We start from the raw sequence: 115,343 nt of genomic DNA, 5'->3' as shown, positions 1-115,343 counted from the left end.
ACCGGTCCGACGGCGTCCTGGAATTCCTCGGCCGCGCCGACCACCAGGTGAAACTACGCGGACACCGCATCGAACTGGGCGAGGTCGAGGCGGCCGCCGCCTCGTGTCCGGTGGTCGGGGCCGCGGTCGCGCTCGTCACGGGTACGCCGCGCAGGCTCGCCCTGGTGGCGGCCGGGGCGACGGGCCCGGCGGCCGAGGCGGAGCTCCGCGCCGCTTTGGAGCGCAACCTCCCCTCCTACATGGTCCCCTCCCAGACCGTGCTGGTGGACGAGCTCCCCCTGACCGCCAACGGCAAGCTCGACCGGCGGCGCGCCGAGGCGCTGACGGCGGCCGCGACCGGCCGCGCGTCCGAGGGCGACCCCGCCGAGGACCGGTCCCCGCGGGGGTGGGCCGAGACCGTGGTGGCCGAGGTCTGGGGCGAACTCCTGGGCGTCGGGGCCGTCCGGCGCGACGACGGGTTCTTCGCCCTGGGCGGTGACTCGCTGCTGGCGACCCGGATGATCGGCGCCCTGCGGGAACGGGGCGTGGGCGGCGCGCGGGTCGCGCGCCTGTTCGCCTCGCCCGCGCTGGCCGACTTCGCCGCCACGCTCACCCGGCGGGAACCGTCGACCGACGCTGCCCTGGGGGAGGGCGACCCGGCCAACCGCCACGAGCCCTTCCCGATGACCGACGTCCAGAGGGCGTTCTGGATCGGGCGCGACAGCAGACTCTCCCTCGGGGGCGTGGGCACCTACCACTACAGCGAGTTCGACGGCGCCGACTTCGACCTCGACCGCTTCGAACGCGTCTGGGCGGCCCTGGTGGACCGGCACGAGATGCTTCGCGCCGTCTTCGACGAGGACGGAAGGCAGCGCATCCTGCCGCAGGCGCCACCGGTCACGGTGACGGTCACGGAGGTCGACTCCGAGGAGGAGGCGGCGAAGGTCCTGGCCGGGCTGCGCGAGGAGTCCTCCCACCTGAGCATCGACCTGACCCGGTGGCCCCTGTTCGAACTGCGGGCGGTGCGCTACCCCGGCGGCGGCGCGACGCGCACGCGCCTGGCGATCGGACTCGACTACATCGTCCTCGACGCCGCGTCCATCATCGCCCTGTACGGGGAGCTCGACCGGCTCTACAGCGACCCCGAGGCGGAGCTGGAGCCGATCGACGTCTCCTTCCGCGACTACGTCCTGCACTCCGAACCCGACCCCGACGCGGTCGAGCAGGCGCGCCGGCACTGGACGCGCCGACTCCAGACGCTGCCCCCGGCACCCGCGCTCCCGCTGGTCGCCGACCCCTCCACGGTGGAGCACCCCCGCTTCACCCGGCGCCAGCGCCCCTTCCACGCGAAGTCGTGGGAGGCGGTCACCGACAAGGCCCGGGCACACGGTCTGACACCGTCGGTCGTCCTGCTCACCTGCTACGCCGAGGTCCTGTCGGCGTGGAGCGACCACCCGGACGTGGCGGTCAACCTCACCCTGTTCAACAGGCAGCCGGTCCACCCCCGCATCGACCTGATCATGGGCGACTTCACCTCGGTCTCCCTGCTCGGATACGAGCCGCGCCCCGGGGAGCCCTGGTCGGACGCCGCCCACCGCCTCCAGCGCGTCATGAGCGAGGACCTCGACAACCGCGAGGCCTCCGTGACCTGGCTGCTCCAGGAGCTCGCCAAGCGCACCGGCGCGGTCGACGCGGCCATGCCCGTGGTCTTCAGCAGCTCCGTCGGAGTGGGCGACCGCACCGTCAAGGACCTCTCCGACGGCTTCCCCGAGAAGGTGTGGGGCATCTCCCAGACCCCGCAGGTGCTCCTGGACAACCAGGTCACCGAGTCCCACGGCGGTGTCATGGTCACCTGGGACGCCATCGAGGAGCTGTTCCGTCCCGGCGTGCTCGACTCCATGTTCGACGCCTACAACGCGATGCTGGCCTGGCTGGCCGAGAACGACTGGGACACGGCCGCCCCGCCGGTGCTGCCGCGCGCCCAGGCGGACCTGCGGCTCAGCGCTCGGGGCGCCGTCCCCGCCGTCCCGGAGGGCACCCTCCACGGCGAGGTCCTGCGTCGGGCGCAGGAGCGGCCGGACCTGCCCGCCGTCCTCGGACCACCGGAGCACGAACCCCTCACCTACGGCGGGCTCGCCGCGCGGGCGGCCCGGGTCGCGGGCGGCCTGGCCGAGCGGGGCGTGGGCCCCGGCGACGTCGTCGCCGTCGCCCTGCCCTCCGGAGCCGACCGGGTCGTCGCGATCCTGGGAGTGCTCTCCGTCGGCGCGGCCTACCTGCTGACCGACCCGGGGGAGCCCCGAGCGCGGCGCGAGTACGGCCAGCGGGCGGCCGGGGCCCGTACCGTGATCGTCGGACCCGGGCGCGCGGACGGCCCGGACCGGGCCGACATCGGGGACCTGACCGCCGCCGAACCCCTGCGGGGCGCGGTCGCCGCCGACCCCGGAGCACCGGCCTACGTCACCGTCGGAGCCGGTCAGGACGGGGCGGACCCCGCCGTCGAGTTCGTCGAGCACCGGTCCGCGGCGGCGACGATCGCGGCGGTACGTGAGAGGTTCGGCGTCGACGCGCGGGACCGGGTGCTGGCGGTCGACCCCCCGGCGGCCGGAGTGGACGCGTTCACCGTGTTCGGTCCGCTCGGCGTCGGCGGCGCACTCGTGTGCCCCGGCCCCGAGTGGACGGGCGACCCGCACACCGCGGTCGCGCTGGCCGCCGAGCACGGCGCGACGGTGTGGAACGGCCCGCCGATGCTGCTCGACGAGTTGATCGCGGCGGCCTCGACCGCGGAGGGGGCGCCGCTGCGAGGCCTTCGCCTGGCGCTCGTCTCCGGCGACCGGGTGAGCACCGGCCTGCCCGAGCGCCTGCGCGGGGCCACCGGCGGTGGAGGCGCGCTCGTGGCGCTGTACGGCGGCCGCGGTGTCTCCGGCTGGGCGAGCGCCGTCGAGCTCGACGGCGGTGCCGACCGCTCCGCGCCGTCCGGGACGCCCCTGCCGGGCCACCGGTTGCGCGTCGTGGACTCCGCGGGCCGCGAATGCCCCGACCAGGTGATCGGCGACCTCTGGATCGGCGGTCCCGCCGACCAGTCCGGCCGCCTCCGCCCGGCGGGCGTCCGGGCCCGGTACCTGCCGGACGGCACGGTCGGGTTCCTCGGCCCCGAGCCGCAGGCCGTGCTCAGCGGCCGCCGCGTCGACCTCGGCGCCGTCGAGAGCGCGGTCGAGTCGCACCCGGGCGTCGTCCACGCGGCGGTGGTCACGGTGGGGGAGGGACGTGAACGGCGGCTCCACGCCTTCATGGCGACCGCCGACGGCGAGGAGGCGGACGGTCTCTCCCGGCACCTGGCCGACCTGTTGCCCCCCTTCGCCGTGCCGGCCCGAATCACCCGGCTGCCCCGCCTGCCCCTGACCGCCGCGGGCGCCGTCGACCGCGGGGCGCTGGCCGAGGCGGCCGTCACCGAGGAGCACGCCGCCTCGGGTCCGCCCACGGGGGAGACCGAGGTCCGGATCGCCGCCTTGTGGACCGGGCTCCTGGGCGCGCGGGCCGACCACCGCTACGCCGACTTCTTCGCCGCCGGCGGCGACAGCCTGAGCGCGCTGCGCCTGGTCACGGCCACGGGCGAGGAGTTCGGCGTCGAGATCTCGGTCCGTTCGTTCCTCACCGCATCCACCCTCGCCGACCTGGCACGACAGGTCGACCACGCCCTCGCCTCCCGCGACGACGAAGAAAGCGGAGTCCTGTGAACGCCCATCAGATCGTTTCCGAAATGGAGAAGGACGGCATCCGGCTCTGGGAGGACGGCGGTGCCCTGCGGTTCCGAGCCCCCAAGGGCGTGCTGACCGAGGAGCGCAAGGCCCTGCTGCGCGAGAACCGCGCCGACGTCCTCTCCCACCTGACCGCGCGCCGCCGCGCCGCCCGGATCACCCCCGCTCCCCAGGAGGCCCACACCCCCTTCCCGCTCACCGACATCCAGGCCGCCTACCTGGTCGGCCGCGGCAGCGCCTACGGGTACGGCGGAGTGGCCTGCCACGTCTACGTGGAACTCTCCTTCCCGGCCGACACCGACCCGCGGCGGCTCCAGGACTCCTGGTGGTCCGTGGTGCGCCGCCACGGCATGCTGCGCGCGGTGGTCCACCCCGACGGTTTCCAGGAAGTGCTTCCGCGGATCCCGGAGGAGCCGGTGCCTACCGCCGACCTGCGCGGCGCCGCCCCCGCCGAGGTCGAGGCGCGCGTGGACCTGGTGCGTCGCGAGCTGGCCTCCAGGGTTCCCCCCACCGACGTGCCGCCGCTGTTCGAGCTGCGCATGACGCGCTGCGACGACGAACTCATCCTGCACCTGTCGATCGACCAGCTCATCGTCGACTACGCCAGCCTGCTGCTGGTCCTGTCCGAGCTGGAGGACACGTACCACGGCCGGGAGGGCGAGACCCCGGAGATCGGGTTCCGCGACTACGTCCTGGCGCGCCGCAACCAGACCCTGACCGGCGAGTACGACCGGGCACGCGACTACTGGACCCGGCGGCTGCCCACCCTGCCCCCCGCGCCCGACCTGCCGCTGCCCGCGGACGGCGGGCGGGTCGGCGCCTTCCGGCGCTTCGAGGAGGTGCTGAGCGCCGAGCAGCGCGCGTCCTTCGAAGCCAACGCCGTCCGCGCGGGCGTCACCGCCTCGGCCGCCGCGATGGCCGCCTACGCCGAGGTGCTGGGCCGCTGGAGCCGCAGTCCCCGGTTCACGCTCAACGTCCCCACCTTCACCCGCCTGCCCCTGCACGCCGACGTCGACCGCCTCGTGGGGGACTTCACCTCCGTCGAGCTCCTCGCCGTCGACCTGCGGCCCGCGCAGACGTTCGCCGAACGCGCCGCCACCCTGCGCGACACCCTGCTGGAGGACCTGGAGCACTCCCTGTACACCGGGAGCCAGGTCCTGGCAGACCTCACCCGTCGCAGCGACGGCGACACCGTGCTCATGCCGGTCGTGTTCACCAGCACGCTCGGCTCCGCGGCGGCCCGCCGCCCCGCGGCCGCGATCCGCCACGCCCAGACCCAGACCCCCCAGGTCTGGCTCGACTGCCAGGTCATGGAACGCGCCGACGAACTCGCCCTGAGCTGGGACGTCCGCGAAGGCGTCTTGGGCGGCGACACCGCCGCCGACCTCTTCGCCGCCTTCGCCGCCCTCATGACCCGCCTCGCGGAGGACCCGGACGCCTGGAACGAGGCGGCCCGCGTCGAGCTGCCCGAAGCCACCCGCGCCGTCCGCGAGCGGGTCAACGACACCACCGCCCCGGTGCCGCGCGCCCTGCTCCAGGACGGGGTGCTCGCGGCGGCCGAGCGCGACCCCCGGCGCGTCGCCGTCATCGACCGGGACCGCTCGCTGACCTACGGCGAGCTGGTCGCGCACGCGACGGCTGTCGCACGGGCGCTGGGCGCCAGCGGCGTCGGCGCTGGCGACCTCGTCGCGATCACGATGGAGAAGGGGTGGGAGCAGGTCGCCGGTGTCCTGGGCACCCTGCTCGCGGGAGCCGCCTACCTCCCCCTGGACACCACACAGCCGCCGCAGCGCCGCGCGGCGATCCTCGCCGACGCCGGTACCTCGGTGGTCCTGACCCAGTCCTGGCTGGCGGATGAGGGCGAGTGGCCCCCGGGGTGCAGGGCCGTCGCCGTCGACGGCCTGCCTCCCGTGCCCGGTCCCGCGCCGCGGCCCGACACCGGACCCGACGACCTGGCCTACGTCATCTACACCTCGGGGTCGACCGGAGCGCCCAAGGGCGTCATGATCAGCCACGCCGCGGCGTTGAACACGATCACCGACGTCAACCGCAGGTTCGGCGTGACCGCCGACGACCGCGTCCTCGCGCTGGCCCAGCTCGGCTTCGACCTGTCCGTCTACGACGTCTTCGGCCCGCTGGCGGTGGGGGCGGCCGTGGTGCTGCCGGACCCCGCGCGCCGCGGTGACCCCTCCGAGTGGATCGAGACCGTCCGGAACAGGCGGGTCACGTTCTGGAACTCGGTACCGGGACAGCTCCAGATGGTGCACGACTACCTGCGCGCCGACGACCCGCCCCTGCCGTCCCTGCGCGTCGCGCTGCTGTCCGGGGACTGGATTCCCACCGCCCTGCCCGAGGCCGTGCGGTCCTGGGCCCCGAACATGGCGGTGCACAGTCTCGGCGGGGCCACCGAGGCCTCCATCTGGTCCATCCACTACCCGATCGACCGGGTCGACCCCTCCTGGCGCAGCATCCCCTACGGCAGGCCGATGGACAACCAGACGTTCCACGTCCTCGACACGGCGCTGCGCCCCTGCCCCGACCTGGTCGTCGGCGAGCTGTACATCGGAGGCGTCGGACTGGCGCAGGGCTACTTCGGCGACCAGGAGCGGACCGAGGCCCGGTTCATCCGGCACCCGGAAACCGGGGAGCGCCTCTACCGCACCGGTGACATGGGCCGCTACTGGCCCGACGGGGTGATCGAGTTCCTCGGACGCGAGGACCAGCAGGTCAAGATCCGCGGTTACCGGATCGAACTCGGCGACGTCCAGGCGGCGGTGGAGTCGCTGCCCGAGGTGGGCGCCGCCGCGGTCGTGCTCACCGGCGGACGCGGCACCGCGCCCACGGGCGCGGGACAGAGCCTGACGGCCTTCGTCGAACCCGCCCGCCTGGACACCCCCCTCCCCGTCCCCGAGACGCTGGTCCCCGCCGTCCGCGAGGCCGGCCAGGAGGTCGGGCGGCGGGTGGACACCGCGGGGCTCGCCGCGTTCCGTGCCGCGCTCAGCGAGGCGGCCGCGGCGTCCGTCGCCGACACGCTCGCGCCGGTGTTCGCCGACGGCGGCGCGTACTCACCGGAAGAGGTGTCCGACGCTCTTGGAGCGGCCCCCGCACGCCACCGGCTGGTACGGCGCTGGCTTGACGGGCTCGTCACCGCCGGTCTCCTGGAGCGCACGCCCCAGGGGAAGCTGAGCGGACTGCGGGCCCCCGGCGCGCAGGCCACCGCCCGCGCCTGGGCCGAGGCCGCCCGGCTCGAGGGCAAGGCGGGGTGGAGCACCGAGCTGTTCGCCACGGTGCGCTCCAGCGCCGAGCACCTGTCCGACCTGATCGCCGGCCGTGAGGAGGCGGCGGCCCGGCCGTTCTCCGGAGCCGACCCGCGGGCGCTGACCGCCGCCTACGCCGAGAACGCGGGCTCCTCGGCACTGCGTTCGGTCCTGGCCGCCGCGGCCGCCGAGATCGCCCGGACCCGCGACACCTCGGACCCGCTGCGGGTCATGGAGGTCGGACTGCGCGGCGGCGGAGTGGCCGCCGACCTGCTGTCCGCCCTCTCCGACCACCCGGTCGACTACCTGGCGACCGACGGGTCGGCCCAGAACCGCTCCGCGTTCGAGCGGAACTTCTCCGACGACCCCCGGGTGCGCTGCGCGGCCTTCGACCCCGCGCAGGACCCGGCCGAGCAGGGACTGGCACGCAACTCCGTCGACCTGCTGGTCTGCGTCGGCGTCCTGGACAACCTCCCCGACGCGCACGCCGCCCTGGACCGGCTCTCCGCCCTGGTCGCGCCGGGCGGGTGGATGCTCCTGCTGGCCAACACCGATGACGACGACTACGCGCTCCGCGTCTCCGCGGAGTTCACGGCCGAGCACGCGGGGCCGTTCACCGACGCCCGCCGGGAGCGGGAGCAGACCTTCCTCCGCCACGACCAGTGGCGGGAACTGCTCGACGACAGCGACAGCGGCCGCCGGCTCGCCGCGGAGTTCCCCGAGGACCCCGAAACGGCCCGGGCCTTCGGCCAGCACCTGTACCTGGTCCAGGCCAAACCGGCGCAGGCCCCGGTGGCGGTGGAAGCACTGACGCGCCGCAGCCACGAGCTGCTCCCCGAGTACTCGGTGCCCGCGCACTGGGAGATCGTCGACGCCCTGCCGAGAACGGAGAACGGCAAACTGGACCGCGGCGCGCTGGAGAAGCGGTCGCTCCAGCTGGGAACCGGTTCCGCGGAGGAGGCCGGTGACCAGACGCCCCGCGACGACCTCGAACGCGCCCTGGCGGACCTGTGGGCCGAGCTGCTCGAAACGGAGCGCATCGGACGCGACGACGACCTCTTCGCGCTGGGCGGTGACTCGCTGCTGGTGGCCCGGATCGTCGGGCGGTTGCGCGACGGGCTGGCCGGGCACGAATGGGACCTGGAGTGGGAGGTCGTCCTGCGCCACCTGCTGCGCCGGCCGACCATCGCGGGCCTGGCGGCCTACCTGCGCGAACTCTCCGCCCCCGAAGCGGAGGAGGAGGCCGAGAACTCGCCGCTGGTGGAGTTGATCGCGCCCCGGCCCGGCGCCCCGGTGACCGTGCTCGTGCACGCCGGAACGGGGACCCTGCTGCCGTACCGGCCCCTGGTCACCCGGCTCCGCGCCCGTTCCGCCGAAGGACACGGGCTGGTGGGCCTGGAGCTGCCGTCACCCGAGGACTTCCGCAACGCCGACCCGAACGGGCTCATCGACCGTACGGCCGCCGAGTACGTACGCGCCCTGGTCGACGCCGGGCACACGCGGGTCGACGTCGTCGGCTACTGCGTGGGCGGGGTCATCGCCACCGAGGTGGCCCGCGGGCTCGCCGAGGCCGGTGCCACCGTCCGGAGCCTCACGGTCATCAGCAGTCACAGCCCGACCTTCCGTATCGACGACGAACTGCTCTCCGAGTACTCCTTCTCGCTCATGATGGGCATGGACCAGGCCAGTATCGGGTTCCCCGCCGACTCCGACCGCGTCGGCCAGGCGGTCTCCTCCCTGCTCGACCGTTCTCCGGAGGCCGTCCTGGACGGCGCGATCGCCGATCTGGACGGGGAGTTCGCCGATGTCGGGGCCTCCTTCGAGGCCTTGGAGGCGCTGCCCAGGATGGCCCGGGTGAAGCGCATGTGCGAGGCGCTGCCGCCCGAGCTCGCCGACACCTACCAGCCCGAGGGCCTGCTGCGGGCGCTGCGCACCTACCAGCAGAGCATCTTCGCGCTGAGCCGGCACCGGGCCGAACCCTACGCGGGCGACATCACCTTCCTGCGGCACAACGGCGCCTACCCCTTCCCGGGAAGCGCCGACACCATCGCCGACCACTGGGCGCGCATCTGCCTCGGCGAGCTGCGCACCCGCGACATCCCCGGCGAGCACTTCACCTGCATGACGGGTCAGAACGTCCCCACCGTGGACGGCCACCTGCACGAGATCATCGAAGGGAAGACGTCATGATCGGCCTCATCGGCGCCTCGGGCGCGGTCGGTCGCCACACCGCCGCCGCCCTGGCCGGAGCGGGCGTGGGCCCGCTGCGCCTGGGCGCCCGGCGTCCCTCCGCCGTCCCCCCGGGCCCCTGGCCCGAGGGCAGCGAGACCGTCGGGGTCGACGCCCTGGACCCCTCCTCGCTCGCCCGGTTCAGCGCGGGCTGCGCCCTGGTGGTCAACTGCGCCGGGCCGAGCTACCTGCTCAAGGACACCGTCGTGCGGGCCGGGCTGGCCGCGGGCGCCGACGTCGTCGACGTCCTGGGGGACGACCCCGTCCACGAGTCCCTGACGGAGTCGGGCGGGGTCGGGCCGGACCGCTGCGTCGTCCTGTCGGCCGGGACCGTCCCCGGCCTGGCCGGTCTCATCCCCCCCTGGCTCGCCGGAGCCGACCCCGCGAAGGGGCCGGCGCGCAGGATGACCGGCTACGCCGGCGGACTGGAACACGCGACCGAGAGCGTGGCGGCCGACATCGTCCTCTCCCTCGACACCGGCGGGTCCGGCGGAGAGCGCTTCGGCCGCCCCCTGGCTGCCTGGCGGCACGGCCGCCGCGCCGACAGGGCCCTGCGGGTGGTCGAGGGGGCCGAGGCGCCCTACTTCCCCCACCGGGTCACCCTGCACCCGCTCCTGACCGCCGAGGTGGAGCGCCTGGCCGCGCGGATGGGCCTGGCCGAGGCCGACTGGTACAACGTCTTCCCCGGAACGCGGGTGCGCGAACTGTTCACCGCGCTGCCGACACTGCCCATGCACACCGCCGGGGAGCGTGCCGCGGTGACCGAGCGCATCCGGCGCGCCGCCGAGGTCGACGCCGCGGGCAGCGTGCCCTACTACCGCCTGGTGTTCGGCCTCTCGGGGCGGGAGTGGGCGCGCACCTGCGTCGTGTACAGCGAGAGCAGCTACCGGCTCACCGGCGCGGTCGCGGCGCTCGCGGTCCTGGACGTCCTGGCCGGCCGTATCGGCAGGGGGCTGCACTACGCCGCGGAGGCGATGGACCCGCAGGCCACGGTGGCGGCGCTCAGCGCCGACGGGGACGCGGAGTTCGCGGTCCACGAGCACGCCGCCGCGCTGCCCGCCCCCCGGGACGCGGACGCCGCCGTCGAGGACGGTGCCCTGTGAGCCCCCGCGCGCCGCTGCGCGCCGTCGTCTGCGGTACGAACTTCGGCCGCCTCTACGTCGACGCCGTCCAGCGCCACCCGGGGTTCACCCTGGCGGGGATCCTCTCCACCGGCAGCCGCTACTCCCGGGAACTGGCCGAACGGCACGGCGTGCCCTGCCACACCGCCCCGGAGGAGCTGCCCGACGACATCGACGCCGCCTTCGTGGCTGTCCCCGCGGCGGTCATGGGCGGCAGGGGCTCGGAGCTCGCGCGCACCCTGCTGGACAGGGGGGTGCACGTGCTCCAGGAGCACCCTCTGCACCCCGACGAGCTGTCGGAGTCCCTTCGCGCGGCCCGGCGGGCCGGCCGGCAGTTCCGGGTCAACACCCACTACCCGCACGTGGCCCCGGTGCGCGGCTTCATCGAGGCGGCCGGCAGACTGAGGAGGCTCCAGCGCGTCCTGTTCGTCGACGCGGCGGCCCCGGTCCACGTCCTGGCCCCCCTGATCGACATCCTGGCCCGGGCCCTGGGCGGTACGCGCCCCTGGCGGCTGGGCGACCCGGCTCCGGTTCCCGGGGACGTCGCCGCGGCGGCGAACGGCGAGGCGCCGTTGAGGCTGCTGCACGGCGCCATCGCCGGAGCCCCGCTGACGCTGCGGGTGCACAACCAGCTCCACCCCGGCGACCGCGACAACCACTCCCTCTTCTGGCACCGCGTGGCGGTGGGCACCGAAGGGGGTGTCCTGACCCTGGCCGACACGCACGGCCCCGTGCTGTGGCACCCGCGGGTGCACTCCCCCCGCGACTCCGGGCACCGGTTGGTGTTCACGCCGGGGGCCGGAGCCGAGGCGCTCCGGCTGCCCGCGTCGGCGGTCCTGGACCGGGCGGACCCGCCGCCCCGGATCTCCGACATCTTCTCGGAGCTGTGGCCCGCGGCGATCGGCGAGGCCCTCGACGGCTTCGCCGCGGCGATCGCCGCGGGCGGGGACCCGCTCCGGTCGGCCCAGCACGACCTCGCGGTCTTCGCGGTCTGGCGGGACCTGATGGCCCGTCTGGGGCCACCGGAGCTGATCCGCCCCGCCGAGCCCGAACCCCTGGCGCCCGCCGTGCTCGCGGGACCCGGCGCCCCGGGCACGGCGGGGTCCGCCGGTCCCGGGCCCGAGGGGGCACGCCCGGCCCCCGCCGGTGGACCGGCCCGCCCGCACGCGGCGGACCTTTCGGACTACAACGAGGCCGCGGAGTTCTTCGACCTCGGCGCGCGCGAGCACACCGCCCGCACCGGCCCCGCCGTCGTCGCGTGCCTTGCGGGGATCGATCCGGGCGCCGGGCCCCTGGTGGACATCGGCGCGGGCAGCGGACTGGTCACCCGGCAGGTCGCGGCGGCCCACCCCGACTGCCGCCTGATCGCCACCGAACCCGCCGCGGGGATGCGCGCCCTGCTCACGGCCCGGGTCGGCGACGACCCCGGGCTCGCGCGGAGGGTGACCGTCCTGCCCCACGCCGCGGAGCGCCTGCTGGAGCCGGGAGTCCTCCCCGAACGGCTGTCCGGGGTCGTGCTCTGCGGTGTGCTGGGCCACCTCGAACCCGAACTGCGCCGCGAACTCCTGCTGGGGCTGGCCCGGCGCATGGCGCCCGGGGCACCGATCGTGGTCGAGCTGACGGGGATGCGCGAGCCCACGACGATCCGCCCGACCCTCCTGCGCCACGCCGAGCTCGGCGACCAGCGGTACGAGTGGTGGATGTCCGGGGAACCGGACGGTCCGGGCCGGATGCGCCTCGACACCGAGTGGCGCGTCCTCCGCGGGGGCGAGCCCGTCCGCGAGGTCCGGGAGCAGTACCTCTGGTACACGCTGGAGCTGACCCAGCTCGCCCGGGAGTGCGGCCTGCGCCTCACTCCGCCGCCCGAGCCCCACGCCGCGAGCGTGCCCTACCTGGGTACGCTCACGGCGCCGGGGGACGGTCCGGTCACCACGTGACGAGCACCCGTTCCGGTCCGAAGGCGATTCCGTCGTGACGAAAGCGAACCGACGAGAACGGCTCGGCCGCCCGCAACCCGGGCATCCGGTCGACCAGGGTGCCGATGGCGACACCCAGTTCGAGGCGGGCGATGTTCTGGCCGACGCACTGGTGGATCCCGTAGCTGAACGCCACGTGGGTCCTGCCGGTGCGGTCGAAGTCGATCCGCCCGGGGTCGGGGAACACCGCGGGGTCGTGGTCTGCCGCCGCCAGCAGCGGGATGATCCCGTCGCCGGCGGGGATCACGGTCCCGCCGACCTCGATGTCCTCGGTCGCCGTGCGCAGCGCGATGGAGTCGCCCACGGACAGCGCCCGCAGGAGTTCCTCGACCGCCTGCGGGAGCACCGCGGGGTCGCGCCGCAGCCGGTCGAGCAGGTCCGGGCGTTGCAGCAGTGCGAGCACGCTCAGCGCGATCTGGTTGGTGGTGGTCTCCCAGCCCGCGACGATGAGGATGCTGATCGTGGTCACCAGTTCCTGCCGGGTCAGCCCGCCCGACCGCAGCCGCTCGTGGACCAGTCGGCTCAGCAGGTCCTCACCGGGGTGGTCCTCCTTGGCGCGCACGGCCTCCTCCACCACGGCGCCCAGGGCGCCGATGCCCTCGCTGGCGCCCTCGGCGGTGCTGCCGCCCCCGCCGAAGACCTGCGAGCCCAGGGTCTCGGTGACGCGCCGGAACAGCTGGTCGCCGCGGCGCAGACCGATCAGCTCGCACATGACGGTGCTGGAGACCACGTGGGCGAAATGGGTCACCAGATCGGCCGGCGGTCCGTAGTTCAGCAATTCGTCGATTCGGTCGTCGACGATCCGCTGGATGTCACGGCGCATCCGCCGGGCCTTGCGGACCGTCATCTCGGCCAGCAGCATCCGGCGGAACCGGGAGTGCTCGGGCGGGTCCATCCGGATGAACGGCGTCGTCTTCGTACCGGCCTCCTGTTCGCCCTCCACCAGTGCGGGGAAACCGGGACGGCGGATGTCCGCGCTCACGCGGGGGTCGGCGAGTACCGCGCGGACCTCCTGGTATCCGGTGACGACCCAGGCCGTGCGGCCGGTCGGTAGGCGCACCCGCGCCACGGGCCCCCGCTCGCGCAGGTCGGCGTAGGCGCCCGGTGCCGAGAACGGGCACTCGCGTGGCATGGGAAAACCCGGAAGCCTCGCGACGTCGGCGTCGGACATACGCGCACCAGCCCTTCTGTGCAGGGTTCAAAAACGGCAGGAAAAATCGGGGAAAAGGGGAATCCGACCGATCTTCACTGATAACTTTACAACGCGCGGATCCGATTTCCAACCCGATTGGAAATCTGCTGTCCGAGACCGATGTCACCGGTTCCGCCAATGGCGGCGCCATTAAAAGCCATTCTATTTTCATCGGAAGATATCGCGAGGAGTGGAATTCCCATGGACCTGCGGCATCCGCCCATCAGCCCGTGGCTGCGCCGGCCCCAGCACCGCCCGCGCGCGGACGTGCGGCTCGTCTGCCTGCCCCACGCAGGGGGGTCGGCTTCCTCGCTGCGGCCGTGGCAGTACCTGCTGCCACCCGGCATCGAGGCGTTGTCCGTGCAGTACCCCGGGCGCGAGGACCGGTTCGGCGATCCCATGGTCGACACGATGTCCGAGGTCGTCGACTCGGTCGTGGACGCGCTCGACCCCCTCCTGGACCGCCCCTACGCGCTCCTGGGCCACAGCATGGGAAGCGCCGTGGCCTACGAGGTGGCCGTGGAGGCGCGTCGGAGGGCCATCCCGGCCCCGGTCCGGCTGTTCGCTTCGGGGCGGCCCGCGCCCCACCACGTCAGGCCCGGGGACGTCCACCTGCGCGACGACGAGCAGCTGGCGGCCGACCTGACCCGGCTGGGCGGCACCCCGCCCGAGGTCCTGGCCGACGAGGAGCTGCGGACCGCGGTCCTGCGCTACGTGCGCAACGACTACCGGCTGATCGAGACCTACCGGCCCACGCGGGCGGAACCGCTCGACATGCCCGTGCACGTCTTCGTCGGCGCACAGGACCCGGAGTGCTCCGAGGAGGCCGCGGCGACCTGGCGGACCACGACGACCGCTGAGGTCACGACCGAGGTGTTCCCGGGCGGCCACTTCTTCCTCGCGCAACAGCGCCGTCCGGTCGCGGCGGCCGTCGCCCGGGCCCTGGGACACGCACCGACCGAGACGCCACCCGCCTGGCCCAGCACACCCTGACGCCACTACGACGAGGGAGATCACCATGGTCGCCGACTACTACACGGCCTCGGCCGAGTTCTACGAGATGGTCGCGGCACGCCATGTGCGCACCAGTGCCGGACCGCTGCGCGAGGCGCTGGCCGGGGTCGTCCCCGGCACCGGCCCCGTCGTCGAGATCGGAGCCGGAACCGGCCGCATAACCGAAGTGATCGCGAAGGCCCTGCCGAGTGCCCCGATCATCGCCGCGGAACCGTCCACCCCCATGCGGGCGATGCTCACCAGCCGGGTCGTCGGCGACGACGACCTGCGCCGACGCGTGACCATCAGCGCCGAACCCGCCCAACGCCTGCGGCTGCCCGACCGGGTCGGCGCGGTGGTCGTCTTCGGAGTGGTCGGTCACCTGACCAGGGACGAGAGGCTGGCGCTGTGGCGCCGACTGAGGGCACACGTCCCGCCGGGCGCGCCGGTCGTCGTGGAACTCATGGGCACCGGTTCCGCCAGAGCCGTTCCCCCCTTCCGCATGCTGCGGGAGCGCATCGGCGAGCAGACCTACGAATGGTGGACGCGGGCCGAACCCGTCGAGGGCGCCCGGACCGAGGTCCTTCGGTGGGAGACCACCTGGAAGGTCCTCCGCGGTGACACGCTGGTGCGCAGCACCAGCGACACCTACGTGTGGGAGAACCTCAGCATCGCCGGGCTCGCGGAGGAGGCCGGTATGACCGGGCGTCTGGTCGGCGAGCCCGGCCTGCCCGGAGCCCCCGAGGTCGGCGTTCTCACCTTTCCGGAGCCCGACCGGGACCGCTGACCGGTCCCGTCGGCGGTCCGCCCCGTACTCCGGGGCGGGCCGAGCCGCCCGCTTCGCCCGACGCGAGAAGTCCACTCCGACCGGCCCCTCCTCCCGTCCCGGGCGAGGGGCCGCGTCCCGGCCCGGCCTGTCTCCTGCGCTCCCGCAGCCTCACCGCCTTCGGCGGCACTTCATGAGAAACAGCGCCGGATGCACACGATAGGCGCGTTCCGGCGGGGTAGGTGCACAGGCGCCCCTGCCCCCCGGCTCCCCAGGAGAAGGTCTCCCGCGACGCCGCTCCCACCGGTGCCCGCGACCCCCTGCGGGGCCGCACGCGCCGCCCGAACAGGGCGGCGCCAGACCCTTGACACACCGGTGCTTGTGCAAGATGGTTGCTTACCTTGATGGTTAATGTTTGGTTCCGTGGAAAAATGTGGGGAATGGTCCTCATGTGCACGGCGCACATGCGTGAACGGAGTAAGAACATGGGCGCACCCCGTCCTGAGGTGAAGACACGGGTACCGGTTCGCGACGCCGCGTCCTTCGTCGCCCGAGATCCGGTGCCGACCCGCGCGCATCACGTCCGAAGGTGTGAACAGGCCTGCCAAGGAGGGGCCGCCGCGTCGAGGGAGGACCAGCCGACGTGACCGTGCTAGCACAGGACTCCCTGCGTCTGGACGCCAACGCCGTCGACTACACCCTGCTCGCTGTGTACTTCGCGTTCGTGCTGGGCATCGGCTTCATCGCCCGGCGTTCGGTCTCCAACAGCCTCGACTTCTTCCTGTCGGGGCGTTCCCTGCCCGCCTGGGTGACGGGTCTGGCCTTCATCGCGGCCAACCTCGGCGCCATCGAGATCATCGGCATGTCGGCCAACGGCGCCAACTACGGCATGCCGACCATGCACTACTTCTGGATCGGCGCCGTCCCGGCGATGCTGTTCCTGGGCCTGGTCATGATGCCGTTCTACTACGGCTCCAAGGTCCGCAGCGTCCCCGAGTTCATGCTCCGACGCTTCGGCACCGCCGCCCACCTGCTCAACGGGATCAGCTTCGCGGTCGCCCAGATCCTGATCGCGGGCGTCAACCTCTTCCTGCTGGCGACCATCGTGGACGCGCTGCTGGGCTGGCCCCTGTGGCTGTCGCTCCTGGTGGCCGCCGCCATCGTCCTCAGCTACACCGCGCTGGGCGGGCTCTCCGCGGCCATCTACAACGAGGTGCTCCAGTTCTTCGTCATCGTCGCGGCGCTGCTGCCGCTGACCCTGGCCGGACTGAACCGGGTCGGCGGCTGGTCGGGCCTGGTGGAGGAGGTCACCGCCTCGCCGCAGGGAGCCGAACAGCTCTCCGCCTGGCCGGGCAACGCGCTGACCGGTTTCGGCGACAGCTTCCTGAGCGTCCTCGGCATCGTCTTCGGCCTCGGCTTCGTGCTCGCGTTCGGCTACTGGACGACGAACTTCGTCGAGGTGCAGCGCGCCATGGCCTCCAAGAGCATGTCGGCCGCGATGCGCACCCCCATCATCGGCGCCTTCCCCAAGCTGTTCATCCCGTTCATCGTCATCATCCCCGGGATGATCGCGGGCGTGAGCGTCTCGGAGATGGTCCAGCTCAAGGCCGGTGAGAACCCCGGCGTCGACTACAACGACGCGATCCTGCTGCTGATGCGCGACGTGCTGCCCAACGGTCTGCTGGGCGTGGCCCTGGCCGGTCTGCTCGCGTCGTTCATGGCCGGTATGGCCGCCAACCTCAGCTCGTTCAACACCGTGTTCACGTACGACATCTGGCAGGCCTACGTCGTCAAGAACCGGCCCGACTCCTACTACCTGGGCATGGGCCGGTGGGTCACGGTCGGTGCCACGGTCGGCGCCGTGGGCACGGCGTTCATCGCCTCGGGCTACTCCAACCTGATGGACTACCTGCAGCAGCTGTTCTCGTTCTTCAACGCGCCGCTGTTCGCCACGTTCATCCTCGGCATGTACTGGAAGCGGATGACGCCCCACGCCGGTTGGAGCGGCCTGGCTGCGGGAACCCTGGCCGCCGTGGGCGTGTTCCTGCTCGCCGAGACCGGCGTGCTGGCCCTGTCGGCGCAGGGCGCGAGCTTCGTCGGCGCGGGCGCGGCCTTCGTGGTCGACATCCTCGTCAGCGTCGTGGTCACCATGTTCACCCGGCCCAAGCCCGACTCCGAGCTGGTGGGCCTGGTGCACTCGCTGACCCCGCGCGAGTCGCGCAAGGCCTCCACCACCGGTGAGGACTCCGGCTGGTACCGCCGACCGGGGTTGCTGGCCGGGATCGCCCTGGCACTCGTCATCGTCCTGAACATCATCTTCGCCTGAGCGACCCCGAGAGGTGCACCGTGCTGAGACAAGCTGGCAAGGAGGTCATCCGATGAGTGCTGACAGCCCCGGAACGAGGAAGGGCCGCACCGCCTCCCGGGTCTTCGACATCCGCACGATCATCGCGCTGCTGTTCGCGATCTACGGCGTCGTGCTGACCGTCATGGGGTTCTTCACCTCGCCGGAGGAGATCGAGCAGGGCGGCACGAACCTGAACCTGTGGTCGGGCCTGGGCATGCTCGCCTTCGCCGTGTTCATGGGCGGCTGGGCGCTGGTCAAGCCGCTCAGGGCCCCCGAGGAGCCGGGCCCCGACGCCGAGGCCTGACCCGCGCGGTCACACGGGCCCCGGGCGCGCGACGCGCCCGGGGCCTCATGCGTTCGGGAACCCCCGCAGCAGGTCCCGCACCAGGTCGGGGCGTTCGTGCAGCGCGAGGTGACCCGCGCCCCCGACGGTGTGGACGGGGGCGTCCAGGAAGAGCAGGGCCGGGCTGTGCAGCAGGTCGGGGGAGAAGAAGGGGTCGTGCGACCCGGTGGCGACGCTGACCGGGGTCCGCCGCCAGTGGTGCAGGGCCTCCGCCCGCAGCGGCCGTGGCGGCAGCGCGTTGACCGCGCGGCAGGACCGGCCGACCAGGGTCGTCCACTCCAGCAGGGTGGTGTCCCGGGGCCCGGCCGTGCCGGGGCCGCACATGGCGCGCAGCAGCGCGGAGCTGGACCGGGCGCCGGGGTGGAACCTCCAGCGCACCAGGGCGGCGGCCAGGGCGGTGCCGCCGGACGCCGGTGTCAGGCCGCCGGGGTTGACCAGGCAGAGCCCCGCCACCAGGGGTCCGGGGGTGGCCGAGAGCGCGATGGCCGCGCCGATGCCGTGGCCCAGGACCAGGACCGGGCGGTCGGTGATCTGCGGCAGCACCTCGTCCAGCCAGCCGCCGTAGTACGCCGGGCGCTCGACCAGGGGCCGGACGCCGTCGCTGAGCCCGGGCTGTCCGGGCGGGTCGGCGATCAGGACGGGGCGGTCCTCGGCCAGGACGCGGACGGCGTCCAGGAGCGTGGCCGTGCTCAGGACCGATCCGGGGAGCACGAGGACCGGGACGCCGGGGCCTCCGGAGGCGGTGAAGACGCGGGTGACGCCCAGGGAACAGGGGACGGTCGCGAGCGGAGCGAGCAGGGGCTGGGCGTTGAGCCTGTCCCAGCACCAGTCGTGGACGGCCTGCTTGGTGGTCCGGGAACGGTAGACGCGCTGTGCGGGGGAGGGGGCGGGGTGGTTCACGTTGCCTGGTTCCGTGGAGACGCCGGGTTGGTGGACCCGACTGCCGACACACCTAACTGCCCATCGTACGCCCCCGGGGGGTGTTCGAACAGAGGGAGCGCGCGACCTGTGCGTTCGCGCCGAGGCGGTACCCGGGCCCGGCCCCGGGACGGGAGAGCACAGTCGTGACGTCTGTGCCGACCACCCGTCTCGCACGCCCCGGGCCACTCGGACGGGCTCACGAGTCCCGCACGCGCCCGACGCCTCGCGCTGTTCATCTGTTCCCAACGGCTGGCCACTCGTGCTGCTCACGTGCCCCACGCGCACCTGGCTCCCTGCGCCGCACGCCAGACTCGCGTGGTCGGGAGAGCGCCCGCGAATCTGACGCCTCGCGCCACCCGCCCGCCCCGCGGGTCCCGGGGCGGCTCAGATCTGCTTGGCCGCCGTGACCGCCGACGCCACGAGCACCACCGCCGCGAACCACAGCGCCCCGGGCGCGCCCACCGCGCCCGCGAACCCCGCGCCCACGGCCGGGATTCCGACCTGCCCGAGCCGGTTGCCCCAGATCCGCAGCGCCAGGGCGGCCCCGCGCGAGCCCTCCGGCGCGGCCGTGGCCACCGCCGACATCGTCAGCGGTTGCCCCAGACCCAGCAGGAACCCCCCGACGGCCAGTACCGCCCCCAGCACGAACACGTTGCCGACCGGCAGGGCCACCGCCGCCATCGACAGGCCCGCGGCCCCGGCGCTGACCGCGATCAGCGTCTCGCGCGACCACCGCAGCACCAGCCTGGACAGCACCAGACGGGACAGCAGCGAGAACCCCGCGCGCAGGCTCAGCAGGACGCCGACCGCCATCGGCGGGATGCCGCGGTTCTCGGCGACCAGCGGCAGGTAGGCGGTGAGGATGTCCACGGCCGAGAGCAGCGCGAGGCTGGCGAACAGCCCCGAGGGCAGACCCGGCCTGCGCAGCAGTTCCCGCGCGGGGGTCCTCTCCGAGCCCTTCTCGCGCGAGGGCGCGGGCATGCGCACCCGGACGAAGGCCAGGATGGGCACCAGCCCCAGCCCGCCGATCACCGCGGCCAGGAGCAGTGCGGCGGAGGTCGCCGACAGCAGCGCGTCCCCAGAGGCGTCGGCCAGCATCGCGCCCGACAGCAGGGGGCCCACGAGCTGGCCCAGGGAGGCCGCCGCGGTGAACCACCCGAAGTCGCGGTCCAGGTTCCCCGGTGCGGCCAGGCGCGCGATGAGCCCCTGACCCGCGACCATGCACAGCAGGTGGCCCATGCCCAGCACCGTGCTGGCCGCGGCGATCGCGAACAGGTCCGTGCCGTACGCCAGCAGCAGCGAGCCCGCGCCGAGCACCGCGGCGCCCAGGCCGACGATCCACGCCGTGCGCCGGGACCGGTCGGTCGCCCGCCCCAGCGGGACCGCCACCAGCAGGGGCAGCAGCGCGTAGGCGGCGGTGACCAGCCCGACCGCCACGGCGTCACCGCCCAGGGCGATCGTCCGGTAAGAGACCAGGGGACGGGCGAGGTTGAGCGCGGTGTGGGTGCACATGACGCTCAGTAACAGCGGCCAGAGCCACGACGCCCCCCTGACGCGGCCTCTTCCCAACGTTCTCTCCCCCCTCGTCCGAGTGTTCCCCGTCCGACGCCGCGGAGCCCCGGGGGCTGGGGGTTCCCCGGGGACGTCCGATGACGTGACCATCCGGTTCTACACGGTGCCCGCCCGGCGCTCGTCGGCCGGGGTCGCGGACCGGCCGCGGGCACACGGGCGGGAGGGGCCGGGGCGGAGGAAGCACCGCCCCGGGGCCGCTGGGCGTCAGCCGCCGATGAAGACGGGGCTGTCCCTCTCGTGCACGTCCAGGGTCTGCCCGGGTTCGATGGCGGCCACCACGTCGCCCGTGCACTCGGGGCCGCTGAACACGAAGGCCCGGGTGTCGGTCTCGTTCACGACCCGCGCGGGGAAGTAGTGCGGTTCGTAGTAGCAGCCGTTGGGGTCGCTGTAGCGGTCCCAACCGATCGTCAGGAGCCCCGCGGCGGCGTGGGCGGTGGCGGTGGCGAGACGGACGGCGGCGCTGGCGGCCGGGGCGGCGGTGACCAGGCGGCGCACGGTTCTCCCGTGGGTCGGGCGGCCCTTGCGGCCGCCTCGGCACGGGGGCTAACACGGGGGCTAACGGGGTCCATGACACCGCGTACCGGGTTCGTCGCCCGCTGTCCGCAAGCGGTCGGGCGGGTGAGAACGCACGGTTCGCGGGGTAGCCCCCTCAGACCGTCCCATGTCCGGATTCGCGGTGTTCTCGCGGCTCGTTTCCGTGTGCCCCAGGCGGTGAGTCCTCCGGGCCGGACCGGGGCCGTGCTCGTCCGGGGCCGGGCGCCTGGCCGGACCGGGGTGTCAGGAGCCGTCCGGCTCCCGGTCCAGGGCCTCGCCCAGCCAGGCCCGGGCCCTGTCCAGGTAGTCGTGGGCGATGGAGGTCCCGGCGCCCCAGGAGTCGAACCCGTGGGGAGCGCCGGGCTCCAGGTGGAACGTCGTGTCCACCCCGGCGTCGCGCAGCCTGTGCGCGTACTCGCGGGACTCGTTGTGGAACAGGTCGATGTCGCCGACGCCGATCCAGGCGGGCGGCAGGCCGCTGAGGTCCTCGCGGCGTGCGGGCACGGCGTAGCGCGGGACCGCGGCCGCGCCGGGTTCGGTACCCAGGTAGGAACGCCAGCCGAAGCGGTTGACCTCGTTGTTCCAGACGCGGTGGCGGACCCTGTCCAGGTCGCGCCGGGCGGCGGTGCGGTCGTCGAGCATGGGGCACAGCAGCCACTGGCCGACCGGTTGCGTGCCGCCCTCGTCGTGCAACCGCTGGACGAGTGCTGCGGTGAGGCCGCCGCCCGCGCTCTGGCCGCCGACCGCCACGCGCGCGGGGTCCACGCCAAGGGAGGCGGCGTTGTCCTGGAGCCAGGTCCAGGCGGCGTGGCAGTCGTCCAGGGCGGCGGGGTAGGGGTCCTCGGGGGCCATGCGGTACTCGGCGGAGACGACGGTGATGCCCAGTTGACGGGCGGTGGCGTTGCACAGCGGGTCATCCTGCACGGCGCGGCCCATGACCAGACCGCCGCCGTGGACCCAGACGAGGGCGCCGTCCGAGCGCTGCTCGTCGGGGCGGTAGACCCGTACGCCGGGGGCCGCCTCCTCGGGGAGTTCCATGGTGACGCCGGGCAGTTCCCGGGCGTCCAGGTCTTCCATCAGTCTGCGCGTGAGTCGCAGGGCCCAGGGCCGGTGTACGGGGATTTCCGGTGAACGGAGCAGGGGGCCGCGCAGCTCCGGTGCCACCCTCGACAGCTTCACGACAGCGGTCCTGGAACGGTGGTCGTCGACACGGGGCCTCCCTCGGTTCGCGGGCGGGCGAGCAGGGCGTCGCGCCGTCCGCCGCCGGGCGGCGCGGATGCCGTACGAGCATACCGGAACGGGTTGCGGGGGCGGATGCCCTGGTCGTGTGTCCGTGCGTCCGCGCCTGTGGTCCCTGGGGCAGAGGGGGGTTCTGGTTACCCGGCCCCGGTTCCGCGCGACCACGGCCCTTCCGGGAGACTCCCCGGAAGGGCCGCCGCGCTCCCTCCGCTGCCTACGCGCTGTACTGGTACGCCGGGTAGGTCAGGTACCCCCGGTCGCCGCCCTGGTAGTAGGTCGCCTCGTCCACCGGCGCGATCGGCAGCCCGGTGCGCAGCCGCTCCACCAGGTCGGGGTTGGCGATGAACGCGCGGCCGAAGCTGATGAGGTCTGCCCCCAGCCCGAGCCAGCGGTCGGCTTCGGTCCGGCCGACCTGCTTGGGCCCCATGGGGAGTACCGGGTTCATGATGAGGGTGGTCGGCCAGGCGCGGCGCAGCTCCAGCAGCAGTTCCTCGTCGGCGGTGGCTTCGAGGTGGACGTAGGCGATCCCGATGCGGGCCAGTTCGGCCAGCAGCGCGGTGTACATCTCGCGCACGCCCGTCTCCTCCACCCCCCAGAACCCGGCGCCGGGGGAGAGGCGGATGCCGGTGCGCTCGGGCCCCACGGCGTCGGCGGTCGCGGCGGTCGCCTCGACGGCGAAACGGATCCGGTTGGCCACCGAACCCCCGTAGGAGTCGGTGCGCAGGTTGGCGTTGTCCGAGAGGAACTGCGAGATCAGGTAGCCGTTGGCCCCGTGCAGCTCGACCCCGTCGAACCCGGCGGCGACCGCGCGGCGTGCTGCCCTGGCGTAGGACTCGGCCTGCTCGGGCACCTCGGCCTCCTCCAGCGCACGCGGCACCGGCGCGGGCCGGGGGCCGCTCGGCGTGAACACGTCGCCCACGGCCGCGACGGCCGAGGGGCCGACCGGTTGCGTTCCGGTGGTCTCGGGGTGCGAGACGCGTCCGCCGTGCATGATCTGGGCGAAGACGCGGCCGCCGTTGGCGTGCACCGCTTCGGTCACCGGCTTCCAGGAGGCGACCTGCTCGTCGGTGTACAGGCCCGGCGTCCCCGGGTTGGACTGCCCCACCAGGCTCGGCTGCACCCCCTCGGAGACGATGAGCCCCGCGGTCGCGCGCTGGGCGTAGTACGCCGCCATGGACGGCGTCGCCAGCCCGCCCTCCGCGGCGCGGACACGGGTCATCGGCGCCATCACGACCCGGTTGGGCAGGTGCAGGTCGGCGAGCCGGTAGGGCTGGAAAAGGCTGGTCACGACAGGTTCTCCTCTGTGGGCGGTGTGCCCCGGTCGGGCACGTCGACTACGCTAAAACCTGACATCGACGTGAGGGGCAAGCGGCTGTGTCACAGGTCACGGGGGAGGAAGTCGTGCGCATCGGGGAACTCGCCAGGCGGACGGGTGTGAGCGTCCGGTCCCTGCGCTACTACGAGGAGCAGGAGCTGCTCGCCAGCACCCGCAGCGCCAGCGGGCAGCGGCACTACAACGAGGCCGCCGTCGAGCGCGTCGCCTTCGTCCAGCGGCTGTACGCCGCCGGGCTGTCCAGCCGCACCATCGCCGAGGTGCTGCCCTGCGCCGAGACGCCCAGCGAGCGCAACTCCGACGCGGCGATCGAGCGCATGGCCCAGGAGCGCGACCGGCTCACCGAGCACATCGCCGAACTGGTGCGCACGCGCGACGCGCTCGACGGCCTGACGGAAGCGGCCCTCGCCTACCGGGAGCGGTTCCGCTCCGGCGCCGTCGCCTGACCCGCTCCGCCGGAGGGCCCTGGCCGTACCGACGGGAGAGGCGGGTCGGTTCGCACTCAGGTCCGTGGTCCGAAGGTCCTCGTTTGACCTGGACCGAGGTCCGAGTGCGAGGCTCGCACCATGAGTGAGCGAGAAGAGCGGTTCGGCATCGGTGAGGTCGCCGCGCGTACCGGTCTCGAACCCGACACGCTGCGGTACTTCGAGCGACAGGGGACCCTGCCCGCCCCGCGGCGTGACACCGCCGGGCGCCGTCAGTACGTCGCCGCCGACGTCGACCTGATCCACATGCTGGTTCACCTGCGCGAGACGGGGATGCCCCTGGCCGACATCGCGCAGTTCACCGGCGCCGACGCCGAGGTCACCGACCCGTCGCGGTTGCGGCTGGAGCTGCTCACAGCGCATCGCCGTCGCGTCGAGGACCGCCGTGACGCGCTGGACCGTGCCCTTGAGGTGATCGCCCGCAAGATCGCGGACTACACCGATCAGGCGACCGACTCGCCGGAAGTCCTCGAACGACCCGACACGACGATCGTCTACAGCGTTCAGGGGGAGGGGCCACTGCTCTTCCTCGTCGGCGCGCCGGCGGGGCGGGGCGGGTTCGCCGCTCTCGCGGACGAGCTCGCGGGGCGGTTCACCGTCGTCACCCATGATCCCCGCGGTATCGGTGCCAGTCGCGTCACGCCCGGAATGGCCGCGCCCACGCCCGAAGTCCTCGCTGGAGACCTCGCCGCGCTGGTCGACACGCTCACCGGCGCCCCGGCGATCTTCGTCGGCACGAGCGGCGGTGCCGTGACCCTTCTCGAACTGGCCGGGCAGCATCCCGACCTCGTCGGATCGGCCGTGCTGCACGAGCCGCCCCTGATCACCCTCCTGGACGACGCCGCCCTCGCAGATCGCGCCGCGTCGGCGTTCGCCGTCGCGAAGACTGATCCTCAGCGAGCCGTGCAGGAGTTCTTCGACCTGAGCGGCGCCGCCCACCACACAGCCCCGGACCAGGTGCCTCCCGCACATATCGCGTTGCCGGAGTTGCCGCCCGAAGAGCTCGACAAGAACCGCTACTTCCTCGGCCAGATGGCGGGCCCCGCCGTCTTCTACGAGCCCGACATCGAGGTCCTGCGCCGAGCCGGGCTGACCGTGTGCGCCGGTTCGTCGAGCCATCACCAGATGGCGCGTCGGGCGGCCGGCGCCCTGGCCGCTCTGCTGGGTCAGCCCTTGATCGACATGCCCGGCAACCACGTGGGCGCGAGCGCGCAACCGGCGGAGTTCGCTCGCGCTCTCGTACCGCTGCTCGACCTCTGAGCACACGTCCCCACGGGACCGTTCGGTCGTCCTGCGCTCGAATGCTCGCCCGGTCCGTCAGGGCCGGGAAGCTGACGAGAAGAGGACGCCTTCGAGCATGGCGACCAGATCCTCGGCCGCCGCGAGCGGGTCGTAGTCGGGGTGGTCCAGGTGCTCGGCCACGATCGCGTCCACGCCGCCGCCGACGATCAGCGCCGTGGTGCGCAGGTCCGGCCCCTCCGTGCCCGAGTCCGCCCCGCGCGCCCGCCGGGCGGCCGCCATCAGGTCCGCCAGGGGGCGCCAGCGCTGGCTGGAGCGGCGGTCCTCGTCGCTCACCGCCGCGATGACTACCCGGGTGTGCCCCGGGTGGTCGCGCAGGTAGCCGACCATCGAGCGGATGTAGGCGGCGGGGGCCCGTTCGGCGCCGACGCTCTCCACGGCCCGGCCCACGTGCTCGACCAGGCCGCTGAGCGCGCTCTCGTGCGCCGCGCGCACCAGGGCGTCCTTGGAGCGGAAGTGGTACAGCACCGCCGCCTTGGTGATCCCCGCGGCCTCGGCGATGCGGGCCAGCGAGGTCGCCGCGTCCCCGTGTTCGGCGATGAGCCGGACCGTCACGTCGATGAGCTGCGCGCGCCTCGCCTGCTCGGTCAGGGTGGGTTTGCGGGAGCCGCGCTCCCGCCCCCGGGCCTGTCCCTCCGCCTGCTCGTGCTCTTGTTCGGGTTCCCGTGACCGGGGGTGCTCTCTTGTCATGACTCCAGAACTTACCGTATGGTCAGATTACCTACCAATCGGTTAGGGGTTGTCATGCAGAAGAAGAAGCGCAACCGGTGGATCATCGTGGCGTGCGCCGTGGTCGCCGCGGTGCTCCTCGCCGCGGCCGCCCTGCGCGCGCCCTCACCGGTGGGGCACTGGCGCTCGGCCGAGGGGCGGGACGCCTTCATGCGCACCTACGACGCCGCGATGGCCGACCTGCCCCGGCCCGACGCCGAGATCGACGTGCGCACCGACTACGGGGTCGTGCGGATGTACCGCTTCGAGGGCGAGGGGGACCGGGGGGAACCTCTGGTCCTTCTGCCCGGCCGGGCGGCGCCCTCGCCGGTCTGGGCGGGCAACCTGCCCTCCCTGCTGGAGGTCGGGGACGTCTACACGGTCGACCTGCTGGGCGAACCCGGCATGAGCGTGCAGGAGCGGCCGATCGAGGACGACGCCGACCAGGCGGCCTGGCTGCACCAGGCCCTGGACGGCCTGCCCGAGGAGGGGTTCCACTTGGTGGGGCTTTCGATCGGCGGCTGGACGGCGACCAACCTGGCCGTCCGCGAACCCTCGCTGGTGGCCTCGCTGACGCTGGTCGACCCGGTGTTCGTATTCGACGGCATGCCCGTGGAGGCGGTCCTGCGCTCCCTGCCCGCCTCGCTGCCCTGGCTGCCGCGCTCCTGGCGCGACGGCTTCAACTCCTGGACCGCGGGCGGCGCTCCGGTGGAGGACGTTCCGGTCGCCCGGATGATCGAGTCCGCCATGCAGAACTACGCGCTCAAGCTGCCCCAGCCCGGCAGGATCAGCGAGGAGGCCCTCACGGGCCTGGACGCGCCCGTGCTGGCGTTCGTCGCCGGACGGTCGGTGATGCACGATCCCGACACCGCCGCGGCCACCGCCGAGCGCGCCCTGCCCCACGGCACGGTGGAGGTCTACCCGGAGGCCTCGCACGCGATCAACGGCGAGTACCCCGAGGAGTTGGCCGCAGACATCGCCGCCTTCCTGGACGGGGCCGACCGGACCTGAACCGGGTGACGACCGGCGCCGGGGCGGGTGTCGACCTGTACTGAGTCCGGCGATGACCGGTCCCGGTGCCAGCAGCGCGCTTGTCGGGGACCGATCGCGGGCACCACACGGACATGCCCGAACGCACCGAGGACGGACGCTACGTCGTGGTCTCCGGCCGACGTTGGCGCGCGAGCGACCCGCAACTGCCGGAACCGGTACGCGAGCGCCTGGTGAGACACCTGATGTCCGCGCGCAGGGACGTGGCCGCCGCGCTGCGCGCCGGGGACACCGACGCCGAGGGGCGTGCGCGCGCACGAGTGGCCCTGGCCAAGGAGGGTCTGGGTGAGCGCGGAACGCCGTGGTGGGAGCTGCCGGAGGCCGACCGCCGCCACCGCTGGGAGGACGCGCTGCGCCTACTGGACCCCTGAGCGGCGGCGATGAGGAGCACCGAGCGGGCCGAGGACGGCCCGGGCGCCGTCGTCGTAACGGGGGAGGGCGGAGGGGCGGGTGTAGGATGGGGGTCCGAGCTGGGACGCTGCCCCGCTCAGAGGGAGCCCGGCTCGCCGGGTCAAGGGTATGACGATGACGCCCGTTCCGGGCTTCGAGGCCCGGACCGCCGTACCCCGGTACCGGTCCGGGAACCGCGCCCCTTTCCGCTAGCCCGTGACGCGCCTGCCGCGCTCACGTTTCTTCGTCCGGAGCGGCCTGCACACTACTCGTCCGTCCCGGGGATTGTGGAGCACCCGACTCATGGCTCCTTTCACGCAACACCCGCCCACCGTCTCCGACACCCCTCCCTCGGTCCCCAGGCTGAGGCTGAACTCCACCCCGTACCGCGGCGCCGTCCTGGACGGCGGCTGGTGGCCAAGGTCCGGTGACCCCGTCGCGGAACTGCCCGGACTGGTCCTGGCCCTCGACGCGCACCGGGGCACCGTCCACGGGCTCGAACTGGGGGTGACGGGCTGGCGGACCAGACCGGAACTCCTCGCGGTGGCCGGACGCGCGGTCCACCTCTCCTGGTCGCTGGACATGCCCGCGGACCTCCTGGTCGCGGTCGCGTGCAACGGTTCGCGCACCCGCCTGTTGGTGGTTCCCCCCGGCACGGGGGCGTTCACCGCTTCGTCCGCGCTCGACCTGGCGGCCCTGGCCACCAACACCGCCAGGGCCTCGGAGGTCATGGGCGTGGCGAGCATGCTTCCGCCTCCCCCCAGGACGGCGCCGGAGACGGACTGGGAGTCCGAGGGCGGACTGCTCCACGAGGCGGAGGGGACCGCGCGGACGTCCCGTCGGCCCAGGAGCGCAGAAGCCGCGCCGCGAGAGGAACACAACGGTCCCCGTCAGGTGCTCGTCCGGGTCCGCGGCGAGATCGACCTGGCGACGGTCCCGTCGTACCGCGACGACCTGTTCGACGCGCTCCGCGCGGACGCCGACAGGGTGGTCGTCGACCTGTCCGGGGTGACTTTCTTCAGTGCGGCGGGCGTGTCCCTGCTGGCGGCGGCGTGGATGCGGGCCGAAGCTCTGGGTGTGGACCTGAGGCTGGCGGCTCCGTCGGAGCAGGTCCGCCGAGTCCTGGGAATTATCGGAATGCACGAGCTTTCGCCGGTGTACGCGACGACGGAGGAGGCCATGCTTGATAGCCGAAGGTGACCAGGAGGGTTCCGTCGACGCCGCTCGGACACGACAGCGCAGGGGGAGCGACTTCGCCGTCCTCTCCCGGGCCGTGGACGGTTCCGGATTGTTGAGGAGGAGACCCGGCCACTACGCCCTGCGCATCGCGGTCACGTTGTCCCTGCTCGCCGCGGTCTGGACGGCCTTCGTGCTGATCGGGCCCTCCTGGTGGCAGATGGTGACGGCCGCGGTGCTCGCGGTGCTCTTCACGCAGACCGCCTTCATCGGGCACGACGCCGGGCACCAGCAGATCTCCGCCAGCCAGCGGGTCAACCGCCTGATCGGGCGCGTACACGGAAACCTACTGGTGGGGCTGGGGTTCGGCTGGTGGGTCGACAAGCACGACCGCCACCACGCCCACCCCAACCACGAGGGAAGGGACCCCGACATCGCCGGGACCGCCCTGGCCTTCAGCCGTGAGCAGGCCCTGACGCGCCGACGGGGCCCGGCCCGGTGGCTGGCCCGCGGCCAGGCGTGGCTGTTCTTCCCGATGCTGCTCCTGGAGGCCTTCCACCTGCACGCCGCCTCGGCGCGCGAGCTGGCCGAAGGCGCGCGGCCAGTGCGGACCCGCCTCCTGGAGGGCGCGCTGTTGGCGCTCCACCTGGGCGGTTACCTCACGATCGTCCTGCTCACGCTCCCGCCGCTCCAGGCGCTGTGCTTCGTCCTGGTGCACCAGGGCCTGTTCGGCCTGTACATGGGGTGCTCCTTCGCCCCCAACCACAAGGGCATGCCCGTCCTGGAGGAGGGGACCAAGGCGAGCTTCCTGCGCCGCCAGGTTCTGACCTCACGCAACATCCGCGGCGGGCCGTTGACCGACCTGCTCCTGGGCGGGCTGAACTACCAGATCGAGCACCACCTGTTCCCCTCGATGCCCAGGCCCAACCTGCGCCGCGCGCAGCCCCTGGTCCGGGCCGCCTGCGAGCGGTACGGGCTGGCCTACCACGAGGCGGGACTCCTGCGCTCCTACGCCGAGGTGCTGCGGCACCTGCACCGGGTGGGGGGACCGCTGCGCCCGGAGCTGGAGTACTGAGCCCCCTCCCCGCCGAGTGGTGGTCCGGTACCCGTGCCTTCCCGTGGAACCGTGCGCATCCCCTGGGCGCCCGGCGCCCCTCGGACGCGTGGAGGCCCCGGCCAGTGGGAAGATCCGCCGGCCGGGGCCTTTCGTTCCCCGGTCACGGTGCGGGTCCGGGGACCGGACCGTGGCGGGCGCCTCGGTCGTGTCGGCGCACCCGCCCCGGGCGCCGGTTACGGCGTGACCCGCTGGCCCCCGAAGGTCACGACCAGGGTGCCGTCGGCGGAGTGGGACCAGTCCAGGCCGCCGTCGTATGAGGAGCACCGCGACCCGTTCGAGCCGGACCAGAACTGGTTGGAGCCGTCGGCGTCGCCGATGGTCCGGTCGTTGGAACCGCTGTCGCACGAGGTGTTGCCGCGGAACACCGAGGAGCCGCCGTCGAAGTTGAAGTTGCGCTCCTCGTTGCCGATGCCGACGTTGTCCGACACCGTCATGGAGCCGGTGTTCCTGTTGTAGGTGAACCCGTGTTTGCCGTTGTCGTAGGCGATGTTGCCCGTGATGACGTGGTCGACCCCGATGTCCTCGCCGCCGAGCTTGAAGCCGTTGCGGTCGCCGTTCCCGGCCTGGGATCCGTCGCTGAGGACGCCGTTCTCGTAGGCGAGGGAGTCCTCGACGGTCACTTCGCCGATGGGACCGGTCTCGCTCTTGGTGTAGAGGTCCCAGCCGTCGTCGATGTTGTTGTGGGCCACGGCGTAGCGGAAGACGTTGCCGGGGCCGGAGGTGAGCTTGGCGGCGAAGCCGTCGGCGTCCTCGCCGTCGGAGTCGGCGTTGTCGTGCGACTCCGCGCTCAGGACGAGGTTGTGGGCGGGCCAGTCGCTCTCGGGGGTGCTGGAGACGCGGCGCGAGAGCTGGAGTCCGGTGTCGCGGTTGAAGCGGGTCACCGTGCGCTCGATGACGTTGTGGCTGCCGCTGACGAAGATGCCGTTGTCCCCGGCGTGCTCGACGACGATGCCCTCGATGTGCCAGTAGGACGCCTCCAGCGCCAGGCCGCGGTTGGCGGAGTCCTCGCTCTGGGCGGAGAAGTCCAGCACCGGGGTCTCACCCGGGTAGGCGGACAGCTCCGTGCGGTCGCCGGAGGTGCCGTCCTCGCCCAGCGGGATGGTGACCGTGTCCGAGAAGGAGTAGGTCCCGCCGCGCATGTGGATCGTCCCGCCGGGCTCGATCCGGTCGATGGCCGAGGTGAGCGTGGTGGGGTCGGACTCGGTGCCGTCGGCGCCCGCGCTGCCGCCCGGGGCCACGTACAGCGCGTCCGAGGCCGGCGGGTTGTCGTCGTCACCGCCGTCGTCGCCACCACCGTCGTCACCGCCGCCGTCATCGCCTCCGCCGCTGGTCTCCACGTCGAGGTAGTCGACGTTGGGCATGCCCTGGGAGCCGGTCGGGTCGAACCGGATCGTGTTGGCGCCCTCGTCGAGTTGGACGGTGAGCGTCTTGGCCGCCCACTCGTCCCAGCCGCCGGTGCCCTCGAAGGGGACCGACGCCGTCCGGGAGTCGTTGACGAGGACGTCGGCCGGGCGGGCGGAGGAGGTGCCGTTGGCGAAGTGCACGGTCAGCGTGGCCGTTCCCGAGGCGGAGGCGTTCACGCTGAACTGCACGTGGGCGCCCTCCTCGTTCTCGGTGTCGCAGAACCCGTCGCCGGAGTAGCCCGGCCACTCGGTCTCGATGCTGCCGTTGCAGGAGGCGGAGGAGCCCTCGGCCTCGTAGCGGGTGGTGGCGGCGTGCGCCGCCGTGCCGGAAAGCGTGACGAGCGCGCCTGCCAGGAGGGCGGCGCACGCGAGGGCGGGTCTGGTCTTCATCGTTCGTCTCCAGGGGGGTTGGTGCGTCTGACCATTGGGACGGTGAACGGAAAGGACGGGAGTGAGGGGAGGGGTGGACGGGGGCTTCGCGGGTACGGCCGGTGCGGCACAGCCGTTGCTGTGGAGTCGTGCGGCGCGGTAAGTGCGGCGCGGTCGGTCATGGGACGGTGCGGCCACGGGGCCGACCGTGCCGGTGGAACGGTGGCGCCCGTAGGGCGGAAAGCGCTTTCAGGCGAGAAGTTAAGTGTTTGTGCTCAGCACGTCAATGGTCTTGTTCTGCATGTTTTTTCGTGTTATTGGAGCGGAGTCCTTCCTGTTCGGGGCGGTGTTCGCTTTTCCGGGAGTGCTCTGTGTCAGCCTCCGTGACTCTCGGGCGCGGCGGCGCCGTCGTGCGGGCGGCGCGTCGAGATGTCCGTTTGTGTGTCCGATGGGGAAGGAAGGGCCGCGAGTGACGGAGGGTCTTTCGACTGTGTTCGCGCGTCGCGCTTCGCGAGGTCAATGACCTGGATGGACGGCGTCGTCGGAGAGGCCGGACCAGGTGATGCGGAAAGCCCTTACCAGGACGTCGGTGAACACTGGCGCGCTCCGTCGTCAGGCGGCGGGCAAGGCGGAGCTCCGGGGCATCCATCGGGGTTTCGCAGGTAGGGCCCAGGGCGCAGGGCGCGATGTGGGAGGTGCGTGTATGAGGTCAGCGACCCACGTGACGGGGGCGCGCAGCGGGGAAGGCGTGCCGTCGAGGTCCGACCGCGTCTGGTGTAGGCGGCCCGCTCTGAAGGCCCGACGGGCCTCGCACGGCCCCGTGGCGGTCCCGGCGAGGCGGTCTGTTCACCGGTTTCGCCGTCACTTCGCGCGGGCGGAGCCGTGGCCGTTTCCCGGGGCGGTCAATCTACCTTTCCGGGGCTCCCGGGACTCGGGGGCTACCGGGGAGTCCGGGGTCTCCGGGGCCACTGAGATGTGCCAGGTCCCCGGGGATTCCGTCAGGTCGGAGGTGTCCGTGGCCGCTGGGATCTCCGAGGCTCCCGGGGTTCCCCGGGAGCCTGAAACGAAGGGTCCCCGGGGCCTACGGGCCCTCTGGGACCGCCGGGGGCCCGTCGGTCCCGGGGACCTCTGCCGCCCGCCACGTCCGCAGGCGTCCGCACATCCCGAACGCCCGGGGCCCCGGCCCCGGCTCGGTGCGCACCACGGCGGCCTCCCGCATGATCCCCGGGTCGCCCCCGGCCAGCGCCGCGAGCTGTTCCCGGGTGCGCTCCACCTCGCGTTCCACGCCCTCGCGCCAGATCTCACGCCACTCCCGCACACGCGGCCGCACCACCTCCGCCGCGAGCCGGTGGAACTCCTCCAGCGCCCCCGCGCCCTCCTCCCGGACCGACGCGACCAGCTCCCAGTAGCCCCGCAGGGCCAGGTCGCGCCGGGCCCGCGTCCGCTCCGCGCGCAGCTCCTCCGACCCCTCCGCGGGCAGGGCAGCCGCGGCGGCGTAGGCCGCGGGGTCGGCCAGCACCTCACGGGGGAAGGTGAACACCGCGTCGCCCGCTTCGGGCAGGCCCGCGTTCTGCATGACCACGGTGATCTCCAGACCGCCGGAGTTCACCAGCCGGTGCACCGTGCCCGGGGCGAACCACAGCACGGCGCCGGCCGCGAGCGGGTCGGCCGCGACGCCCTGCGGGGTGACCGTGTGCACCTCGCCCTCGCCCGCGACCACCACGTAGGCCTCCGACGACGCGGTGTGGACGTGGGGCGTGCCGCCGTGCAGGCCGTCGGGCGCCTCCCAGTCGTAGACCCGCAGGCCGCTGACGGCGGTGCCGCCGGGGAAACGGGGCGTGTTCACGGCGTGTCCTCCCCGGGCGCGTACTCCCGCGCGAGCGCACCGGCCTCGTCGGCGGCGCACACCCGGTCGACGAACACCAGGCGGTGGCTCAGGCTCAGGGTGCGGTCCGGCTCCAGGACGATCTCCTCGTCGAATGAGGGGGAGGGGCTGAACACGGGGAAGGGCTCGGTCCGCACGAACCACCTGATCGGGACGGCGGCGCTCGTGGTCCCGGCGTAGGCCAGGACGGTCGCGCCCCCGTCGACCTCGTCGTGCTGGCCGCTGAAGGCGATCCAGTTGGCCTCCGTGCCCATGACGTCGGCGCCGGTGAGGCCGGTCGCGCCGACCACGTCGCCGCCGGTCCACGACCGGGGGCCGCGCCAGAAGAGCCCGGTGTAGCCCGCGGCGGCGCGGCCGTGGGTGGTGGGACTGCCCAGTTCGAGGGTCTCCCCGCGCACGTTGGTCAGCGAGGTCGCGAAGTCCAGCGCCCAGATCCCGCGTTCGCGGTCCGCCGAGTGGAACCGGTGGGTGCGCACCTCGGCGATCCACCGCTCGCCGCCCGAACTCCTCCAGGCCAGGCGCTCGGTGACCGAGACGCCCTCGCCGTCGCGGGCGACGGAGGTGAACCCCTCGTGGCCGATGGCGCCGTTGTTGCCCAGCCACCGGTAGCCCTCGCCGCGGACGAAGGTCGGCCCTCCCCAGAAGTTCTGTCCCGAGACGTGGGACCAGGTCATCTGGAGGCCCTTGTGCCACCGGTGGTCCCACGGCCGGAACGCGGTCAGCGGCGCGCCGCCGAGGGTGCGCAGGGGGTGCAGGTAGGGCTTGGGGGACTCGGTGGCGGGGGAGTCGGGGCGCAGCACGTAGCGCGCGATCTCGACCCCGCCCACCGCCACGGTGAGCGCGTCGTCTCCTTCGGTCAGGGTGGGGGTCTCAGACACCTGTGGTCTCCTCCGTTCTGGTGAGGACGGCCGCGGCGGTGTCCGCGTCGCCCCCGTGCATCGCGTGGTAGAAGCCGTCGTCGGGGGTCAGGTCCCGTCGCCGCACCGCCGTGCCGGTCAGGGCCGACCGGTACATGCCCGCGACGAGTTCGAGCGCGCGCCGCCCGTCGGGGCCGCTGGCGCGGGGCCGCTCCCCGCGTTCCATCGCGTCGAGCAGTGCGGAGAGCTGGGCCCGGTGCGAGCTCGGCTCGTCCTCCACCGGCGGCCAGGACGCGACCGCGTCGGCGTCGCGCACGTGCGGCGCGGGGGTCCAGCGCCAGTGCGCGTTGTCGTAGCCGTAGAGGTGCTCCAGTTCAACCGTGGCGTGCTCGAAGTCGAAGCGCAGGTAGCTGGTCTCGCGGGGGGAGAGCAGGCTGTTGGCCACGGAGACGGTCGCGCCCGACTCCAGGCGCACGATCGCCATGGACACGTCCTCGGTCTCGGTGGACCGCGCGGTCGTGGACATCACGGCCGTGACCTCGGACCAGTCGCCGAGCAGGGAGAGCATGAGGTCCATCTGGTGGATGCCGTGGCCCATGCTCGGGCCGCCGCCCTCGGTCGCCCATCGTCCGCGCCAGGGGACCTCGAAGTAGTCCGGGGCGCGGAACCACAGGGTGTTGCACACGCCGACGAGCGGACGGCCGAGCGTTCCCTCGGCCAGGTGGCGGCGCAGGCGCTCGGCGCCGGAGCCGAAGCGGTGCTGGAACACGTAACTGACGAAGGGCCCGCGCTCGCTCCCCTCGTGGGTAGCGACCTCGTCGTACTCGGCCAGGGACAGCGTCGGCGGCTTCTCGCACCACACCCAGCATCCGGCGTCCAGGGCCTTGATCACCGCGTCCTTGTGCGCGACGGGCGGCGTGCACACGATCACCAGGTCGGGGGACTCGGCGCGCAGCAGGGCGTCGAGGCCGGTGTAGCGGCCGGGAACGCCCCACTCGTCGGCGGTCGCGGCCACACGGGACGCGTCGAGGTCGGCCAACGCGACCACCTCGACCCCGTCCCCCAGGGCGGCGAGCGCGGGCAGGTGCCTGCCCCGGGCGATGCCGCCGCTTCCGACGACGGCTACGCGAATCGGTGGTCTGGGACTCGGCACTGGCACACCCCTCGGATCACGAACCCATGGTGAACGTTCACTTTCTGCGGCCGGGTCTAAAATAGTGATCGTTCACATCCACCGTCAAGACCGACGCGGTCAAGACAGGCCCCGCCGACGGACGCCGTCGGCGGGCCCCGTCCCCAGGAGGAGCCGATGGCCGAGACCGACCCGCCCAGGCGCCGACCGACCATCATGGAGGTCGCCCGCCTGGCGGGCGTCTCCCACCAGACCGTCTCGCGCTACCTGCGCTTCGAGGGCGGGCTCAAGGAGGCGACCCGCGAGCGCGTGGACGCCGCGATCCGGGAGCTCAACTACCGCCCCAACCTGGTGGCCCGGTCGATGCGCACGCGCCGGACCGGGCGCCTGGCGATCCTCCTGCCCGGCGTGCCCGGCGCCAGCCCGAGCCGGTTGCTGGCCGGGGCCATCGAGACGGCCCACGCGGAGGGGTTCGTCGTCGAGGCGGTGAGCGTGGACGGCGGGGTCGGGGCCCGCACCGAGCGCATGCTCGAACTCGCCGGATCGGGCCAGGTGGAGGGCGTCCTGTCCCTGGCACCCGTCGCCCCCGACAGCCTCCGGGACGCGGGCGAGGGCGCCTCCGTGGTCGTCTCCGCCGACTACGACGACGAGATGCGCGGTCTGGGCGAGATCGCCGACGGTTCGGTCGTCGCCGACCTCGTCGAGGGGCTGGCCAAGACCGGGCACCGGCGCTTCCTGCACGTGTCCGGCCCCCTCCAGTACGCCTCGGCGCGGGGGCGCAGGCGGACCTATCTGGAGGCGGTCGAACGCCTGGGGCTGGAGTCCCACGGCGTGTTCGACGGCGACTGGACGGCCGAGTCCGGCGCCGAGGCCGTGCGCTCCCTGACCGAGGACAGCGGCGTCAGCGCCGTCATCGCGGGCAACGACGTGGTCGCGGCGGGCGCGGTCCGCGCGGCGATGGAGCGCGGGTGGAGCGTACCGGGCGACCTGAGCGTGACGGGGTGGGACAACAACCCGGTGGGCGCCTACCTGTCGCCCTCGCTCACCACGGTCGACGTGGACCTCGAACGGCTGGGCGTCAACGCCATGCGCCGCCTCGTCGCGGCCGTGCGGGGCACGGCGGCGGAGGTGGGGCGCGAGCCGCTCAACACGATCCTGTGGCGCGAGTCCACCGGCCCGGGTCCCTGGCGCTGACGGCGGGTCCCGCCCGGGCCCTCGCGCCTTCGCGTCCCTCGTGGCGCCCGGGCACCGGGGACGGCACGGAGGCGCCGGGTCCGGACCGCCCCGCGCCCCGCACGCGCGACTGTGCGATGTGACACCGCGCAGGTAACGGCGTATGACGTGCGTGTTTCGGAATTGTCGCGTACCGCGCGGTCGTTGTGCACATGCCTATCGCCGCGTGCCCAATCCGCTGCGAATCGCCATTGTTCGCCAGCTCACAGTTGCTGCAACCTGGAGGGAAATCCCAGGTGGGGGCGGCGTGAACCGTGCGGCACCAGCGGAGGCGGGAGCACGCGCGACCGCCACGGCGCGGGCGGCTCCACGCCCGCCGCCGACCCCGCGCGCGGTGCGTACGTCGGCTCCGCTCCGCCCGCTTCCGTCCGCGCGGCACGTCGGCTCCGCCCGTCGGATGAGCCGCGTCCGGCGGCGCGCCCGCCCGGGACCCGACCGCCGCAACCGTCCCAACCGCTGCGCCCCACGGAGAACGACTCCAGCATGCTCGACCTCAAACTGACCAACGCCCGCATCCGCACGGTCGACGACGACCGGCCCTTCGCCACGGTGCTCGGCATCGCCGCCGGGCGCGTCCTCGGCCTGGACGAGGAGGTCGCCGACCTGCCCGCGCGCAGGACGGTCGACTGCGGCGGCGCCGTGGTCGTCCCCGGTTTCGGGGACGCGCACAACCACATGGCGTGGTTCGGCCAGTCGCTCGCCGAGCTGGAGCTGGAGACCGTGTCCACCCTGGACGCCCTCTACGACGCGGTCGCCCGCGCCGCCGCGACGCTGCCCGAGGACACCTGGATCGTCGGCTCCGGCTACGACGACGCCCTGCTCGGCGCCCACCCCGACCGCCAGGGCCTCGACCGGGCCGGAGGCGGCCGGCCCGTCTGGCTGAAGCACCGCTCAGGCCACATGTGCACCGTCAGCAGCGCGGTTCTGCGTCAGGCCGGGATCGACACCGCCGTGTCCGACACCGCCACGGCCGACCCGGAGGGGGGAGTGATCGTCCGCGACGGCGCGGGCGCCCCCACCGGCCTGCTCCAGGAGCGCGCGCAGGAACTGGTGACCGCGCTGGTCATGCCCTACCCGGTGACCGAACTCGCCGACGCGCTCGCGCGCGCCTCCCGGGTCTACGCCTCCGAGGGCCTCACCCACGTCGTGGAGGCGGGCATCGGGCGCGGGCTGATCGGCCGCACCCCCGTGGAGGCCGCCGCCTACCAGCTCGCCCGCGACCGGGGAGAGCTGCTTCCCCGGGTCGAGCTCATGGTCGCCGCCGACAACATGCACCCGCTGGGCGGGCACGCCGACGACGGGATCGACACCGGCATCGACCTGGGGCTGCGCACCGGCTTCGGCGACGACCGGCTGCGCCTGGGACCGATGAAGATCTGGCTCGACGGGTCCCTCATCGGCCGCACCGCCGCCGTCACCGAGCCCCTCTGCGGACACGGCCACGGCGTGTACCAGAACTCCCCGGAGGAGATGCGCGCGCTGGTCGTGGCCGCCCACCGGGCCGGATGGCGCGTGGCCGCGCACGCCATCGGCGACGACGCAGTCGACGTCGCCCTGGAGGCGTTCGCCGAGGCCCAGCGCGCGCTGCCGCGCCCCGACGTGCGCCACCGCATCGAGCACGCGGGCGTGGTGCGCCCGGACCAGCTTCCCCGTATCGCCGAGGCGGGCCTGGTCCCCGTGCCCCAGCCCCGGTTCCTGTACGCCCTGGGCGACGGCATGGCCGCCGCCGTGGGCCCGGACCGCGTGCCCTGGCTCTACCGGCACCGTTCCTTCCTCGACCACGGGCTGCGCGTCCCGGGCAGCTCGGACCGGCCGGTCGCCCCGGGGGCGCCGCTCCTGGGCATGGAGTCGATGGTGGAGCGCGTGACCGCCTCGGGAACCGTTCTGGCCGCCGACGAGCGTGTCAGCGCCGAACAGGCCCTGCGGGCCTACACGATGGACGCGGCCTGGGCCAGCCGCGACGAGCACCGCAGGGGCAGCCTGACCCCGGGCAAGCTCGCCGACCTGGTGGTCCTGGACCGCGACCCCGTGGACACCGCGGAGGAGGGCATCGGCACGATCCGCGTCCTGGCGACCCTCGTCGGCGGGGAGTGCGTGCACGGGGCGGACGTCCTCGACGGTCTGACCTGACCCGGCCCGGCCGGACCGGCGAGGTCCGGCCCGAACCGGCCCGACACGGCTTCCCGCCCGGTCCCACCCGACCGGGCCCCGTCCGTGTCCGACGGGCGGTACCGGACGAACGCCCGGCCGTCACCGCCCCATCCCCTGAACACCGCGCCGCCGCCGGCGCGGACAGCGAATAGGAGAAACCAACCATGAGTGACCTCGACCCAGAGGCGACCGAGGAGCGCCCGGCACGCGGCGGGCCGGTGGTGAGCGGTCGCGAGGCGGGCCGGATCGCTTTCGCGGCCTTCGTCGGAACCGCGCTGGAGTGGTACGACTACTTCCTCTTCGGCACGGCCGCCGCGCTCGTGTTCAACCGGCTGTACTTCACGACGCTGGACGCCACGGCCGCCACCCTGGCCGCGTTCGCCACCTTCGGCGTCGGCTTCGTCGCGCGTCCGCTGGGCGCGGTGCTGTTCGGCTGGATGGGCGACCGGATCGGACGGCGACCAGCGCTGCTGATCACCGTGGTCTCCATCGGTGTGGCCACCGGCCTCATCGGCCTGCTGCCCGACTTCGCCTCGATCGGCATCGCCGCTCCGCTGCTGCTGGCCCTGCTCCGGCTCGTGCAGGGCGTCGCGGTCGGCGGCGAGTGGGGCGGCGCGGTGACCATCGCCGTCGAGCACGCCCCGCCGGAGAAGCGCGGGCGCTACGCGGCCCTGCCGCAGATCGGTTCGCCCGTGGGCACCCTGCTCTCCTCGGGCGCGTTCTCGCTGGTCCTGCTCCTGCCCGCCGACCAGTTCGACTCCTGGGGCTGGCGCCTGCCGTTCCTGGCGGCCTTCCCGCTGCTGCTGGTCGCCGTCTACATCCGCCAGAAGGTGGAGGAGTCGCCGGTCTTCGAGGAGATGGAGAAGCAGGAGGCGCGCTCCAAGGTCCCCGCGGTCGACGTGTTCCGCCACGCGTGGGGCAGGCTCCTCATCGCGATCGCGTCCGCCATGCTGGGCGTCGGCGGCTTCTACGTCATGACGACGTTCGCCATCAGCTACGGCACCGACACCCTCGGACTGTCGCGCAGCCTCATGGTCAACGCCACCCTGGTCGCCGCGGTGGTGCAGATCGGCGTGATCGTCTACTTCGGTCGCCTGGCCGAGAAGCTCGGGCCCGGACGCGTCACCATGTGGGGCGGTATCGCCACGGCGGTGATCGCCTTCCCGGTGTTCTGGCTGATCGACACGACATCACCGGTGCTCGTGGTGCTGGCGGTGGCCGGCGGTGTGGGCTTCCTGTCCATCGCCTACGCGGTCTCCGGCGCGCTGCTCACCGAGCTGTTCCCGGCGAACCTGCGCTACAGCGGCGTCGCGCTGGCCTACAACCTGGCCGGCGCCCTGAGCGGCTTCCTGCCGTTCATCGCGACCGCCCTGCTGGAGAGCGCGGACGGCCGGTCCTGGGTCGCCTCGGCGCTGTTCCTGGGGATCGCCCTGGTCACGGCGGTCGGCGGCTTCTACGGCGAGCGGCTGCGCGTCCGCGACGACGTGGTGGTGCGCTGACACCGCAGGGGGGAACGCGACGGGCGGTGACCGGGGGCTCCCGGTCACCGCCCGTTCCGCCGTCCGGGCCCGTTCCGCACCGCGCACGGGGAACCGGCGGCACCGCCCGATGACGGGGCGGCCCTCCTTCCCGGTGCCGGGGTCCGTGTTCGGTGTTTCGCTCCCGGACGCGGCGAGGGGCCCGCGCGGCGTGCGCGGGCCCTCGCCGCCCTCCGCCTCAGCGGCCGGGCGGTGCGCTCACGCGCGTCCGGGCGTGTAGGACCCGTCGGAGGCCAACTCGCCCGCGCCGAGCCGCCGGACCACGTCGGTGAGCACCGCCAGGCCCGCGACCAGGTCGGCGTCCTGGGTGTACTCGCCCTCGTTGTGGGACACGCCCCCGACCGAGGGCACGAAGAGCATGACCGTGGGCACGCGCTCCTTCATGTTGATCGAGTCGTGCCCGGCCACGGTCATGACCTCGTCGCTGCTCAGCCCCAGGCTCCGGGCGCTGGCGCGGGCCAGGGCCACGCCCTCGGGCTGGTAGGGGTTGACGCCCCAGGAGTGGGAGAGGGTCTGCTCCACGGTGACGGAGGCCGCCGCCTCGATGCGGGCGACCTGCTCCTGGAACAGCCGGTCGGCCTCGGCGAGCACCTCCTCGTCGTGCGAGCGCAGGTCGAGCAGCAGCTCGACGCGCGAGGGCACAACCACCGGCGAGTTCGGGTAGACGTCGAACTGTCCCACGGCCGTGTGCAGGACCCCGGGGAACCGGTCGGCCAGCTCGCGCGCGGCCACGACCAGCATGGAGGCGCCCACGAGCGCGTCGCGGCGGTCGGCCATCACGGTCGCCCCCGAGTGCGCCTGCTCCCCGTGGACGGTGACCGCGTACTTGCGCGCGGCCCAGCTGGCGCTGACCAGGCCGATCGTGGTGGAGGACTCCTCCAGGACGCGCCCCTGCTCGACGTGGACCTCGGCGCAGAAGGCGGCCTCGGGACCGTCGCCCCCGCCCAGGAAGCCCGTCGGCGCCAGGGCCTCGGCCACCGTGACCCCGTCCGCGTCGCGCGCGGCCAGCGCCGTCTCCAGCGGGAGCGCGCCGGTGTAGACGGCGCTGCCCATCATGGAGGGCGTGAAGCGCGAGCCCTCCTCGTTGAACCAGTTCACGACCGCGAGGTTGTACACGGGCGCGGGGGCTCCGGCGGCGGCGTCCTGCCCGGCGATCCGGAAGACGGCGTGGGCGGCGGCCAGCACGCCGTAGGCCCCGTCGTAGCGCCCCGCGGTGGGCTGGGAGTCCATGTGCGAGCCGACGACCACGTAGGGGGCGCCCGGCACCCGCTCCAGCAGGCCGAACTGGTTGCCGACGCGGTCGTAGACCACCCGCAGCCCCCGCTCGGTCAGCAGTCCCTCCAGCCACCGCCGCTGGGCGATGTCGGGCCCGGTGGCGGCCTGCCGGTCGACGCCCCCCGAAGGCGTGGCGCCGAAGGCGCTCATGGTCCGGAAGTCCTCCAGGAAGCGGGCGTCGGCGGATGCGGCGTCCTGCGACGGGCCCTGTTCGTGTGCGGTCATGGCGGTGTTCCTCTCGGAGAACGTCGGGTCGCGGGGGGCGGGCGTGGGCCACGTCCATCCTCGCCACACGCCCCGCGCCGCTCAATCGTCATCCACACAAGATTCCCCGGAGGTGCTGTGCATGTGCACATAGACTCGGTACCGGACGCCGGGCGCCGCACGCCGAGCCCCGCTCACCTGAAGCCGGAAGCCGGAAGCCGGAAGCCGGAAGCCGGAAGCCGTCGAGACGCACGAAGGGAGGCGGCCGTGACGGACCCCGCGGATCAGGCCCCGCCCGCCGACGAGCCCCGCTCCTGGGCGGGCATGGTCGAACTGCTCGCCGGGGACCGGGAGAACCTCGTCGAGGACTTCCTCCAGCGCCTGGCTGCCCTGGGCGACTACACCGACGGCATGGTCCCCGACTCCGACCTGCGCCAGAGCGCCACGGAGACCTTCGACATGCTCACCCGCCGGATCGCCGGAGTGCCCCTGCCCGACCACCTGCGCGACCTCTCCACCCGCCTGGGCGTGCGCCGGGCCCGCCAGGGCGTGGCGCGCGAGCACCTGCTGGAGGCGGTCCGGCTCGACTTCCGCGTGCTCTGGGCGGGTCTGGTGCGCGCGGGCGGGCCCGGGTCCTCGCAGATCCTCGTGCTGCACGCCGAGGAGATCCTCACCACTGTCGAGCAGTACATCAGCGACGTGCAGGCCGCGTTCCTGGAGGAGCGGGCCGCCCTGGAACGCGACTCCCGTGCGGCCGCGGCCCAGGCGTTCTCCCGGCTGCTCAACTCCGGGGGCCGGGCCGCCGCCGTGGCCTCCGAGGTGGCGGGCACCCTGGGGCTCCCCGAGCACGGGACCTTCGACGTGGCCTTCGTCGTGCCGCCCCCGGAGCGCGAGCAGCGGCCCGCGGCCCGGGTCCGCGAACGCGGCGGTGGGCTGGCGTGGGAGTTCGACGACGGCGTCGCCCTGGTGCGCGAGACCGCCCGGACGCCGTGGCCGGACCTGCCCTCGGGGGCCTCGGGGGGACTGGTCGCGCGGGTGCGGGGGCTGGCGGCGGTCCCGGCCTCCGTCGAGGCGGCCCGCGTCCTGTCCGGCTACGCCGCGACCGGCGGCGGGTTCGTGCGCGAGGAGGACGTCTGGTCCGCCATCGCCCACGACCAGCTGCGCGGCCTGATCCCCGGTTTCGGACGCGACCGGCTGGAGCGCTTCGAGCGGCTGGACGGGGACAGCCGGGCGCGGCTGCTGGAGACGCTGGCCCACTACGCCGCGACCGGGTCGGTCAAGGCCACCGCCGAGGCCCTGTACTGCCACCGCAACACGGTGGTCAACCGGCTCCAGGCCTTCCGCGAGACCACCGGCCTGGACCTGACCGTCCCGGCCGAGGCGGCCCAGGCCCTGGTGCTGTTCTCGGGGCGTTAGCGCACGGACCGGCCGCGCGCAGAGCACGTGCGGCCCGGGAGGGGTTCCGGGCCGCACGCGGGACCTCCGTGCTCTGGTGCTCGTACTCCGACGCTGTCCGGGGGTTCTTCCGAGGGAGGCGTGTGGGGACGCCGTTACTTCACGCTCACCGCCGTGAAGACCTCGGCCTTGTCTCCGTCCTCCTCCACGGTCTTTCCGGTGGAGGCGAAGTCGAAGGAGGCGTCCTCACGCTTGAAGCGGTAGCTCTTCTGTGGGGAGGCCACCTTGGTGAAGGTCCCGTCGAGGTCGCGGATGCCGACGAAATCGACGGTGTCGGGCACGACCAGCTTGATGCGCTTCATGCTCGGCTGGATGATCCGCATGCTTCCTCTTTCTTTCTCGGTACTCCTCCTGTGTGACGGCAGCACTCTCCGTCTGGTCTCCAGGTCATTCCCCATAACGGAACGATAAAAATCAGGACAGCGATTTTCGTGTGTCCCGTGTCGCTCCAGCGGTGCGCGACGAATCCGGGTGAACGTGGTGAAAGGAGTGTGTGAACTGCGGGAACGTCCTCTGGAGTCCGGTGCGGGGCCGGGTCCCGAATCGGGTGATCTGCCCGGGGCCACAAAGGGTCTTATTTCCCGACCGAAACTCTCCACGGAGGGCGTCCGCGGCGTATGGGCCCTCAGCCGCCCGTGTTGAGCCACCAGACGGAGAGGTTGAGCGCGGTCGCGAACACCGTCCACGCCCAGTAGGGCGCCAGCAGGACCGCAGCCCAACGGGACCTGCGGGCGAACAGCACGATGGTCGCCGTCAGCGCCACCACCAGCAGGCAGATGTCCACCAGGGCCGCCCCGCGCAGACCGGCGGCGAAGAACAGCGGCGTCCACGCCGCGTTCAGCGCGAGCTGGACGAAGTAGAGCGTCAGCTCGGTGCGGGCGCCGCGCCAGCCGTGGCGGCGCCAGACCAGCCAGCCCGACACGGCGATCATGGCGTACAGCGTGGTCCACACCGGGCCGAACACCCAGGAGGGCGGGGCCCACGAGGGCTGGCGCAGGGCGGCGTACTCCGCGGCGGTGCTGGTGCTGGAGAGCACCCCGACGAGCGCGGCGGCGGTGACGGCGGCGGCGAAGCCGACCAGGCCCAGCAGGGACGCGCGGGTGGAGGGGGTGTGCGAGGCGGTTGCGGCGGTCATGGCTTCTCCCCGGTGTCGGCGGTCGGCTTCTGATCGGTGCGGGTGCCCGGTCCGCGACCGTGTGCCTGTACCGCTACCTCCGTTCTTTCCTCATTAAACAAGTATCTTGGAAAGCGTGAAGAAAAGGAACCGGAAACGCGGCCGCTCCGCGAGGGCGCTGGGGATCGCCGCGCTCGCCCTGACGCTCCTGCTCGTCCTCGCGGCCGGCGGCTTCGCGGTCTGGGCTCTCAACCCGTACCAGGCGGAACCGAGGGCGCTGCGCGAGGCCGTCGCCACCCCCGGCGTCGAGGTGGACGTGACCGACGACGCCGTGGTCGTCAGCTCCACCCACGCCCCGCCCGAGGCCGGAGTCGTCTTCTACCCGGGCGCGCGCGTCGCACCCGAGGCCTACGCCGCGCCCTGGGCGCTGGTCGCCGCCGACACCGCCGTGCGGGTGGTCATCCCGAGGATGCCGCTGAACTTCGCGGTGTTCGACACCGACCGGGCCGACCGGGCCATCGCCGACCACGGCGACGGAGTCGACGCGTGGTACGTGGGCGGGCACTCGCTGGGCGGCGCGATGGCCGCCTCCCACCTCGGCGGGCGCACGGACGACACGGTCGTCGGACTGGTCCTGTGGGGCTCCTACGCCACGGAGGGCGCGGGCCTGGCCGCACGCGAGGACCTCGCCGTCATCTCGGTCTCGGGCAGCCGCGACGGCCTGTCCGATCCGGCGACGGTCGAGGAGAACCGCCCGAACCTGCCGTCCGACGCCCACACGCACCAGGTCCAGGGGATGAACCACGCCCAGTTCGGCGCCTACGGGGACCAGTCGGGGGACCTGCCCGCCGACATCGGCGACGCAGAGGCCCACCGCCGCCTCGCCGAGGTGACGGGCGGCTTCCTGGACCGGTAGGCCCCGCACGTGCCAGGAGCCCGTACCCCCGAGGCGGTACGGACTCCTGGCACGAGGGGATACCCCGTCTCACGCGGCGGCGGAGCGGGAGCCGCGCACCAGCACCACGGCGGCCAACAGGGCGTCCTCCGCCTCCTCCAGCGCGGCCTGGACGTGGTGTCCGTCCGGAGCCGAGTGCACCGCGATGAGCGCGTGCGCCGCGCACATCGCCGCCTCGGCCGCGGCACCCGGCCGTGAGGGGTCCGGGTCGGTGGCCCACTGCCAGTCGCTGACGGTCCGCTCCATCCTGCGGTACAGCAGGGCCTGGCCCATCTCCCGGTCCTGTACCGCGTGGGCCCACGCGTTCGGCGCTCCCTCGGCGGGGCGCACCGAATCCGGACCGGCCTGGATCTCCGCCGCGGCGATCAGGCTCTGCGCGAGCGCGGGCACGTCCTCCTCGTGCGCGCCGCCGCTGCGGTGCATGGGATCGAACACGGGAGGGAGTCCCAGAGCGGTCAGCGCGCGCACGATCGGTCCGGGGTCGCCGATACCCTGCGTCATCTCAACCTCCGGCTGTCTGCTTCGGCACATCTCCAGCCCTCTACCCAGTCATCGGCTACTTCCCGAACGCATTCCCAGCGTTTTCGTCGAAAAACTCGGAGGAGTACTACGGAGGTGCAACGACAGGGCTCCGTGTCGGGTTCCTACCGTCGGTCGCTAATCACGCGGATTCCGGGGGCGCCGGGGCCCTCCACCCGAGCTGACCCCGGGGAGGGGAGACCGCGGGCGGGGAGGGATCACCCGGGGTCGCGCACCGCCCGCCGCCCTCACCACAATGTCGTAGGGCCCGACTACGGTGTGTGCTGGTTCGAGGGGAGGTGTTTTCTCATCATGTTGACGGGATTTCGGTACCGGCTCGCGCTCACTGACGAGCAGGCCGAGTCGTGTCAGGTCTATGGCGATATCTGTCGGGCGGTGTGGAACACCGGCCTGCACCAGCGCCGTGAGGCCGTGTCCCGTTGGCAGCGCCGCCAACGCCTGCCCTACTGCGGCTACCACCTCCAAGCCCGAGAGCTCGCCGAGGCCAAGACCGAGGAGACCTGGCTGAAGGCCGCCCCCTCCCACATCCTCCAGCAGACCCTGCGCGACCCGGACCGGGCCTGCCGGGAGCACGGCACGTTCAAGGTGCGGTGGCGTGCCAAGGACCGGTGGAAGCCCTCCTTCCGCTTCCCCGACGGCGGGCGGATGAGCATTCAACGCCTGAGCCGCAAATGGGGGCGCATCAAGCTGCCCAAGCTGGGATGGGCGCGCTTCCGCTGGTCACGCGCGCCCCGGGGCACGGTCCGCTCCGCGACCATCTCGTGGGACGGGGCCCACTGGTATATGTCGCTGCTGTGCGAGGACGGTCAGACCACACCGCAGGCGCATGAGCGCCCCGGCAGCACGGTGGGCATCGACCGGGGTGTGGCGGTGGCCACCTCTGACGGCGACCTGCTCGACCAGGTGTTCCAGACCCCGAAGGAGGCCGAGCGCGAACGCCGCCTGCTCCGCCGCCTGTCCCGCCAACGCCGGGGGTCGAACAACCGGGCCAGAACCAGGGCCGCCCTGTCCGCGTTGACCGGGCGGGTGCGGGCTCGGCGCGCCGATTTCGCCGCCCGGACCGCGCACGTGGTGTGTGCCGAGAACGCGGTCGTGGTGCTGGAGAAGCTCAAGACCAAGAACATGACCGCCTCGGCCCAAGGCACCACCCACGCGCCGGGTGTCAACGTTCGTCAGACGGCGGGGTTGAACCGGGCGATCCTGGCCAAGGGATGGCACGGCCTCACGCTGGCCTGTCAGAACGCGGCTCGGCGCACCGGGAGTCGGATCGTGGAGGTCGATCCCGCGTACACGTCCCAGACCTGTCATCCGTGCGGATATGTCGCGGCGGAGAGCAGAGAGAGCCAATCGGTCTTTTGCTGCGGCAGGTGCGGGCACACAGCTCATGCGGACGTGAACGCGGCCCAGAACATTCTCACGCGCGGATGGACTAGCCCTTCGGGGTGAACCGTGCCAGCCTGCGAAGACCTCTGGGATGCCATGTCGGTGAATCAGGAACCAGCTGCGGCCGCGAGGCGCGCAGTGCCACCGGGCCGCGAGGCCCGGTCGGAATCTCCCTCGTTGACGAGGGAGAGGAAGTCAACCGCGACAGGTGCTCGCTGACGGGCAGGCAGTCGATGAGCGCCACCCGGGAGACCAGTTCGGGGTGGTCCAGGGTCAACCGCAGGGCCACGTAGCCGCCCCGGTCGTGGCCGACGAGCGCGAACCGGTCGTGGCCCAGCAGGCGCATCACCGCCGCCATGTCCGCGGCGACCGCGCGTTTGGAGTGGTTGGCGTGGTCCGGCGAGGGCGCGGGGCCGCGTGAGCGCCCGTAGCCCCGCGGGTCGGCGCAGACCACGGTGAATCCCCGTTCGACCAGGAGGGGCGCGACGCGGTGCCAGGTCGCCGAGGTGCGGGGGTGGCCGTGCAGCAGCAGCACGGCCGGGCCCCGGCCGCCGTGGCGCACGAAGACGGTCGCGTCGCCGAGCGGGACGTACCGGGAGGTGAAGCCCTCGAACACCGCCCCGGTATCCCCGCCCCCGCCCGCGCCGGTACAGGGCCCGGCGCGGGCGGGGGCGGGGCAGGGCGGAGAAAGGACCGCCCGGGCGACGGGAAAGGGCCGCCCGGGCAGGCGTTCCGCTCAGTCCTCGGCGTTGATCCTCGCCACGAGCGCTTCGAGCTCGTCCAGCCCCGTCGGGCCGAAGCTCGCCAGGCGGCGGATCGGGATCGAGGCCATCATCCGCGCCATGTCCATCCCCATGGCGTTGTCGGAGCCCTCGGCCGCCGCCGGAGGTGTGAAGGCCTGGGCTATGAGGGCCGCCGCCCGGGGGTCGTCCATGACCTCGCCCAGCGTGGAGTCGAGCGTCACCGGCAGGCGCAGCGCGTCTCCCTCGACGGCGATCGCCGCCGCGGCCCGCAGGTCGCGGCTCGAAGCGCCCGCCGACACCACGTACTCGCCGTCCTCGACCACCCAGCGGTCGGCCCGCACCTCCCAGTACGCCAGGTCCTCGCGCGGGAGCAGGACGCTGACGCGCTCGCTGCGGCCGGGCTCCAGGGTCACGCCCGTGAAGCCCTTCAGCTCACGCGGCGCCCGCGACACGGACGAGCCGGGCTTGGCGACGTAGAACTGCACGACCTCGCGCCCGGTCCGGTCCCCGGTGTTGGTCACGGTCAGGCGCGCGGTGATTCCGGTGCCGTCCTGCTCCAGTTCGAGGCCGGAGTAGGCGAAGCTCGTGTACGACAGGCCGTGCCCGAAGGGGAAGGCCACCTCCATGTCGCGGGCGTCGTACCAGCGGTAGCCCACGTACAGGCCCTCGCCGTAGAGCACCGCGGAGTTCTCCCCGGGGAAGTTGAGGTAGGCGGGGGTGTCCTGCAACCGGACCGGCACCGTCTCGCCGAGCCGTCCGGACGGGTTGACCCGGCCGAACAGCACGTCGGCGACCGCGCCGCCGCCCGCCTGGCCCAGGAGGGCCCCGTCCAGGACGGCGGGGGCCAGGTCGGCGACCGGGGCGAGCCGCAGCACGCCGCCGTGGGAGAGCACCACGACCGTGCGGGGCTGCGCCCGCACGACGGCCGCGAGCAGGTCGAGCTGTTCGGCGGGGAGTTCGATGTGCTCCCGGTCGAAGCCCTCGGATTCCTGGTGCTCGGCCAGGCCCAGGAAGACCACGGCGGTGTCCGCGTCGGTCGCGGCGCGCACGGCTTCCTCGCGCAGTTCCGTGGCGTCGCCCGGCTCCGTGCCGCCCCGCGCGTCGGCGGCGTATCCGGCGGCGAAGGTGACCGCGCCGGAACCGGCCAGGTCGCGGATCTCCTCCAGCGGGACGTCCACGCGCGTGGGGTTCACGTGGGAGCTGCCGCCGCCCTGGTAGCGGGGGTTCCGGGCGAAGCCGCCGATCACCGCGACGGACCCGCCCGGCGCGAGCGGCAGGAGCGCGCCGTCGTTCTTGAGCAGGACGACGCACCTCGCGGCCACCTCGCGGGCGAGGGCGTGGTGGGCCCCGACCTCACGCGCGCCGACCTCCAGGGTGCGTTCGGTGTCCGCCGCGCGGTCCCGGCGGGAGCCGCGCGCCCTGGCGGCCAGTGCGGCTACGCGGGAGGCGGCCGTGTCCACGTCCTGCGCCGAGCACGCCCCGCCCTCCACGGCCGCGAGGAGCCGCGCGTCGCTCGCGCCGCCGTCACCGGGCATCTCCAGGTCCAGCCCTGCGGCGACCGCGGCGGGCCGGTCCTGCACCGCGCCCCAGTCGCTCACGACCACGCCGTCGAAGCCCCACTCCTGGCGCAGCACCGTGGTGAGCAGCCAGTGGTTCTCGGAGGCGTAGACGCCGTTGATTCGGTTGTAGGAGCACATCACGGTCCACGGGGCGGACGTGCGCACGACCTTCTGGAAGGCGCGCAGGTAGATCTCGCGCAGCGTGCGCGGGTCGACGTCGGAGCTGGAGCGCATCCGGTCGTGCTCGGCGTTGTTGGCGGCGAAGTGCTTGAGCGAGGCGCCCACACCGGTGCCCTGGAGGCCGCTCACCCAGGCGCCGCCCAGGACGCCGGTGAGGATCGGGTCCTCGGAGAAGTACTCGAAGTTGCGCCCGCCGCGCGGGTCGCGCTTGATGTTGATCCCCGGGCCCAGGAGCACGTCCACGCCCAGCGCCCCGGCCTCGGCGCCCAGGGCCGCGCCCACCCGTGCGACCAGGTCGGGGTCCCAGCTCTGGGACAGGCCGACGGCGGGCGGGAAGCAGGTCGCGGGCAGGCTCTCGGACAGGCCCAGGTGGTCGGTGGCGCCGGCCTGTCGGCGCACGCCGTGCGGCCCGTCGGTGAGCACGAGCGAGGGGACGTCCCCCACGGCCTTGGTCGTCCAGAAGTCGGCGCCGCTGCTCAGCGAGGCCCTCTCCGCCGGTGTGAGCCCGCTGAGGCCGGGATTCGGGTCGTGGGTCATGGCTGCTCGCTCCTGTCCGGGGAAGCGCGGGTCGGTGGCGCCTCCGTGCGAAAACAGTACGTCATGCGGTTTTCGCGCGGCAAGTGCTACAGTCGCGCCATGGCACGACGAGGCTCCTACGCGAAGGGCGTGGCCAAGCGCGGGGAGATCCTCGACGCGGCGCTCACCGTCATCGGGCGCGACGGGTACAGCCGCGCGACGGTGCGCGAGATCGCCGACGCGGTCGGACTCAGCCAGAACGGCCTGCTGCACCACTTCGGGAGCAAGGAACGTCTCTTCGTCGAGGTGCTGCGCCACCGCGACGAACTCGACCGGCTGGCCTACGGGGAGGGTGCGCGGCAACGCTCCAGCGGCGTCGGCCGGGGCGCCGACGCCGCTGACCGACTCCCTGACGGCCAGCGCCCCGGTGCTCCCGGCCGGGACACCGGAGCCGTCAGCCCGGACTCCGGCGCCGACGACGGGCCAACCGGGGCCGTCGGCGAGCGTGCTGAGGCCGCCGACGAGCGCCCCGACATCGCCGGTTCGCTGGTACGGCTGGTCCGGCACAACGCCGAGGTGCCCGGCCTCGTGCAGCTGTACTCGCGCCTGTCCGCGGAGGCCGCCGAGGATGGGCACCCCGCCCACGGCTTCTTCCGGGAGCGCTACGCAACGGCCCGCGGGATCATCGCGGAGGAGATCCGGCGCCTCCAGGCGCAGGGGCGGTTCTCCGCCGAGCAGGACGCCGACCGCCTGGCGGTGCTGGCCGTGGCCCTCATGGACGGTCTCCAGGCGCAGTGGTCCTACGACTCCGGCGTGGACATGGCCGACCACATGGCCCACTTCCTCGGCCTCGTCGGCCTGCGGTCCGCCGGGCCGGACCCCGCGCGGGAGGGGCCCGTTTCCGGGGGTGCGGCCCCTGACGGCCCGGCCCCCGGGGACTCCAGCGCCCGGGGGTGAGCCGGGCCCGTTCCGTTCGGGTCGGGGAGTCCGCCACCGGGGGGGCGGGGCGCGGCGGTCTCAGGCGGACGCGCCGCCCAGGGAGTAACCGCCCTCCCCGGTCCAGGGGACCTCGGCGTCCTCGACCCGCACGCTCCAGCGCGCGTTCGGCGGGGCCCGGCGCAGCCGGGTGAGCGCCCCCAGGTAGTGCCGCAGCCGGCACAGGAGCGGTTCGGCGCCGCAGGAGTGGTGCGGCGGCTTACCGGAGCCCGCCAGCACCTCTCCCTCCGACAGGTGGCGGCCGTCGTACGGGAAGAGTCCCCCGAACACCTCCTCGCGCCGCCCGTGCGTCTCGGGCACCTCGCCCGCGGCGTGCCACCGGGGCAGCAGCGCGGCGGCCTCCTCCACGGGCGCCCGCTCGCCCCCGGCGAGCGCCCCGGCGGCCGGGGCGTGCTCGTGCGCGTCCAGGGGGGTGGCGCGCGTGGCGCTGTAGTGGAGCGAGACGCCCATGGTCCTGCCTCCGCGGCGGGCGAGGTGAGTGTGCGGGGTCGAGCGTAGGGCCGTGCGCCGACGTTCGGGTCCTGCGTGGGCGGCCGCCGCTTGCTCGTAGACCTCGGCGAGCGGATTCCGGTGCGGTTCGGGAGTTTTTGAGGTGATACGGGGGTGACCGTGATACGGTTATGAAAATCATTTCCATTCAGTCTGTGTCACATGACCGGAGGCCCGTGACGTGTCTGGAGGCAGGCGACGGCGCCGAGCGCCGGGGGCGGCGGGCACGCCGCTCACCCTGGGGACCGACCGGACGGCGGACTGAGATGCCCCGGGTGTCCCAGTACGACGACGTCGTCATCAAGGTCCTGGGGCGGAGCACGCGCTTCCGCAGCTGCCAGGAGATCCACCTCGCCCTCTCCGGAGGGCGCTCCCGCGCCCGCAGACCGCCCAGCCTGTCCACCGTCTACCGCACGCTCCACCGTCTGGCGGAGGAGGGCGTCCTCGACACCCTCCACTCTCCCGGGGGAGAGCGCCTCTACCGGCTGTGCAGGACCTCCTCCCGGCACCACCACCTGCTGTGCCGGGTCTGCGGGCGGGTGGAGGACATCGCGCAGGCGGACGAGCTGGGGGGTGTCGTCGAACGCATCCGCGAGGACAGCGGTTACGGCTCCCTGGACTACTCCTTCGAGCTGTCGGGCGTGTGTCCGGGCTGCACCTAGGCAGCGCTCTTCGGGCCCGTGCCCTCCGGACACGTGCTCCCCGTCCCCGTCCCCGCGCCCCGGTCCGCGCCCGGGCGTCCGCACCGTTCCGGCGGGCGGGCCCGCGCACGACCGCCTGAGCCGCACCCCCGTCGCACGGGACCACGCGATCGTCCCGGCGGCGGGGGTGCCCCCCGGCACCTGGGTCAGCATCCCCGGCCACGCCGCAGAACCCGGAGGACGCCATTTCCGCCATCGACGACCACTCGCCGGGGACCGGGTCCTCCGACCCCGCCGGCCACCGGCACGGGGCCACCGGCACACCCGCTGCACGCGCGGCGCCGAACGGCCCGGACGCCGCGCACGGCCACGTCGCCGACGAGTACGACCGGGAGGCCTTCGGCGTCGAGCGCCTCGACGAGGAGTCCGGCCCGTCCGTGCGGCGCCTGCCCGGGACCGGCCGCGAGGCCGCGGCGGCGCTGCTGGCCGACGGGCCCACCGACACCGCCCTGGTGTGGACGCTGGTCGCGGTCGCGCTGGCCGGAGCGGTCGCCGCCCCGGCCGCTGGCACCGCCTCCACCCTGGTCTGGCACCTGGCCGACAACGACATGCGGCTGTCCGTGCGGCGAGCCCTGCGGCGCGCTTCGCCTGTCCGGCCCAGGACGGCGCCGAGGGGAGCGGGGCGGGCGAGGAGGCCCTGCGCGGTGTGGACCCGGTCCTGGAGCCGGGCACCGCGACCGCCGTCTCCCTCGCGCGGGAGTGCGCGGTGCTCGTCATCGCGGGCCGGCCCGGCACCGCGGCCGCCGCGGACCGGGTGGTCTTCCCCGACGCCGGACGCGTCGCGGAGGCCGGAACCCCGGCCGAGCTCCTCGCCTCGGGAGGGCGCCACGCCGAGTTCGTCCGTGCGCGCCAGCGGGCCCGGGGCTGGAGGCTGACCGCCGAACCCTCCTGACCCGGAGCGGGCGGACGGTCCGGTCGGTCCCGTCATCGTGCCGCGTCCGTCCGCAGCGGGAGACGCCTGGCCGTGCGCACCGTGTACAGGGCGGACCCGGCGCGGCCCGCGACCGGGACCAGCCACAGGGGCGGCAGGTCCAAGAGCCCGGCCGGGGCCGGCGGCGCGACCACCTGCGGCGGAGGAAGGCGTCCCGAGCGGCCGACTGCCCGGACCGGAGCGGGGCGGCGCGCGGGGGAGCGGCCGACCCCACTGCGGTGCGTGGCGTGGGCCGCCCGCGCGCCGCCGACCCGCCCGCGGTCCCGGCTGCCGAGTCCTCAGGACAAAACGGGTATCCCCTTCCACGCCGGGTTTCCGCGCTCCCCAGCGCGGTGGCCCGGCGCGCCCCCTCCGTCACGCTTCGTCCCTGTTGGGCGGGGTACGGGGGGTCAATAATGAAAACGGTTGTCATATGCTGTTCTGGTCCGCCGAGGCGTCCGCGCGCCGCGGCGGCCTCCCCGCCCCCGACCCGGAAGAACCGCCGTGCACCTGCGCAAGATCCCTCCCGCCGCCTGCCTGGCCGCCGCCTCCGCCCTCCTGCTCACCGCCTGCTTCCCCTCCGGCGGCGACGCCGCGGCCTCCGGCGGGGAGGGGCGCATCGCGGTGGCGATGATGCAGCCGCCCAGGTCGGCCCTGTCACCGCTCACCGACGACGCCTTCAAGCTCTCCCGCTGGAGCACCGCCGAGACCCTCGTCGTCCTGGACGAGGTCGGCGACCCCCAGCCCGGCCTGGCCACCGAGTGGACCCAGGTCGACGACACCACCTGGACCTTCACCATCCGCCACGGAGTGAACTTCCACGACGGCACCGAGCTGACCGCCGACGCGGCCGCCCACTCCCTGGAGTACGCCGCGCAGGCCTCTCCCAAGCCGCGCATCCTCGACGGCGTCGAACTCGGGATCGAGGCCGAGGGCGACACCGTCACCGTCACCACCGCCGAGGCGGACCCGCTCGTCCCCCAGCGCCTGTCCTCGCCGCAGCTGTCGATCCTGGCCGGGAGCGCCTACGAGGGCGGCACGGTCAACCCGGTCGGCACCGGCTCGGGCCCCTTCGAACTGGTCGAGGTCAACGGCACCACCTCCGCCCGCCTGGACCGCTACGACGGCTACTGGGGCGAAGCGGCCCTGGCCCCGGGCATCGACGTCAGCTTCGTGCCCGACGGCACCGCGCGCGCCGCCGCCCTGCGCACCGGCGAGGCCGACATCGTCGAGGCCGTGCCCACCTCCCAGGCGGCCCTGCTGGACCCCGGACTCATCACCGAGGTGCCCATGCCGCGCACCAACACCCTCCACCTCAACACGCAGGCCGGGCCCTTCACCGACCCGGCCCTGCGCGCCGCCGCACGCGATGCCCTCGACCGCCAGGAGCTGGTGGAAGGCGTCTACGAGAATCGCGCGGACGCGGCCGAGGGCCTGCTGGGCCCCGCGCTGCCCTGGGCCGCCGACCGCCCCGAGCGCAGGGACTCCACCGAGGCCGCCGACCCCGACGGCGCCGCCATCACCCTGGCCACCTTCACCGACCGCGCCGAGCTGCCCGAGGTGGCCACCGTCCTGGAGCAGCAGTTGGAGGACGCCGGGTTCGAGGTCGAACAGGTCGTGCGCGAGTACGCCAACATCGAGGAGGACGCCCTCGACGGCGAGTTCGACGCGTTCATCCTCTCCCGGGCGACCGTCCTGGACTCCGGCGACCCCGCCGCCTACATGACGAGCGACTTCTCCTGCGGGGGCTCCTTCAACATCGCCCAGCTCTGCGACGAGGACGTGGACGCGGCGCTGGAGGAGGCCGAGCGCACCCCCGCGGGCGACGAGCGGCGCGCCGCGATCCTGGAGGCCGAGGCGGCCGTGCTGGCCACCGACGCCGCCATCCCCATGCTGCACGAACGCGTCATCCAGGGCGACGCCGCCAACGTCGCGGACTCGGCCAAGGACCCGCGCGAGCGCCTGCTCGTCACCCCGCGGACCCGGCTGAACTGATGGCCGCCGCCGCTCCCGACCGCACCGGCGCCCCCGGTCACGCCGCGCCACCCGGCCGCCCCGAGCCCCCCGGACGCGCGGCCGCCCCCGGCCCCACCGGCGCCCGCGGGGCCGGGTGGCTCCTGCCCCTGGTCTCCCGCGTCGCCGCGCTGGTCCTGCTCACGGTCGTCGTCGGACTCCTGCCATGGCTGTCCGGACGCGACCCCGCCCTGTCGGTGCTGCGCGCCCGCTCGGCCGAGCAGGCACCCACGCCCGAGGTGCTCGACGCCATCCGCGAGGACCTCGGCCTGGCCGACGGCCCCGCGGTGACCCTCGCCCGCTGGTTCGGCGGCGTCCTCCAAGGCGACCTCGGCCGCTCCTGGGTCTCCGACGCGCCCGTGCTGCCCTCGGTCGTCTCGGCCATGGGGGTGTCCCTGACGGTCATGGGCGCCGCGCTCGCCGTCGCACTGCTCGTCGCGGCCGTGCTGTGCGCCCCCACGCTGGTGCGCGGGGCGCGCGGCACCCTGCGCCCGGGCGGGTCGGGCAGCGGGGCCGCCGCAGCGGTGCTCACGGCCCTGCCCGAGTTCCTCGTCGCCGTCCTGCTCATGGTCGCGCTCTCGGTGTGGCTCGGTTGGCTGCCGCCCTACGGCTGGCGGGGGCCGGTGAACCTCGTGCTCCCGGCGCTGGCGCTGGGCCTGCCCGCGGGCGGACTGCTGGGACGGCTGCTCGACGACGCGTTGCCCGCCGTCCTCACCGAGCGCTGGGTGGGGCTGTGGACGGCCTCGGGCTGCTCCCCGGCCGCCGTGGCCGCCGCGGCCCTGCGCCGGGCCACCCCCGCCCTCATCCCCCAGTTCGCCATGGTCGTCGTCGGCCTGACCGGCGGCGCCGTCGCGGTGGAGACGGTCTTCGCCGTCCCCGGGATCGGCCGCACCGCCCTGGGCGCCGCCCAGTCCCAGGACCTGCCGCTGCTCCAGGGCTCCGTGCTCGTCCTGGTGCTGCTCGGCACCGCGGCCGGGATCGCCGCCCAGGCCGCCCGCCGCCTCCTGCTGGGCCCCGGCCTGCACGACGCGGCCCTGACCCTGCCCCCGCCGCCCACCGCACCCGCCGGAGCCGTGCGCCGCGCGGTGCCCGCGGCGTGCGCGGCGCTGATCCTGGCGGTGTGCCTGTGGGGCCTGACCCGCGACGCCATGACCGTCCAGGTCGCAGAACGCCTCGCCGCCCCCTCCTGGGACCGCCCCCTGGGCACCGACGCGGTCGGCCGCGACGTCCTGGCCCGGCTCGGGCACGGCGCCCTGGCCACGGTCGGCACGGCGGCGCTGGTGTGCCTGGCCAGCCTGGCCGCGGCCCTGCTGATCGGGTTCGTTCCCGCGCTGTCGGCGGGCGCCTCGGAGATGGCCAACGCCCTGCCCCCGGTGATCGCCGGAATCCTGGTGGCCGCCATCGCCGGGCCCGGACCCCTCGGCGCCGCCGTGGCCGTGGCCCTGGTCTCCTGGCCCCCGCTGGCCGCGCACACCTCCGCGCTGGTCCAGGAGACGCGCGCGGCCGCCTACCTGACCGCGCAGCGGGCCCTGGGCGCCGGTCCCCGCTGGATCCTGGTCCGGCACGTCCTGCCCGCGGTCCTGGGGCCGGTGGCCCGCCACGCCGTGCTGCGCCTGCCGGGCATCGCGCTGGCCATCGCCTCGCTCGGCTTCCTCGGCCTGGGCTCGCAGCCCCCCTCGGCGGAGTGGGGGCTGAGCCTGTCGGAGTCCCTGGCCTACGTGGAGCGCGCGCCCCTGGCGGCGCTGGCCCCGGCCGCCATGCTCCTGCTGCTGGCCGCGTTCGCCGTCTCCTCGTCCACGCTTCCCCAGGGCTCGTGGACGCCCCCGCGGCGCCGGGGTTCCCGTCCGGCCGGGACCGCGACACCCCGAGGAGCCCTGACGTGACCCGCGAGGAAGGCGGACACCCGCCCGGGGGCCGCGCGGGCGCGGCGGGCGGGCGCCCGTCCCGGGCGCGCGGCCGCCTCCGCCGCCCCGCTCCACGGTGCCCGGTTCCCCGCTCCGGCCCGAAGGCCGAACCCTCCCCGGAAGGACGCAGATGAGCGACGAGGCCCTGCTGTCGGTCCGCGACCTGCGGGTCACCCTGCCCGGGCGGCGAGGGGGAGGGGTCCCCGCCGTGCGCGGGCTCTCCTTCGACGTGCGCCCCGGCGAGGTGCTCGCGCTCGTGGGGGAGTCCGGGGCGGGGAAGTCGGTCACCGCCCGCGCCGTCCTGGGGATGGCGCCCCACGGCGCCTCGGTCACCGGAAGCGTCCGCCTGGACGGACGGGAGCTGGTCGGCGCCCCGCCCGCCGTCCTGCGGCCCCTGCGCGGGCGCCGGATGTCCCTGGTGCCCCAGGACGCGCTGGCCGTGCTCAGCCCCGTGCACACCGTGGGCGTCCAGCTCGTGCGCGCCCTGCGCTCCGTGCAGCGGATGAGCCGGGCCGCGGCGTGGGAGCGGGCGGTGGCCGCCCTGGACCGGGTCGGCATCCCCGACGCCGCCCGGCGCGCGCACGCCTACCCGCACGAGTTCTCCGGCGGCATGCGCCAGCGGGCGGTCATCGCGATGGCCACGGTCAACGAGCCCGCCCTGGTGTTCGCCGACGAGCCCACGACCGCCCTCGACCCCAGGATGCAGGCCCGGACGCTGGAACTGCTGTGCGGGCTGCGGGAGCGGACCGGCACCGCGGTCGTCCTGGTCACCCACGACCTGGGCGTCGTCGGCGGCTACGCCGACCGGGTGGTGGTCGTCTACGCCGGGCGCCACGTCGAGTCGGGCCCGGTGGGACCGGTCCTGACCCGGCCGCGCGCCCCCTACACCGCCGGTCTGGTCGCCGCGCTGCCCCGGCCCGGGGCCGGGGACCGCCGCCTGCCCGCCATCGCCGGGACGCCCCCCTCGCCGGAGGCGCTGCCCGGCGGCTGCGCCTTCGCGCCCCGCTGTCCGCTGGCGGAGAACCGGTGCCACGCCGAGGAGCCCTCACCCGCGGTAGCCGGGGAGTCGGGCAGGCTGGTCTCGTGCCACCGCTGGCAGGACCTGCCCGACCCGGCTTCCTCCCTGTTCACGGACACCGCGCACACACCACGGGAAGGGACGACATGACCACCCCACCGCTGCTGAGCGTGCGCGACCTGGTGGTGCGCTACCCGGGCCGCACCCGGCGGGCCGACCCGGTGACGGCCGTCGACGGCGTCTCCTTCGACATCGGCGCGGGGGAGACGCTCGCCCTGGTCGGGGAGTCGGGGTGCGGCAAGTCCAGCACCGCCGCGGCCGTGATCGGGCTGCGCCGCCCCCAGGGCGGAACGGTGCTCTTCGGGGGCCGGGATCTGACCGCCATGGCGGAGGGGGAGCTGCGCGCCCTGCGCCCCGCGATCCAGCCCGTGTTCCAGGACCCCTACGGTTCGCTCAGCCCGCGCCTGCGCGTGCGGGACGCCGTCGCCGAACCCCTGCGCATCCACGGCCGCTGGGATCGCGCGACCGGCCCCGACCGGGTGGCCGGACTCCTGGAGAAGGTCGGACTGGACCCCGCCCACGGCGACCGGCTGCCGCACGAGCTCTCCGGCGGGCAGTGCCAGCGCGTGGGGATCGCGCGGGCGCTGGCCTGCGAGCCGCGCCTGCTGGTCCTGGACGAACCGGTGTCGGCCCTGGACTCCTCGGTGCGCGCCGGGGTGCTCAACCTGCTCACCGGCCTCCAGGACGAACTGGGCCTGGGCTACCTGTTCATCTGCCACGACCTGGCGCTCGTCGGGCACGTCGCGCACCGCGCGGCGGTCATGCGCGCGGGGCGGCTGGTGGAGACCGGCCCCGCCCACCGGGTCTGCTCCGACCCCGCCGACCCCTACACCCGCGAACTGGTGGAGGCCGTCCCGGCCCGGCCCGGGGTCTCCGGGGACCGGTCGCTGCCGAGCGCCCCGTGAGCCCGGCACGGCAGCCCCGCGGGAACGGACACGGGAGCGGAAGCGGGCACGGGAAGAGCGGGGACAGGGACGGGATCGGGAACGTGAGCAGGGCCGGAACCGGGAGCGGGGCCGGGAGCGGGAACGTCCTGTCCCGGACCACCGCGCGCGGGGCCGCGGCGCTGCGCGGCGTGTGCGGCCTGCCCGCGCTGCCCCTGCTGCTGGTCGGCTCGCAGTTCGCGTTCAACGTCGGCTTCTTCGCGGTCCTGCCCTACCTCGCCGACCACCTCGGCGGCGCCCTGGGCCTGGCCGGGTGGCTGGTCGGCCTCGTGCTGGGCCTGCGCACCTTCAGCCAGCAGGGCCTGTTCGTGGTGGGCGGCACGCTCACCGACCGGTTCGGCGCGCGCCCGGTGGTGCTGGCGGGCTGCGCGCTGCGCGTGGCCGGGTTCTGCTGGCTCGGCTTCGCGCAGGGCACCGCTTCGGTCATCGCCTCGGTCCTGCTCATCGGTTTCGCCGCCGCGCTGTTCTCCCCGGCCGTGGAGACCGAGATCGTGCGCCAGGCCGTGCGGCACGAGCGGAGGACCGGTGAACCCCGCACACGGATGCTCGCCCTGTTCTCCGTCGCGGGGCAGGCGGGAACCCTCGTCGGACCGCCGCTGGGCGCCCTGCTGCTGCTCGGCGGCTTCCGCGCCGCCTGCCTGGCCGGGGCCGCTGTCTTCACCGCCGTGCTGGCCGGGCACCTGCGGCTGATGCCCCGCACCGCGCCGGGCGCGCCCGCGTCGGCCGACCGGGGAACGCCGCGCCTGCGGGAGGGGCTGCGGCTGCTGCTGGGCAACCGCCGGTTCCTGGCGCTGAGCCTGGCCTACAGCGGCTACCTGCTGGCCTACAACCAGCTCTACCTGGCCCTGCCAGCGGAGGTGGAGCGGGCGACCGGCTCCCAGACGGCGCTGGGCTGGCTGCTGGCGTGGGCGTCGCTGCTCTACATCGCCACGCAGGTGCCGATGCTGCGCTGGGCCTCCGCCCGTCTGACGCGGCGCGCGACGCTGGTGTGGGGGCTGGTGCTGATCTGCCTGGGCTTCGCCGGGGCCGCCGCGTCGATGCCGGTCGGCGCGCTGGGCGGGCTCGTGCCCTCCGCGGTGTTCGTCACCGCGCTGACCCTGGGCCAGGTGCTCATCGTGCCCACGGTGCGGGCCTGGATCCCCGACCTGGTGGAGGACCGCCACCTGGGCCTGTTCACGGGCGCGCTGTCCTCGCTGTCGGGGCTGGTGGTGCTCCTGGGCAGCGTGCCCGCGGGGGCGCTGCTGGACCTGGGCGGACCGCTGCCCTGGCTCCTGCTCGCCCTGGTGCCCCTCGCCGGAGCTGTGCTGGCGCCCGGCCGGGGCCGCCCCTGAACGGGGCACGGCCCCCGGTCCGCCGTGCCGACGGGCGCTCCGGACGAGGGCGCCCGTCGGCGCTGCCTCATGTCGCACACGGGTCCACGGGGGGTCGCCCCACGGACTTTCGCTGCACACCAGGGGAGGGTAAGCGCTTTCCATATTGAAGGCAAGGGCGGGGGGTGAGGGGCCGTCCTGGTGCGTATGGTGCGCGTGGTGCGCGTGGTGCGCGGCGCTCGGCGGTGCATGGTGTCCGGCCGGGTCCTGCGCCCAGTGGCATGCGGACTCGGCAGTGCGCGTCGCCCCCTTCCGGCGACCGTGTCGCCAGCGCCGCCGTGGGCGCCGAAAGCGCTGTTGGCAGCGAGAACACGCGTGGTGGCGGGCGCGTGGCGCGGAGCCGGGGGCGCGCGGCGGGCCCGTGGGGGGACGCGGCGGGCATGCGGCGGCGGACCTGTGCGGTGCCGGGTGCGGGCGGAGGGGGCGCCGATGCGGCGGGGTGGTCCACCAGGTGGTCCATGGATGTGAACCATTGACACCCATGTGAACACGGTGCTAAAAAATCACCATCATAGTCCTTGGATAGCGCTTACCATCCCACTTCGGGCCGTTTCTCCCCTGTGTTCCCACGCACACGTCCGTGGCCGCGTCCCCCCGTACGGCCGGACGCGGCCACCCCAGCCGAAGCCCCAGCCGTCACCGGCGCGAGCCGGAAGCCGAAGGGAAACACCACCATGCGCGTACCCCCGGGCCGAGTGCGCCGACACGGCCGCCGCGGCACCGCCCTGTCCGCGACCGCCGCGGCCGCGGCGACGGTCCTGCTCGCCTCCGCCTGCTCGGGCTCCGACGACGGCACCGTCGAGCTGCGCTTCTCCTGGTGGGGCTCCAACGAGCGCCAGGCCACCATGCTCCAGGTCATCGAGAACTTCGAGGCGGACAACCCCGACATCCGGATCACGGCGGAGACCACCGACTGGTCCGCCTACTGGGACCGCCTGGCCACCACCACCGCGGCCAACGACTCCCCGGACGTCCTCATGCAGGAGGAGCGCTACCTGCGCGAGTACGCCGACCGCGGCGCCCTGCTCGACCTGGGAGAGGCCGAGGGCCTGGACCTGTCGCTCATCGACCCGCTGGTCGCCGAGAGCGGCCAGCTGGACGGGCGGACCTTCGGCGCGGCCAGCGGCGTCAACGCCTACTCCGTCCACGCCGACCCCGAGGCCTTCGCCGCCGCCGGGGTGGAGATGCCCGACGACGACACCTGGACCTGGGCGGACTACGTCGAGATCGCCGGGCAGATCAGCGAGGGCAGCGGCGGTGAGTTCGCCGGCGCCCAGAGCATGAGCTACAACGAGGCCGGTTTCCAGGTCTTCGCCCGCCAGCACGGTGAGGCGCTCTACAACGAGGACGGCGGCCTCGGCTTCTCCCAGGAGACCCTGGAGGCCTGGTACGAGATCACCCAGGACCTGCTGGAGAACGGCGGCCAGCCCAGCGCGGCCCGGAGCGTGGAGATCCAGGCGGGCGGCATCGACCAGTCGGTCGTGGCCACCGGAGAGGGCGCCATGGCGCACTTCTGGAGCAACCAGCTCGGCAACGTGGTCGAGGCCTCCGGGCGCGAGATCCAGCTCCTGCGCTACCCCGGGGAGACCGAGTTCGACCGGACCGGCCTGTTCTTCAAGCCGGCCATGTTCTACTCGATCTCCGCGGGTTCCGAGCACCCGGAGGAGGCGGCCCGCTTCGTCGACTACATGCTCAACGACCCGGCGGCGTCCGAGCTGCTCCTGGCCGACCTGGGCCTGCCCGCCAACACCGAGGTCCGCGAGTCCATCCTCGACGACCTGCCCGAGTCCGACGCCCGGATGGCCGAGTTCATGGGCGAGATCGAGGGCACGATCGTGGACGGCAACCCGCCCGCGCCGATCGGCGCCGGTCAGGTCGTGGACATCAGCAGCCGCGTCAGCGACGGGCTCGCCTTCGGCGACCTCACCCCGGCCGAGGCCGCCGAGCAGTTCATGACCGAGGTCGAGGCGGCCATCGAGACCTCCTGAGCCGTTCGGCGGGGCCTCCGGCGCGGGCGGGCGCCGCGCCGGAGGCCGCCCGAGGCGCTCACGGGTCCACCGCCCGCGCCCGCGCGCACGAACACGGTCGCGGGCGCGGCTCCGCCACGGCGGAGGCCCGTCATCGCCGTACACGCACGCACACGCACACACACGCACGCACACGTGCACGGCCGCACACGAGCACGAGAAAAGGACTTTCAATGACCCCGCACGCCGGAGCGGCCACGCAGGACCGCATCACCAGCGTCACGATCTCCTCGGTCACCCTTCCCCTGGACACGCCCATCAGCGACGCCAAGGTCCTCACCGGGCGCCAGCGGCCGATGACCGAGGTCGCGATGCTCTTCGCCGAGATCACGACCGAGGCCGGTCACGAGGGCCTCGGGTTCGGCTACTCCAAGCGCGCGGGCGGCCCTGGGCAGTTCGCCCACGCCCGGGAGGTGGCCTCCGTCCTGCTGGGGGAGGACCCCAGCGACACGGGCAAGATCTGGGACAAGCTCGTCTGGGCGGGCGCCTCGGTGGGCCGCAGCGGGCTGGCCACCCAGGCGATCGCGCCCTTCGACATCGCCCTGTGGGACCTCAAGGCCAAGCGGGCGGGCCTGCCGCTGGCCAAGCTCCTCGGCAGCTACCGCGACTCGGTGCGCTGCTACAACACCTCGGGCGGCTTCCTCCACGCCCCCGTCGAGGAGGTCATGGAGAGGTCGGCCGCGGCGGTGGCCGACGGCATCGGCGGCATCAAGCTCAAGGTCGGCCACCCCGACAGCGCCACGGACCTGGCCCGGGTCGCGGCGGTGCGCGAACACCTGGGCGACGGCGTGCCGCTGATGGTGGACGCCAACCAGCAGTGGTCGCGCGCCGACGCCCAGCGCATGTGCCGGGCCTTCGAGGAGTTCGGGCTGGTCTGGATCGAGGAGCCGCTGGACGCCTACGACTTCGAGGGCCACGGACGCCTGGCCGCGACGTTCGACACCCCCATCGCCACCGGGGAGATGCTCACCAGCGTCGCCGAGCACGCCGAGCTGATCCGGCACGGGGGCGCGGACATCATCCAGCCCGACGCGCCCCGGATCGGCGGCATCACGCAGTTCCTCCAGGTCATGGCGATGGCCGACCGGCGCCACCTCCAGCTGGCCCCGCACTTCGCGATGGAGGTCCACATCCACCTGGCCGCCGCCTACCGGCACGAGCCGTGGGTGGAGCACTTCGAGTGGCTCGACCCCCTCTTCAACGAGCACCTGGAGATCTCGGGCGGGCGCATGCACCTCTCCGACCGGCCCGGCCTGGGGGTGACCCCGAGCGACCAGGCGCGCGCGTGGACTGTCGACACCCACCGGGTCAAGTCCTGACCGCGGCGGTGTCCGGGCCGGGGGAGGCCCCGGCCCGCGAGTGCCGGTCCGGGACACGGCGGCGTCCGTGCCGGAACCCGCGCGGGTGACCCGGTTCCGATCCCGCCGCACGGCGGAGCCGGGCGCGGAGCCGCCGGGGTCGAGGGCGGTGGGGAACGCGGGCCCCGTGGGCCCGGCTCAGGAGTTCCCGCTCCGGACGACCTCCTCCAGCAGCCGCACGGCCCTGCCCGCGCCGTCCTCGGCGCGCACTCGTTCGCCCAGGACGCGCGCCCGTTCCGCGAGGGCTGGATCGCCGACCGCGCCGACCAGGGCCGAGGCCAGGGAGTCCGCGGTCAGGCGCTGGCCCCGCAACGGGGCGACGGCGGCCCCGGCCTCGTGGGCCCGTTGCGCCCAGAACGGCTGGTCGCCCCAGAAGGGGAACCCGACCTGCGGTCTGCCCGAGGCGAGTGCGGCGCCGGTGGTCCCGGCGCCGCCGTGGTGCACGACCGCCGCGCACCGGGGGAACAGCCGCTCGTGCGGGGCACCGTCGATGACCAGCACGTCGCCGCCACCGGTCTCGGCGGTGATGCCGCCCCGGCCCGAGGCGACGACCGCGCGCACCCCCGCGCGGCGCACGGCCTCGCCCACCACGCGCCCGGTGGCCGCGGGGTCGGCGGTGGGCAGGCTGCTGAACCCGACGAACACCGGCGGCCTCCCGGCGTTCAGGAACGCCTCCAGCTCCGGGGAGGGCCGCCACTCCGTGTCCGGCGGCGGGAACCAGAAGCCGGTGGTGCTCACCCGGGGCGGATAGTGCGCCTGTGGCGGGAGCAGATGGCGGCTGAACGCCTGGAGCACCGTGGACGGGCTGCCGTCCGCCTGGCGCAGCGGGTCGTGGCGCCCGGCTCTCCGGGGCAGGCCCAGTGCGTCCCGGAACTCCTCGGCCACCGTCCGCTGTCCGCGCAGGGCGAGGGCGGCCAGCCGGTAGGTCAGCGGATTGAGGGCCGCGGGCATCCACCCCGGCCAGGGCACGCCGGGGGCGGGGAAGGCGCGGGTGGGCACCCAGGAGGGCTGTAGGGCCACCGTGACGGAGGGCGCGCCCAGGCGCTCGGCGAGGTGCCCTCCCGGCATGCCGGGGATGTGCACGACCACGTCCGCGTCCTCGTCGGCGAGCGCGGCCATGTCGTCGTGGACCCTGCGCATGAGCGGGGTGATCCTGCGCAGGAGGGCGGCGGCGTGCACGGCGCCGCGCGGCCCCCGTAGTCCGGTGTCCATCACACCGTCCAGCTCGGGATCGCCCATGAGGCTGTTGGGGCCGTCGTCCACCGGGTGGTAGGCGACACCGTGCGCGGCGGCCAGCGCGGCGGCCGAGGCGGGGCCCGCGACCACAGCGGTGTGTCCGGCCGAGTCCAGGGCCCTGGCCAGGGCCAGGAAGGGCTGGACGTCTCCGCGGGTGCCGTGGGTGAGCAGGAGTGCGTGCACGCCGGTCATTCCTTCCGGGGGGTGAGACCCCGCGCGACGATGTCGATCAGCAGATCGAGGGTCTGGTGGTAGTGCTCCGGCGCGGCCAGTCGGTCGGCGTTCACCGGGAGGAGCAGGACGGCCTGGAGGACGCCGACGATGGCGGCCGGATGGGCGTCCACCAGTTCGCCCGTCCCGCGCCGGGCGTCCACGAACGCGCCCAGCGCGGCGGCGGGGTTGTCGGGGGAGGAGGCGCCACGGGACGTAGCCACCCTGCGCGCGACCGCGTCCATCTCCTCGGGGTGTGTCACGAGCCGCCCGTACAGGGGGTTGTCGGCCAACTCGTCCAGGCTGGCGCGCAGGAACCGCCGCAGCCCTTCCCGGGTGTCGTCCGTGCTGGTCAGGGCATCGTCGATGACGCGCTTCCTGACCTCGGCCATCTGGCGCAGCATCAGCTCCAGGTAGAGGGCCTCCTTGGAGTCGAAGAAGGCGTAGAAGCTGCTCTTGGCGATACCGGCGGGCGCGACCAACTCCTCCAGGGAGGTCTTGCGCAGCCCCCGGGTGGTGAACAGGGCGCGTCCGGACTCCAGCAGCAGGTTGGTGATGCGTTCCTTCTCCCGTGCGGAGAACGCGGGTGGCACGGTGGTTCCTCCCTCGGTCGGCGGTGTCCGCCTGCGGTGCCGTCGGTCAGTGGTTCCGGTCAGGGCGCGGCGACCGGTGCGTGTCCGTCCCGTTTCCCGTGCCGGCGGCCGGTCGGGGACAGGGGGAGCGAACGCCAGCGTGCCACCGCGACCACGACCGCGGTGACCACCGCCATGGCCAGGCCCAGGGGCGACACGGTGGCCAGCCCGTCCGAGCCGGAGTTGGCGACGGTCCAGGCGATCTTGACGGCCAGGCCTCCGTTGACGACGACCAGGCCCCAGCCCAGGGAGCGGTACCAGAACGCCGCGCACAGCGAGCCGAGCAGCGCGGGCACCAGCGGCAGGGTGGCCCAGGTGATCCAGGTGGGGTCCGTGAACAGTTCCCGCTCCATCTCCAGGACCCCGGCCATGGCCGGGTCGATCTCCTCGGGAGCGGGGAACCAGAAGAAGCTGGAGAGCATGGCCGCGATGGTCAGGGCCAGCGGCACGGGCCTGCGCGTCCAGCAGAAGTAGGCGATGGGCAGGAAGAACAGCGGTCGGACGTACCAGCTCAGCGGGTTGAGGTGGCGCGGCCACGCCCAGGTGAGGAAATCGGTGAGCAGGTCCATGGGGGTTCCGTTCGGCGGGTGCTTGAAATCATAAGAACACTTTGGATATTTGTTTTCAAGGGGGCGGGAGCGGGTTCCGCCGCCTGGGCGAGGGCCGACGACGGCCTGTGAACCGCCTCCGAACGGTGACGCGGGCGCGGACGTCCCCGTACCGGTGTCGGGGAGGCCCCGGACCGGACGACCGGCCCGCGGACCCAGGCCCGCACCACCGGCCCGCGTCCGCCGGTCCGGTGGTGCGGGGGCCGGGAACGGTCCGGCCGCCGCCGAAGCGGCGGCGGAACTCGGGGCCGGCACCGCATCCCGGGCGTGCGGGTGACACGGGCCGGGGAGCAAGGTAGAACAGCACGAGCGCCCCGAGAGCACCGGAGCCCGCCCGGCCGAGGACCCCGACGCCGCGGAACCCGGCGCGTCGTCCACAGCTCCGCCGCACACCACCGCGGGGGAGCGGGGCCGGTACCGACGAACGAGGAGCACGATCCTTGACCGACAACCCGTTCCTGTCCCCGAGCGAGCTTCCCTACCGGCTCCCCGACTTCGCGGCCATCCGCGAGGAGCACTTCCTGCCCGCGTTCGACAAGGGCGTGGCCGAGCACCTCGCCGAGGTGGACGCGATCGTCCGCGACCCGCGGCCCCCGACCTTCGACAACACCATTGCGGCACTGGAGCGCTCCGGCGCGCTCCTGGCCAGGGTGGAGACGGTCCTGCACACCCTGGCCGGTTCCGACGCCACCGACGGCATCGAGGAGATCGAGCGGGAGATCGCCCCGAGGGCCGCCCAGCACCGGGACGCCGTCTCGCTCAACCGTGAGCTGTGGGAGCGCGTGCGGCAGGTCACCGCCTCCGACCCGCAGGAGGCCTGGCTGCTGGAGCGGTACCGCCTCGACTTCGTCAAGGCGGGCGCCGACCTGGACGACGACCAGCAGGCCCGGCTGCGCGAGCTCAACGCCGAACTCGCCGGATTGAGCACCGAGTTCTCCCGCAACGTGGTCCGTGCCACCCGCGAGGCCTCCCTCGTCACCGGCGACGTCTCCGACCTCGACGGCCTGGACGAGGCCCACATCAGCGCGATCGAGCGGGACGGGGAGTACGTCCTGCCCCTGCTCAACACCACCGTGCAGCCCGCGCTGGCCCAGCTCACCGACCGCGCCACCCGCGAGCGGCTCTACACCCTGAGCGCCGAGCGCGCCCCCGAGAACCTCGACATCGCCGCGCGCATGGCCGTCCTGCGCGCCGAGCGGGCCGCGCTGCTCGGCTACCCCGACCACGCGGCCTACACGGTCGCGGACCAGACCGCCAAGACCGTCGACGCGGTCGAGGAGCGGCTCGGCCAGCTCGTCGGACCCGCCCGGCGCAACGTCGAGAAGGAGGCCAGGGCCCTGGCCGAGCACGCCGGGCACGACATCGAGCCCTGGGACTGGCCCTTCTACGCCGAGCGGGTGCGCAGGGAGCGCTACGACTTCGACGACAGCGTCCTGCGCCCCTACTTCGAACTCGGCAGGGTGGTCCGGGACGGCGTCTTCCACGCCGCGACGCTGCTGTACGGCGTCACCTTCACGGAGCGGCCCGACCTGCGCGGCTACCACGAGGACGTGCGGGTGTGGGAGGTGTTCGACCGGGACGGCTCGCCCCTGGGGCTGTTCCTGCTGGACCCCTACGCCAGACCGACCAAGCGCGGCGGCGCGTGGATGCACAACCTGGTCGACCAGTCCTTCCTGCTGGACGAGCGGCCGGTGGTGGTGAACAACCTCAACATCACCAAACCCGCCTCGGGCCCCACCCTGCTCACCTTCGACGAGGTCGAGACGGCCTTCCACGAGTTCGGCCACGCCCTGCACGGGCTGCTGTCGGCCGTGCGGTTCCCGCGCGTGCAGGGAACGAGCGTGCCGCGCGACTTCGTGGAGTTCCCCTCCCAGGTCAACGAGATGTGGGCGACCTGGCCGGAGGTCCTGGCCCACTACGCCCGCCACCACGAGACCGGTGAGCCGGTGCCGGCCGAACTCGTGGAGCGCCTGACGGCCGCCCGCCAGTTCAACCAGGGCTTCGCGACCTTCGAGTACCTGGCCGCCGCGCTCCTGGACTGGTCCTGGCACCGCCTGGCCCCGGGCGAGGCCGTGGAGGACCCGGCCTCCTTCGAGGAGCGCGCCCTGGAGGCCGCGGGGGTCCTGCACCCCTTGGTCCGCCCGCGCTACCGGTCGGCGTACTTCATGCACGTGTTCGCCAACGGCTACAGCGCGGGCTACTACTCCTACGTGTGGAGCGAGGTCCTGGACGCCGAGAGCGTGGAGTGGTTCACCGAGAACGGCGGCCTCACCCGGGAGGGCGGCGACCGCTTCCGGGAGAGGGTGCTGGCGGTGGGCGGCGGTGTGGACCCCATGGAGGCGGTGCGCGGCTTCCTGGGCCGCGAGCCCCGGATGGAGCCACTGCTGGTCCGCCGCGGGCTGGTCTGACCCGATAGCCGGGCACACCGGGAGGCGGTGTGCCCGGCCCCGCCGGGGCCGCCCGCCCGGGAGGGGGCGCGCCCGTCTGCGAGCCCTACCCCTCGGCCTCCTCCCTGAGCAGTTCCGCGTAGGCCTCGGCGTCGAGCAGCCCGTCCACGGCCCCCGGGTCCGCGGGCCGGGCCCGGTAGAGCCAGCAGTCGTAGGGTTCGTCGTTGACCTGCTCGGGCTCCTCAGCGAGTTCGTCGTTGACCTCGACCACCTCGCATCCGAACGGCGCGTAGAACTCCGACACGGCCTTGACCGACTCCACCGTGCCCACCGCCTCCTCGGCGTCGAAGCGGTCCCCGACATCGGGCAGCTCCAGGAAGACCACGTCGCCAAGCTGCCGTTGGGCGAAGTCGGTCAGTCCGACGGCGACCGTGTCGCCGGACTCCCGGCGGACCCATTCGTGGGACGTGGTGTAGAGCAGGTCGCCCGGAATGCTGGCCATGGCAGAACCCTTCGTGTCTTCGCGTGTCCGAAGCGCGATCGCCGCTGGTGGGCGACCGGCAAGCCCAGTGTGCTGGACCGGCGGGCGCGCGGGGGCGCCTTTGGCGCAACCGGGGCGGGGGAGCCGGCCCGACGGCTTCCGCCGCACGCCGCGCGCGCGGCGCGGGTGAATCCCAGTGCCCGGTTCGTCCGGTTCCGCTGGCCTCGGCCGTGCGCGTTCGGGAGGGGCGGCCGCCCGCGGTCGGCCTACTCGGCGGTAACATAGTTGCCGTTCACACCGAACGCACGGGAAGGCGTCAGTTGAGCGAGGAACTGTCCGTCCGCCTCGACGGCCATGTCGCCGTCCTGGAGATCCACCGGCCGCCCAACAACCACTTCGACCACGCCCTCCTCGAGGAGCTGGCGGACACCGCCGAGGAACTGGTCGCCACCGGTGACCGCCGCGCCCTCGTGCTGTGCTCGGAGGGCAAGAACTTCTGCGCCGGGGTGGACTTCGCGGCGGGCGGGGTCGGCGACGCCCCGGTCCGGACCCTCAGCGCCATCTACGGTGAGGCGCTGCGCCTGTTCGCCCTGCCGGTGCCCGTGGTGGCCGCCGTCCAGGGCGCGGCCGTGGGCGGCGGCCTGGGCCTGGCCTGCGCGGCGGACTTCCGGGTGGCCGCGCCCTCCACCCGCTTCCACGCCAACTTCGGACTCCTGGGCCTGCACCAGGGCTTCGGGCTGAGCGTGTCCCTGCCCGCGATCGTCGGCCGCCAGAAGGCCGCCGACATGTTCTACACCGCCCGCCGGGTGACCGGCACCGAGGCCCACGCCACCGGCCTGGCCGACCTGCTGGTGGACGAGGCCGCCCTGCGGTCGGCGGCCGTGGACCACGCCCACCGCATCGCCGCCTCCGCCCCGCTGACCGTGCGCTCGATGAAGGCCACGCTCCGCGCCGACCTGCTCGCCGCGCTGCCCGCCGCCCTGGACCGGGAGGTCGTGGAGCAGAACAAGCAGCTGGGCACCAAGGACCACGGGGCCGGGGTCAGCGCCTCCCTCGCCCGGGTCAGGCCCGCCTTCACCGGCGAGTAGCCGCGGCGGCCCCTGTCCCGCCGGAGAGCGGCGGCGGTCCCGGCCCCGTGCTCCGGATTCCCGGCCTCGCGGCGGCTTCCGGTCACTACACTGGGCTGACTCGGATCAGCTTGCGGACAGGGAGTCGCGATGGGCGCACCCGATGTGACGGCGTCCACCCAGTGGTGGCAGGGGCTCAACGCGGCCAAGGCCGCCTCCACCCCCGCCGACCGGGTCCGGGCCCTGGTCAGGGAGCACCAGCGCTGGTACCCCAGGGCCGACGTGGCGCTGCTGAGCCGGGCCTACGCCGTGGCCGAGCACCTGCACAAGGAGCAGAGGCGCAAGAGCGGTGAGCCGTTCATCATCCACCCGGTCGCCGTGGCCACCATCCTCGCCGAGATGGGCCTGGACACCGCGACACTGGTCGCCGCCCTCCTGCACGACACGGTGGAGGACACCCCGTTCAGTCTGGCCCACCTCGCGGCGGAGTTCGGCACCGAGGTCGGCGTCATGGTGGACGGCGTCACCAAGGTGGACCGGTCCATGTACGGCAGCGCGGCGGCGGGGGAGACCTTCCGCAAGATGGTGGTGGCCGCCCGCGACGACCTGCGCGTGCTGCTGATCAAGCTCGCCGACCGGCTCCACAACCTGCGCACCCTCCAGTTCCAGCCCCCGCACAAGCGCGTCAAGATCGCCCAGGGCACCCGGGAGCTCCTCATCCCCCTCGCCGAGCGGCTGGGCGTGTACCGGCTCAAGCGCGACCTGGAGGACCTGTGCTTCGAGTACCTGGAGGGTGAGGACTTCGAGCGGGTCAGCACCCGGGTGGCCCGGGTCCGCGAGAACTCCGCCCACGAGGTCGACGCGCTGCGCGTCTCCCTGCGCGACGGCCTGGCCTCCTTCCGGGTCAAGGCGCGGGTGGAGGTGCGACCGCGCCACCCGTACTCGGTGTTCACCTCCGGAACCGGTCTGACCGGGGACCCCGACCCGCTGGACACCGTCCGGTACGTGGTCGTGGTCAAGGGCGACGAGCGCAACGCCTACCTGGCCCTGGGCGCGGTCCACGGCAGATGGAAGCCCTATCCGGCCAAGTTCCGCGACTTCATCGCCACCCCCCGGTACAACCTGTACCGGGCGCTGCACACCACCGTCCTCACCGAGTCCGGCCGCCGCGTGCAGATCATCATCTGCGACTCCCACGCCCAGCAGGTCTCCGAGTACGGCATCATCGCCGACATCCGCCAGGCCACCGGCAGGGACGGCCGCCTGACCACCGAGCGCACCACCGACCCGGAGTGGCTGACCAGGCTGCTGGGCTGGCAGGAGCAGGCCTCGGCCGAGGAGCTCCTGGAGGGCGTGCGCACGGACCTGGCCGACAGCATCACCGTGCTCACCGGGCAGGGCCAGGTCCTCACCCTCCCCGAAGGGGCCACGCCGGTCGACGTGGCCTACGCGCTCGGCGCCGACACCGGCGACCGCTACTCGGCGGCGGCCATCGACGGCCGCCTGGTCAGCCCCGCGACCCGGGTCCGCGAGGGGGACACCGTGCACATCATCACCAAGTCCGTGCCCGCACCCGACCGGGGGTGGCTGGAGTCGGTCAGGACCGGCAGGGCGCGGGTCGCGATCGCAGCCTGGCACCGCACGCGCGCCCACGAGGAGGCGGAGCACACCGGCCGGGAGCGGATGATCGCCCTGGTCGGGGCGGACCGGCTCATCGAGGCCGAGTCGTCGGGGGCGATGACCGGGGTGGCGCGCCGTTCGGGGTACCCGTCCCTGGAGGAGCTCTACGTGGCCCTGGGCTACGAGCAGGTCGGCTCCGAGGACGTGGCCGCCCTCCTTCCGGCGTCGGCCTGACGGCGGCCCGGGGCGGGCCGCCGCGGGCGGCGCCCGTGACAGGCCCCGCCCACGACGGCGTTCCCCGCGCCCGGGAGCGCAGGGGAAGAACGCTCCCGGCCCCGGCCCCGGCGAACCCGCCCGGCACCTTCGGCGCTTCCGCCGGGCCCCGGGGGCGGACCCGGAGCCGTGCGGTCTCCGGGCCCGCGGGGCTCTGCTCCGCCCCGGTTCAGGCTCCGCCGGCGGCGCGCGGGTGGCCGACCGCGTAGCCGTACTGCTCGGGCCAGTGCGACTCCGCGCCCAGCTCCTCCGCGGCGCGGTGGGCCCAGTAGGGCTCGCGCAGCAGCTGCCGTGCCAGGAACACCGCGTCGGCGCGGCCCGAGGCGACGATCTCCTCGGCCTGGGCGGGTTCGGTGATCGCCCCGACCGCGCCGGTGGGCAGGCCGGTGGCGCCGCGCACCCGCTCGGCGAAGGGCACCTGGTAGTTCGGGCCCACGGGGATGCGGGCGTCGGCTACCAGGCCGCCGGTGGACACGTCGAGCAGGTCAACGCCCCGGGCCTGGAGCTCCTTGGCGAGCAGGACGGTGTCCTCGCCCGTCCAGCCCTCGCGCTCGTCGGTCTCGTCCTCCGACAGCCAGTCGGTGGCCGAGGTGCGGAAGAACACCGGCAGGTGCTCGGGCCACACCTCGCGCACGGCCTCGACCACCTCCAGCGCGAAGCGCATCCGGTTCCCGGCGCTGCCGCCGTACTCGTCGGTGCGGTGGTTGGTCGCGGGCGACAGGAAGGAGTGCAGCAGGTAACCGTGCGCACCGTGCACCTCGACCACCTGGAACCCGGCGGCCAGCGCCCGCTCGGCCGAGGCCGCGAAGTCGCGGACCAGCTGCCGGATCCCGTCGGCGGTCAGCTCGGCCGGCGCGGCGTAGCCGGGGAAGGCCTCGGTGCCGGGGCCCACCGTCGGCCAGCCGCCCTCGGACTCGGGGACGGACCGTCCGCCCAGCCAGGGCTTGTCCGTCGAGGCCTTGCGCCCGGCGTGCGCGAGCTGGATGGCAGGGACCGCGCCGTGGGCGCCGATCGCGGCGGTCACGCGCGCGAAGGCCTCCTGCTGGCGGCTGTTCCACAGGCCGAGGTCCCAGGGGCTGATCCGCCCGTCGGGCCGCACGCCCGTGGCCTCGACCATGACCAGTCCGGTCCCGCCCGCGGCCCGGTCGGCCAGGTGCGCGAGGTGGAAGTCGGTCGGGGCGCCGGTGTCGGGCCCTTCGGATGCGGCCGAGTACATGCACATCGGGGACATCCACACGCGGTTGGGGATCTCCAGCGACCTCAGCTTCAAGGGGGTGAACAGCGTGCTCAAGGGGTGTCCTTCCGTCTGCGGCGGGTGGTCGGCTTCCATCGGGGAGCGGGTCCGGCGCACGGTGTCCGGACTCTAATACGATGGGTGTCGTACTACGGTAAGCAACGTACTACGAGGATTGTCAAACTACGACCCTCCTCGTACTTTGTGGTGGAAGTCGCACGGCGCACGGCAGCGGAGGTCATGGCATGCCCGGCAGGGAACGAAGGACAGGAGGCGGTCGCCGACTGGAGCACCCGTCCGCCGGGGAGATCCGGGTGGAGACGGTCATGCACGCCCTGGCCGACCCCGTGCGCCTGCGCATCGTGCGCGAACTGGCCCGGGGCCACGACGACATGGCCTGCATCGCCTTCGAACTGCCGGTGAGCAAGTCCACCTCCACCCACCACTTCCGCGTGCTGCGCGAGGCCGGCGTCATCCGCCAGTACTACGAGGGCACCTCGCGCATGAGCTGCCTGCGCAGGGAGGACCTCGGCGCGCGCATGCCCGGGCTCCTGGAGGCGGTCCTGCGGGCCGCCCGCATCGCCGAGGGCGACGCCGCCGCGAGCGGGCCCGACGAGGCAGGCCCCGACGGGGCCGCCGCCGAGAGGAGCCCCTCCGCTCCGGCGTCCTGAGGCCGGGCCGGAGGATCCGCCAAGAGCGGCCCCGGCCGGCGGACCGCGCGAGGAGGGCTCAGCCCGCGACGCGCCCCGCGCCCGCGGGGAGCCGAGGGCGGCCCGCGCCGCCGCGGCCGTCCTCGCGTCGGCGGCGACCAGGTCCGCGTTGAGCGCGGCCCCCGCCCGGGTCCCCGACGCCGCCGCGACCGGGACGTTCGCCATCACGTCGGCGACGTCGCCCGCGGCCCACACCCCCTCCACACCGGTGAACCCGCCCGCCTCCACGGCCAGCTGCGAGCCCATCCCGGTCGGGTGCTCCGTCAACGCCAGCCCCAGGTCGGCCAGGAAGTCCGCGCGGGCCGCGAACCGCGGCGCCACCGCCAGCGTCTGCACCGCGAACTCCCTGCCGGAGGCCAGGCGCACCCCCGCCAGCCGGTCCCGGTCGTCTACCTCAAGGCCGCGCACCTCGCCCTCGACCACCCCGACGCCCAGCGCGGCGAGCTGCTCCCACTGCTCGTCGTCCGGGTCGACGCCGGTGTGCAGGAACAGCGTCACCTCGGACGACAGCTGGCGGAACATCAGCGCCTGGTGGAACGACCCCGGCCCGGTCCCCAGCACCCCGACGGCCGTGTCCCGCGCCTCCCAGCCGTGGCAGTACACGCAGTGCACCACGTCCCGTCCCCACAACCGCGCGAGGCCGGGGACGTCGGGCAGCTCGTCCGCCAGCCCCGTGGTCAGCAGCAGCCGCCGGGCCACCGCGCGGCCCCCGTCCTCGGTGCCCACCACCAGGTTCCCGGCCTCCCGGCGCACGCCAGAGACGCGGCCGGACACGATCCGCCCGCCGTAGGAGGCGACCTCCTCCCGCCCCAGCCGGAGCAGTTCCAGCGGCGGGATCCCGTCCCGGGACAGCAGGCCGTGCGCCCCGGCGGCGGGCGCGTTGCGCGGTTCCCCGGCGTCGACGACCAGCACCGAACGGCGGACCCGGGCCAGTGTCAGCGCGGCCGACAGGCCCGCCGCGCCGCCCCCGACCACCACGACGTCCCACGCCCCACCGGATGCCCGTGCCAACTCGTTCTCGTTCATACCGCCACGATGCGGCCGCGGCGCCGCGTTGCCAAAGTCCTTTGCCGTTCCGGCAAAATCCGTGCGGGCGCGGACGCCGCGCGCCGCTCGGGCACCGGCCCGTCCTTCCCGCCGGTCGGCCAAGGGCCGGATGCCAAGGCGACCGGCTCTGGTGCGGTGTCCGGGAGTCCGATGGCGTCGTGGCGCGGCTCGTATGCCGGTCCACGGGCTCAGTCCTCCTCCGGAGTGAGCAGCCCGCGCCGGAAACCCTCCGCCACTGCCGCCGCCCGGTCGTTGACGCCGAGCTTGCCGTACACGTGCAGCACGTGGGTCTTGACCGTGGCCTCGCTGATGAACAGGCGCGCCGCGGTCTCGCGGTTCGTGGAGCCCCTGGCGATGAGGCGCAGGACCTCCAGTTCCCGGCCGCTCAGGGGCGTCGGGGGAGTCCGGACCCGTCCCAGCAGCCGGGCGGCCACGGCCGGGGAGAGCGCGGACTCCCCGCGCGCGGCCATCCGCACGGCGCGTATGAGTTCCTCGGGCAGCGCGTCCTTGAGCAGGTAACCGGTCGCTCCGGCTTCGACGGCCGGGCCCACGTCGCTGTCGGCGGCGTAGGTGGTCAGCACCAGGACACGGGAGGGCACTCCCTCATCGACCAGCTTCCTGATCGCGGCCACGCCGCCCGTTCCCGGCATGCGCAGATCCATGAGGACGACGTCGGGCTCCAGCATCCGGGCCAGCTCGACGGCCCTCGCGCCCTCGCACGCCTCGCCGACCACCTCGAACCCCGGCTCGCCGTTGAACAGACCGCGGATGCCGTCGCGGACCACGGGGTGGTCGTCGGCGATCAGCAGCCGGATGAGGCGATCACTCACGGGAAACCTCTCGTGCGAGGGCGGGGACGGACGCGCTGACCGCCGTCCCGGCGCCCGGTTCGGTCTCGATCTCCAGGATGCCCGCCACGCGGGCCAGGCGCTGCCGCATCGATGTCAGCCCGAAGCCTCCGTCCGCTACGAGCGGGACGGCCCCTGCGGCAGCACCACCGGCTCCGCCGGTGCCACCTGGGCCCCCAGCGCCGTCGGCGCCGCCCGAACCTTTTCGGCCGAGGACCACGGGATCGAAACCCTTCCCGTCGTCGCGCACGTCCAGGGTGACCCTGTCCTCCATGTAGGACAGGGTCACCCCCACCCGCCTCGCCCCGGCGTGCTTGGCGACGTTGGCCAACGCCTCCTGTCCGGCCCTCAGCAGAGCCGCCGCGGCCTCCGTGTGCAGCGGCCTGGCCGTGCCGGTGACCGTGAACTCGGCGTGCACCCCGTGCAGCGCCGACCACTCCGAGGTGACCTCGGCCAGCGCGCCGGACAGCGTCGCCTCCTCCAAGGGGGCCGGTCCCAGCGCGTGCACGGACCGCCGCGCCTCGGCCAGGCTCTCCCGGGCCAGCCGCGTGGCGTTGGAGACCCGCGCGCGCCACACCGAGGGATCCTTGTCGGCTTCCCGGGACCGCTCCGCGGCCTGGAGCTGGGCGATGACGCCCGCCAGCCCCTGGGCGAGGGTGTCGTGGATCTCCCGGGCCATACGCTGGCGTTCGTCGTGCACCCCGGCCTCGCGCGCCTGGACGAGCAGCTGGGCGTGCAGGCCCTCGTTCTCCCGGATGGTCCCCCGCAGCCGCTCCACCATCCGCTCGCGCTCGGTGCTGCGCTCCACCGTGATCTCGCCGAAGTGGCTGAACACGCTGACCACGACGACGATGGTGGCGGTGAACACGAGGTAGAGCAGCACCGAGTCCAGGGTCGGTTCGGGCGGTCCGCCCATGTAGGCCGTGATGGAGACGGTAGCGGTGGCGGTCACCCCGACGTAGCGCCACGCACCGCGCAGCAGGTGCCAGGAGTGAACGTAGCCGGTGAAGGCGAAGAAGCCCGCGAACCAGGTGCTGTGCGCGCTCAGCACCGCGATGAGCACCACCAGACAGGTGAGGTAGGCGGCCATGGCGACCGGGCGCGAGGCCCACTCGGGGAACAGGCCCGTCGCGGTCCACACCAGGGCCGCTGTGAACACGGCCAGGGCCAGGGTCTCCAGGCGTTCGCCCCGGTCCCCGCCCCCGGTGAGCAGCGCCAGGACCGTGGAGACGAACAGCAGGAGGTAGGGCACGGCCGCTGTGAGGCGGCGCACCCGCTCCTCGCGCAGGCCCAGAGGGCGCTCAGGGGGCGTCTGCATGGTCACTCCCAGCGGAAGAACCTGGTCGCGACGAGGCTGAGGACCACTGCGTACGCGGCCATCGCGGCCAGCAGCGGGGGCTGGAGGGCCGCCCCGCTCCAGATGTCGTGGAAGCTCTGCCTCACAGCGCCAAAGGGGGTGTACTCACCGATCCGGGCCACGATAGCGGGTAGCTGGTCCGCGGGTTGCATGAGCCCGCCCAGATAGGCCAGCGGGAAGTACAGCAGCACGCCCACACCGTTGGCCGAGCGCCCGTTCGGGGCGAGCGAGGCGATGAGCATGCCGACGGCGAACATGGCGGCCGTGCCCAGCAGGAAGACCGTCAGGAACGGCGTCACCCGTGGCATGCGGGCGCCGAGGACTCCCACCCCCACGCCGATCAGCAGTCCGGCCGTGGCCACGATGAGCGCGAACTGGAGGAGGAGCTGCACGGCGAGCATGTTCTCCGGCCGCACGGGCGTGGTGGAGAGCCTGCGCAGGATGCCCCGCTCCCGGTAGGTGGCCAGGGAGGTGGGCAGCATGTACAGGCCCACCAGCCCGATCGCGATCGTCAGCGCTGTCGGCACCAGGACGGTGTCGCCCTCGGAGATCGAACTGCCGAAGACCACGAGGATGAACAGGGGGATGAGCAGGGTGAAGACGGCTCCGGGCTCGCGTGTGAGCAGTTTGGTCTCGACGGTGGTGAGTTTGACGAGGGTGTTCATGGGCTGCGGCTTCCTCGGTGCGGTGCTGGATGGGAGCGGCGGAACAAGGGGGGTGTCCGGGGCTGGACGCCTGACTCAGGTGTGCAGGGAGCGGCCGGTCAGGGCGAGGAAGGCGTCGTCCAGGGTGTGCTTGTCGATGCGCAGGTCCGAGACGAGGACGTGCTCGCGGGCCAGAACGGCGGTGACGGCCGTGGCGAAGTCGCCCCTGCCCGTCACCAGGACCTGGTCGCCGGTGAGCGTCACGCCGGACACCCCCGGCAGCCCGCCCAACAGGTCGTCCGGTTCGACGCCGTCCCGGCTCATCAGACGGAAGCGCATCCGGTGATCGGCGCCGACAGCCTCGATCAGACCCGCCGGGCTGTCGAGCGCCACGACGCCGCCCCGGTCCAGGACCGCGACCCGGTCGCACAGCTCCTCCACCTCGTCCATGAAATGGCTGACCAGCACCACGGTCACGCCGTTGGCGCGGACCCGCTTGACCAGTTCCCACGTGGACCTGCGCGCCTGCGGGTCGAGTCCGCTGGTGAGCTCGTCCAGGAAGGCCACGCGAGGGTCGCCCACCAGAGCCAGGGCGATGAACAGCCGCTGCTTCTGGCCACCGGAGAGCTTGCCGAAGCGCGCGTTGCGCTTGTCGGCCAGGCCCCACTCCTCCAGCAGCTCCCGCCAGTCACGCGGTCTGCTGTAGAAGGAGGCGTACAGGTCCAGGGCCTCCCAGACCTTGATGTTCTCGGGGAGCTGGGTGTGCTGGAGCTGCACGCCGATGCGCTCGCGCAGCTCCCGGCCCTGCCGGAGCGGATCGAACCCGAGGACGCGGACCGTCCCGGAGTCGGGGCGGCGCAGGCCCTCCACGCACTCCACGGCGGTGGTCTTGCCCGCACCGTTGGGGCCGAGGATGCCGAAGACCTCACCCCTCTCCACGGAGAAGGACACGCGGTCCAGGACGGTGTGGGCGCCGTAGCTCTTGCTGAGGTCGGTGACGTCGATGACTGCCATGCCTCCAACCCTGGTCCGCGGGCGACCGCCTGGGATCGCCCGTGCGGCCACGGTCCGGCGCCGATGCTGCCGACCCCGGAGGTCAACCGAACGGTGGATGCCGTGGCGTCCTGGACTGCGGGCAGCGGCCCCCTGCCCCCGACCGCGCCCTCGCCGCGGCCGTGCTCCTCTTCCTCCGTGGGCTAGGGATCCGGGCCCGTCCGCGGCCTCGGCCGACCGTCCCGGTCCCGTCGCAGGACGGCCGCTCTCCCCGGCCGGGAGCCGGAGCCGACCGGGCCGCGGCCCCCGAGGCGCCCCCTCTTTGCCCTCCGGTGGTATTTCGCGCACACCAGCCGGGTAGCCGACGGGAGTCCGTCGCACCAGCACGCGAGTACACGGGAGAAACCCATGGCCGACCTCAACCCCATCGAACTGCAGAAGGCGCTCAAGGGAGCCGACTACCCCGCCAGCCGCGACGACCTGGTGTCGCTGGCGAAGGGCAACGGTGCGGGCGACGACCTGGTCCAGAAGCTCTCCAACGCCGGTACGAGCCGGTTCGACGGCCCCGACGACGTGCAGAAGGCCCTCTTCGGCAAGTAGCGGTTCCGCCGACCGGGGCCGCCGGGGAGCCGCCGACCCGCGCGGCCCCCGGCTCCCGCCGCTCAGGCGTGGGAGAGCGCGAAGGAGACCAGGAACCCGCAGACGGTGATGACGCCGATGGCCAGGTGGGTGTCCTCGAAGGCCTCCGGGATCATCGTGTCGGCGATCATCGCCAGGATCGCCCCGGCCGCCACGGCCGTCACCGTCGCCACCGCGAACGCGGGCAGCCCGCCCACCACGGCGTAGCCCACCATGGCCGAGGCCGTGCTGGCGGCGGCGATCGCCCCCCACACGCCGAAGACGTAACCCCTGCCGCGACCCGCCCGCCGCATGCCCGCCGAACTGGACAGCCCCTCGGGGATGTTGCTGATGAACACCGCGGCCACGGTCACCGCGCTGACCGCCCCGCCTTGGGCCAGGCCGACGCCGATGACCGCCGACTCCGGAACGCCGTCCAGCAGCGCCCCAAGCGCCAGCGCGAGGCCCGACCCGGCCTGCCGGCCCTCCGAAGGCTGCTCCTTGGGCCGACCGGACCGCTTGCGGTGCCGCGCCCCCCGCCTGGCCAGCGCGATGTTGCCCGCGGTGTAGGCGGCCGCGCCCGCGAGGGTGCCGACCACCGCCGGGAGCAGTCCGGCCTCCGCGTGCGCCTCGGCGATCAGCTCGAACGAGACCGCCGACAGCAGCACCCCGGCGCCGAAGGCCATCACCGAGGCGATCACCAGGCGCGGAATCCGCAGGGCGTACCCCAGCACCGCGCCCACCAGCAGCGCCGACCCGGCCAGCAGTCCCCAGGCGCCCGCCTCCACCACTCCCGCCATCGCCCGCCCCTCCCGTCGCCGGCGCACCGCCCGGCGGTGCGCCTCCCCCTACCGGTGGTAGCAGGAGGAGGCGCCGCGGGAGGCACGGCGCGCCGCGGATCCGGTCGCGCGAAAGGCCCCGCCGGGTGTTTCCGCGTGCGGGGGCGCGCCGTGTCCGAAGGCGCGCCCCCGCACGTCCGTGAACGCCCGCGGGCCGGGGGAAGGCGGCCCGCCGACGCCGGGGGAGCGGACGCGAAACTGTACCGGATGTAAGGTAAATTTCGGGCCATGGGCTCACATCAGACGCACGCGACGGCCATGACGGCGACACGCCGGTGGCTGCTGCTGGTGACCGTGGCGGCCGGACTGCTGCTCGTCACCGTTGACAACACGATCCTGTACACCGCCCTGCCGACCCTCACCGCTCAACTGGGGGCGACCGGCGCGCAGAGCCTGTGGATCATCAACGCCTACCCGGTCGTCATGGCCGGTCTGCTGCTGGGCAGCGGCACGCTGGGCGACCGGATCGGCCACGTGCGCATGTTCGTGGTCGGGCTGGTGGTCTTCGGCCTGGCCTCGCTGGTCGCCGCGTTCTCCCCCACGGCCTGGGTCCTCATCGCCTCGCGCGCGCTGCTGGCGGTGGGCGCGGCGGCGATGATGCCCGCCACCCTGGCGCTGATCAGGATCGCCTTCCCCATCGAACGCGAACGCAACATCGCCATCGCGGTCTGGGGCAGCGTCTCGGTGGTCGGCGGCGCGCTGGGGCCGATCGTGGGCGGGGTCCTGCTGGAGTTCTTCTGGTGGGGCTCGGTCTTCCTCCTCAACGTGCCCGTGGTCGTCGCGGCCCTGGTCGCGACCGCGCTGATCGCGCCGCCCAACGTCCCCGACCCCGGCAAGCACTGGGACCTGGTCTCCTCGCTCCAGGCCATGGCCGGGCTGGTCGCCTCGGTGCTGGCGATCAAGGAACTGGCGCACACGCCGCCGCGCTGGCCGCTCTTCGCCGCCGCCGTGGTCGTGGCCGTGGTGGCCTTCGTCCTGTTCACGCGCCGCCAGCGCCGCCTGGAGGACCCGTTGCTGGACTTCTCCGTCTTCCGCAACCCCGCCTTCACCTCCGGCGTGCTGGCCGCGGCGTTCTCGATGTTCGCCATCGGCGGCATCCAGCTCGTCACCACCCAGCGCTTCCAGCTGGTCGTGGGTTTCACACCGCTGGAGGCCGGGCTGCTGGTGGCCGCCGTGGCGGCGGGTTCGCTGCCGACCGCGCTGCTGGGCGGGGCGTTCCTGCACCGGACCGGCCTGCTGCCCCTGATCGCGGGAGGTCTCGCCGCGGGCGTGGCGGGTGTGGTCGTCTCGCTCCTGGGCTTCCAGACGGGCATCGGCTGGCTCGTCGCGGGGCTGCTGCTGACCGGCGCCGGACTGGGCGCGGCGATGTCGGTGGCCTCCACGGCGATCATCGGCAACGCGCCCGCCAGCCGCGCCGGGATGGCCTCCTCGGTGGAGGAGGTCTCCTACGAGTTCGGCAACCTGACCGCGGTGGCGCTGATGGGCAGCCTGGTCACCTTCGTCTACGCGGCCGCCGTCCAGCTGCCGCAGGGCGCCCCGGCCGCCGCCGGGAGGAGCCTGGCCGACGCCCTGGCCTCGGCCGGGGGCGACGGAGCGGTGGTCGCCGCGGCCCACGACGCCTTCGACACCGGCTACCTGGTGGTCATGGTCGTGGTCGCGGCGGTCCTGGCGTGCGGCGCGGCCCTCACCTGGCGGCTGCTGCGCCACCATGGTCCCGGCACGTCCTCGTCGGCGTACGCGGACCACTGACCCCGGGGGAGAGCATGCGCAAGAGCAACCGGACACAGATCCTGGACGCGGCCTTCCGCGTCGTCCAGCGCGACGGCGTCACGGCCCTGACCTACGAGTCGGTGGCGGCCGAGACCGGTCTGACCAAGGGAGGGCTGCTCTACCACTTCCCCTCGCGCGAGGCCCTGCTCCAGGCCCTGCACGAACACCTGGCCCAGGGGTGGGACGACCACCTGGCGGAGGCCGCCGGGAGGAGCGCGGACCGGGCCGCGCTCCGTGAGCGCCTGGCGGCCTACGCCCGGGTGGCCGCGCACAGCTCCACCCGCGCCGAGCTGCTGCTCCTGCTGGAGACCGCGAACGAACCGGCCACCCGCGCCCCGTGGGACGAGGTGATGAGGCGCTGGACGCCCGAGCCGTCCGCCGGTCCGCTGACGCCGGAGGAGATGGAGCTGTTCGTGCTGCGCCTGGCCGCGGACGGCCTGTGGCTGTACGAGTCGCTGTCCAGCGGTACGCTCCCGCCCTCGACGCGCCGCCAGGTCGCCGAGCACCTGGCCCGCGCCATCGCGCCCGAGCGGGACCTGTACGCGGAGCCGGAACGCGACGTGCCGGTGCCGGGCCCGGAGACTCCGCACGCCCCGGACGCGGACCCGGGACCGGACACCGGGACCCGCTGACCGGGGATCGAGATCTCCTGGCCGGGCGTGCGCTCCGTACCGGGGAGCGCACGCCGGTCCGCCGCCCCTCAGGTCCCTCCGCTCACCAGGGCCTCGCCCAGCGGCGTGCGAGCGTGCATCATCCGCGTGCCCTCCCGGCGGCCCTCCACCAGCCCCGACCGCCTCAGGATCGACAGGTGGTGCGAGGCGGTGGAGACCGCCACCGCGCAGTCCCCGGCCACCTCCGACGTGGACCGGGGCCCGTCCAGGGCCAGCAGGACGCGGGCGCGCCCCGACCCGAGCAGTTCCTCCAGGGCCTGCGCGGCGGCCGTGCCCTCACGCGTCCACGACGCCGACAGCGCGTGCACCGGGTAGAACAGCGTCGGCTGCACGGGCGGCTCGGTGAGCACCGAGCAGTGCGGCGCGCTCATCACGGAGGGCGTGAGCACCACGCCGCCGCCCTCGCAGGCCACGTCCTCGTCGTGCCCGCGCATCCCGACCTCGATCGCGTCCCGGTGCCAGCCCACGGACTCGTGCAGCGTGCCCACCATCGCCGCCACGCCGCCCGCGCCCATGCGCCGCACCCGCAGGTCGATGTCCGCGCCCAGCAGGCGCCGGATCTGCGGCCAGTGCGGGGCCAGAGCGGCCTCCCAGACCGCCGTCCAGGCCTCCGAGACCAGCGCGCGGGTGCGCTCGGGGTGGGCGAACATGTCCGCCACCAGCGCGTGGCGGCGCCCCCGCGAGCGCGCGAGCACCTTGGTCAGGTCGGCGCGGACGGCTTCGGGCGGCACGCGCCGCAGGCGCTCGGCCTCCTCCTCGGGGGTCATGTCCCAGGACGGGGCCGCCGTGAGGAAGTCGGGGAAGTAGCCCTCGTGGCCGATCACCGTGGCCAGGTACTCGAACGACCGCCTCGGCAGCGACCCCCGCACCGCGCGCAGCCAGCCCCACTGGAGCGGGTGGCTTGAGGGGTCGAGCAGGACCCGGACCGCGTGGCACAGTTCGTGGCCCGGTGAGACGCCGAACCGGATCGCCGAGACGTCGGCCGCCCCGATCCGGAAGCGGACCCTGTTTCGACGCACGTCGAAAGTGTAGAGCGCGGCGCGCCCGCCCGGCCATGGTGGAGCCACACCGAGACGGGCACAGTGAAGGGACACCGCGATGAGGTCCGCACCGCTCCACCACCATGAACCCGCCGCTCCGGACGGCGGGGCCGAGGCGTCCGACCGGTACGCCTTCGACGGTCCCCCGACGGCCCGCTGGTCCGTCGACGTCCGCCCCGTGACCGGGTTCGAGGAGTGAGCACCATGGAGAGCACGACACACGACCGGGTGGTCCCCGCCGACGAACTCCGGATGGGCGACTCGCGCACGCTGCGCTTCGAGGGCCGCCCCCACGGCTCGGGTATCTCGTTCTTCCTCGTGGACAACGCCCCCGGGCAGGGGCCCGGCCTGCACCGCCACCCCTACACCGAGACGTGGACCGTCCTGGAGGGCGAGGCCACGTTCGCCGTCGGCGACCGCCGGTTGGCCGCCGGGGCGGGCGACACCCTGGTCGTCCAGCCCGGGGTGTGGCACGGCTTCACCAACACCGGCACGGGACGGCTGCGCGTGATGTGCGTACACGCCTCCGACACCATGGTCCAGGAGTGGAAGGACTGACCCCGGCCGGACAGCGTGCGCCGCCGGGCTCCGGGCCCGGCGGCATATCCGGCATAAACGGACAAAAGTGAATCTACGCCGTAAAGGAGCTGCGTTCCAGGCGGAACCAGTGAACTGACGACGAGTTCACGAGGCCAGGTAGCGGCCCGCCCACCGTGCGAACGGCTCGCCGTGGCGGTCCCGCGCGCCCTCCAGCACGGCGGCGACCTCGGTGTCCGTGGGCAGACCGCGTCCGAAGTGCTCCTGGAGCCAGGCGCGGTACCGGGCGCGCCGGGGTCCGTCCTCGTCCTGGGGCTCCCCGCGCAGGTAGGGCGGGTAGCCGTGGTCGACGCCGATCTCGGAGTCCGCACCCAGGAGCAGGACCAGCCCGCGGGGGTTCTCGGCGACCACCGCCACGGCACCCTCGTCGCCGAGGACGACGACGGGCAGGTCGGCGGGGCCCTCGCGGTCGTCGTGGCGCCACAGGGCGTAGACGGAGCCCGAGCCGTTGGCCAGGGCGAAGGGGATGAGGCGGGACCGGAACGCCGGGTCCTGCGGCCAGCCGGTCAGCTGTTCCGGGTCGTCGTAGTCGAGCGTCTCGAAGCCGTCCGCGACGAAGTCACCCGCGGCCCGCTCCTCCAGTTCCCTGAGCAGGTTCAGTTCCGGTACGGGCGAGTAGGGGTCCACGGTTCCTCCTGGGCGGCGCGGTGCGCGGGTCCGAGGAACGTACCGCGCCGCCACGACACCCGGGCGGCCCGGCGGGGCGGACCGCCCGGGGTAGGGGCGTGCGGCCCTTCCCCCGCAGCGGACCCGGCGTGCGCGGACCCCGCTGGACCGCTGGGGCCACCGGAGAGCGGAACCCCTGGTCCCGCCGCGCACCGGACCGCGGAAACCCCTGCCCGCCGCGCCTACCGGGGCGCGGGACGGAACCCGGCGATGGGGTTCTCCAGGGTGCCGACCAGTTGCAGGCCCGCGGACGGGTCCTCCAGATCGACCATCTGGCGGTTGTCGCGCAGTTGCAGCCGGTTCAGGCACGAGAGGGCGAAGCGTTCCGCGAACAGGTCGTCGCGCGCGAAACGGTCGGCCAGGTGGGGCGCCGACGCCTGGTAGTCGGCGACGCACGCGGCCACGGTGCGCCAGAAACCGGTCTCGGACAGGACGCCCTCGCCGGCGAGGATGCCGTTGAGGAAGCGCAGGAAGCAGTCGAAGACGTCGGTGAACAGCGACAGCACCCGCATGTCCTCGGGCACCGCGCCCTGGACCCGCTCGACCCCGGCGGGCAGTTCGGCGTCGTCGTTCATCACCGCGATCTCCTCGGCGATGTCCTTGAGAAGGACCCGCTGGGGCACCCCGTCGCGCAGGACGAGGATGACGTTCTCCCCGTGCGGCATGAACACCAGGTCGTGGGCGTAGAAGCAGTGCAGCAGGGGGACGAGGTAGGCGTCGAGGTAGCGGCGCAGCCAGTCCGCGGGCTCCAGGCCCGACTCGGCGATGAGCTCGGCCGCGAGGGACCTCCCCCGGGCGTCGGTGTGCAATAGCGAGGCCATCGTGGCCAGGCGCTCGCCCGACCGCAGCCGCGTCACCGGGCTCTCCCGCCACAGCGCGGCGGTCATCTTCAGGTAGGGCGACTTCTCCGTCGAGGCCTGCGCGTAGTGGGTGGTGCGGTAGCCCACCGCGGCCAGTTCGCGCAGGACCTCCACGCGCGTGGCGCGCAGGACGGGGTCGTCGGCCACGACCGAGGCGACCCAGTCGTTGATGGCCGGGGTGGCCTCCATGTACTTGGCGGACAGCCCGCGCAGGAAGCCCATGTTCAGCACCGACAGCGCGGTCTTGACGTAGTGGCGTTCGGGGGCGGAGGTGTTGAAGAAGGTGCGGATGGACTGCTGGGCGCGGTACTCGTCGGGGCCGTGGCCCAGGCACACCAGGTCGCGGCGGGCGACGTCGGCGGCGAAGGTGACCGCCAGCCGGTTCCACCACTGCCACGGGTGGACCGGGATCAGGTGGTAGTCGCCGGGGGCCAGACCCATGTCGGTCAGCCGCGCGTCGAAGACGGCCAGGGCCTGGGCGCCGAGTTCGCCGCGCAGCAGTTCCTCGCGGTCCAGGTCGGCCGAGCAGCTGAACGTCGTGCGCTCGCGCCGGGCGGCGACCCACACCAGCCGCACGGGGGCGGCGGCCTCGGGGGCGTAGGCGCGGTACTCCGCGGCGTCGAAGCCCAGGCGTCCGTTGTTGGCGACGAAGCAGGGGTGGCCCTCGGTCATCCCCGCCTCGATCTCCTGGAACCCGGCGCGCGCCAGTTCGGCGGCGCTCGGCTGCGCGGCCGACATGCGGTAGGCGCTGCTGGCCAGGGTGCTGGTGATCTCCTCCAGGTAGACGGGCAGGACGTCCTCGTCGAGGGCGAGCGTCTTGCGCAGGTCCAGGACCAGGTCGAGGGCGTCCAGGGGCAGGCGTGCGCCGTCGCGCCGCAGGTCGCGGCGGACGATGCTGTCGGCCTCGATCCGCCAGTGGTCCAGGGCCATGACGCGGGCCGCGAACCGGTACTCGACGCCGCCGTCGTCGCTGGTGACCGAGAAGAGGCCGTCGGGGCCGGGTTCGGGGCTGAGCAGCCGTTCGTGGGCGAACTCGGCCAGGGCCTTGCGCACGAGCAGCCGGTTGGCGCGCTCCCAGGTCCTGGGGGCCAGGTGGCCGACCGCGTCGCGGGGGTCCTGGAGCAGGGGCCCGCGGGCGTCGGGTCGGGTGGCGGGCGTGGTCATCGGCCGATGCCTCCTGTGGTCGGGGCCGCGGGAACGGCGGCGCGGAACTGGTCGCGGGTGCAGGTGCTCAGGTGGGCGTCCTTGTCCTTGAGGGTCACGGTGGTGAGGACCCGGAAGCCCATGGCGGCGTTGAGCGCGTGGACTGCGGTGTTGCGCACGTCCGGTTCGACGACGACGCGTCGGGCGGCGGAGTCGGAGAGGAGCAGTTCCATGACGGTGGTGATCACGGCGCGGGTGAAGCCGTGTACGGGAGTGTCGGTGGGCGCCACCAGGAAGTGCATGCCGGTGTCGCCGGGGAGTACGGGGTAGTGGGCGGCGAGTTCGCTGTGGCCGGGGTCGTAGCGCTCGACCAGGAACCGGGGGGTGCCGCGCCACTCCCCGACGTAGGCGTGTTCGTGCGGGGAGGCGGCCATGGCGCGGTAGTCGCGGGCGACGTCCTCCTCGGTGGCCTCGGACATGAGCCAGAAGCGGGACTTGGGGTGGGTGAGCCAGCGGTGCAGGAGGGGGACGTCGTCGTCGGGGTCCACGGGCCGGACGCGGAACTCGCCGAGTTCGGGGTCGGTGCGGGTGAAGACGGTTGCGGCGGCCTGGTCGGGCGCGGTCGGTGCCGGTGTCTGGTCCCTCATCGGCGCGCCGCCTTCCGGGTCGGGCCGGAGGCCGGGAGGGCCGTCTCCACCGTGTCTTCCTGGTTCGGGCCTTCGTGGTGAGGGTCTCGCCCGGTCGGGCCGCTCCCGTCCCGGGCGTCGGCGTCCGGCGCGCCCTGCCCGGGTGCGCCGAACTCCTGGAAGGCGATCGAGCGCTCGACGGCGTAGGGTTCGCGGCCCAGCATCGCGCGCAGGATGCAGGAGTTGCGGTAGGCGCCCATGCCCAGGTCGGGGGCGACGAAGCCGTGCGTGTGCAGTTCGGCGTTCTGCACGAAGACGGCGCCGCGGGCGAACCGCGGTCCGCGGCCGTCGTCGGGGGAGCCGTCCGCGCCGGGCGCGTCCTGCCCGGCGGGCGGCGCGTCGCGGTCGACGCGGTAGTCGCGGCGCACCGCGAAGCGCCCGGAGCCGTCCCAGGCCAGGCGGTCGGTGATGGGTTCCAGGAAGTCCGGCATCCGGTACTGGTAGCCGGTGGCGAGGACCAGTCCCTCGGTGTCGAGGGCGAAGTCGCGTCCCTGGTCGGTGTTGCGCAGGTCCAGGGTGTAGGCGCCGTTCGCCGCGTCGTGGCGGGCGCCGGTGACCTCGGTGCCGGTCATCAGGCGTACGGGCGGCGGGCCCAGGCGGCTCTTGACGTAGAGCAGGTCGTAGATGGCGTTGATGAGGTCGGAGTCGATCCCCTTGTACAGGTTCTTCTGCGAGGCCACGAGGCGGTCGCGGGTGGGGGCCGGGAGCGCGTGGAAGTGGTCGGCGTACTCGGGGGAGGTCATCTCCAGGGTGAGCTTGGTGTACTCCAGCGGGAAGAAGCGCGGGGAGCGGGTGACCCAGTTGAGCTGGTAGCCGTGTCCGTCCAAGTCCTGGAGCAGGTCGTGGAAGATCTCCGCGGCGCTCTGCCCGCTGCCGACGACCGTCACGCTGCGCTTGTCGCGCAGCCGCCGCGCGGCGGGCAGGTAGCCGGAGCTGTGCACGGCGTCGCCGGGCAGGCCGCGGCAGGGTTCGGGCAGGTAGGGAGGTGTGCCGGTGCCGAGCACCAGGCGCCGTGCGCGGTGGGTGTGCCGGGCGCCGGTCGCGGTCTCGGTGCTGTGCAGCAGGTAGAGGGCCTGGTCGGGGTCGTACTCCACGGAGTCCACGCGCTGGCCGAAGCGGACGGCGTCGCCCAGGCGCCGGGCGGCCCAGCGGCAGTAGTCGTCGTACTCGGCGCGCAGGGGGTAGAAGCGCTCGCGGATGTAGAAGGGGTAGAGCCTGCCGGTCTCCTTGAGGTAGTTGAGGAAGGAGAAGGGGGAGGTGGGGTCGGCGAGGGTGACCAGGTCGGACATGAAGGGGGTCTGGAGTTCGGCTTCCTCCAGGAGCATGCCGGAGTGCCAGGAGAACTCGGGTTTCTCGTCGAGGAAGAGGCCGTCCAGGCCGGGGACGGGCGCGGTCAGGCAGGCCAGGCCGAGGTTGAAGGGGCCGATGCCGACGGCGGCGAAGTCGTGGATTCGGCCGGGGTCGGCGGCCGGGGCGGGGCGGCGGCTGGTGGTCAACGGGACCTCACGGTGGTGGTCGGCAGGGCGGGGGCCGTGTGGGCCTCGGGCGGGGCCGGGCGGTCGGGTGTGTGGTGTCCGTTCACGAAGTGGTCGACGTGCGCGGCGATCAGGTCCAGTACCTCGGCGACGTCCTGCGTGGTGGCCCTGGGGTTGAGCAGGGTGAGTTTGAGGTGGGGTCTGCCGTCGACGGTGGTGCGGGCCACGAAGGCGCGGCCCGAGGCCAGCAGCGCTTCGCGGGCGTAGCGGTTGGCGGCGTCGGCGGTGTCGGGGTCGGCGCCGGGTGCGGCGCAGCGGAAGACCAGGGTGCTGAGGCTGGGCCGGGTGACGACGGTGAAGCGCGGGTCGGCGTCGAGCAGATTCCAGGCGGCGGCGGCCAGGTCCAGGACGCTGTCGAAGAGGGCGCCCACGCCGTCGGCGCCCATGACGCGCAGGGTGAGCCACAGTTTGAGGGCGTCGAAGCGGCGCGTGGTCTGGAGGCTCTTGTCGACCTGGTTGGGGGAGAGCAGCGGGGTGCTGCCGTCCGAGCGCGAGTTGAGGTAGTCGGCGTGGTAGGTGACGTGGCGCAGGACGTCGCGGTCGCGGACCACGATCGCGCTGGAGCTGACCGGCTGGAAGAAGGACTTGTGGAAGTCCACGGTGACGGAGTCGGCGCGTTCGACGCCCTCCAGCAGGTGGCGGTGGCGCGAGACCAGCAGGCCGCAGCCGTAGGCGGCGTCGACGTGCATCCACACGCCCCGCTGCCGGCACAGGTCGGCGATGCGGGGCAGGGGATCGATGCTGCCGAAGTCGGTGGTCCCGGCGGTGGCGACGACGGCGATGGGCAGGAGTCCTTCGGCGCGGCATCGGCGCAGTTGGGCGGCGAGGGCGTCGGGGCGCATGCGTCGTCTGTCGTCGCAGGCCACGGTGATGACGGATTCGTAGCCCAGGCCGAGGAGGGCGGCGGACTTGGCGACGCTGAAGTGTCCGGCCTCGGAGGTCAGGACGCGCATCCTGGGCAGGAGTTCGGCCAGGCGGGTGTCCTGGCCCTCCTGCGCCTTGGCGCGTTGGTGGGCCTCGTCGCGCGCCATGAGCAGGGCCTGGAGGTTGGACTGGCTGCCGCCGCTGGTGAAGACGCCGTCCGCGGTCCCGCCGAAACCGACGCGTTCGCACGTCCAGTCGATGAGCCGCTGTTCGATCAGGGTGCCCCCGGCGCTCTGGTCCCAGGTGTCGAGGGAGGAGTTGACGGCGGACAGGACGGTCTCGCCGAGCAGCGCGGGCAGGACCACGGGGCAGTTGAGGTGTCCCATGTAGCGGGGGTGGTGGAAGTAGACGGCGTCGTCGAGGTAGACGCGTTCGAGTTCGTCCAGAGCCGCGGTGGGGTCGTGGAGCGGCTGGTCGAGGTCGACCTTGTCGATCTGGGGGCGCAGGTCCTCGGCCGTGGCTCCGGTGAGCGGCCGGTCGACCCCGGCGATGCGCCGGGCGACGCGGGCCGCGGCCTCCCCGGTCAGGTCGCGGTAGTGTTCGGCGCTCCGGGCGTCGAACAGCTGTGTCCGGGGGTCGTCGGGGTCCTGGTCGGAGGGGGGTGTCGGCTCGGGCCTGGTGCCGAGGGCACCGGCGTTCCCGTGCAGCGGGCCCGGTGCGGACCGCGCGAGGGAGCTCATGGATCATCCTCCTGGAAACGGGCATGCCGACAGCACCCGCAAAGCGGGTGTGGGCATAGGGTGAGGCACTTCGCGAACACTCTTATGTAGGGCGCCCTAACTAAGGGGAGGCTAGCCTAAGTGTCTGGGTCCGTACAGTGTGAGGAGTGTTACAGTGGCGACCATGGTGGTTGCCCAGGGTGACTGAAGCTTGCTGGCCAGGGCGAACGCCCGTGACGCAGAGTCGTGCCGTCCTCGCCGGGAACGCACATCCGCCACGGCGGGCTTTTCTGGTGAGATCGGATGTTTATCCCTCCGGGCACCCATGCGGCACTCCGGGAGAGGCCCACGAACCGCCGCGCGCCGGGGAGCCGCCGGCGTCGTGACCGGGCGGGCGTGCCGCGGCGCCGGAGGGCCGATGCGGCCGATGGCGGCACGAAACCCCCGCGCCGCCGGGCTTCCTGGGATCATCGGGGCAGACCGGACCACCCCCTGCGCGCGGAAGCGGTGCCATGGCACACCCCCCACACGACGGCGCGCCCTCCCCGGGCGACTTCCGGCCGCACCGGAACACGGCGGTGCGTCGGGGGCGGGCTCGGCGCCTGACCAGGATCGCGGCCCCGGTACTGGCACTCCTGGTCACGGGCACCTCCTGCTCACTGATCGGGGAGTTGACCGAGGAGCCCTGGGAGGTCCGGATCTCCGTGCGCGCGCTCGCCGAAGGGCCCTTCACGCCCCGCGCCGACCACAGCCTGGTCTGGTCCGGTGAGGAGGTCCTGGTCTGGGGCGGACACGCCGGGAGCCAGCACGACTCCTTCTCCGACGGCGCCGCCTACTCCCCCGAGAGCGACACCTGGCGCCGCCTGCCCGACAGCGGCCTGGAGCCGAGGACCCGCCACAGCGCGGTCATGGTCGGGGGCCGGATGCTGGTCTGGGGAGGCTTCACGCCGACCTACGAAGGCGAGCAGGACGCGCACCTGGCCCGGGACGGGGCCCTCTACGACCCCGAACGCCACGTCTGGGAGCCGATCGAGCCCGCACCGGAGAGCAGGACCGGGGCGCGCGGGGTGGTCGCCGACGGCCACGTCGTCTTCGGCGGCGGGTACAGCGAGCGGGGCGGGGCGGGCTTCCTGGTGTACTCGCCCGAGGAGGACGCCTGGCACACCGTCCCCCTGCGCCACGACGCCGAGCACGCCACCGTCTACGACCTGGCGGCCCTGGGCGACACCGTGGCGGCCGTCGGCGACTCCCGCGAGGGGATGTTCCTGGCGACGATGCGGATCGGGCAGGAGGCCGCGTCGGTCCAGGACGTCTCCGACCTCCCGGGGGCCGGGGAGGCGGATGTCTTCGTCGGGCTGGCGGCCTCGTCCGAGGGGCGTGTGCTCCTGGCGCTGAGGGGCGGTGAGAGCGCGGGCGTGTACGAGGTCGGTCCGGCCGGTGCGGAGCCGCTGGACACGGTGGACCACTCCGGCTTCCGCCCTCCGGTGCCGACCTACACCGGCGGCCTGCTCTCGGGAGGAATGGACTTCGCCGACGGGCTGGGACTGCTCGCGACCGGACCCGGCGAGATCAGCCTGTGGGACGTGGGGGGCGGGCGGTCCCGACGCTTCCATACCGAGGCGCTGTCCGGGTACTGCGGCCCCCTCGTACCCGTTGCCGAGGACGCGCTGGTCGGCTGGGGCGGTCCGGACTGCGCCCCCGCCGGTGTCCGGGTCGACGTCTCGGTCCCCGAACCGGGGGAGCCGTCGGCGTCGTGACCGGGCGGCCGCCCGGTCAGGCGGACGCGCCCTTGCCGGTGGCCATGACGGCCGTACGGACCGCGTTGCGCAGTCCGGGGGCGGCGGCGTCGAAGCGCTCCTGGAGCGCCCTGACCGCTGGCCTGTGCCGCCAGCGCTCGTTGGGGGCGAACACGGTCCACACGTCGCCCTCGGTCGCGATCGCGACCAGGGCCGCGTCCCGGAGGGGTACCGCCGCCGGGTCGCCGCCGCCCAGGACCGCCTCGCGCGTGCGCTCGCGCAGCCGGTCCACCTCCCCGGGCCGTTCGGGGATGACCGTGCGGGTGGGGAACACCCCCAGCGTCCGGCCGCGTCTGACCCTGACCGCCCCGTTCGCGACCAGTTCCCCGCGCACCATCTCCTCTGCCCTGCCCATCTGGGGATAGAGGAGGTTGATCCAGTGGTGCGGCGCGTTGGGGGACAGGTCGGACAGGACCCGGGCCAGGAACGGGTCCCGGGGAGCCCGGGCGATGGCGCGCGTCACCTTGCCGTCGCGGGGGCGCAGCACCCCGCCCAGGGTCAGGTCGGCCAGCGCCGCGGCGCACAGCAGCTGGCCGCGGTAGCCGGCGCTGACGGGGTCGAACCGGTTCTTGTCGGTGTCGTAGCTGAGCAGGTAGAGCCGCTGCGGCAGCGTCAGGTCCATGTCGTTCTCCTCTCGAATGCGTCCTCGCGGGCCCGGTCGGGCTCTGCCGTGGAAGTACCGTTCCTGAACGGTGATCGGAAGTGACCCCCGGGGTCACGCTGGCACCGCACTCGTCCCGAACGGTTCTGGATGGGTTGGGTCACCGCGTTCCTGCCCGTCCGGCCACGCGCATCGTGTGTTGGGCGCCCCACCTTGACGTATACGCGGGGTCCGCGGCGATGACCGCCACCCCCAGGGCGCGGGCCGTCGACACCAGCCGGGACCGCAGCCGGGCGGTGGGGAAACCGCTGATCAGCCGCCGGAACCTCGTACGGCGTCCGTGCTTCTCCCGGGTCTTCTCGCGGGCGAAGTCCGGGTCCTCCGCGGCGACGGCCCGCACACCTTGTGCGGTGGCCCAGCGCAGCAGCCGGGACGGGGCGTGGCGCACCTGCGCGTCCCGGCGGGGCGCGCTGCCGGACAGGTCGAAGGCGAACCGTCGCGGGTTCCCGGTCGGGTTGCCGCGGGTGTCGAGTCGCCAGGCGGCCAGGCGGCCAGGCGGCCAGGTGGTCGGCGTTGGCGTCCGCCGCGTGCCGGTACCCGCCATCTCGCCTCGCCTCCTGACCTCGCCGGTTTCGTTGTTGTGTTCGATGCGACCGCAGCCAGGGCCGCGGGCGCTTGTCCGGAGGACCAGCGAACCCCTCGGACAGACTCTCCTGGGCGGGTCGTCCACCGGGGTGGGGGCACGCACCACACGCTGCCTTCCGCCAGCAGCACAGGATGACTCCTGTGCTCCCGTGTGCGCTTGAGTGGCCTTTCGATCCAACAGCAACAACCCCGTTCGCGTGTGCGGGCGGCCCGTCCCGGGTTCCTCACCTGCGCGGTTCCCAGCGGAAGATCCGGGTGGCCGCCGCGATGGCGACGGCGACCCAGGCCAGCGTGGGCGCCAGCAGGAACAGGGACTCGGTGACCGGAACGCCGCCGCTCCAGGCGTTGACCACCAGCTCCGAGGCCGAGCCGCCGGGCAGCAGCCGCTTGAGCAGGGTCAGCTCCTCGGTGCCGGTGAACCCGACCCAGCCGGAGACGGCCAGGACGCCGATCATGATGGGCAGCGTGGTCACCTGGGCGTGGTCGGGGGAGTTGGTCAGTCCGGCCGTGGCCAGCCCCAGGCCCGCCATCATGACCATCGTCGCGACGACGGCCGCCACCAGCAGGGGCAGGTTGTCCGGGGCGCCGCCGACCACGGCCAGCACGGCCAGGATCACGGTCACCTGGACCAGCGTGACGGCGGTGACCGGGAGCAGCAGCCCGGTGAGGATTCCGGCGTCGCCCGACGCCGTGGAGCGCAGCCGCTTGAGGAAGAGGTTCTGCCTCCGGGAGGCGAGCGTGGTGACCGAGGTGGTGTAGAGCCCCATGGTCACCACGAGGAACACCAGGATCGAGGCGATGGCACCCGGGTCCACGGCCTCGCGCAGCGCGGGGAAGGTCTGGTGCATGTAGATGTAGAACGCGCTGGAGGCCGCCGGGACGATGAGCATGGTGACCAGAACCAGTCGGTTCCGGAAGATCTGGATCAGCTCGCTCTGAGCGATCGGGAGCATGGTGCGGGTCCTTTTTCCTGGAAGGTGCGGGGAGTCGGAGCGTGTTCGGTGCGGCCGCCCGCCGCGCCGCGGGGCGCGGGTCCCGGAGAGCACCGTTCAGGGACTGTTCTTCGAGCCGGTTCCAGCTTGCGGGGGGTGGTTCGGGCGCCCAGGGGGTTCTGGAGGTGCCTGAGGTCCCCCGTGCTTCGGGCGCCCGGACGCGGACCGAAGCGGAGCGGAGGTCCAGAAAGACACCGCCTAGTCGTCGCCGATGGAGCGGAAGACGTCGTCGAGCCGGGTCGGCCCGGCCTCCAGCCCCCGCAGTTCGACCGCGTTGTCCTGCGCCCAGCCCAACAGGGTGTACAGGTCCTTCTGCAGGCTCAGGGTCTCGACGAGGAACGCCCCGTCGCCCTGGCGCGCGGCCCCGACCGGCGGCGTCGGCGCGGTGTCGGGAAGGGAGAAGCGGATCGTGGCCGGAAGGGTCTGCGTCAGCTCGGCCACGGTCCCCTCCCGGTGGAGGGAGCCCTTGTGCATCAGCCCGATGCGGTCGGCGCGCTGCTGGGCCTCCTCCAGGTAGTGCGTGGTCAGCACGATGGTCGAGCCGTCCTCGCGCAGCCTGTCCACGGCCTCCCACAGCCCGTCCCGGGACTGGATGTCCAGACCGGTGGTGGGCTCGTCCAGGAAGATCAGCTCCGGCGACCCGTACGCGGCGGTGGCGAAGTCCAGCCGCCGCTTCTCGCCGCCCGAGAGCTGGGACACCTTGGTCCCGGCCTTGGCGGTGAGGCCGACCATGCCGAGCACGCGTTCGACCGTGTCCGTGCGCCGGGTGAGCCCGCCGATCAGCCGGACCGACTCCTTCACCGTCAGGTCCGGGGAGAACCCGCTCTCCTGGAGCATGATGCCCACCCGGGGCCGCACGGCGCGCCGGTCGCGCGGATCCTGGCCGAAGACCCGTACGGTGCCCGAGGTGGCGGTGCGGTGGCCCTCGACGGTCTCCAGGGTCGAGGTCTTGCCCGCGCCGTTCGTGCCGAGCAGCGCGTAGAGTTCCCCGCGCCCCACCTGCAGGGACAGGTCCCTCACGGCGTGGAAGTCCCCGTACTCGAGGTTGAGCCGTTCGACGTCGATGACTGCTGTGGAGGTCATGCGTCCATTGCAGCGTTCGCCGCGTTCGCGGGGCAGTGGGACCACGTCATCACCTGGCCGTGACGTTTGTGGGGGTGGGCCCATGACGCGGTGTCACTGGTGGGCGCGGCGCGATCGGCGGAATACTGGGAGGGACCCCCGTCCTCGGACCCGGAGAGCCGCACATGCACACCCGGCCCCCGCGCATCCCGCCGACGGCGGCTCCGGCCCTGCCGCGGCCGCCCCGCCCGTACCGCCGGGCCGTCGGCGGCGGGGCGGTGAGCCGCCTCCGCCGCGCCGGGATCCCGTGCCCGGCCGCCACCGCGGCGGTCGGTCCGTCCGGGACGCCGGTCCGGGACGGACCGTCGGCGTCCTATGGTTGCGCTGCCGTGGCCGTTCCGCGCGAACGCGTGGCCGACCGCTGCGGCGGGTCGGCGGTCCGACACGACAAGGGCCGGTCCCCGACCGCCGCGCAGTTCCCGCGCCCGGCCCCGGCACAGCGCACGACAACGCGGAAGGACTGCAGATGACCACCGTGGTACTCGCCGACGACGAGGCCCTCCTGCGCAAGGCGATGGCCGCCCTGCTCCCGCTGGAGGGGGAGATCACCGTGCTCGCCGAGGCGGAGGACGGGGAGGAGGCCGTGCGGGCCGTGCTGGACCACCGGCCCGACGTGCTCGTCATCGACCTGGAGATGCCCAACGTGGACGGGCTCGGCGCCGTCGAGCGGATCCGCCGCGAACTGCCGGACCAGGTGATCCTCATGCTCACCCGCCACGCCAGGCCCGGCGTGCTCCGCAAGGCGCTCAAGCTCCGGGTGCAGGGGTTCGTCAGCAAGTCCGCGGAACCGGCGCACATCGCCTCGGTCATCGACAACCTGCACCGGGGCAAGCGGTGGATCGACCCGGACGTCTCCGCGCTCGCCGTCATCGACGACTGCCCGCTCACCGACCGCGAGGTGGACGTGCTGCGGGCGACCAGCGAGGGCTACTCGGTCGCCGACATCGCCGCCCAGCTCCACCTGGCGGAGGGCACGGTGCGCAACTACCTGTCCAACGCGATGCAGAAGACCCAGACGCGGACCCGGCACGAGGCGGCGCGGTACGCGCGCGAGCACGACTGGCTGTGAGTTCCCGGCGCCGCGTGCGCGGGCGCCCGCTTCCCGGACGCCGCGGTCCCGTGACACGGGACCGCGGCGCCGTCCGCGCACATCGGTGACCTGGCGTTTCGCGTTCCACCAGTGACACTACGTCATGGTCGGCCTCAACGCGGCGTCACGGCGAAGTGGTGACGCCGTCGCACTGCCCGACGAGCGCGCGAACCGGTGGAATAGGGGACATGAACTTCACACCGGCCGCCACCGGGAGACACCCGGAGCGCACGCGGGACACCCCGTCGCCCCTTCCCCGCACGGGGGCGGCGTGGACGCGACCGCGACGGGGCGCCGACCCGGCGGCGGAGCCGGAAGCGGACGTGAAAGAGAGGAACGACATGGCACGCAGTGACACGACCGCCGACCGGAACCTCCCCGCCTCCCCCGAGCACACCGACCCGACCACCTCCCCGGACGGAGTTACCATGACCGAGCACCGCCCCGCCGCCCAGCCCGAGCAGCCCGAGCAGCCCGTCGACGTCAAGCAGGCGGCGATGGAGGCGGCCGGCGGCCCGTGGGGGATGGTCCTCTCGGCGATCCCGGCCCTGGTCTTCGCGGGGGCCATCGCCTTCGTCTCGCCGCTGGTCGCCGCCGGGATCGCGATCGCCCTGGCCGTGGTGATCGCCGTGGTCCAGCTCTGGCGCGGCAAGCCCTTCAGCTCCGTGTACGGCGGGGTGCTCGGCGTCGTGATCGCCGGGGGCATCGTCGCCTGGACCGGGTCGGCCAACGACTTCTTCGTGATCGGCATCTGGGCCGCCCTGGTGGTGGGCGTGGTCGTGCTCGTCACGACCCTCATGAACCGGCCGGTGACCGGTGTCATCTGGAACGCCGTGCACGGCGGCACCCACGCCTGGCGCGAGGACCGGCCCACGCTGGTCGCGCACCACGCCGCCACGTTCGCGGTGCTGATGCTGTGCGTGCTGCGGTTCGTGGTGCAGGGCTGGCTCTACCTGGCCGACTCCACCGCCTGGTTGGCGGTCGCCGACACCGTGATGGGCTTCCCGCTTCTGGCCGTGGTCGCCGTGGTGGTCATCTGGGCCTTCCGCCGCTCCACCAAGCGCCTGGTCGAGTCCGCCGACTCCGAGGCCGCCGAGCGGGGCTGACCTCCCCCACCGGCCTCCGGGCCGCCCGCCCCCGCCGCACACCGCCGCCCCCGACACCCCGCCGCGCGGACCGACCACCTCGGCCCGCGCGGCGGGGTGTCCGGCGCGCACCGCACGCGGCCCCGGAGGCGCCGAGGGGCCGACGGGCGGCTCCGCGCTCCCCGCCGAGCCCGCCGCTCAACGTCCGGGAGAGCCTTTCCTTCCCGTGGCCGAGCGCGGCCCCGGGGCGAGGATTCGGGCGTTGAGCCGAGCCCCGCCCGCGCGGTGTGGATAGCATCGGTGCGAGCGGTTTCCCCGGCCTCGGCGGGATCGTGGTCGCGTGAGCGCCGGGGGCCGCGTTCCGTGACGTCAACCCCCTGTCTACCGAGGTGGATGCCCCTATGTCCGACGATGCGTCCCCGTCCACTCCCGCCTCCGCCGACCGCCCGCCGCAGATCGACACCACCCGGACCCACTCGGCCCGGATCTGGAACTACTGGATGGGCGGCAAGGACAACTACCCGATCGACCGCGAGGCGGGCGACGCGGTCGCCGCGGGCTTCCCCGAGATCGTGGACCTGGCCCGCACCAGCCGGGAGTTCCTCATCCGCGTCGTGACCCACCTGGCGGGCGAGGCGGGCATCCGCCAGTTCCTCGACGTCGGCACCGGCATGCCCACCGCCAACAACACCCACGAGGTCGCCCAGTCGATCGCCCCGGAGGCCCGCGTGGTCTACGTGGACAACGACCCCCTCGTGCTCGCGCACGCCCGCGCGCTGCTGGTCGGCACCCCCGAGGGGGTCACCGACTACATCGACGCCGACCTGCGCGACCCCGACGCGATCCTGGAGCATGCGGCCCGGACCCTGGACTTCGACCAGCCCATCGCGCTCATGCTCATGGGCGTCCTGGGCCACGTGCCCGACGACGAGGTCCTGCCGGTCGTGCGCCGCCTGGTGGACGCGCTGCCCCCGGGCAGCTACCTGGCGAGCTACGACGGCACCAACACCAGCGAGGCCTACAACGAGGCCATCGAGGTGGGCAACAAGCAGGGCGCGGTCCCCTACCTCCTGCGCAGCCCGGAGGAGGTCGCCGCCCGCTTCGAGGGCCTGGAGCTGCTGGAGCCGGGCGTGGTCCCCTGCCCCCTGTGGCGCCCCGCCCCCATCGAGGTCGGCTCCCGGCGCGGCATGGACCAGTACGGCGGCGTGGCCCGCAAGCCCTGACGCCGCGCGGTGCCGGTCCCGCCCGCGCCCCGGCCTCGGGCGGAACCGGCGCGCGCTCAGGGCGCGGGGTAGACCTCCGCGCGGTCGATGGTGACGACGGCTCCGCTGGACCCGGCGGGCCGGTCACCGGTGACCGTGACGGTCAGGGTGTGCTCGCCGGCGCCCAGATCGGGGCTCAGGTACACGCGCTGCTCGCCGACCCGGAACGGGTTGTGGTAGCTCACCGGCTCCGAGGGCGGCCCGCCGTCCACCGAGAACGTGGCGTAGCCGTGGTCGGTGTCCAGGGAGGCGTACACCGCGATCCGCGACCCGGTGAAGTGGTAGGTGGCCGTGGCCCCGGCCTGGGCGGTGTAGTGGTCGTCGCCGTGGAAGCAGTACGCCCCGCACCGGTCCCCCGTGGTCCAGTCGCCCCCGTAGGAGACCCGCGGCCCGCTCCGGCCGGTGTCGGTGTCGTTGACCGCCGTGCTGCCCGCGCCCGGGTCGCCGGAGGGGAGGCGCTGGGTCGCCCCCGCGGCCAGCGGCCGTCCGAGGTCGGGGGTCCCCCCGGGGGTCCAGCCGACGCGCTGGGCGCGCGTGGACCGGAAGGAGTAGGTGTACTCGGGCGTGTTCTTGGCGTGGTAGGCGATCCAGTCCTCGGTGCCGTCGGGCGAGCGGAAGAAGAAGTGGTGCCCGGGCCCCCAGACCCCGGCCGCGTCGTCGCGGCTCAACAGCGGGCCCGGCAGTTGCTCCCAGGCGTCCGCCGACAGCGGGTCGGCGCCCTCGTCCAGCGCGATCGACCAGATCTGGTATTCGGGTTTGCCGGTGTCGCAGGTGGAGTAGGTGAGGAAGGTCCGGCCGTCGCGGTACAGCGGGGTCGGCCCCTCCCGGACCTCGGGGCAGCCGCCCTCGTTGGGCAGCGCGACGGGTTCGCCCTCGACCGTCCACGGGTTGCTCATGCGCGCGGCGTAGAGCTGCTGGGGGCCGCCGTCGAACCCGCGTCCGGGGCTGCTCCATGCGAAGTAGGGCCGCCCGTCGTGCACGAACGGTTCGCCGTCGATGGCGTAGGTGCCGGTGTCGGCGATCCGCGCCTTGAACTCGTAGGGACCGGCCGGGTCGTCGCCGGCCGACTCCAGGACGTAGAGCCGGTGGCTGGCGTCCCGCTCCACGGGGTCGGTCAGCCTGCTGTCGGCGGCCGTGTAGTAGAGGTACCAGCGCGGCCCGTCCCCGGTCTGGAACCGGTGCAGCGCCGGGGCCCACAGTTCGGTGTCGCGGCTGGGGTCGCTGTCGCGCCACACCTCCACGGGTTCGGCGGTGGCCAGGGTGGCCAGGCTGGGCGACCTCCACACGGATATGCGGTCGCCCTGGGTGGTGGACAGGTAGTAGTTCCCGTCGTGGTGCACGATCGTGGGGTCGGCTCCGGCGTTGAGGGGGTTGCGGAACGTCCCCTCCCGCGCGGTTCCGGTGGCCGTGTCGCCGTCGGTCGCGCTGGCCGTCGTAGCGGCGGTACCGCTGGTGGCGGTGGCGGTGGCGGTGGCGGTGGCGGTGGCGGTGGCGGTGGCGGTGGCGGTGGTGGTGGCGGCGGTGGCGAGGGGGAGTGCGAGCAGCGCCAGGGTCAGGGCGCTGAGGGCCCTCAGGCGGCGTCGCGGGCGAGGGGACGTGCGTGGTGACATCGCTGTTTCCCGTCCGGTGAGTGGTGCTCTTCCTGTTTCTTGCGTCGTTGTCGTCGTGCGGTGGAGCCCGCGCGCCCGCGGCGGCGCGCGGTGCGACCCCGGGTGCGCCGCGGCCGGTCGGCCCCGGGCGCGCGGGCCGGTCCTCACTGTCCGCCCAGACCCGTCGTGGCGACGCTGTTGACGATCTGGCGCTGGAACAGCATGAACACCACCACCATCGGCGCCGCCGCCACCATCGACGCCGCCAGCTGCGAGGCGTAGAAGGTGCCGTAGGAGTCCAGGACGTTGGGGATGCCCACGGGCAGCGTCATCAGGGCCGGGTCGGTCGTGACGATGAACGGCCACAGGTAGTTGTTCCAGGCGGTGATGAACACGAAGATCGACGCCGCCGCCAGGATGGGCCGCGACAGCGGCATGATCACCGTCGTGAACAGCCGCCAGTAGGAGGCCCCGTCCATGCGGGCCGCCTCGTCCAGTTCGCGCGGCACCGCGTCGAAGAACCGCTTGAGCACGAACACGATGACCGGCGCCACCAGCTGCGGCAGGACCACCGCCGCGTAGGTGTCCACCAGGCCCAGCGACACCATCTGCTGGAACAGCGGCACGATGAGCAGCTGCGGCGGGACCACGATCGCCGCCACCGTGAAGGCAGTCAGCGCCGCGCGGCCCCGGAAGTCCATGCGCGACATCGCGAAGGCCGCCGGGGCCGCCACCGCGATCGTGAGCAGGGTGACCAGCACTGCGATGACCAGGCTGTTGAACAGCCACATCTGCACGTTCCCTGCCTCGAACAGGTTGCGGTACTGCTCCAGGGTGAACCCGGCCCCGGGGACCAGGGTCGGCGGCAGCGAGACCGCGTCCCCCTCGGTCTTGAACGAGGTGACCAGCGCCCACCCCATGGGGGCCAGCCACAGCACGGCGAGGACCGCCAGCGCCGTCATCGCGGCGATCCGCGGTCCGCGGCCCCCGCCCAGCATCAGGTCGCGCTGCCTGGCGCGGTCCAGGGCCGCCTCGGCCCGCCGCGTCGAACGTACGCTCCGCGTCGCCATGTCAGCTCCTTCTCCGCGCGCTGATCCACAACTGGAGGGCGGCCACGCCCAGGACGAGCGCCAGGAACAGGTAGGAGACGGCGGCGCCGTACCCGAACCGGTAGCCGGTGAAGCCCACGTCGTAGATGTAGAGCAGCAGCGAGCGTGTCGCCTCGCCCGGGCCGCCCCCGGTGAGCAGGTAGATCTGGTCGAAGACCTTCAGCGAGGCCAGCACCTGCAACAGCAGGACGACCACCGTGGTGCCCCGCAGTTGGGGGAGGGTGACGTGGCGCAGCCGTGCCCGCACCCCAGCGCCGTCCAGTGCGGCGGCCTCGTACAGGTGGCCGGGGATCGACTGGAGGGCGGCCAGGTACAGCAGGAAGTTGAACCCGACCGTCCACCACACCGTGGTCAGCGCCACCGACCACATCGCCACGCCCTCGTCGGTCAGCCAGCCCAGGCCCTCCGCCCCCAGCAGCCCCAGCGTGTGGTTGAGCAGGCCGAAGTCCTCCACGTACAGGAACTTCCACACCAGCGCCACGGTGGCCACCGGCAGCAGGAACGGCAGGAAGAACGACAGCCGCCACAGCCACTGCCCGGGCAGCCCGGTGTGCACCAGGACCGCCATGGCCAGCGCGACCACCACCAGGGGGACGGTGGTGATGAGGGTGAACAGGAGGGTGTTGCCCAGGGTCCGCCACACCATCGGGTCGCCCAGCGCCTCGGCGTAGTTGTCCAGCCCGACGACCGCGCCGCCCGCCCCGTTGAGGGCGGTGTCGGTGAAGCTCATCCACAGGCCGCTCACCAGCGGCCAGGCCAGGAACAGCGCGTACACCAGGAGGAAGGGCAGCAGGAACACCAGGGGCGAGTCCGCCAGGCGCCGCCACAGCAGCCGCGCGCCGCCGGGGCCGCCCGGCGGGGAGCCCGCGCGGGCGCGGGCGGGGGCTTGGGTGGTCACGCTCATTCCTGGCCTCCCGGGTTGGTGCGGGCGGCCCAGGAGTCCAGGGTCCGGCCCAGGTGGTCCACCGCCGCCTCGGGTCCGTCGCCGGTCAGGGCCGTGCGCAGCGCCTCGCTCACGTCGGAGTGGAACCGTGATCCGGCCCCGGCGAACCACACCTCGGGGTCGAGCACGGGGGTCTCCCCGGCGGCGGCGTAGTCCGACTGCGGGTCCAGCGCCAGGTACTCCGGCGACTGGGCGATCGGCGAGTAGGCCGGGATGTGGCCCGCCTCGCCCCAGATCAGGCTGTTGCGCACCATGAGCGCCACGAACTCGTGGGCGGCGCGCACCCGTGCGGGGTCGGGGTCGCCCTGGCGGGGCAGCACGAAGGCGTGCGAGTCGGCGTACCCGCCGGGCTGGTCGAAGACCGTGGGGAAGGGGGCCGCCCCCAGGTTCTCCACGTGCTCGGACAGGTAGGGCAGCTCCCACTCCCCGCACACGAGCATCGCCGAGCGCCCCGAGGCGAAGGCCGCCAGGGCGGTGGGGTAGTCCAGGTCCGGTTCCGACGTCCGCCCGTCGAGCAGTTCGGCGAGGAAGGAGTACACGCGCAGCGCCGCGTCGCGGTCGAACACGGCCGGTCCGCCCTCGGGCAGCTCCATGGACGCGCCGGTCTGGTCGTACAGCATCCAGAACAGCCGCCACCCCTGGGAGTCGTCGTTGACGTGCCCGTAGGAGACGCCGTTGCCGCCCCCGGCCTCGGCCAGCGCCCGGGAAGCCGCGAGGAACCCCTCGGGGGAGTCCATCCCGGTCAGCTTCCCGTCCCCGTCGAGCAGACCGGCCCGGTCGGCGACTTCGGCGTCGTAGAAGACGATCACCGGGTGGGTGTCCAGCGGGACGGCGTAGGTGGCGCCGTCGTGGATGCCGCGTTCCCACAGGTCGGGTACGAAGTCCTCGGCGGTGACCCCGAACTCGGCCAGCAGGTCCAGGTCGAAGGGTTCGAGCAGCCCGCCGGGGGCGTACCCGGGCAGGCGGGACAGGTGCAGCACGGCCGTCTCGGGGGCCCGACCGCCCACGGAGGCCACCGCCAGCTTGGTGTAGTACGGCGGTCCCCAGGCCAGTGTGCTGGGGGTGACGTCCAGGTGCGGGGCCTGTTCGCGCACCGCGTCCAGCATGGTCTGCACCCGGGCGCCGTCGCCGCCCTGGAACAGGCTCCAGAACCGCACCTGCGTGCCCGGTCCCTGAGCGGCGCCGGGGGCGCACCCGGCGGCGCCCAGGGCCGAGCCCAGGGCGAGGGCTCCCGTGCCCAGGAGCACGCGGCGCCGCGAGAACGGCGGAGGCGGCCCGGTCGGCGGGCTGGGTCTGCGTGGTGGGTGCGGCATCGGCGGACTCCAGGAAAGGGGCGGGGGGTGGTGGGGGGACGGTGGTCCCCGGGGCGTCCCGGGGACGCACTCACTCGGGCCGACGATCGGCCTTCTCGTACGCGGCCGTCCTGCGCTGGGCGGCGGCTATGCGGGCGGTGTCGAGCTTGTCGCCGCGGTCGAACCGGTAGACGCCGTTGCGCTCCTGGAACACGTCGGTGAGCTGCGTGTAGCAGTAACCGAACATGTCCGGGTCCTCCAACAGCACGCCCGTCAGGTCCTCGAAGCGGGTGTGGAACTCCTCCGCGGTCCTCGGATCGTCGCCGTACCCCCACGACTGCTCGCCGCCGTCGGTGCCGGGGTCCCAGCGGATTCCGCCGAACTCGCTGCAGAAGTAGGGCTGGCCGCGGTAGGGCACCGACCAGTCGCGGCCGTCCGCGCCTCGGTTGACGTAGGGGTCGTCCTGGGCCAGGCCGCTCATCTGCTCGCGGAACGCCTCGGGGTCCTGCTCGTAGCTGTGGGAGTCGTAGACGTCGGTCTCGGGGACCCGGTGGGCGTACCCGGAGGCGTCCACCACCGGGCGGGACGGGTCGATCGCCTTGGTGGCCAGGAACATCGCCCGGGTCACGTCGTCCAGGGCGGTGAAGCGGTCGTGCAGCCGCTGGAAGGTCTCGTTGAGCGGGCACCACCCGACGACGCTGGGGTGGGAGTAGTCGCGTTCGACGGCCTCGGTCCACTGGGCCACGTAGGAGGCGTCCGGCCGCTGGTTGTCGTCGGTCGGGCCGCCGTGGGCCGCGCACCCCCAGTCGCCGAACTCGCCCCAGACCAGGTAGCCGAGCCGGTCGGCGTGGTAGAGGAAGCGCTCCTCGAAGACCTTCTGGTGCAGGCGGGCCCCGTTGAAACCGGCCCGCAGGCCCAGTTCGATGTCGCGCACCAGGGCGGCGTCGTCGGGCGCGGTCATCAGCCCGTCGGGGTAGTAGCCCTGGTCCAGGACCAGGCGCTGGAAGACGCGCTGGCCGTTGATCAGGATCGCCTTGCCCTGGACGGAGACCGACCGCAGGCCCGCGTAGGACCCGGCCCGGTCCACCACCGCGCCTTCGGCGTCGAGCAGTTCCAGGCGCAGCGTGTACAGGTGCGGGTCCTGCGGCGACCAGGAGCGGCGCCGCTCCACCGGCACCGCCAGGGTCAGCCGGGGCGCGGCGTCCAGGTCGGCGCGGGCCTCGGCGGCGGTGACCTCGCCGTCCCCGTCCTCCAGGACGGCGCGCACCCGCAGGCCCTCGCCGCTGCCGGACAGCGGCAGGAGCAGGTGGAAGGCCCCGTTGGCCAGGTCCGGGGTGATGCGGGGGCGGCGCAGGTGCGTGTCGGGGACCGGTTCCATCCACACGGTCTGCCAGATCCCGGTGGTGCGCGTGTAGTGGCACCCGGTGTTGGCGTACCAGGTGGCCTGCTTGCCGCGGGCCTGGAAGCCGTGTCGGCTGTCGCGGGCGCGCACGACCACCACGGCCTCCTCGCCGGGGGCGGCGACCCCGGACAGGTCGGCGGTGAAGGGGGTGAACCCGCCGCGGTGGCGGACGACCTCCGTGCCGTTGACCCACACGGTGGTGTCGTGATCGACGGCCTGGAAGTGCAGCAGGACGCGCCGTCCGGCCCAGGCGCCGGGTACGCGGACGGTGCGCCGGTACCAGACCGCCTCCATGAAGTCGGTGTCGCCCACGCCGGACAGCTCCGACTCCGGGCAGAAGGGGACGGTGATGGTGCCGGAGAGCTCCGCGTCGCGCAGGCCCCGTTCGAGCCCGCTGTCGCCGCGGTCGGTCTCGAAGTCCCAGGTGCCGTTCAGGCACAGCCAGTCGGGGCGGGTGAACTGCGGGCGCGGGTACTCGGGGCGGGGCGGAGCGGTGGGCCCGTCCCCGCGCTGCGAGCGGTGGTGCGTCGGCACGGAGGTGCTCTCCTTCTCACGGCGTCGTCCTGTGACTGGCGTCACGCCACATGTCAGCACATTTTTACATCGATGTAAATACCTCGATCCGAAGGTCAGGAGGCTCCGGGTACCGCGCTGGGAACGGCCGGGTCCGACCTGCGGGCGGCGGCCGGGCGCGGGCTAGGATGGCGCTGATCGGGGGTGGACGTGGGCACGAGGCCGCGTATCAAGGACGTCGCGCGTCAGGCCGGGGTCTCGGAGAAGACGGTTTCCAACGTTATTAACGACCACCCGCACGTCAGGCCCGCCACGCGCGCCGCCGTGGAGGCGGCCATCGACGCCCTGGGCTACCGGGTCAACCTGGCCGGACGCCACCTGCGCCGCGGCCGGACCGGCGTGATCGCGCTGGTCGTGCCCGAACTCGACCTGGGCTACTTCGCCGAGCTCGCCGACCTGGTCATCCGCGAGGCCGAACGCCTCTCGTGCACCGTCCTCGTCCACCAGAGCGAGGCCCGCCGCGAGCGCGAGGAGTCCGCGCTGGAGGGGTTCGGCGCCGACTTCGTCGACGGGGTCATCCTCAGCCCGCTCGCCATGGACGACGCCGCCCTGCGCACGCACCCCTCCCGGCTGCCGGTGGTGCTCCTGGGCGAACTGCCCCGCATGGTCCGCCACGGTCACGTCGCGATCGACAACGTGGCCGCCGCGCGGGAGGCGACCGAGCACCTGCTCGACGGCGGACGAACCCGGATCGCGGTGGTGGGCGGTCGGCCGCCGGGCCCCTCCGGCACGGCCGAGCTGCGCACCCGCGGCTACCGCGAGGCCCTGGAGGCTAGGGGGAGGAGCTACGACCCCGCGCTGGTGCGACCGGCCGGGCACTTCCACTGGAGGGACGGGGCGGAGCTGGCCGCCGAACTCGTCGCCGGACCCAGGCCGCCCGACGCGCTGCTGTGCATGAACGACCTGCTGGCGCTGGGGGCGATGCGCGCGCTGCACGACGCAGGGGTGCGGGTCCCCCGGGACGTGGCGGTGGTGGGATTCGACGACATCGCCCCCGGGCGCTACTCCGTGCCGAGCCTGACCACCGTCGCCCCGGACAAGCCGGGCCTGGCCGGGGAGGCGGTGCGGCTGCTGCTGGAGGAGGTGGAGGCCCGTCGCGGCGCTCCGGACGCGGAGTCCGGGGCCGGGGCCGACCGGGCCTCGGCCAAGGTCGTCGTCGGCCACACCCTCCTCGTGCGGGAGAGCAGCGCCAGCGCGCTCTGAGGCCCGTCCTCCTCGGAGAGACCGGGGCCACCAGACGCGCAAGCCGCTTTACGGAAATGCATGGAAATGGTCTGATTTTCTCTTCGTGCTTGCGTAGGTGAATGAGAATGGACCCCACGGCATGGCGGAGGTGGGGTCCGTTTCCGTGTCACTCCTCCTGTTCGCGCGCACGCCTCCAATCGCTTCGGCGGGGGAGTGGTGGTGCTATCTTTTTGGCGGTTTTGTTCCATTCGGGCAGTTCGGGTGGGGACGAGGTTCCCGCCCGGGTGCGGATGAGGTCGTCCACGACCAGTCCGGCGAAGACGCGGGGGTGCGTCCTGTAGTCACCCTTGCCGTCCAGCCATCGGTAGAGGCCGTGTTCGGTGACGGTGACCTGCGCGTACCCGAGATAGGGGCAGCAGGTCAGGGTGGGTACCGGGTTCAGGCTGAACCAGTGGGGCTTGTCGCTGATCTGCGAGGGCAGCCCGCGTGCGGTGAGTTCTTCCTGGAGGTGCTGTAGCTGTTCGATCGCATCCATACACCAACGGTGCGACTGAACAGTGGTTTTGCACAGCTACCAATATCTGCCTGTATGGATATGGTCCAGGGTGCAGATTCCTGGATAGCTTTGAGGTGTGACTGAGAACGAATTCACATCTCTGTTTGCCAAGCTTCGTGAACTGTCCGGTTTGAGGCAGGAGGAGCTTGCCGAACGTGTGGGGTCCTCCGCTGCCTCGGTGTCCCGGTGGGAGACCGGCGTCATCACGCCCAAGCGTGCGAAGGTCGAACAGCTCGACAAGGCGCTCAAGGCCGAAGGGCGCTTGGTGCGCACGTGGGAACCGGTGGCCACCGGTTCGCAGATTCCGCCTTGGATGCGTTCCAAGGGCGCCCTGGAGGAGAAGGCGGTGGAGATCGACACGGTGACGGTCTCCAACCTCGTGCCCGGCCTCCTCCAGTCCCTGCCCTACGCGCGCATGGTGTTCCGCGCAGGACATCCCAGCGCGTCCAACGACGATGTGGAGCGCTTCGCCCAGCTTCGTGTCTCGCGCTACGAGGTGCTCAAACGAAGGAATGACCCGTTCGTCACCGCCGTCTTCCCCATCTCCGCGCTGACCTGCCTGCCCGACAGCGTACGCACCGACCAGGTCAAGACGATCCTGCGGCACATGGAACGGGAACGGATGGCGGTCCACCTGGTTCCCGACGGCAATCCGATGCTGCTGATCGCCGCCTCTGTCCAGGTCTACCGGCTGGCGGATGGTGCTGCCGTGGCGGCCTCCGACTACGCCCGGGGCAACCTCCTGATGGACGAGCCGGAGGACACCGCGGCGGTAGTGTCTGTCGTGAGGAACCTGATCGGATTGTGCTTTCCCTTGGGGGAAACGTCCGCCCTGCTAGGAAGGCTGCTGTGATGTGGCATAAGTCCAGCTACAGCAATGACGCCGCTCACTGCGTCGAGGTCAGCGAAGGGCCGACCACCCTGGTACGCGACACCCAGAACCAGGAAGCGGCCACCCTGGCCTTCCCCGCCGCCGAGTGGGCCGCCCTGCTTCGTTGTGAAGGCCCCGCCTCCGCGCGCTGACACCCCGCTCAGCCGACTCCCCGTCCGGGGGAGCGGGGGCGCTCACGACAGCGCGACGTAGACGGTGTTGGATGCGTCGTGGTCCTGCTGCGGGTTGGGGAAGTCCACGACCTCCGCGCGCGCCGTGGTGAAGACCTCCGCCAGCAGTGCGGTGAACTCCTCCTCCGGCGCGTCGTTGGACCACAGCGCGAAGACGCCGCCCGGCACGAGCAGCCGCTCGCGCAGGCGGCGCAGCCCCTCGGCTGTGTACAGACCGGCGTGACTCGGGTGGAGCAGGTGGCGCGGTGAGTGGTCGATGTCCACGATCACCGCGTGGAACGGCTCCGTGCCCAGGTCGGGGGCGGGCCCCGTCCCGGCGCCGACCGAGGCGAAGAAGTCCCCGTGCTCCAGGCGGCAGCGGGAGTCGGAGACCAGCGCCGCACCCGAGGGGATCAGTCCCTCGCGGTGCCAGTCGATGACCTCGCCCAGGGCCTCCACCACGACCAGGGAGCCCACGCGCGGATCCTCCAGCACCGTGTGCGCGGTGTAGCCCAGGCCCAGACCGCCCACGGCGACGCGCAGGCTGTTCGCCGAGTCTGCCCCACCCGTCTCATCCGCCCCGTCCAGTTCGGCCAGGGCCAACCGGGCCAGTTCGACCTCGGCCGCGGTGAACAGGCTCGACATCAGGAAGTCGTCGTCGAGTTTGATCTCGTAGACCTCCTTGCGGAAGAGGGGGTCGTGGCGGCGCCGGAGGCTGAGCTCCCCCATCGGGGTCGCCCGCCAGTCCAGTTCCTGAAAACGGGCGCTCATCTGTTCTCCTGCTCGTCGTGGTCCCCGGGTCCCCTTCGTACCACGTACCAGCGGGCTGCCGGGCGGCGTTCGGGACCAGTCGGTGGAAGCCCGGGCCCGGCGGGGTCCGTGCCGCCGCCGGGCCCGCCCGGCGGGTCAGGACCCCGTCGTGGTCCGGGCGGTGAGGCCGTCCAGCACCACCTCACCCGCGTAGGCCCGGCTCGGATCCTCCTCCAGCAGGTACACCCGCGAGACCGTGACCGGGTGCCCGACGTCCTCGGGCACCTCCAGGCGCACGTCGCGCCAGCCCTCCCAGTCCACGGCGGGGCCCTCCAGGGAGTGGCCGACACCGTGCGCGTCGGTGAGGCTGAGCATGAGACGGGCGCCGTTGCCGTCGCCGCGCACGCCCACCGTGAACGCGAAGGCCTGGCGGTCCAGGGCGAGCGGCTCGGGCGGGTGGGCGGAGGCGGTCCGGGTGCGGATGTCGCGGGTGAAGTCGTAGGCCAGGGCCAGACCGGGGCCGTCGCGCCCGGCCACGGGGCGCACCTCTGCCCCGCCGCGCGCGGACCGCGCCGTCCACTCCCGCGCGTCCTCGAAGTCCGCCAGGGGAGTCGTCCGCGTACCGATGGAGAACGGTATCCGCGTGCTCACCCCGCCCGCGGTCACCGTGAGGACGCCCGACCCCTCTCCGGGCCCCGTCCCCTCTCCAGTCCCCGTCCTCTCCCCGGCGGCGGTGCCCTCCCCGGCGCGCGGTCGCACCTCGAAGCCTCCGTCGCCCCGGTCCGTGACCTCGACCAGGTCGGGGACGGCCTCGACCCGTGCGTCGACCGGTTCGACGGGCGCCCGCCGCCCGTCCCCGGTGACGCCGGTGAGCACGAAGGAGGCGGTGTCCTCGGTGGAGGCCATGCCCAGGTGCCGGGGCGCGGCGAGGAGTGTGTCCGGGGCGGGCAGCACCTCCAGGTCGACGGTGTCGCGGACCCGGCCCGCCCGCCCCGTGACGGTCACCGGGCCGGGGTCGGCCGCCACGAACCGGGGGCCTTCGCCGTGCCCGCTGGGTGCGGACAGCTCCAGCTCATCGGTGCGGTCGTCGGGGGAGTGGGGCGCTCCGGGCCCGGACGGCCCGAAGGCCTCGTCGTGCCCGGTGGCGGCCAGGGTGCGGTGCATGCCGGTGAACACGCGGCGGGGGTCGGCCTGGGGCGGCACGGGGGAGCCGTGTGCGGGCCGGGGTTCCAGCGCGGGCCGCAGCCACAGGCCCGAGGTCCGGGCCGAACCCTCGGGCGCCGTGAAGATCAGGCCGTCGGGGACCTCCCGGAGCTGGTCACCTGCGCGGTTGCGCAGCACCGGACCGGTGCCGCCGGGTTCGCGCACGAGCAGGGTCGAGGACCCGCCGCCGTCCAGCTCCAGGGCCTGCTCGGCCCCGGACGCGGCGAGCAGTTCGGCGACCTCCGCGAGCGTGGATCCGGCGTGGCCGCTGTTGCGCCCGTCCGCGGTCACCACGTGCATGACCTCGCCGTCCTCGGAGAACCCGATCGCGGTGCGCGGCGCGCGGGAGTCGTCCTCGACGGGGACGGGCTCGCCGTCGCGCACCAGCACGTGCCGTCCGCCCACGACGACGCGGGGTTCGGCGCCCTCGGCGGTGAGGGTGTGCTCCACCTCGACCGGTTCGCCCTCGGACAGGTCGGCGATCCGCTCCGCCGCGGAGCCGCGCGCCACCAGGACCTGTTCGTCCTCCTCGATCGGGCCGCTGCCCGGGGTGTCGCTGACCCGTTCGACCGCGCCCTCGGAGATCACGGCCTCGGCGACGGCCGCGTCCTCCGGGTCGGCCCCGGGTTCGTACACCACGTGTGCGCGGGGATGGTCGCCCCAGTCCGACGTGTACAGGCCCAGACCGTCCGCGGGGACGGCGGAGGTGTTGAGGGCGTCGAGGTCGAGGTCCCCCGAGGGCAGGGACGCGGTCCCGTCGAAGGCCACCTGGCGCACGCTGCCCCTGCCCTCGGCGTCGATGACCGCGGCGTTGGCGAACCCCGGGTCGGGCGAGGTGAGCAGGCGCCCGTCGCTCATCCCGGCGCCCAGCGGGGCCTGGGTCGCGCCGATGTCGAAGTAGCCGCCGTTGACCGCGGCGACCACGGTGGAGCCCTCCGGGAGCTCGGCGGCGGCGACCATGTCCGCCACCGTCGCGGGGGAGGTGAGGCCGCCCCCGTCGACGTACTCGACCCCGACACCCTCGGTGAGGTCGACGGTGAGGAGGCTGGCGAACTGCTCCCCGCCGTCCCCGGTGCCGGGGAGGGGGCCGGAGGCGAGGTCCACCCCGGCGGCGATCCGCTCCTCCACGGCCCCGGCGATCCCGCCCGCCGGCGCGGTGACGTCGGCCGTCACCCGGGACGACGGCGCGGCCAGGACCATGGGCGCGACGAGCACGGCGATGACGGGGAGGGCCGCGGAGCGGACGGGGCCCGGGGGTCTTGGGCGGGACAGGTTCACGGGGGCACCCCTTCGCGTGAGGGCTCGTCTGGGCGGTGGGTGACGCGCCCGGTGTTCGGGCCGTGCACATCCTCCACGACGGGTGCTCTTTCCAACGGCGGTACACACCGGAGGGTGAGGACGTGAACACGGGGAGAAGAGCCCGAGGACTCCTCTCCCCGTGTCCCGGACACGGACCGTGCGGTCCTCGAACGAACCGGTCCGGAACGCATGCTCTGACCTGGGAGGACGACGGGCGATACGGGATGCGGGTTCGTGTACGGGAGTTCCGGCAGGCTTTCGTCGACGCGCTAGCGCTTACGCTTTCGGAGCAGCAGGCCGTTTGCTGTGGCGACACCGGCGACCACGACCGCTGCCCCCGCCAACTGCAGGACCGTGGGGTGCTCGCCCAGGACCAGCGCGGACAGGCCGAGCGCGAGTACCGGCTGGACCAGCAGCAGCCCGCCGGTCGTCGCCAACGGCAACGAGACGCTGCCGCGGTGGATCAACAGCCAGGCGGCCACCTGACCGAGCACCGCCAGGAGCGCGAGCAGCAGCCACGACCGGACCGGGATTCCGTCCAGCTGGATACCGCCGGAGACCGGCGAGACCGCGACGGCGGCGACCGCGGCGGAAGCCGACGCCCAAGTCAGCGGTTGAACGAACAGACCCGGGCCGCGGCGCGCCGACCGGCGGGTGATGAACAGGTACACGCCGTAGCCGCAACCCGCGATGACACCGAGCAGCACACCGATGCTCGTGTCCGGGCCCCGGAGGGAGGCGTTCCACAGCCCGCCGACCAGGCTGATCCCCAAGAGCATCAGCGGGAGCGTGACGACGAAGCGCGTCGTGACCCTCTCCCGGTCGACGAGGAAGGCCAGCACGGGCAGAACCAGGACCTGTATGTTGATCAGGACGGTGCTGATCCCCGCGCCGACGTAGTAGATCGAGGCGGTCCAGGCGGCGTAGTCGATGCCCAGCGCGGTCCCCGCGGCAAGGGAGCACAGCACACCGCCGCGTGAGAGCGCCCCCGACCGCGCCCGTTCCCGAAGCGCCAGGGGGACCAGCACGACCACGGCGATCGCGCACCGTGCCACCGCGGTCGTAGCGGCGTCGACGTCGGCCAGCTTCACCAGGACCGCCGAGGCCGAAAGGCACAGTGCTCCGGCCAGGACCAGGGACGACGCGACGAGGGGGCCGTCCCTTCTCACCGTTCCGCCGGTGTGGGACGTACTGTGCGGCGGGCGTGGAGCGACAGAGGACATGACTCGACAGTAGGTTCGCACCTGGGGCCAGCACTACTTCATGGTTCTACCCATTTGTGTTAAGTATTCCTTATGACTATGGGATGGGACCGTCTCCGTGTACTGGACGCCGTCGCCCGGACGGGGTCGGTGACCCAAGCCGCGACGGCACTGCACATGACCGGCTCCGCCGTGTCACAGCAGTTGCGGCGCATCGAGGCCGAGACCAGGACGAAGATCGTGGTTCCGGAGGGACGCGGTCTCCGTTTCACCGCGAAGGGAGAGGTACTCGCCGGATACGCTCGGCAAGTGGCCGAAGCCGTGCAGCGGGCGGAGAACGATCTTCATCGCGACGAGACCTACGTCGGCCATCTGCGTGTCGCGGCGATCGCTTCCGTCATCCGGAGCGTGCTCGGCTCCAAGCTGGCCGCGTTCCAACGTGAGTACCCCCGCGTGCGGGTGTCCGTTGAGGACGGGGAGACCGGCGATCACCTCGACCGCCTCGCCGCCGGGGCCGTCGACCTCGTGCTCGCCGAGTCCTGGAGCGCCTCCCCGCTGCGGCTGCCGACGGGTGTCATCGCGGAGCAGCTCACACGAGAAGCCCTGTTCATCGCGGTCCCGGGGGAGCACCCCCTGTGTTCCCGTGGCTCTCTCAGCATCCGTGATCTGGCCGGAGAGCGCTGGGCGACCTGTGCCCAGGGTTCGGACGCCCACACCGCGCTCGAACAGGTCGCGCGCCGACACGGTGTCGAGCTCGACGTGTCGTTCCACGTCGCCGACCATCTGACCCAGCTCGCGTTGGTGCGGGAGGGCCTGGCCGTCGCCTGTGTCCCGATCCCGGCTGAGGACGGTGATCCGAGAATCGCCTGTCTGCCGCTCGACACCGAACTGCATCGCGACATTCTGCTTCTGGAGCGGGCACAGACCGCCTCGTTGGCGCTCCAGGCCCTCAGAACGTGCTTGGTGGACGGATCGCGGACCGCTTCCGCCGGCGTGGCGCCCTGACCGGGCCGCAGGCCGCCACGACGGCGGAGACCGCCTTCGTCTACCGCTTGCGCACCGGGTGGCCGCTGGCGATCGAGATCCGGTTGAACGCGTTGATGAGCGTGGTGGTCCACTCCACCGCGGAGATCTGGGCGGTGGTCAGACGGGACGCCGCGCGGGCGTTGACGGCCTGCCGGTCGACG

95 protein-coding genes and 1 pseudogene (2 of these 96 only partly in view) are annotated in these 115,343 nt (G+C 73.5%); 47 read left to right on the top strand and 49 right to left on the bottom strand.

Annotated features, from left to right (window positions below; all coding sequences use genetic code 11):
* The 4 genes in view from KGD83_RS20625 to KGD83_RS20610 are tightly spaced (each overlapping or abutting the next) and all read left to right on the top strand, a layout consistent with a single transcriptional unit that may run on beyond the window.
* Positions 1–3,713 carry the 3' portion of a non-ribosomal peptide synthetase gene (locus KGD83_RS20625; RefSeq protein WP_249351981.1) on the top strand. Its footprint begins 2,839 nt before the window's first position, so 3,713 of the gene's 6,552 nt are visible here — the last part of the coding sequence; its start codon lies beyond the left edge, outside the window; its stop codon occupies positions 3,711–3,713.
* The gene (locus KGD83_RS20620) at positions 3,710–9,181 is read left to right on the top strand and encodes a non-ribosomal peptide synthetase (protein ID WP_212640739.1); all 5,472 of its coding nucleotides are present in this window, start codon (positions 3,710–3,712) and stop codon (positions 9,179–9,181) included. Before KGD83_RS20625 ends, KGD83_RS20620 begins: the two co-directional genes overlap by 4 nt.
* Positions 9,178–10,323 (top strand): NAD(P)H-binding protein, encoded by a 1,146-nt coding sequence (locus KGD83_RS20615; protein WP_212640738.1) that lies wholly within the window; start codon positions 9,178–9,180, stop codon positions 10,321–10,323. The genes KGD83_RS20620 and KGD83_RS20615 overlap by 4 nt, the downstream gene beginning before the upstream one ends.
* Complete coding sequence (locus KGD83_RS20610; protein WP_212640737.1) at positions 10,320–12,278, top strand: Gfo/Idh/MocA family oxidoreductase; 1,959 nt, start codon at positions 10,320–10,322, stop codon at positions 12,276–12,278. The genes KGD83_RS20615 and KGD83_RS20610 overlap by 4 nt, the downstream gene beginning before the upstream one ends.
* Here KGD83_RS20610 and KGD83_RS20605 read toward each other — a convergent pair.
* Positions 12,268–13,449 carry a cytochrome P450 gene (locus tag KGD83_RS20605; RefSeq protein WP_249351979.1) on the bottom strand — a complete coding sequence of 394 codons (1,182 nt, stop codon included), beginning with the start codon at positions 13,447–13,449 and terminating at the stop codon, positions 12,268–12,270. The genes KGD83_RS20610 and KGD83_RS20605 overlap by 11 nt on opposite strands.
* Before the next feature lie 261 nt (positions 13,450–13,710).
* On the opposite strand from KGD83_RS20605, the gene KGD83_RS20600 reads away from it, so the two are divergent.
* The 4 genes from KGD83_RS20600 to KGD83_RS20585 all read left to right on the top strand — a co-directional run bounded on the left by KGD83_RS20600 (position 13,711) and on the right by KGD83_RS20585 (position 17,919).
* Positions 13,711–14,502, top strand: a complete 792-nt coding sequence (locus tag KGD83_RS20600; protein ID WP_212640736.1) for a thioesterase II family protein — start codon at positions 13,711–13,713, stop codon at positions 14,500–14,502.
* 25 nt (positions 14,503–14,527) lie between these two features.
* Positions 14,528–15,289, top strand: a complete 762-nt coding sequence (locus KGD83_RS20595; protein WP_212640735.1) for a methyltransferase domain-containing protein — start codon at positions 14,528–14,530, stop codon at positions 15,287–15,289.
* A 622-nt stretch (positions 15,290–15,911) separates the two neighbouring features.
* The gene (locus tag KGD83_RS20590) at positions 15,912–17,594 is read left to right on the top strand and encodes a sodium:solute symporter family protein (protein ID WP_212640734.1); all 1,683 of its coding nucleotides are present in this window, start codon (positions 15,912–15,914) and stop codon (positions 17,592–17,594) included.
* Between the two features lie 52 nt (positions 17,595–17,646).
* Positions 17,647–17,919 (top strand): hypothetical protein, encoded by a 273-nt coding sequence (locus tag KGD83_RS20585; RefSeq protein ID WP_212640733.1) that lies wholly within the window; start codon positions 17,647–17,649, stop codon positions 17,917–17,919.
* A 45-nt stretch (positions 17,920–17,964) separates the two neighbouring features.
* On the opposite strand, the gene KGD83_RS20580 is transcribed toward KGD83_RS20585, so the two are convergent.
* The 5 genes from KGD83_RS20580 to KGD83_RS20560 form a co-directional block, all read right to left on the bottom strand.
* On the bottom strand, positions 17,965–18,858 hold the full coding sequence (locus KGD83_RS20580) for an alpha/beta fold hydrolase (protein WP_212640732.1): 894 nt from the start codon (positions 18,856–18,858) through the stop codon (positions 17,965–17,967).
* Positions 18,859–19,263: 405 nt separating this feature from the next.
* Positions 19,264–20,391, bottom strand: a complete 1,128-nt coding sequence (locus tag KGD83_RS20575) for an MFS transporter (RefSeq protein ID WP_212640731.1) — start codon at positions 20,389–20,391, stop codon at positions 19,264–19,266.
* Between the two features lie 264 nt (positions 20,392–20,655).
* Complete coding sequence (locus KGD83_RS20570) at positions 20,656–20,946, bottom strand: hypothetical protein (RefSeq protein ID WP_212640730.1); 291 nt, start codon at positions 20,944–20,946, stop codon at positions 20,656–20,658.
* A gap of 282 nt (positions 20,947–21,228) precedes the next feature.
* Positions 21,229–22,062: an alpha/beta hydrolase gene (locus KGD83_RS20565; protein WP_249351978.1), complete on the bottom strand. Its 834-nt coding sequence runs from the start codon at positions 22,060–22,062 to the stop codon at positions 21,229–21,231.
* Between the two features lie 376 nt (positions 22,063–22,438).
* Positions 22,439–23,512: an alkene reductase gene (locus KGD83_RS20560; RefSeq protein ID WP_212640728.1), complete on the bottom strand. Its 1,074-nt coding sequence runs from the start codon at positions 23,510–23,512 to the stop codon at positions 22,439–22,441.
* A gap of 113 nt (positions 23,513–23,625) precedes the next feature.
* Between KGD83_RS20560 and KGD83_RS20555 the strand changes: the two genes are divergently transcribed.
* Positions 23,626–24,003 carry a MerR family transcriptional regulator gene (locus KGD83_RS20555; protein WP_212644523.1) on the top strand — a complete coding sequence of 126 codons (378 nt, stop codon included), beginning with the start codon at positions 23,626–23,628 and terminating at the stop codon, positions 24,001–24,003.
* A 120-nt stretch (positions 24,004–24,123) separates the two neighbouring features.
* Positions 24,124–25,302, top strand: a complete 1,179-nt coding sequence (locus KGD83_RS20550; protein ID WP_212640727.1) for an alpha/beta fold hydrolase — start codon at positions 24,124–24,126, stop codon at positions 25,300–25,302.
* 57 nt (positions 25,303–25,359) lie between these two features.
* On the opposite strand, the gene KGD83_RS20545 is transcribed toward KGD83_RS20550, so the two are convergent.
* A complete protein-coding gene (locus KGD83_RS20545) occupies positions 25,360–26,031 on the bottom strand; it encodes a TetR/AcrR family transcriptional regulator (RefSeq protein WP_249351977.1) in 672 nt (223 codons plus the stop codon).
* A gap of 54 nt (positions 26,032–26,085) precedes the next feature.
* Between KGD83_RS20545 and KGD83_RS20540 the strand changes: the two genes are divergently transcribed.
* The 4 genes from KGD83_RS20540 to KGD83_RS20525 all read left to right on the top strand — a co-directional run bounded on the left by KGD83_RS20540 (position 26,086) and on the right by KGD83_RS20525 (position 29,740).
* Positions 26,086–27,060 (top strand): alpha/beta fold hydrolase, encoded by a 975-nt coding sequence (locus tag KGD83_RS20540; protein WP_212640726.1) that lies wholly within the window; start codon positions 26,086–26,088, stop codon positions 27,058–27,060.
* A 113-nt stretch (positions 27,061–27,173) separates the two neighbouring features.
* Complete coding sequence (locus KGD83_RS20535; protein ID WP_212640725.1) at positions 27,174–27,470, top strand: hypothetical protein; 297 nt, start codon at positions 27,174–27,176, stop codon at positions 27,468–27,470.
* A gap of 322 nt (positions 27,471–27,792) precedes the next feature.
* Positions 27,793–28,689: an STAS domain-containing protein gene (locus tag KGD83_RS20530; protein WP_212640724.1), complete on the top strand. Its 897-nt coding sequence runs from the start codon at positions 27,793–27,795 to the stop codon at positions 28,687–28,689.
* A complete protein-coding gene (locus KGD83_RS20525; RefSeq protein WP_212644521.1) occupies positions 28,676–29,740 on the top strand; it encodes a fatty acid desaturase family protein in 1,065 nt (354 codons plus the stop codon). The genes KGD83_RS20530 and KGD83_RS20525 overlap by 14 nt, the downstream gene beginning before the upstream one ends.
* A gap of 215 nt (positions 29,741–29,955) precedes the next feature.
* Here KGD83_RS20525 and KGD83_RS20520 read toward each other — a convergent pair whose 3' ends face one another.
* The 4 genes from KGD83_RS20520 to KGD83_RS20505 all read right to left on the bottom strand — a co-directional run bounded on the left by KGD83_RS20520 (position 29,956) and on the right by KGD83_RS20505 (position 35,449).
* Positions 29,956–31,575, bottom strand: coding sequence for a carbohydrate-binding protein (locus KGD83_RS20520; protein ID WP_212640723.1), 1,620 nt, complete (start codon positions 31,573–31,575; stop codon positions 29,956–29,958).
* A 1,060-nt stretch (positions 31,576–32,635) separates the two neighbouring features.
* A complete protein-coding gene (locus KGD83_RS20515; RefSeq protein WP_212640722.1) occupies positions 32,636–33,400 on the bottom strand; it encodes a cupin domain-containing protein in 765 nt (254 codons plus the stop codon).
* On the bottom strand, positions 33,397–34,317 hold the full coding sequence (locus KGD83_RS20510) for a DUF6807 domain-containing protein (protein WP_212640721.1): 921 nt from the start codon (positions 34,315–34,317) through the stop codon (positions 33,397–33,399). Before KGD83_RS20510 ends, KGD83_RS20515 begins: the two co-directional genes overlap by 4 nt.
* The gene (locus tag KGD83_RS20505; RefSeq protein WP_212640720.1) at positions 34,310–35,449 is read right to left on the bottom strand and encodes a Gfo/Idh/MocA family protein; all 1,140 of its coding nucleotides are present in this window, start codon (positions 35,447–35,449) and stop codon (positions 34,310–34,312) included. Before KGD83_RS20505 ends, KGD83_RS20510 begins: the two co-directional genes overlap by 8 nt.
* Before the next feature lie 156 nt (positions 35,450–35,605).
* Here KGD83_RS20505 and KGD83_RS20500 point away from each other — a divergent pair, with 156 nt between their 5' ends.
* The 3 genes from KGD83_RS20500 to KGD83_RS20490 all read left to right on the top strand — a co-directional run bounded on the left by KGD83_RS20500 (position 35,606) and on the right by KGD83_RS20490 (position 40,311).
* The gene (locus tag KGD83_RS20500) at positions 35,606–36,622 is read left to right on the top strand and encodes a LacI family DNA-binding transcriptional regulator (RefSeq protein ID WP_212640719.1); all 1,017 of its coding nucleotides are present in this window, start codon (positions 35,606–35,608) and stop codon (positions 36,620–36,622) included.
* 522 nt (positions 36,623–37,144) lie between these two features.
* Positions 37,145–38,791: an amidohydrolase gene (locus KGD83_RS20495; protein ID WP_212640718.1), complete on the top strand. Its 1,647-nt coding sequence runs from the start codon at positions 37,145–37,147 to the stop codon at positions 38,789–38,791.
* Between the two features lie 185 nt (positions 38,792–38,976).
* Entirely contained in the window at positions 38,977–40,311 is a 1,335-nt protein-coding gene (locus KGD83_RS20490; RefSeq protein WP_212640717.1) for an MFS transporter, read from the top strand.
* A 237-nt stretch (positions 40,312–40,548) separates the two neighbouring features.
* Here KGD83_RS20490 and KGD83_RS20485 read toward each other — a convergent pair whose 3' ends face one another.
* Positions 40,549–41,850, bottom strand: a complete 1,302-nt coding sequence (locus KGD83_RS20485) for a M20 family metallo-hydrolase (RefSeq protein WP_212640716.1) — start codon at positions 41,848–41,850, stop codon at positions 40,549–40,551.
* A gap of 246 nt (positions 41,851–42,096) precedes the next feature.
* On the opposite strand from KGD83_RS20485, the gene KGD83_RS20480 reads away from it, so the two are divergent.
* Complete coding sequence (locus KGD83_RS20480) at positions 42,097–43,245, top strand: helix-turn-helix domain-containing protein (RefSeq protein WP_212640715.1); 1,149 nt, start codon at positions 42,097–42,099, stop codon at positions 43,243–43,245.
* 134 nt (positions 43,246–43,379) lie between these two features.
* Here KGD83_RS20480 and KGD83_RS20475 read toward each other — a convergent pair whose 3' ends face one another.
* Both KGD83_RS20475 and KGD83_RS20470 read right to left on the bottom strand, forming a co-directional pair.
* Positions 43,380–43,607 carry a hypothetical protein gene (locus tag KGD83_RS20475; RefSeq protein WP_013152067.1) on the bottom strand — a complete coding sequence of 76 codons (228 nt, stop codon included), beginning with the start codon at positions 43,605–43,607 and terminating at the stop codon, positions 43,380–43,382.
* Between the two features lie 302 nt (positions 43,608–43,909).
* A complete protein-coding gene (locus KGD83_RS20470; RefSeq protein WP_212640714.1) occupies positions 43,910–44,419 on the bottom strand; it encodes a TspO/MBR family protein in 510 nt (169 codons plus the stop codon).
* A 115-nt stretch (positions 44,420–44,534) separates the two neighbouring features.
* Between KGD83_RS20470 and KGD83_RS20465 the strand changes: the two genes are divergently transcribed.
* Positions 44,535–45,314: an alpha/beta hydrolase gene (locus tag KGD83_RS20465; protein WP_212640713.1), complete on the top strand. Its 780-nt coding sequence runs from the start codon at positions 44,535–44,537 to the stop codon at positions 45,312–45,314.
* A 69-nt stretch (positions 45,315–45,383) separates the two neighbouring features.
* On the opposite strand, the gene KGD83_RS20460 is transcribed toward KGD83_RS20465, so the two are convergent.
* Positions 45,384–45,854: a hypothetical protein gene (locus KGD83_RS20460; protein WP_212640712.1), complete on the bottom strand. Its 471-nt coding sequence runs from the start codon at positions 45,852–45,854 to the stop codon at positions 45,384–45,386.
* Between the two features lie 330 nt (positions 45,855–46,184).
* Here KGD83_RS20460 and KGD83_RS20455 point away from each other — a divergent pair, with 330 nt between their 5' ends.
* Positions 46,185–47,339: an RNA-guided endonuclease InsQ/TnpB family protein gene (locus KGD83_RS20455; protein WP_212640711.1), complete on the top strand. Its 1,155-nt coding sequence runs from the start codon at positions 46,185–46,187 to the stop codon at positions 47,337–47,339.
* Here the strand turns inward: KGD83_RS20455 and KGD83_RS20450 are convergent.
* Both KGD83_RS20450 and KGD83_RS20445 read right to left on the bottom strand, forming a co-directional pair.
* On the bottom strand, positions 47,323–47,892 hold the full coding sequence (locus KGD83_RS20450; RefSeq protein WP_249351976.1) for an alpha/beta hydrolase: 570 nt from the start codon (positions 47,890–47,892) through the stop codon (positions 47,323–47,325). The genes KGD83_RS20455 and KGD83_RS20450 overlap by 17 nt on opposite strands.
* A gap of 120 nt (positions 47,893–48,012) precedes the next feature.
* A complete protein-coding gene (locus KGD83_RS20445) occupies positions 48,013–50,295 on the bottom strand; it encodes a glycoside hydrolase family 3 C-terminal domain-containing protein (protein ID WP_212640710.1) in 2,283 nt (760 codons plus the stop codon).
* Between the two features lie 99 nt (positions 50,296–50,394).
* On the opposite strand from KGD83_RS20445, the gene KGD83_RS20440 reads away from it, so the two are divergent.
* Positions 50,395–51,231, top strand: coding sequence for a TetR/AcrR family transcriptional regulator (locus tag KGD83_RS20440; RefSeq protein ID WP_249351975.1), 837 nt, complete (start codon positions 50,395–50,397; stop codon positions 51,229–51,231).
* Positions 51,232–51,291: 60 nt separating this feature from the next.
* On the opposite strand, the gene KGD83_RS20435 is transcribed toward KGD83_RS20440, so the two are convergent.
* The gene (locus KGD83_RS20435) at positions 51,292–51,720 is read right to left on the bottom strand and encodes a hypothetical protein (RefSeq protein ID WP_212644646.1); all 429 of its coding nucleotides are present in this window, start codon (positions 51,718–51,720) and stop codon (positions 51,292–51,294) included.
* A gap of 305 nt (positions 51,721–52,025) precedes the next feature.
* Here KGD83_RS20435 and KGD83_RS20430 point away from each other — a divergent pair, with 305 nt between their 5' ends.
* The 9 genes from KGD83_RS20430 (at position 52,026) to KGD83_RS20390 (ending at position 64,025) form a co-directional block, all read left to right on the top strand.
* Positions 52,026–52,421, top strand: coding sequence for a Fur family transcriptional regulator (locus KGD83_RS20430; RefSeq protein ID WP_212640709.1), 396 nt, complete (start codon positions 52,026–52,028; stop codon positions 52,419–52,421).
* Between the two features lie 685 nt (positions 52,422–53,106).
* Complete coding sequence (locus tag KGD83_RS20425; protein WP_249351974.1) at positions 53,107–53,352, top strand: hypothetical protein; 246 nt, start codon at positions 53,107–53,109, stop codon at positions 53,350–53,352.
* A gap of 522 nt (positions 53,353–53,874) precedes the next feature.
* Entirely contained in the window at positions 53,875–55,365 is a 1,491-nt protein-coding gene (locus tag KGD83_RS20420; protein WP_212640708.1) for an ABC transporter substrate-binding protein, read from the top strand.
* On the top strand, positions 55,365–57,266 hold the full coding sequence (locus KGD83_RS20415; protein ID WP_212640707.1) for an ABC transporter permease subunit: 1,902 nt from the start codon (positions 55,365–55,367) through the stop codon (positions 57,264–57,266). Before KGD83_RS20420 ends, KGD83_RS20415 begins: the two co-directional genes overlap by 1 nt.
* Positions 57,267–57,417: 151 nt before the next feature.
* Entirely contained in the window at positions 57,418–58,455 is a 1,038-nt protein-coding gene (locus KGD83_RS20410) for an ABC transporter ATP-binding protein (protein ID WP_212640706.1), read from the top strand.
* Positions 58,452–59,270: an ATP-binding cassette domain-containing protein gene (locus KGD83_RS20405; protein WP_212640705.1), complete on the top strand. Its 819-nt coding sequence runs from the start codon at positions 58,452–58,454 to the stop codon at positions 59,268–59,270. The genes KGD83_RS20410 and KGD83_RS20405 overlap by 4 nt, the downstream gene beginning before the upstream one ends.
* Positions 59,271–59,353: 83 nt before the next feature.
* Entirely contained in the window at positions 59,354–60,640 is a 1,287-nt protein-coding gene (locus tag KGD83_RS20400; RefSeq protein WP_249351973.1) for an MFS transporter, read from the top strand.
* A gap of 713 nt (positions 60,641–61,353) precedes the next feature.
* The gene (locus KGD83_RS20395; RefSeq protein ID WP_212640703.1) at positions 61,354–62,667 is read left to right on the top strand and encodes an ABC transporter substrate-binding protein; all 1,314 of its coding nucleotides are present in this window, start codon (positions 61,354–61,356) and stop codon (positions 62,665–62,667) included.
* 212 nt (positions 62,668–62,879) lie between these two features.
* The gene (locus tag KGD83_RS20390; RefSeq protein ID WP_212640702.1) at positions 62,880–64,025 is read left to right on the top strand and encodes an L-talarate/galactarate dehydratase; all 1,146 of its coding nucleotides are present in this window, start codon (positions 62,880–62,882) and stop codon (positions 64,023–64,025) included.
* Positions 64,026–64,202: 177 nt separating this feature from the next.
* On the opposite strand, the gene KGD83_RS20385 is transcribed toward KGD83_RS20390, so the two are convergent.
* From KGD83_RS20385 to KGD83_RS20375, 3 genes are read right to left on the bottom strand one after another with little or no spacing between them, the layout of a single operon-like run.
* Positions 64,203–65,492: a glycosyltransferase gene (locus KGD83_RS20385; RefSeq protein WP_212640701.1), complete on the bottom strand. Its 1,290-nt coding sequence runs from the start codon at positions 65,490–65,492 to the stop codon at positions 64,203–64,205.
* Complete coding sequence (locus tag KGD83_RS20380; RefSeq protein ID WP_212640700.1) at positions 65,489–66,103, bottom strand: TetR/AcrR family transcriptional regulator; 615 nt, start codon at positions 66,101–66,103, stop codon at positions 65,489–65,491. Before KGD83_RS20380 ends, KGD83_RS20385 begins: the two co-directional genes overlap by 4 nt.
* Before the next feature lie 59 nt (positions 66,104–66,162).
* Positions 66,163–66,711: a hypothetical protein gene (locus tag KGD83_RS20375; protein WP_212640699.1), complete on the bottom strand. Its 549-nt coding sequence runs from the start codon at positions 66,709–66,711 to the stop codon at positions 66,163–66,165.
* 479 nt (positions 66,712–67,190) lie between these two features.
* Between KGD83_RS20375 and KGD83_RS20370 the strand changes: the two genes are divergently transcribed.
* The gene (locus tag KGD83_RS20370; RefSeq protein WP_212640698.1) at positions 67,191–69,158 is read left to right on the top strand and encodes a M3 family metallopeptidase; all 1,968 of its coding nucleotides are present in this window, start codon (positions 67,191–67,193) and stop codon (positions 69,156–69,158) included.
* A gap of 85 nt (positions 69,159–69,243) precedes the next feature.
* On the opposite strand, the gene gcvH is transcribed toward KGD83_RS20370, so the two are convergent.
* Complete coding sequence (gcvH, locus tag KGD83_RS20365) at positions 69,244–69,639, bottom strand: glycine cleavage system protein GcvH (RefSeq protein ID WP_212640697.1); 396 nt, start codon at positions 69,637–69,639, stop codon at positions 69,244–69,246.
* Between the two features lie 299 nt (positions 69,640–69,938).
* On the opposite strand from gcvH, the gene KGD83_RS20360 reads away from it, so the two are divergent.
* The gene (locus tag KGD83_RS20360) at positions 69,939–70,706 is read left to right on the top strand and encodes an enoyl-CoA hydratase/isomerase family protein (protein WP_212640696.1); all 768 of its coding nucleotides are present in this window, start codon (positions 69,939–69,941) and stop codon (positions 70,704–70,706) included.
* A 129-nt stretch (positions 70,707–70,835) separates the two neighbouring features.
* On the top strand, positions 70,836–72,539 hold the full coding sequence (locus KGD83_RS20355; RefSeq protein ID WP_212640695.1) for a RelA/SpoT family protein: 1,704 nt from the start codon (positions 70,836–70,838) through the stop codon (positions 72,537–72,539).
* A 208-nt stretch (positions 72,540–72,747) separates the two neighbouring features.
* Here KGD83_RS20355 and KGD83_RS20350 read toward each other — a convergent pair whose 3' ends face one another.
* The gene (locus tag KGD83_RS20350) at positions 72,748–73,869 is read right to left on the bottom strand and encodes an NADH:flavin oxidoreductase/NADH oxidase (protein ID WP_212640694.1); all 1,122 of its coding nucleotides are present in this window, start codon (positions 73,867–73,869) and stop codon (positions 72,748–72,750) included.
* Between the two features lie 188 nt (positions 73,870–74,057).
* Between KGD83_RS20350 and KGD83_RS20345 the strand changes: the two genes are divergently transcribed.
* A complete protein-coding gene (locus KGD83_RS20345) occupies positions 74,058–74,483 on the top strand; it encodes an ArsR/SmtB family transcription factor (protein WP_212644519.1) in 426 nt (141 codons plus the stop codon).
* A gap of 231 nt (positions 74,484–74,714) precedes the next feature.
* Here the strand turns inward: KGD83_RS20345 and KGD83_RS20340 are convergent.
* The 5 genes and pseudogenes from KGD83_RS20340 to KGD83_RS20320 form a co-directional block, all read right to left on the bottom strand.
* Positions 74,715–75,548: pseudogene (locus KGD83_RS20340) on the bottom strand (NAD(P)/FAD-dependent oxidoreductase); the annotation flags it as partial.
* Positions 75,549–75,757: 209 nt separating this feature from the next.
* A complete protein-coding gene (locus KGD83_RS20335; RefSeq protein WP_212640693.1) occupies positions 75,758–76,399 on the bottom strand; it encodes a response regulator in 642 nt (213 codons plus the stop codon).
* Positions 76,392–77,735, bottom strand: coding sequence for a sensor histidine kinase (locus KGD83_RS20330; RefSeq protein ID WP_212640692.1), 1,344 nt, complete (start codon positions 77,733–77,735; stop codon positions 76,392–76,394). Before KGD83_RS20330 ends, KGD83_RS20335 begins: the two co-directional genes overlap by 8 nt.
* A gap of 2 nt (positions 77,736–77,737) precedes the next feature.
* Positions 77,738–78,439 carry an ABC transporter permease gene (locus KGD83_RS20325; protein WP_212640691.1) on the bottom strand — a complete coding sequence of 234 codons (702 nt, stop codon included), beginning with the start codon at positions 78,437–78,439 and terminating at the stop codon, positions 77,738–77,740.
* A 75-nt stretch (positions 78,440–78,514) separates the two neighbouring features.
* Complete coding sequence (locus KGD83_RS20320; protein WP_212640690.1) at positions 78,515–79,432, bottom strand: ABC transporter ATP-binding protein; 918 nt, start codon at positions 79,430–79,432, stop codon at positions 78,515–78,517.
* 387 nt (positions 79,433–79,819) lie between these two features.
* On the opposite strand from KGD83_RS20320, the gene KGD83_RS20315 reads away from it, so the two are divergent.
* Entirely contained in the window at positions 79,820–80,011 is a 192-nt protein-coding gene (locus KGD83_RS20315) for a DUF2795 domain-containing protein (RefSeq protein WP_019610892.1), read from the top strand.
* Positions 80,012–80,073: 62 nt separating this feature from the next.
* Here the strand turns inward: KGD83_RS20315 and KGD83_RS20310 are convergent, their stop codons facing one another.
* Positions 80,074–80,829 carry a ZIP family metal transporter gene (locus KGD83_RS20310; RefSeq protein ID WP_212640689.1) on the bottom strand — a complete coding sequence of 252 codons (756 nt, stop codon included), beginning with the start codon at positions 80,827–80,829 and terminating at the stop codon, positions 80,074–80,076.
* 297 nt (positions 80,830–81,126) lie between these two features.
* On the opposite strand from KGD83_RS20310, the gene KGD83_RS20305 reads away from it, so the two are divergent.
* On the top strand, positions 81,127–82,617 hold the full coding sequence (locus KGD83_RS20305) for an MFS transporter (RefSeq protein WP_212644518.1): 1,491 nt from the start codon (positions 81,127–81,129) through the stop codon (positions 82,615–82,617).
* A gap of 14 nt (positions 82,618–82,631) precedes the next feature.
* Complete coding sequence (locus tag KGD83_RS20300; protein ID WP_212640688.1) at positions 82,632–83,270, top strand: TetR/AcrR family transcriptional regulator; 639 nt, start codon at positions 82,632–82,634, stop codon at positions 83,268–83,270.
* Between the two features lie 68 nt (positions 83,271–83,338).
* Here the strand turns inward: KGD83_RS20300 and KGD83_RS20295 are convergent, their stop codons facing one another.
* Positions 83,339–84,328 carry an ArsR/SmtB family transcription factor gene (locus tag KGD83_RS20295; RefSeq protein ID WP_212640687.1) on the bottom strand — a complete coding sequence of 330 codons (990 nt, stop codon included), beginning with the start codon at positions 84,326–84,328 and terminating at the stop codon, positions 83,339–83,341.
* Between the two features lie 79 nt (positions 84,329–84,407).
* Here KGD83_RS20295 and KGD83_RS20290 point away from each other — a divergent pair, with 79 nt between their 5' ends.
* Together KGD83_RS20290 and KGD83_RS20285 are read left to right on the top strand one after the other, a co-directional pair.
* A complete protein-coding gene (locus KGD83_RS20290) occupies positions 84,408–84,548 on the top strand; it encodes a hypothetical protein (RefSeq protein ID WP_212640686.1) in 141 nt (46 codons plus the stop codon).
* A gap of 5 nt (positions 84,549–84,553) precedes the next feature.
* Positions 84,554–84,907, top strand: coding sequence for a cupin domain-containing protein (locus KGD83_RS20285; RefSeq protein WP_212640685.1), 354 nt, complete (start codon positions 84,554–84,556; stop codon positions 84,905–84,907).
* A 126-nt stretch (positions 84,908–85,033) separates the two neighbouring features.
* Here the strand turns inward: KGD83_RS20285 and KGD83_RS20280 are convergent, their stop codons facing one another.
* The 5 genes from KGD83_RS20280 to KGD83_RS20260 form a co-directional block, all read right to left on the bottom strand.
* The gene (locus KGD83_RS20280; protein WP_212640684.1) at positions 85,034–85,573 is read right to left on the bottom strand and encodes a hypothetical protein; all 540 of its coding nucleotides are present in this window, start codon (positions 85,571–85,573) and stop codon (positions 85,034–85,036) included.
* Positions 85,574–85,794: 221 nt separating this feature from the next.
* Positions 85,795–87,636, bottom strand: coding sequence for an IucA/IucC family protein (locus KGD83_RS20275; protein ID WP_212640683.1), 1,842 nt, complete (start codon positions 87,634–87,636; stop codon positions 85,795–85,797).
* On the bottom strand, positions 87,633–88,262 hold the full coding sequence (locus tag KGD83_RS20270; RefSeq protein ID WP_212640682.1) for a GNAT family N-acetyltransferase: 630 nt from the start codon (positions 88,260–88,262) through the stop codon (positions 87,633–87,635). Before KGD83_RS20270 ends, KGD83_RS20275 begins: the two co-directional genes overlap by 4 nt.
* On the bottom strand, positions 88,259–89,797 hold the full coding sequence (locus KGD83_RS20265; RefSeq protein WP_212640681.1) for a lysine N(6)-hydroxylase/L-ornithine N(5)-oxygenase family protein: 1,539 nt from the start codon (positions 89,795–89,797) through the stop codon (positions 88,259–88,261). Before KGD83_RS20265 ends, KGD83_RS20270 begins: the two co-directional genes overlap by 4 nt.
* A complete protein-coding gene (locus KGD83_RS20260) occupies positions 89,794–91,440 on the bottom strand; it encodes a pyridoxal phosphate-dependent decarboxylase family protein (protein ID WP_212640680.1) in 1,647 nt (548 codons plus the stop codon). The genes KGD83_RS20265 and KGD83_RS20260 overlap by 4 nt, the downstream gene beginning before the upstream one ends.
* 491 nt (positions 91,441–91,931) lie before the next feature.
* On the opposite strand from KGD83_RS20260, the gene KGD83_RS20255 reads away from it, so the two are divergent.
* Positions 91,932–93,176, top strand: coding sequence for a Kelch repeat-containing protein (locus KGD83_RS20255; RefSeq protein WP_212640679.1), 1,245 nt, complete (start codon positions 91,932–91,934; stop codon positions 93,174–93,176).
* Positions 93,177–93,192: 16 nt separating this feature from the next.
* On the opposite strand, the gene KGD83_RS20250 is transcribed toward KGD83_RS20255, so the two are convergent.
* The 4 genes from KGD83_RS20250 to KGD83_RS20235 form a co-directional block, all read right to left on the bottom strand.
* The gene (locus tag KGD83_RS20250; protein ID WP_212640678.1) at positions 93,193–93,837 is read right to left on the bottom strand and encodes a GOLPH3/VPS74 family protein; all 645 of its coding nucleotides are present in this window, start codon (positions 93,835–93,837) and stop codon (positions 93,193–93,195) included.
* A 139-nt stretch (positions 93,838–93,976) separates the two neighbouring features.
* Positions 93,977–94,420: a hypothetical protein gene (locus KGD83_RS20245; RefSeq protein ID WP_212640677.1), complete on the bottom strand. Its 444-nt coding sequence runs from the start codon at positions 94,418–94,420 to the stop codon at positions 93,977–93,979.
* 265 nt (positions 94,421–94,685) lie between these two features.
* Positions 94,686–95,414: an ABC transporter permease gene (locus KGD83_RS20240; RefSeq protein WP_212640676.1), complete on the bottom strand. Its 729-nt coding sequence runs from the start codon at positions 95,412–95,414 to the stop codon at positions 94,686–94,688.
* Between the two features lie 237 nt (positions 95,415–95,651).
* Positions 95,652–96,536, bottom strand: a complete 885-nt coding sequence (locus KGD83_RS20235; RefSeq protein ID WP_212640675.1) for an ABC transporter ATP-binding protein — start codon at positions 96,534–96,536, stop codon at positions 95,652–95,654.
* Positions 96,537–97,041: 505 nt separating this feature from the next.
* Between KGD83_RS20235 and KGD83_RS20230 the strand changes: the two genes are divergently transcribed.
* The 3 genes from KGD83_RS20230 (at position 97,042) to KGD83_RS20220 (ending at position 99,973) form a co-directional block, all read left to right on the top strand.
* A complete protein-coding gene (locus KGD83_RS20230) occupies positions 97,042–97,644 on the top strand; it encodes a response regulator transcription factor (RefSeq protein WP_047868736.1) in 603 nt (200 codons plus the stop codon).
* Between the two features lie 362 nt (positions 97,645–98,006).
* Positions 98,007–98,771 (top strand): DUF3159 domain-containing protein, encoded by a 765-nt coding sequence (locus KGD83_RS20225; RefSeq protein ID WP_212640674.1) that lies wholly within the window; start codon positions 98,007–98,009, stop codon positions 98,769–98,771.
* Between the two features lie 380 nt (positions 98,772–99,151).
* The gene (locus KGD83_RS20220; protein ID WP_212640673.1) at positions 99,152–99,973 is read left to right on the top strand and encodes an SAM-dependent methyltransferase; all 822 of its coding nucleotides are present in this window, start codon (positions 99,152–99,154) and stop codon (positions 99,971–99,973) included.
* A gap of 56 nt (positions 99,974–100,029) precedes the next feature.
* Here the strand turns inward: KGD83_RS20220 and KGD83_RS20215 are convergent, their stop codons facing one another.
* From KGD83_RS20215 to KGD83_RS20195, 5 genes are all read right to left on the bottom strand, one after another.
* Complete coding sequence (locus KGD83_RS20215) at positions 100,030–101,622, bottom strand: glycoside hydrolase family 43 protein (RefSeq protein ID WP_212640672.1); 1,593 nt, start codon at positions 101,620–101,622, stop codon at positions 100,030–100,032.
* Positions 101,623–101,765: 143 nt separating this feature from the next.
* Positions 101,766–102,671: a carbohydrate ABC transporter permease gene (locus KGD83_RS20210; RefSeq protein WP_212640671.1), complete on the bottom strand. Its 906-nt coding sequence runs from the start codon at positions 102,669–102,671 to the stop codon at positions 101,766–101,768.
* 1 nt (position 102,672) lies between these two features.
* Positions 102,673–103,614 (bottom strand): carbohydrate ABC transporter permease, encoded by a 942-nt coding sequence (locus KGD83_RS20205; protein ID WP_212640670.1) that lies wholly within the window; start codon positions 103,612–103,614, stop codon positions 102,673–102,675.
* Positions 103,611–104,966: an extracellular solute-binding protein gene (locus tag KGD83_RS20200; protein ID WP_249351972.1), complete on the bottom strand. Its 1,356-nt coding sequence runs from the start codon at positions 104,964–104,966 to the stop codon at positions 103,611–103,613. The genes KGD83_RS20205 and KGD83_RS20200 overlap by 4 nt, the downstream gene beginning before the upstream one ends.
* 70 nt (positions 104,967–105,036) lie before the next feature.
* Positions 105,037–106,881, bottom strand: coding sequence for a glycoside hydrolase family 2 protein (locus tag KGD83_RS20195; RefSeq protein WP_212640669.1), 1,845 nt, complete (start codon positions 106,879–106,881; stop codon positions 105,037–105,039).
* 189 nt (positions 106,882–107,070) lie between these two features.
* Here KGD83_RS20195 and KGD83_RS20190 point away from each other — a divergent pair, with 189 nt between their 5' ends.
* Positions 107,071–108,123, top strand: a complete 1,053-nt coding sequence (locus tag KGD83_RS20190) for a LacI family DNA-binding transcriptional regulator (RefSeq protein ID WP_212640668.1) — start codon at positions 107,071–107,073, stop codon at positions 108,121–108,123.
* Between the two features lie 148 nt (positions 108,124–108,271).
* Here the strand turns inward: KGD83_RS20190 and KGD83_RS20185 are convergent, their stop codons facing one another.
* Positions 108,272–108,640: a hypothetical protein gene (locus KGD83_RS20185; RefSeq protein ID WP_212640667.1), complete on the bottom strand. Its 369-nt coding sequence runs from the start codon at positions 108,638–108,640 to the stop codon at positions 108,272–108,274.
* Between the two features lie 97 nt (positions 108,641–108,737).
* Here KGD83_RS20185 and KGD83_RS20180 point away from each other — a divergent pair, with 97 nt between their 5' ends.
* Together KGD83_RS20180 and KGD83_RS20175 are read left to right on the top strand one after the other, a co-directional pair.
* The gene (locus KGD83_RS20180; protein ID WP_212640666.1) at positions 108,738–109,514 is read left to right on the top strand and encodes a Scr1 family TA system antitoxin-like transcriptional regulator; all 777 of its coding nucleotides are present in this window, start codon (positions 108,738–108,740) and stop codon (positions 109,512–109,514) included.
* Positions 109,514–109,684, top strand: a complete 171-nt coding sequence (locus tag KGD83_RS20175) for a DUF397 domain-containing protein (RefSeq protein ID WP_394358121.1) — start codon at positions 109,514–109,516, stop codon at positions 109,682–109,684. The genes KGD83_RS20180 and KGD83_RS20175 overlap by 1 nt, the downstream gene beginning before the upstream one ends.
* Before the next feature lie 42 nt (positions 109,685–109,726).
* Here KGD83_RS20175 and KGD83_RS20170 read toward each other — a convergent pair whose 3' ends face one another.
* The 3 genes from KGD83_RS20170 to KGD83_RS20160 form a co-directional block, all read right to left on the bottom strand.
* The gene (locus KGD83_RS20170) at positions 109,727–110,473 is read right to left on the bottom strand and encodes a spermidine synthase (protein ID WP_212640664.1); all 747 of its coding nucleotides are present in this window, start codon (positions 110,471–110,473) and stop codon (positions 109,727–109,729) included.
* Between the two features lie 135 nt (positions 110,474–110,608).
* Positions 110,609–112,870, bottom strand: a complete 2,262-nt coding sequence (locus KGD83_RS20165; RefSeq protein ID WP_249351971.1) for a phosphodiester glycosidase family protein — start codon at positions 112,868–112,870, stop codon at positions 110,609–110,611.
* Between the two features lie 353 nt (positions 112,871–113,223).
* Positions 113,224–114,123: a DMT family transporter gene (locus KGD83_RS20160; RefSeq protein WP_249351970.1), complete on the bottom strand. Its 900-nt coding sequence runs from the start codon at positions 114,121–114,123 to the stop codon at positions 113,224–113,226.
* A 126-nt stretch (positions 114,124–114,249) separates the two neighbouring features.
* On the opposite strand from KGD83_RS20160, the gene KGD83_RS20155 reads away from it, so the two are divergent.
* Positions 114,250–115,161 (top strand): LysR family transcriptional regulator, encoded by a 912-nt coding sequence (locus tag KGD83_RS20155; RefSeq protein ID WP_212640662.1) that lies wholly within the window; start codon positions 114,250–114,252, stop codon positions 115,159–115,161.
* Positions 115,162–115,201: 40 nt separating this feature from the next.
* Here KGD83_RS20155 and KGD83_RS20150 read toward each other — a convergent pair whose 3' ends face one another.
* Positions 115,202–115,343: the final stretch of a carboxymuconolactone decarboxylase family protein gene (locus KGD83_RS20150; protein ID WP_249351968.1), read on the bottom strand. Its footprint extends 227 nt past the window's final position; only the last 142 of its 369 coding nucleotides appear in the window; its start codon lies beyond the right edge, outside the window; the stop codon is at positions 115,202–115,204.

Origin of the sequence: Nocardiopsis akebiae, assembly GCF_018316795.1 — a bacterium.
Classification (GTDB): domain Bacteria; phylum Actinomycetota; class Actinomycetes; order Streptosporangiales; family Streptosporangiaceae; genus Nocardiopsis; species Nocardiopsis dassonvillei.
This window is presented reverse-complemented; position numbering and strand designations above follow the sequence as displayed.

Coding starts and splice junctions, on each gene's coding strand:
- KGD83_RS20565 (WP_249351978.1), bottom strand. CDS start 22,062: ATGGAAGACCTGGACGCCCGGGAACTGCCCGGCGTCACCATGGAACTC.
- KGD83_RS20170 (WP_212640664.1), bottom strand. CDS start 110,473: ATGAGCGCCCGTTTTCAGGAACTGGACTGGCGGGCGACCCCGATGGGG.
- KGD83_RS20390 (WP_212640702.1), top strand. CDS start 62,880: ATGACCCCGCACGCCGGAGCGGCCACGCAGGACCGCATCACCAGCGTC.
- KGD83_RS20395 (WP_212640703.1), top strand. CDS start 61,354: ATGCGCGTACCCCCGGGCCGAGTGCGCCGACACGGCCGCCGCGGCACC.
- KGD83_RS20430 (WP_212640709.1), top strand. CDS start 52,026: ATGCCCCGGGTGTCCCAGTACGACGACGTCGTCATCAAGGTCCTGGGG.
- KGD83_RS20300 (WP_212640688.1), top strand. CDS start 82,632: ATGCGCAAGAGCAACCGGACACAGATCCTGGACGCGGCCTTCCGCGTC.
- KGD83_RS20405 (WP_212640705.1), top strand. CDS start 58,452: ATGACCACCCCACCGCTGCTGAGCGTGCGCGACCTGGTGGTGCGCTAC.
- KGD83_RS20345 (WP_212644519.1), top strand. CDS start 74,058: ATGCCCGGCAGGGAACGAAGGACAGGAGGCGGTCGCCGACTGGAGCAC.
- KGD83_RS20305 (WP_212644518.1), top strand. CDS start 81,127: ATGACGGCGACACGCCGGTGGCTGCTGCTGGTGACCGTGGCGGCCGGA.
- KGD83_RS20315 (WP_019610892.1), top strand. CDS start 79,820: ATGGCCGACCTCAACCCCATCGAACTGCAGAAGGCGCTCAAGGGAGCC.
- KGD83_RS20540 (WP_212640726.1), top strand. CDS start 26,086: ATGCAGAAGAAGAAGCGCAACCGGTGGATCATCGTGGCGTGCGCCGTG.
- KGD83_RS20250 (WP_212640678.1), bottom strand. CDS start 93,837: ATGGACCTGACGCTGCCGCAGCGGCTCTACCTGCTCAGCTACGACACC.
- KGD83_RS20520 (WP_212640723.1), bottom strand. CDS start 31,575: ATGAAGACCAGACCCGCCCTCGCGTGCGCCGCCCTCCTGGCAGGCGCG.
- KGD83_RS20595 (WP_212640735.1), top strand. CDS start 14,528: ATGGTCGCCGACTACTACACGGCCTCGGCCGAGTTCTACGAGATGGTC.
- KGD83_RS20415 (WP_212640707.1), top strand. CDS start 55,365: ATGGCCGCCGCCGCTCCCGACCGCACCGGCGCCCCCGGTCACGCCGCG.
- KGD83_RS20435 (WP_212644646.1), bottom strand. CDS start 51,720: ATGGGCGTCTCGCTCCACTACAGCGCCACGCGCGCCACCCCCCTGGAC.
- KGD83_RS20330 (WP_212640692.1), bottom strand. CDS start 77,735: ATGCAGACGCCCCCTGAGCGCCCTCTGGGCCTGCGCGAGGAGCGGGTG.
- KGD83_RS20200 (WP_249351972.1), bottom strand. CDS start 104,966: ATGCCGCACCCACCACGCAGACCCAGCCCGCCGACCGGGCCGCCTCCG.
- KGD83_RS20455 (WP_212640711.1), top strand. CDS start 46,185: ATGTTGACGGGATTTCGGTACCGGCTCGCGCTCACTGACGAGCAGGCC.
- KGD83_RS20185 (WP_212640667.1), bottom strand. CDS start 108,640: ATGGATGCGATCGAACAGCTACAGCACCTCCAGGAAGAACTCACCGCA.
- KGD83_RS20210 (WP_212640671.1), bottom strand. CDS start 102,671: ATGGCGACGCGGAGCGTACGTTCGACGCGGCGGGCCGAGGCGGCCCTG.
- KGD83_RS20410 (WP_212640706.1), top strand. CDS start 57,418: ATGAGCGACGAGGCCCTGCTGTCGGTCCGCGACCTGCGGGTCACCCTG.
- KGD83_RS20270 (WP_212640682.1), bottom strand. CDS start 88,262: ATGAGGGACCAGACACCGGCACCGACCGCGCCCGACCAGGCCGCCGCA.
- KGD83_RS20235 (WP_212640675.1), bottom strand. CDS start 96,536: ATGACCTCCACAGCAGTCATCGACGTCGAACGGCTCAACCTCGAGTAC.
- KGD83_RS20600 (WP_212640736.1), top strand. CDS start 13,711: ATGGACCTGCGGCATCCGCCCATCAGCCCGTGGCTGCGCCGGCCCCAG.
- KGD83_RS20585 (WP_212640733.1), top strand. CDS start 17,647: ATGAGTGCTGACAGCCCCGGAACGAGGAAGGGCCGCACCGCCTCCCGG.
- KGD83_RS20460 (WP_212640712.1), bottom strand. CDS start 45,854: ATGACGCAGGGTATCGGCGACCCCGGACCGATCGTGCGCGCGCTGACC.
- KGD83_RS20205 (WP_212640670.1), bottom strand. CDS start 103,614: ATGAGCGTGACCACCCAAGCCCCCGCCCGCGCCCGCGCGGGCTCCCCG.
- KGD83_RS20385 (WP_212640701.1), bottom strand. CDS start 65,492: ATGACCGGCGTGCACGCACTCCTGCTCACCCACGGCACCCGCGGAGAC.
- KGD83_RS20530 (WP_212640724.1), top strand. CDS start 27,793: ATGGCTCCTTTCACGCAACACCCGCCCACCGTCTCCGACACCCCTCCC.
- KGD83_RS20535 (WP_212640725.1), top strand. CDS start 27,174: ATGCCCGAACGCACCGAGGACGGACGCTACGTCGTGGTCTCCGGCCGA.
- KGD83_RS20490 (WP_212640717.1), top strand. CDS start 38,977: ATGAGTGACCTCGACCCAGAGGCGACCGAGGAGCGCCCGGCACGCGGC.
- KGD83_RS20355 (WP_212640695.1), top strand. CDS start 70,836: ATGGGCGCACCCGATGTGACGGCGTCCACCCAGTGGTGGCAGGGGCTC.
- KGD83_RS20550 (WP_212640727.1), top strand. CDS start 24,124: ATGAGTGAGCGAGAAGAGCGGTTCGGCATCGGTGAGGTCGCCGCGCGT.
- KGD83_RS20155 (WP_212640662.1), top strand. CDS start 114,250: ATGACTATGGGATGGGACCGTCTCCGTGTACTGGACGCCGTCGCCCGG.
- KGD83_RS20225 (WP_212640674.1), top strand. CDS start 98,007: ATGGCACGCAGTGACACGACCGCCGACCGGAACCTCCCCGCCTCCCCC.
- KGD83_RS20260 (WP_212640680.1), bottom strand. CDS start 91,440: ATGAGCTCCCTCGCGCGGTCCGCACCGGGCCCGCTGCACGGGAACGCC.
- KGD83_RS20495 (WP_212640718.1), top strand. CDS start 37,145: ATGCTCGACCTCAAACTGACCAACGCCCGCATCCGCACGGTCGACGAC.
- KGD83_RS20375 (WP_212640699.1), bottom strand. CDS start 66,711: ATGGACCTGCTCACCGATTTCCTCACCTGGGCGTGGCCGCGCCACCTC.
- KGD83_RS20485 (WP_212640716.1), bottom strand. CDS start 41,850: ATGACCGCACACGAACAGGGCCCGTCGCAGGACGCCGCATCCGCCGAC.
- KGD83_RS20545 (WP_249351977.1), bottom strand. CDS start 26,031: ATGACAAGAGAGCACCCCCGGTCACGGGAACCCGAACAAGAGCACGAG.
- KGD83_RS20245 (WP_212640677.1), bottom strand. CDS start 94,420: ATGGCGGGTACCGGCACGCGGCGGACGCCAACGCCGACCACCTGGCCG.
- KGD83_RS20285 (WP_212640685.1), top strand. CDS start 84,554: ATGGAGAGCACGACACACGACCGGGTGGTCCCCGCCGACGAACTCCGG.
- KGD83_RS20445 (WP_212640710.1), bottom strand. CDS start 50,295: ATGACCCACGACCCGAATCCCGGCCTCAGCGGGCTCACACCGGCGGAG.
- KGD83_RS20290 (WP_212640686.1), top strand. CDS start 84,408: ATGAGGTCCGCACCGCTCCACCACCATGAACCCGCCGCTCCGGACGGC.
- KGD83_RS20615 (WP_212640738.1), top strand. CDS start 9,178: ATGATCGGCCTCATCGGCGCCTCGGGCGCGGTCGGTCGCCACACCGCC.
- KGD83_RS20255 (WP_212640679.1), top strand. CDS start 91,932: ATGGCACACCCCCCACACGACGGCGCGCCCTCCCCGGGCGACTTCCGG.
- KGD83_RS20500 (WP_212640719.1), top strand. CDS start 35,606: ATGGCCGAGACCGACCCGCCCAGGCGCCGACCGACCATCATGGAGGTC.
- KGD83_RS20475 (WP_013152067.1), bottom strand. CDS start 43,607: ATGCGGATCATCCAGCCGAGCATGAAGCGCATCAAGCTGGTCGTGCCC.
- KGD83_RS20175 (WP_394358121.1), top strand. CDS start 109,514: ATGTGGCATAAGTCCAGCTACAGCAATGACGCCGCTCACTGCGTCGAG.
- KGD83_RS20230 (WP_047868736.1), top strand. CDS start 97,042: ATGACCACCGTGGTACTCGCCGACGACGAGGCCCTCCTGCGCAAGGCG.
- KGD83_RS20325 (WP_212640691.1), bottom strand. CDS start 78,439: ATGAACACCCTCGTCAAACTCACCACCGTCGAGACCAAACTGCTCACA.
- KGD83_RS20310 (WP_212640689.1), bottom strand. CDS start 80,829: ATGGCGGGAGTGGTGGAGGCGGGCGCCTGGGGACTGCTGGCCGGGTCG.
- KGD83_RS20215 (WP_212640672.1), bottom strand. CDS start 101,622: ATGTCACCACGCACGTCCCCTCGCCCGCGACGCCGCCTGAGGGCCCTC.
- KGD83_RS20220 (WP_212640673.1), top strand. CDS start 99,152: ATGTCCGACGATGCGTCCCCGTCCACTCCCGCCTCCGCCGACCGCCCG.
- KGD83_RS20605 (WP_249351979.1), bottom strand. CDS start 13,449: ATGCCACGCGAGTGCCCGTTCTCGGCACCGGGCGCCTACGCCGACCTG.
- KGD83_RS20575 (WP_212640731.1), bottom strand. CDS start 20,391: ATGTGCACCCACACCGCGCTCAACCTCGCCCGTCCCCTGGTCTCTTAC.
- gcvH (WP_212640697.1), bottom strand. CDS start 69,639: ATGGCCAGCATTCCGGGCGACCTGCTCTACACCACGTCCCACGAATGG.
- KGD83_RS20275 (WP_212640683.1), bottom strand. CDS start 87,636: ATGACCACGCCCGCCACCCGACCCGACGCCCGCGGGCCCCTGCTCCAG.
- KGD83_RS20440 (WP_249351975.1), top strand. CDS start 50,395: ATGGCACGACGAGGCTCCTACGCGAAGGGCGTGGCCAAGCGCGGGGAG.
- KGD83_RS20470 (WP_212640714.1), bottom strand. CDS start 44,419: ATGACCGCCGCAACCGCCTCGCACACCCCCTCCACCCGCGCGTCCCTG.
- KGD83_RS20320 (WP_212640690.1), bottom strand. CDS start 79,432: ATGGCAGTCATCGACGTCACCGACCTCAGCAAGAGCTACGGCGCCCAC.
- KGD83_RS20240 (WP_212640676.1), bottom strand. CDS start 95,414: ATGCTCCCGATCGCTCAGAGCGAGCTGATCCAGATCTTCCGGAACCGA.